This window comes from Ruegeria sp. AB11 (assembly GCF_056536325.1).
On the sequence record NZ_JBQFJO010000002.1, the window covers coordinates 173014 to 285852 of the forward strand.

113 protein-coding genes and 6 pseudogenes (2 of these 119 cut by a window edge) are annotated in these 112839 nt (G+C 54.8%); 57 read left to right on the forward strand and 62 right to left on the reverse strand.

From position 1 onward, the window contains the following. The 4 genes from ACR3EJ_RS20285 to ACR3EJ_RS20300 form a co-directional block, all read left to right on the forward strand. Positions 1-847, forward strand: the 3' portion of a protein-coding gene (locus ACR3EJ_RS20285) for a MupA/Atu3671 family FMN-dependent luciferase-like monooxygenase (protein ID WP_170546065.1). It extends 3770 nt beyond the left edge of the window; the window shows 847 of its 4617 coding nt (coding positions 3771-4617); the start codon falls outside the window, past its left edge; its stop codon occupies positions 845-847. Further along, a complete protein-coding gene (locus tag ACR3EJ_RS20290; RefSeq protein ID WP_170546067.1) occupies positions 844-1548 on the forward strand; it encodes a 4'-phosphopantetheinyl transferase superfamily protein in 705 nt (234 codons plus the stop codon). The genes ACR3EJ_RS20285 and ACR3EJ_RS20290 overlap by 4 nt, the downstream gene beginning before the upstream one ends. Beyond that, the gene (locus tag ACR3EJ_RS20295) at positions 1545-2483 is read left to right on the forward strand and encodes a hypothetical protein (RefSeq protein WP_170546069.1); all 939 of its coding nucleotides are present in this window, start codon (positions 1545-1547) and stop codon (positions 2481-2483) included. Before ACR3EJ_RS20290 ends, ACR3EJ_RS20295 begins: the two co-directional genes overlap by 4 nt. A 134-nt stretch (positions 2484-2617) precedes the next feature. After that, positions 2618-4108, forward strand: coding sequence for a hypothetical protein (locus ACR3EJ_RS20300; protein ID WP_170546072.1), 1491 nt, complete (start codon positions 2618-2620; stop codon positions 4106-4108). Here ACR3EJ_RS20300 and ACR3EJ_RS20305 read toward each other — a convergent pair. Then, entirely contained in the window at positions 4105-4632 is a 528-nt protein-coding gene (locus tag ACR3EJ_RS20305; RefSeq protein WP_170546074.1) for an LbetaH domain-containing protein, read from the reverse strand. The genes ACR3EJ_RS20300 and ACR3EJ_RS20305 overlap by 4 nt on opposite strands. A gap of 63 nt (positions 4633-4695) precedes the next feature. Continuing rightward, positions 4696-5535 carry a 2OG-Fe(II) oxygenase gene (locus ACR3EJ_RS20310; RefSeq protein WP_010442203.1) on the reverse strand — a complete coding sequence of 280 codons (840 nt, stop codon included), beginning with the start codon at positions 5533-5535 and terminating at the stop codon, positions 4696-4698. Between the two features lie 391 nt (positions 5536-5926). Between ACR3EJ_RS20310 and ACR3EJ_RS20315 the strand changes: the two genes are divergently transcribed. The 4 genes from ACR3EJ_RS20315 to ACR3EJ_RS20330 all read left to right on the forward strand — a co-directional run bounded on the left by ACR3EJ_RS20315 (position 5927) and on the right by ACR3EJ_RS20330 (position 10357). After that, on the forward strand, positions 5927-7063 hold the full coding sequence (locus ACR3EJ_RS20315) for a Gfo/Idh/MocA family protein (RefSeq protein WP_170546077.1): 1137 nt from the start codon (positions 5927-5929) through the stop codon (positions 7061-7063). 3 nt (positions 7064-7066) lie between these two features. Next, entirely contained in the window at positions 7067-7891 is an 825-nt protein-coding gene (locus ACR3EJ_RS20320; RefSeq protein ID WP_170546081.1) for a glycosyltransferase family 2 protein, read from the forward strand. A 94-nt stretch (positions 7892-7985) separates the two neighbouring features. Further along, complete coding sequence (locus tag ACR3EJ_RS20325; RefSeq protein WP_170546084.1) at positions 7986-9587, forward strand: GMC family oxidoreductase; 1602 nt, start codon at positions 7986-7988, stop codon at positions 9585-9587. Further along, positions 9584-10357, forward strand: a complete 774-nt coding sequence (locus ACR3EJ_RS20330) for an SDR family oxidoreductase (RefSeq protein ID WP_170546087.1) — start codon at positions 9584-9586, stop codon at positions 10355-10357. Before ACR3EJ_RS20325 ends, ACR3EJ_RS20330 begins: the two co-directional genes overlap by 4 nt. A gap of 46 nt (positions 10358-10403) precedes the next feature. Here ACR3EJ_RS20330 and ACR3EJ_RS20335 read toward each other — a convergent pair whose 3' ends face one another. Together ACR3EJ_RS20335 and ACR3EJ_RS20340 are read right to left on the reverse strand one after the other, a co-directional pair. Continuing rightward, positions 10404-11660 carry an NAD(P)-binding protein gene (locus tag ACR3EJ_RS20335; protein ID WP_170546090.1) on the reverse strand — a complete coding sequence of 419 codons (1257 nt, stop codon included), beginning with the start codon at positions 11658-11660 and terminating at the stop codon, positions 10404-10406. 57 nt (positions 11661-11717) lie between these two features. Then, positions 11718-12941, reverse strand: coding sequence for a glycosyltransferase family 4 protein (locus ACR3EJ_RS20340; protein WP_170546092.1), 1224 nt, complete (start codon positions 12939-12941; stop codon positions 11718-11720). Between the two features lie 350 nt (positions 12942-13291). On the opposite strand from ACR3EJ_RS20340, the gene galE reads away from it, so the two are divergent. Further along, the gene (gene galE, locus ACR3EJ_RS20345) at positions 13292-14293 is read left to right on the forward strand and encodes a UDP-glucose 4-epimerase GalE (RefSeq protein ID WP_170546095.1); all 1002 of its coding nucleotides are present in this window, start codon (positions 13292-13294) and stop codon (positions 14291-14293) included. A 47-nt stretch (positions 14294-14340) separates the two neighbouring features. Here galE and ACR3EJ_RS20350 read toward each other — a convergent pair whose 3' ends face one another. The 5 genes from ACR3EJ_RS20350 to ACR3EJ_RS20370 are packed head-to-tail and all read right to left on the reverse strand — an operon-like array spanning position 14341 to position 21125. Beyond that, positions 14341-15741 carry an oligosaccharide flippase family protein gene (locus ACR3EJ_RS20350; RefSeq protein WP_170546098.1) on the reverse strand — a complete coding sequence of 467 codons (1401 nt, stop codon included), beginning with the start codon at positions 15739-15741 and terminating at the stop codon, positions 14341-14343. Between the two features lie 33 nt (positions 15742-15774). Continuing rightward, positions 15775-17883, reverse strand: a complete 2109-nt coding sequence (locus tag ACR3EJ_RS20355; RefSeq protein WP_170546100.1) for an NAD-dependent epimerase/dehydratase family protein — start codon at positions 17881-17883, stop codon at positions 15775-15777. Positions 17884-17903: 20 nt separating this feature from the next. Further along, positions 17904-18893: a glycosyltransferase family 2 protein gene (locus ACR3EJ_RS20360; protein ID WP_170546104.1), complete on the reverse strand. Its 990-nt coding sequence runs from the start codon at positions 18891-18893 to the stop codon at positions 17904-17906. Further along, complete coding sequence (locus ACR3EJ_RS20365) at positions 18883-20124, reverse strand: glycosyltransferase (protein WP_170546107.1); 1242 nt, start codon at positions 20122-20124, stop codon at positions 18883-18885. Before ACR3EJ_RS20365 ends, ACR3EJ_RS20360 begins: the two co-directional genes overlap by 11 nt. Then, on the reverse strand, positions 20121-21125 hold the full coding sequence (locus ACR3EJ_RS20370; RefSeq protein WP_170546110.1) for an NAD-dependent epimerase/dehydratase family protein: 1005 nt from the start codon (positions 21123-21125) through the stop codon (positions 20121-20123). Before ACR3EJ_RS20370 ends, ACR3EJ_RS20365 begins: the two co-directional genes overlap by 4 nt. A gap of 361 nt (positions 21126-21486) precedes the next feature. Between ACR3EJ_RS20370 and ACR3EJ_RS20375 the strand changes: the two genes are divergently transcribed. Continuing rightward, positions 21487-23916, forward strand: coding sequence for a tetratricopeptide repeat protein (locus ACR3EJ_RS20375; RefSeq protein WP_170546114.1), 2430 nt, complete (start codon positions 21487-21489; stop codon positions 23914-23916). 19 nt (positions 23917-23935) lie between these two features. Here ACR3EJ_RS20375 and ACR3EJ_RS20380 read toward each other — a convergent pair whose 3' ends face one another. After that, a complete protein-coding gene (locus ACR3EJ_RS20380) occupies positions 23936-24148 on the reverse strand; it encodes a hypothetical protein (protein WP_170546116.1) in 213 nt (70 codons plus the stop codon). Between the two features lie 280 nt (positions 24149-24428). Here ACR3EJ_RS20380 and ACR3EJ_RS20385 point away from each other — a divergent pair, with 280 nt between their 5' ends. The 3 genes from ACR3EJ_RS20385 (at position 24429) to ACR3EJ_RS20395 (ending at position 27754) form a co-directional block, all read left to right on the forward strand. After that, positions 24429-25031 carry a polysaccharide biosynthesis/export family protein gene (locus ACR3EJ_RS20385; protein WP_260026533.1) on the forward strand — a complete coding sequence of 201 codons (603 nt, stop codon included), beginning with the start codon at positions 24429-24431 and terminating at the stop codon, positions 25029-25031. 21 nt (positions 25032-25052) lie between these two features. Next, positions 25053-26465, forward strand: coding sequence for a hypothetical protein (locus ACR3EJ_RS20390; RefSeq protein WP_170546121.1), 1413 nt, complete (start codon positions 25053-25055; stop codon positions 26463-26465). Positions 26466-26653: 188 nt separating this feature from the next. After that, on the forward strand, positions 26654-27754 hold the full coding sequence (locus tag ACR3EJ_RS20395; protein ID WP_170703399.1) for a hypothetical protein: 1101 nt from the start codon (positions 26654-26656) through the stop codon (positions 27752-27754). 121 nt (positions 27755-27875) lie between these two features. Here the strand turns inward: ACR3EJ_RS20395 and ACR3EJ_RS20400 are convergent, their stop codons facing one another. Further along, entirely contained in the window at positions 27876-28823 is a 948-nt protein-coding gene (locus ACR3EJ_RS20400) for a hypothetical protein (protein ID WP_170546127.1), read from the reverse strand. Positions 28824-29152: 329 nt separating this feature from the next. On the opposite strand from ACR3EJ_RS20400, the gene ACR3EJ_RS20405 reads away from it, so the two are divergent. The 4 genes from ACR3EJ_RS20405 to ACR3EJ_RS20420 are packed head-to-tail and all read left to right on the forward strand — an operon-like array spanning position 29153 to position 33064. Continuing rightward, positions 29153-30583, forward strand: coding sequence for a UbiA family prenyltransferase (locus ACR3EJ_RS20405; RefSeq protein ID WP_170546130.1), 1431 nt, complete (start codon positions 29153-29155; stop codon positions 30581-30583). Further along, entirely contained in the window at positions 30580-31008 is a 429-nt protein-coding gene (locus ACR3EJ_RS20410) for a GtrA family protein (protein ID WP_170546133.1), read from the forward strand. The genes ACR3EJ_RS20405 and ACR3EJ_RS20410 overlap by 4 nt, the downstream gene beginning before the upstream one ends. Next, positions 31005-32330 (forward strand): FAD-binding oxidoreductase, encoded by a 1326-nt coding sequence (locus tag ACR3EJ_RS20415; RefSeq protein ID WP_170546136.1) that lies wholly within the window; start codon positions 31005-31007, stop codon positions 32328-32330. The genes ACR3EJ_RS20410 and ACR3EJ_RS20415 overlap by 4 nt, the downstream gene beginning before the upstream one ends. Continuing rightward, a complete protein-coding gene (locus ACR3EJ_RS20420) occupies positions 32327-33064 on the forward strand; it encodes an SDR family oxidoreductase (protein ID WP_170546139.1) in 738 nt (245 codons plus the stop codon). The genes ACR3EJ_RS20415 and ACR3EJ_RS20420 overlap by 4 nt, the downstream gene beginning before the upstream one ends. A 24-nt stretch (positions 33065-33088) precedes the next feature. Here ACR3EJ_RS20420 and ACR3EJ_RS20425 read toward each other — a convergent pair whose 3' ends face one another. Together ACR3EJ_RS20425 and ACR3EJ_RS20430 are read right to left on the reverse strand one after the other, a co-directional pair. Beyond that, positions 33089-34720, reverse strand: a complete 1632-nt coding sequence (locus ACR3EJ_RS20425) for a hypothetical protein (protein WP_170546142.1) — start codon at positions 34718-34720, stop codon at positions 33089-33091. A 133-nt stretch (positions 34721-34853) separates the two neighbouring features. Next, positions 34854-35222 (reverse strand): DDE-type integrase/transposase/recombinase, encoded by a 369-nt coding sequence (locus ACR3EJ_RS20430; protein ID WP_375543912.1) that lies wholly within the window; start codon positions 35220-35222, stop codon positions 34854-34856. Between ACR3EJ_RS20430 and ACR3EJ_RS20435 the strand changes: the two genes are divergently transcribed. Continuing rightward, a complete protein-coding gene (locus ACR3EJ_RS20435; RefSeq protein WP_170546145.1) occupies positions 35199-35846 on the forward strand; it encodes an IS6 family transposase in 648 nt (215 codons plus the stop codon). The two genes, ACR3EJ_RS20430 and ACR3EJ_RS20435, sit on opposite strands and share 24 nt — an antisense overlap. A 70-nt stretch (positions 35847-35916) precedes the next feature. On the opposite strand, the gene ACR3EJ_RS20440 is transcribed toward ACR3EJ_RS20435, so the two are convergent. The 6 genes and pseudogenes from ACR3EJ_RS20440 to ACR3EJ_RS20465 form a co-directional block, all read right to left on the reverse strand. Then, the gene (locus tag ACR3EJ_RS20440; RefSeq protein WP_480423448.1) at positions 35917-36852 is read right to left on the reverse strand and encodes a TniQ family protein; all 936 of its coding nucleotides are present in this window, start codon (positions 36850-36852) and stop codon (positions 35917-35919) included. Further along, the gene (locus tag ACR3EJ_RS20445) at positions 36852-37715 is read right to left on the reverse strand and encodes a TniB family NTP-binding protein (protein ID WP_170546151.1); all 864 of its coding nucleotides are present in this window, start codon (positions 37713-37715) and stop codon (positions 36852-36854) included. The genes ACR3EJ_RS20440 and ACR3EJ_RS20445 overlap by 1 nt, the downstream gene beginning before the upstream one ends. Then, complete coding sequence (locus ACR3EJ_RS20450) at positions 37684-38838, reverse strand: transposase (protein ID WP_480423636.1); 1155 nt, start codon at positions 38836-38838, stop codon at positions 37684-37686. The genes ACR3EJ_RS20445 and ACR3EJ_RS20450 overlap by 32 nt, the downstream gene beginning before the upstream one ends. 36 nt (positions 38839-38874) lie before the next feature. Further along, positions 38875-39339: pseudogene (locus tag ACR3EJ_RS20455) on the reverse strand (DNA-binding domain-containing protein); the annotation flags it as partial. A 526-nt stretch (positions 39340-39865) separates the two neighbouring features. Continuing rightward, positions 39866-40252: a Cu(I)-responsive transcriptional regulator gene (cueR, locus tag ACR3EJ_RS20460; RefSeq protein WP_010437349.1), complete on the reverse strand. Its 387-nt coding sequence runs from the start codon at positions 40250-40252 to the stop codon at positions 39866-39868. Positions 40253-40267: 15 nt separating this feature from the next. After that, positions 40268-42778 carry a heavy metal translocating P-type ATPase gene (locus tag ACR3EJ_RS20465; RefSeq protein ID WP_170546157.1) on the reverse strand — a complete coding sequence of 837 codons (2511 nt, stop codon included), beginning with the start codon at positions 42776-42778 and terminating at the stop codon, positions 40268-40270. Between the two features lie 173 nt (positions 42779-42951). On the opposite strand from ACR3EJ_RS20465, the gene ACR3EJ_RS20470 reads away from it, so the two are divergent. Next, positions 42952-43149, forward strand: a complete 198-nt coding sequence (locus tag ACR3EJ_RS20470; RefSeq protein ID WP_170417905.1) for a heavy-metal-associated domain-containing protein — start codon at positions 42952-42954, stop codon at positions 43147-43149. Positions 43150-43186: 37 nt separating this feature from the next. Here the strand turns inward: ACR3EJ_RS20470 and ACR3EJ_RS20475 are convergent, their stop codons facing one another. The 8 genes from ACR3EJ_RS20475 to ACR3EJ_RS20510 form a co-directional block, all read right to left on the reverse strand. Continuing rightward, positions 43187-43915: a DsbA family protein gene (locus ACR3EJ_RS20475; protein ID WP_414478956.1), complete on the reverse strand. Its 729-nt coding sequence runs from the start codon at positions 43913-43915 to the stop codon at positions 43187-43189. Between the two features lies 1 nt (position 43916). Beyond that, positions 43917-44390, reverse strand: a complete 474-nt coding sequence (locus ACR3EJ_RS20480; RefSeq protein ID WP_170546160.1) for a c-type cytochrome — start codon at positions 44388-44390, stop codon at positions 43917-43919. After that, positions 44390-45760: a multicopper oxidase family protein gene (locus ACR3EJ_RS20485; protein ID WP_170546163.1), complete on the reverse strand. Its 1371-nt coding sequence runs from the start codon at positions 45758-45760 to the stop codon at positions 44390-44392. The genes ACR3EJ_RS20480 and ACR3EJ_RS20485 overlap by 1 nt, the downstream gene beginning before the upstream one ends. Before the next feature lie 39 nt (positions 45761-45799). After that, a complete protein-coding gene (locus ACR3EJ_RS20490) occupies positions 45800-46699 on the reverse strand; it encodes a c-type cytochrome (protein WP_170703397.1) in 900 nt (299 codons plus the stop codon). 9 nt (positions 46700-46708) lie between these two features. Beyond that, positions 46709-47278, reverse strand: a complete 570-nt coding sequence (locus tag ACR3EJ_RS20495; RefSeq protein WP_170546168.1) for a cytochrome c — start codon at positions 47276-47278, stop codon at positions 46709-46711. 60 nt (positions 47279-47338) lie between these two features. Then, a complete protein-coding gene (locus ACR3EJ_RS20500) occupies positions 47339-47521 on the reverse strand; it encodes a hypothetical protein (RefSeq protein WP_157054267.1) in 183 nt (60 codons plus the stop codon). A 153-nt stretch (positions 47522-47674) separates the two neighbouring features. Continuing rightward, positions 47675-48124, reverse strand: coding sequence for a c-type cytochrome (locus tag ACR3EJ_RS20505; RefSeq protein WP_170546171.1), 450 nt, complete (start codon positions 48122-48124; stop codon positions 47675-47677). A 67-nt stretch (positions 48125-48191) separates the two neighbouring features. Further along, positions 48192-48782 (reverse strand): L,D-transpeptidase, encoded by a 591-nt coding sequence (locus tag ACR3EJ_RS20510; RefSeq protein ID WP_170417888.1) that lies wholly within the window; start codon positions 48780-48782, stop codon positions 48192-48194. A 351-nt stretch (positions 48783-49133) separates the two neighbouring features. Between ACR3EJ_RS20510 and ACR3EJ_RS20515 the strand changes: the two genes are divergently transcribed. Continuing rightward, positions 49134-49406: a hypothetical protein gene (locus ACR3EJ_RS20515; RefSeq protein WP_170481362.1), complete on the forward strand. Its 273-nt coding sequence runs from the start codon at positions 49134-49136 to the stop codon at positions 49404-49406. Positions 49407-49416: 10 nt separating this feature from the next. On the opposite strand, the gene ACR3EJ_RS20520 is transcribed toward ACR3EJ_RS20515, so the two are convergent. After that, positions 49417-50070, reverse strand: coding sequence for a L,D-transpeptidase (locus ACR3EJ_RS20520; protein WP_170546174.1), 654 nt, complete (start codon positions 50068-50070; stop codon positions 49417-49419). Positions 50071-50772: 702 nt separating this feature from the next. On the opposite strand from ACR3EJ_RS20520, the gene ACR3EJ_RS20525 reads away from it, so the two are divergent. Continuing rightward, positions 50773-51381 carry a Spy/CpxP family protein refolding chaperone gene (locus tag ACR3EJ_RS20525; RefSeq protein ID WP_480423452.1) on the forward strand — a complete coding sequence of 203 codons (609 nt, stop codon included), beginning with the start codon at positions 50773-50775 and terminating at the stop codon, positions 51379-51381. 72 nt (positions 51382-51453) lie between these two features. Here the strand turns inward: ACR3EJ_RS20525 and ACR3EJ_RS20530 are convergent, their stop codons facing one another. Next, positions 51454-51903: a DUF411 domain-containing protein gene (locus ACR3EJ_RS20530; RefSeq protein WP_170546176.1), complete on the reverse strand. Its 450-nt coding sequence runs from the start codon at positions 51901-51903 to the stop codon at positions 51454-51456. 627 nt (positions 51904-52530) lie between these two features. Beyond that, complete coding sequence (locus tag ACR3EJ_RS20535; protein ID WP_170546179.1) at positions 52531-52668, reverse strand: hypothetical protein; 138 nt, start codon at positions 52666-52668, stop codon at positions 52531-52533. A gap of 217 nt (positions 52669-52885) precedes the next feature. On the opposite strand from ACR3EJ_RS20535, the gene ACR3EJ_RS20540 reads away from it, so the two are divergent. Together ACR3EJ_RS20540 and ACR3EJ_RS20545 are read left to right on the forward strand one after the other, a co-directional pair. Next, positions 52886-53173, forward strand: coding sequence for a transposase (locus ACR3EJ_RS20540; protein ID WP_170703282.1), 288 nt, complete (start codon positions 52886-52888; stop codon positions 53171-53173). A gap of 26 nt (positions 53174-53199) precedes the next feature. After that, complete coding sequence (locus tag ACR3EJ_RS20545; protein WP_480423638.1) at positions 53200-54015, forward strand: IS3 family transposase; 816 nt, start codon at positions 53200-53202, stop codon at positions 54013-54015. Positions 54016-54361: 346 nt separating this feature from the next. Here ACR3EJ_RS20545 and ACR3EJ_RS20550 read toward each other — a convergent pair whose 3' ends face one another. Together ACR3EJ_RS20550 and ACR3EJ_RS20555 are read right to left on the reverse strand one after the other, a co-directional pair. Continuing rightward, positions 54362-54871: a hypothetical protein gene (locus ACR3EJ_RS20550; RefSeq protein ID WP_170546182.1), complete on the reverse strand. Its 510-nt coding sequence runs from the start codon at positions 54869-54871 to the stop codon at positions 54362-54364. Between the two features lie 538 nt (positions 54872-55409). Continuing rightward, positions 55410-56369 (reverse strand): alpha/beta fold hydrolase, encoded by a 960-nt coding sequence (locus ACR3EJ_RS20555; protein ID WP_170546185.1) that lies wholly within the window; start codon positions 56367-56369, stop codon positions 55410-55412. Positions 56370-56577: 208 nt separating this feature from the next. Between ACR3EJ_RS20555 and ACR3EJ_RS20560 the strand changes: the two genes are divergently transcribed. Continuing rightward, a complete protein-coding gene (locus tag ACR3EJ_RS20560; RefSeq protein ID WP_170546188.1) occupies positions 56578-57441 on the forward strand; it encodes an alpha/beta fold hydrolase in 864 nt (287 codons plus the stop codon). Between the two features lie 172 nt (positions 57442-57613). On the opposite strand, the gene ACR3EJ_RS20565 is transcribed toward ACR3EJ_RS20560, so the two are convergent. After that, on the reverse strand, positions 57614-58663 hold the full coding sequence (locus tag ACR3EJ_RS20565) for a GFA family protein (RefSeq protein WP_170546192.1): 1050 nt from the start codon (positions 58661-58663) through the stop codon (positions 57614-57616). A 655-nt stretch (positions 58664-59318) separates the two neighbouring features. On the opposite strand from ACR3EJ_RS20565, the gene ACR3EJ_RS20570 reads away from it, so the two are divergent. From ACR3EJ_RS20570 to ACR3EJ_RS20635, 14 genes and pseudogenes are all read left to right on the forward strand, one after another. Next, on the forward strand, positions 59319-59528 hold the full coding sequence (locus ACR3EJ_RS20570; protein WP_480423455.1) for a transposase: 210 nt from the start codon (positions 59319-59321) through the stop codon (positions 59526-59528). Positions 59529-59736: 208 nt separating this feature from the next. Then, positions 59737-59883: pseudogene (locus tag ACR3EJ_RS20575) on the forward strand (IS3 family transposase); the annotation flags it as partial. A gap of 188 nt (positions 59884-60071) precedes the next feature. Continuing rightward, positions 60072-60176: pseudogene (locus tag ACR3EJ_RS20580) on the forward strand (hypothetical protein); the annotation flags it as partial. Between the two features lie 27 nt (positions 60177-60203). After that, entirely contained in the window at positions 60204-60443 is a 240-nt protein-coding gene (locus ACR3EJ_RS20585) for an integrase core domain-containing protein (RefSeq protein WP_480423312.1), read from the forward strand. A gap of 164 nt (positions 60444-60607) precedes the next feature. Then, on the forward strand, positions 60608-60973 hold the full coding sequence (locus ACR3EJ_RS20590) for a hypothetical protein (RefSeq protein WP_170546195.1): 366 nt from the start codon (positions 60608-60610) through the stop codon (positions 60971-60973). 204 nt (positions 60974-61177) lie between these two features. Beyond that, on the forward strand, positions 61178-61357 hold the full coding sequence (locus tag ACR3EJ_RS20595) for a hypothetical protein (protein WP_480423456.1): 180 nt from the start codon (positions 61178-61180) through the stop codon (positions 61355-61357). Continuing rightward, a complete protein-coding gene (locus tag ACR3EJ_RS20600; protein WP_480423655.1) occupies positions 61354-61614 on the forward strand; it encodes a hypothetical protein in 261 nt (86 codons plus the stop codon). Before ACR3EJ_RS20595 ends, ACR3EJ_RS20600 begins: the two co-directional genes overlap by 4 nt. After that, on the forward strand, positions 61587-62048 hold the full coding sequence (locus tag ACR3EJ_RS20605) for a tyrosine-type recombinase/integrase (protein WP_480423640.1): 462 nt from the start codon (positions 61587-61589) through the stop codon (positions 62046-62048). Before ACR3EJ_RS20600 ends, ACR3EJ_RS20605 begins: the two co-directional genes overlap by 28 nt. A gap of 11 nt (positions 62049-62059) precedes the next feature. After that, positions 62060-63250: pseudogene (locus tag ACR3EJ_RS20610) on the forward strand (IS91 family transposase). A gap of 427 nt (positions 63251-63677) precedes the next feature. Further along, the gene (locus ACR3EJ_RS20615) at positions 63678-64475 is read left to right on the forward strand and encodes a hypothetical protein (protein WP_170703756.1); all 798 of its coding nucleotides are present in this window, start codon (positions 63678-63680) and stop codon (positions 64473-64475) included. Positions 64476-64639: 164 nt separating this feature from the next. Then, complete coding sequence (locus tag ACR3EJ_RS20620; protein ID WP_170547582.1) at positions 64640-65260, forward strand: tyrosine-type recombinase/integrase; 621 nt, start codon at positions 64640-64642, stop codon at positions 65258-65260. Between the two features lie 1560 nt (positions 65261-66820). Further along, complete coding sequence (locus ACR3EJ_RS20625) at positions 66821-66958, forward strand: C17orf78 family protein (RefSeq protein ID WP_170547580.1); 138 nt, start codon at positions 66821-66823, stop codon at positions 66956-66958. Beyond that, positions 66958-67647 (forward strand): hypothetical protein, encoded by a 690-nt coding sequence (locus ACR3EJ_RS20630; RefSeq protein WP_170547578.1) that lies wholly within the window; start codon positions 66958-66960, stop codon positions 67645-67647. Before ACR3EJ_RS20625 ends, ACR3EJ_RS20630 begins: the two co-directional genes overlap by 1 nt. 74 nt (positions 67648-67721) lie before the next feature. Then, the gene (locus tag ACR3EJ_RS20635; protein ID WP_170547576.1) at positions 67722-67970 is read left to right on the forward strand and encodes a ParB N-terminal domain-containing protein; all 249 of its coding nucleotides are present in this window, start codon (positions 67722-67724) and stop codon (positions 67968-67970) included. A gap of 321 nt (positions 67971-68291) precedes the next feature. Here ACR3EJ_RS20635 and ACR3EJ_RS20640 read toward each other — a convergent pair whose 3' ends face one another. Then, positions 68292-68618 carry a hypothetical protein gene (locus tag ACR3EJ_RS20640; protein ID WP_480423459.1) on the reverse strand — a complete coding sequence of 109 codons (327 nt, stop codon included), beginning with the start codon at positions 68616-68618 and terminating at the stop codon, positions 68292-68294. Continuing rightward, positions 68597-68830, reverse strand: a complete 234-nt coding sequence (locus tag ACR3EJ_RS20645; RefSeq protein WP_480423642.1) for a fatty acid desaturase — start codon at positions 68828-68830, stop codon at positions 68597-68599. Before ACR3EJ_RS20645 ends, ACR3EJ_RS20640 begins: the two co-directional genes overlap by 22 nt. A gap of 293 nt (positions 68831-69123) precedes the next feature. On the opposite strand from ACR3EJ_RS20645, the pseudogene ACR3EJ_RS20650 reads away from it, so the two are divergent. After that, positions 69124-69345: pseudogene (locus ACR3EJ_RS20650) on the forward strand (DDE-type integrase/transposase/recombinase); the annotation flags it as partial. Between the two features lie 83 nt (positions 69346-69428). Here the strand turns inward: ACR3EJ_RS20650 and ACR3EJ_RS20655 are convergent. The 11 genes from ACR3EJ_RS20655 to ehuR all read right to left on the reverse strand — a co-directional run bounded on the left by ACR3EJ_RS20655 (position 69429) and on the right by ehuR (position 79961). Beyond that, entirely contained in the window at positions 69429-69839 is a 411-nt protein-coding gene (locus ACR3EJ_RS20655) for a hypothetical protein (protein WP_170547574.1), read from the reverse strand. 153 nt (positions 69840-69992) lie between these two features. Continuing rightward, complete coding sequence (gene doeB, locus ACR3EJ_RS20660) at positions 69993-70985, reverse strand: N(2)-acetyl-L-2,4-diaminobutanoate deacetylase DoeB (RefSeq protein WP_170547572.1); 993 nt, start codon at positions 70983-70985, stop codon at positions 69993-69995. Next, positions 70982-72169 carry an ectoine hydrolase DoeA gene (doeA, locus tag ACR3EJ_RS20665; RefSeq protein WP_170547570.1) on the reverse strand — a complete coding sequence of 396 codons (1188 nt, stop codon included), beginning with the start codon at positions 72167-72169 and terminating at the stop codon, positions 70982-70984. Before doeA ends, doeB begins: the two co-directional genes overlap by 4 nt. 11 nt (positions 72170-72180) lie before the next feature. Beyond that, positions 72181-73173, reverse strand: coding sequence for an ectoine utilization protein EutC (gene eutC / locus ACR3EJ_RS20670; protein WP_170547568.1), 993 nt, complete (start codon positions 73171-73173; stop codon positions 72181-72183). Position 73174: 1 nt separating this feature from the next. Then, complete coding sequence (eutB, locus tag ACR3EJ_RS20675; RefSeq protein ID WP_170547567.1) at positions 73175-74164, reverse strand: hydroxyectoine utilization dehydratase EutB; 990 nt, start codon at positions 74162-74164, stop codon at positions 73175-73177. 17 nt (positions 74165-74181) lie between these two features. Then, on the reverse strand, positions 74182-74946 hold the full coding sequence (eutA, locus tag ACR3EJ_RS20680; RefSeq protein WP_170547565.1) for an ectoine utilization protein EutA: 765 nt from the start codon (positions 74944-74946) through the stop codon (positions 74182-74184). A 7-nt stretch (positions 74947-74953) separates the two neighbouring features. Next, positions 74954-75391 carry a universal stress protein gene (locus tag ACR3EJ_RS20685; RefSeq protein WP_170547563.1) on the reverse strand — a complete coding sequence of 146 codons (438 nt, stop codon included), beginning with the start codon at positions 75389-75391 and terminating at the stop codon, positions 74954-74956. 11 nt (positions 75392-75402) lie between these two features. Then, positions 75403-76689: a TRAP transporter large permease gene (locus ACR3EJ_RS20690; RefSeq protein ID WP_170547561.1), complete on the reverse strand. Its 1287-nt coding sequence runs from the start codon at positions 76687-76689 to the stop codon at positions 75403-75405. A gap of 1 nt (position 76690) precedes the next feature. Continuing rightward, positions 76691-77263, reverse strand: a complete 573-nt coding sequence (locus tag ACR3EJ_RS20695; RefSeq protein WP_170547559.1) for a TRAP transporter small permease — start codon at positions 77261-77263, stop codon at positions 76691-76693. Positions 77264-77385: 122 nt separating this feature from the next. Then, complete coding sequence (gene dctP / locus ACR3EJ_RS20700) at positions 77386-78396, reverse strand: TRAP transporter substrate-binding protein DctP (protein ID WP_170547557.1); 1011 nt, start codon at positions 78394-78396, stop codon at positions 77386-77388. Positions 78397-78572: 176 nt separating this feature from the next. Continuing rightward, positions 78573-79961, reverse strand: coding sequence for a MocR-like ectoine utilization transcription factor EhuR (gene ehuR / locus ACR3EJ_RS20705; RefSeq protein WP_170547555.1), 1389 nt, complete (start codon positions 79959-79961; stop codon positions 78573-78575). A 69-nt stretch (positions 79962-80030) separates the two neighbouring features. Here ehuR and ACR3EJ_RS20710 point away from each other — a divergent pair, with 69 nt between their 5' ends. The 3 genes from ACR3EJ_RS20710 to ACR3EJ_RS20720 all read left to right on the forward strand — a co-directional run bounded on the left by ACR3EJ_RS20710 (position 80031) and on the right by ACR3EJ_RS20720 (position 83507). Further along, positions 80031-80513 carry an Lrp/AsnC family transcriptional regulator gene (locus ACR3EJ_RS20710; RefSeq protein ID WP_480423644.1) on the forward strand — a complete coding sequence of 161 codons (483 nt, stop codon included), beginning with the start codon at positions 80031-80033 and terminating at the stop codon, positions 80511-80513. A 115-nt stretch (positions 80514-80628) separates the two neighbouring features. Continuing rightward, positions 80629-82113 (forward strand): NAD-dependent succinate-semialdehyde dehydrogenase, encoded by a 1485-nt coding sequence (locus ACR3EJ_RS20715; protein ID WP_480423463.1) that lies wholly within the window; start codon positions 80629-80631, stop codon positions 82111-82113. Positions 82114-82133: 20 nt separating this feature from the next. Beyond that, positions 82134-83507 (forward strand): aspartate aminotransferase family protein, encoded by a 1374-nt coding sequence (locus tag ACR3EJ_RS20720; protein ID WP_170547680.1) that lies wholly within the window; start codon positions 82134-82136, stop codon positions 83505-83507. A gap of 162 nt (positions 83508-83669) precedes the next feature. On the opposite strand, the gene ACR3EJ_RS20725 is transcribed toward ACR3EJ_RS20720, so the two are convergent. Then, the gene (locus ACR3EJ_RS20725) at positions 83670-84146 is read right to left on the reverse strand and encodes a MarR family transcriptional regulator (protein WP_170547665.1); all 477 of its coding nucleotides are present in this window, start codon (positions 84144-84146) and stop codon (positions 83670-83672) included. Positions 84147-84355: 209 nt separating this feature from the next. On the opposite strand from ACR3EJ_RS20725, the gene ACR3EJ_RS20730 reads away from it, so the two are divergent. From ACR3EJ_RS20730 to ACR3EJ_RS20740, 3 genes are all read left to right on the forward strand, one after another. Then, the gene (locus ACR3EJ_RS20730) at positions 84356-84886 is read left to right on the forward strand and encodes a GNAT family N-acetyltransferase (protein WP_170547663.1); all 531 of its coding nucleotides are present in this window, start codon (positions 84356-84358) and stop codon (positions 84884-84886) included. Positions 84887-84924: 38 nt separating this feature from the next. Beyond that, on the forward strand, positions 84925-85323 hold the full coding sequence (locus tag ACR3EJ_RS20735) for a helix-turn-helix domain-containing protein (protein ID WP_170547661.1): 399 nt from the start codon (positions 84925-84927) through the stop codon (positions 85321-85323). 72 nt (positions 85324-85395) lie between these two features. Then, positions 85396-85668 carry a helix-turn-helix domain-containing protein gene (locus tag ACR3EJ_RS20740; RefSeq protein WP_170547659.1) on the forward strand — a complete coding sequence of 91 codons (273 nt, stop codon included), beginning with the start codon at positions 85396-85398 and terminating at the stop codon, positions 85666-85668. Between the two features lie 433 nt (positions 85669-86101). Here the strand turns inward: ACR3EJ_RS20740 and ACR3EJ_RS20745 are convergent. The 3 genes from ACR3EJ_RS20745 to ACR3EJ_RS20755 form a co-directional block, all read right to left on the reverse strand. After that, positions 86102-86859, reverse strand: a protein-coding gene (locus ACR3EJ_RS20745) for an IS5 family transposase (RefSeq protein ID WP_170547657.1) whose coding sequence is annotated in 2 segments (ribosomal slippage) — positions 86102-86538 and positions 86538-86859 — 759 coding nt in all. Because the reading frame shifts where the segments join, the coding sequence is not laid out codon by codon here. 402 nt (positions 86860-87261) lie between these two features. Then, the gene (locus ACR3EJ_RS20750) at positions 87262-87480 is read right to left on the reverse strand and encodes a GDCCVxC domain-containing (seleno)protein (protein ID WP_480423466.1); all 219 of its coding nucleotides are present in this window, start codon (positions 87478-87480) and stop codon (positions 87262-87264) included. A gap of 4 nt (positions 87481-87484) precedes the next feature. After that, positions 87485-87808, reverse strand: coding sequence for a hypothetical protein (locus tag ACR3EJ_RS20755; RefSeq protein ID WP_170547655.1), 324 nt, complete (start codon positions 87806-87808; stop codon positions 87485-87487). A gap of 89 nt (positions 87809-87897) precedes the next feature. On the opposite strand from ACR3EJ_RS20755, the gene ACR3EJ_RS20760 reads away from it, so the two are divergent. Together ACR3EJ_RS20760 and ACR3EJ_RS20765 are read left to right on the forward strand one after the other, a co-directional pair. Beyond that, positions 87898-88287 (forward strand): MerR family transcriptional regulator, encoded by a 390-nt coding sequence (locus tag ACR3EJ_RS20760; RefSeq protein WP_170547653.1) that lies wholly within the window; start codon positions 87898-87900, stop codon positions 88285-88287. Positions 88288-88477: 190 nt separating this feature from the next. After that, positions 88478-89275, forward strand: a complete 798-nt coding sequence (locus ACR3EJ_RS20765) for a GNAT family N-acetyltransferase (RefSeq protein WP_480423468.1) — start codon at positions 88478-88480, stop codon at positions 89273-89275. Between the two features lie 248 nt (positions 89276-89523). On the opposite strand, the gene ACR3EJ_RS20770 is transcribed toward ACR3EJ_RS20765, so the two are convergent. The 5 genes from ACR3EJ_RS20770 to ACR3EJ_RS20790 all read right to left on the reverse strand — a co-directional run bounded on the left by ACR3EJ_RS20770 (position 89524) and on the right by ACR3EJ_RS20790 (position 92662). Further along, positions 89524-90198, reverse strand: a complete 675-nt coding sequence (locus tag ACR3EJ_RS20770) for a class I SAM-dependent methyltransferase (protein ID WP_170547101.1) — start codon at positions 90196-90198, stop codon at positions 89524-89526. 174 nt (positions 90199-90372) lie between these two features. After that, positions 90373-91143: a DUF2182 domain-containing protein gene (locus ACR3EJ_RS20775; protein WP_170547098.1), complete on the reverse strand. Its 771-nt coding sequence runs from the start codon at positions 91141-91143 to the stop codon at positions 90373-90375. A 28-nt stretch (positions 91144-91171) separates the two neighbouring features. Continuing rightward, the gene (locus ACR3EJ_RS20780) at positions 91172-91792 is read right to left on the reverse strand and encodes a DUF1326 domain-containing protein (protein WP_170547095.1); all 621 of its coding nucleotides are present in this window, start codon (positions 91790-91792) and stop codon (positions 91172-91174) included. Positions 91793-92024: 232 nt separating this feature from the next. Further along, a complete protein-coding gene (locus tag ACR3EJ_RS20785) occupies positions 92025-92219 on the reverse strand; it encodes a DUF1059 domain-containing protein (protein ID WP_058272354.1) in 195 nt (64 codons plus the stop codon). A gap of 32 nt (positions 92220-92251) precedes the next feature. Further along, entirely contained in the window at positions 92252-92662 is a 411-nt protein-coding gene (locus ACR3EJ_RS20790; protein ID WP_170547092.1) for a GFA family protein, read from the reverse strand. A gap of 183 nt (positions 92663-92845) precedes the next feature. Here ACR3EJ_RS20790 and ACR3EJ_RS20795 point away from each other — a divergent pair, with 183 nt between their 5' ends. After that, positions 92846-93718, forward strand: coding sequence for a LysR family transcriptional regulator (locus ACR3EJ_RS20795; protein WP_480423646.1), 873 nt, complete (start codon positions 92846-92848; stop codon positions 93716-93718). 55 nt (positions 93719-93773) lie between these two features. On the opposite strand, the gene ACR3EJ_RS20800 is transcribed toward ACR3EJ_RS20795, so the two are convergent. Both ACR3EJ_RS20800 and ACR3EJ_RS20805 read right to left on the reverse strand, forming a co-directional pair. Next, positions 93774-95006: a flavin-containing monooxygenase gene (locus ACR3EJ_RS20800; protein ID WP_170547086.1), complete on the reverse strand. Its 1233-nt coding sequence runs from the start codon at positions 95004-95006 to the stop codon at positions 93774-93776. Positions 95007-95180: 174 nt separating this feature from the next. Then, positions 95181-97007 (reverse strand): annotated as a pseudogene (locus ACR3EJ_RS20805) (type IV secretory system conjugative DNA transfer family protein). Positions 97008-97342: 335 nt separating this feature from the next. Here ACR3EJ_RS20805 and ACR3EJ_RS20810 point away from each other — a divergent pair. The 5 genes from ACR3EJ_RS20810 (at position 97343) to ACR3EJ_RS20830 (ending at position 101240) form a co-directional block, all read left to right on the forward strand. Beyond that, positions 97343-97726, forward strand: coding sequence for a hypothetical protein (locus ACR3EJ_RS20810; protein WP_170547077.1), 384 nt, complete (start codon positions 97343-97345; stop codon positions 97724-97726). Positions 97727-97872: 146 nt separating this feature from the next. Further along, entirely contained in the window at positions 97873-98376 is a 504-nt protein-coding gene (locus ACR3EJ_RS20815) for an outer membrane beta-barrel protein (protein WP_170547073.1), read from the forward strand. A gap of 81 nt (positions 98377-98457) precedes the next feature. After that, entirely contained in the window at positions 98458-98955 is a 498-nt protein-coding gene (locus ACR3EJ_RS20820) for a GNAT family N-acetyltransferase (protein ID WP_170547069.1), read from the forward strand. Between the two features lie 98 nt (positions 98956-99053). Further along, positions 99054-99365, forward strand: coding sequence for a hypothetical protein (locus ACR3EJ_RS20825; protein ID WP_170547066.1), 312 nt, complete (start codon positions 99054-99056; stop codon positions 99363-99365). Between the two features lie 498 nt (positions 99366-99863). Beyond that, complete coding sequence (locus ACR3EJ_RS20830) at positions 99864-101240, forward strand: adenylate/guanylate cyclase domain-containing protein (RefSeq protein WP_170547062.1); 1377 nt, start codon at positions 99864-99866, stop codon at positions 101238-101240. 322 nt (positions 101241-101562) lie between these two features. Here the strand turns inward: ACR3EJ_RS20830 and ACR3EJ_RS20835 are convergent, their stop codons facing one another. After that, on the reverse strand, positions 101563-102201 hold the full coding sequence (locus ACR3EJ_RS20835) for a TetR/AcrR family transcriptional regulator (RefSeq protein ID WP_170547059.1): 639 nt from the start codon (positions 102199-102201) through the stop codon (positions 101563-101565). Positions 102202-102291: 90 nt separating this feature from the next. Between ACR3EJ_RS20835 and ACR3EJ_RS20840 the strand changes: the two genes are divergently transcribed. Beyond that, the gene (locus tag ACR3EJ_RS20840; protein ID WP_170547057.1) at positions 102292-103452 is read left to right on the forward strand and encodes an efflux RND transporter periplasmic adaptor subunit; all 1161 of its coding nucleotides are present in this window, start codon (positions 102292-102294) and stop codon (positions 103450-103452) included. A 12-nt stretch (positions 103453-103464) separates the two neighbouring features. Next, complete coding sequence (locus ACR3EJ_RS20845; RefSeq protein WP_170547054.1) at positions 103465-106608, forward strand: efflux RND transporter permease subunit; 3144 nt, start codon at positions 103465-103467, stop codon at positions 106606-106608. Between the two features lie 442 nt (positions 106609-107050). On the opposite strand, the gene ACR3EJ_RS20850 is transcribed toward ACR3EJ_RS20845, so the two are convergent. The 4 genes from ACR3EJ_RS20850 to ACR3EJ_RS20865 form a co-directional block, all read right to left on the reverse strand. Further along, positions 107051-108103, reverse strand: a complete 1053-nt coding sequence (locus ACR3EJ_RS20850; protein ID WP_480423473.1) for an alpha/beta fold hydrolase — start codon at positions 108101-108103, stop codon at positions 107051-107053. Next, positions 108103-108480, reverse strand: coding sequence for a hypothetical protein (locus ACR3EJ_RS20855; RefSeq protein ID WP_170547051.1), 378 nt, complete (start codon positions 108478-108480; stop codon positions 108103-108105). Before ACR3EJ_RS20855 ends, ACR3EJ_RS20850 begins: the two co-directional genes overlap by 1 nt. Before the next feature lie 109 nt (positions 108481-108589). Then, positions 108590-109471, reverse strand: coding sequence for a LysR substrate-binding domain-containing protein (locus ACR3EJ_RS20860; protein ID WP_480423475.1), 882 nt, complete (start codon positions 109469-109471; stop codon positions 108590-108592). Between the two features lie 206 nt (positions 109472-109677). Further along, the gene (locus ACR3EJ_RS20865; RefSeq protein WP_170547044.1) at positions 109678-110574 is read right to left on the reverse strand and encodes a LysR family transcriptional regulator; all 897 of its coding nucleotides are present in this window, start codon (positions 110572-110574) and stop codon (positions 109678-109680) included. A gap of 160 nt (positions 110575-110734) precedes the next feature. Here ACR3EJ_RS20865 and ACR3EJ_RS20870 point away from each other — a divergent pair, with 160 nt between their 5' ends. Next, a complete protein-coding gene (locus ACR3EJ_RS20870; RefSeq protein ID WP_170547041.1) occupies positions 110735-111355 on the forward strand; it encodes a glutathione S-transferase in 621 nt (206 codons plus the stop codon). Between the two features lie 70 nt (positions 111356-111425). After that, a protein-coding gene (locus ACR3EJ_RS20875; RefSeq protein ID WP_170703511.1) for an FAD-binding oxidoreductase crosses the window boundary here: on the forward strand, positions 111426-112839 show its 5' portion. The gene runs 242 nt beyond the window's last position; 1414 of the gene's 1656 nt are visible here — the first part of the coding sequence; the start codon lies at positions 111426-111428; the stop codon falls past the right edge of the window.

Below are 112839 nucleotides of genomic sequence, written 5' to 3' on the forward strand. Positions count from 1 at the left end.
CTATATCGGTGGCGCGGGTGTGACACGCGGCTATTGGCAGCGCGAGAACCTAACGGCCGAGCGCTTCGTGCCCGATCCGTTCTCGGATACCCCCAGGGCGCGGCTCTATCGCACCGGCGATCTGATGCGTTGGCGAACGGACGGACGGCTCGATTTCCTGGGCCGCGCGGATCACCAAATCAAACTGCGCGGCTATCGGATCGAGTTGGGCGAGATCGAAAGCCTGCTGGACGCACAAGCCGGTGTACGGCAGTCGGTTGTCATCGCGCGCGAGGATACGCCCAATCTGGTGCAACTCACGGCTTATATGACCGTCGATCACGCTGTGGATGAAAAGGCATTGCGTAAGGCGCTGGCGGCGCAACTACCGGACTACATGGTGCCAACGCATTTCGTGACTTTGGAAAGCTTCCCGCTGACACCAAACCGGAAAGTAGATCGTAAGGCCTTGCCTGCACCTGCAGCACAGACCCCGCGCACCGAACCCACCGTATCTGAACCTGCCTCGGGCGGTTCTGCCACACAGAAAATTGCGGCGATCTGGTCGCGGATTCTGGGTGTTTCCGACATCAGCGGGCGGGACAATTTCTTCGATCTGGGCGGGCATTCCCTGCTGGCGGTACAGGCACATCGCGAAATCCGCACAGAGTTGAACGTGCCGGGGCTCAGCATAACGGATATTTTCCGGTGCCCAACTTTGGCGGCCCTTGCCGAAACGGTCGAAAAGAAATCAGGCTCCAAACCTACCGAAGCAAGCCCGACGCAGCCATCGCCAGAAAAAGCCAGCAGCCGTAGCGAAGCTATGGCGCGCAGACGCGAGATGCGGGCGCGCAGACGGTCGGCGTGAACAGATTTGAAACGATAAAAGCCGAGCTTCACAAGATGCTCGGCCCGGACATAGGTATCGGAGTGACCGATCCTAAAGCTTCGGGCGAAGCATTATTGTCCGGGGAAATTCCCGCAATGAAACGCGCGGTCGAAACGCGTCGATTGGAGTTCGCCGCCGGACGCAGCGCTGCGCGACAGGCGATGAGAGAACTAAACCTCAACCCCGTCGCAATCCCGATGGCTGACGATCGCAGCCCAGTTTGGCCCGACGGCGTAATCGGCTCGATCACCCATTGCAACGATATCTGTATCGCAATCGTTGCTCATAAGGGCTCTGAACACGGTATCGGTATTGATATCGAGCCTTACGGGCCGTTGGACCCCGACCTTGAGGCGGTGATCTGTACACCGTCTGAAAGAGAATGGCTGGATACCCAGAACGCTGAGCGACGTAGACATCTGGCAAAACAGATTTTCTGCGTGAAAGAGAGCATCTACAAAGCGATCCACCCGCTGATTGGACAAATGATCGAATTCCAGGACGTCGAATTCCTGCGCCCTTTGCAACCCAACAGCCCCATTGCCCTGACCATTGGTGATCGCACAACCAGGCTGGAGCTCAGACTGATGAGCCAGACACTCGGTGACAAATTCTTCAGCTTCGCCGCACTCGACAACATGTCAGCCATGTCTTTACTCAGACTAGAGAGCGTGTCTTGATCAAGCGATATATTCCAGGTCATATCCGGGTGGCCACAGCCGCCATAGCCGGTGTTTTGCGCCTAAACGGCGCAAGACCAATCGATATCGCCACGTTTGATTCGTTATATGACAATCCCGGCCCTATGCCCGCCATTCCGCAGAAGGTTTTCCATCTGGGGCACAGTCTGGTCGGCCCGGATATCCCTGAAATGCTAAAACAACTGGCGGGTAAAAGGCACGATTACACCAGCCAATTGGGCTGGGGCACACCGCTGCGGGCCCACTGGGATCCAGAAGAAACCATCAACGGGTTCGAGCTGAGAAATGCCCCAGCTGAATATGAGGATGCTAAACAGGCCCTCTCGTCCGGCGAATACAATACGCTGGTCATGACCGAGATGGTCGAAATCCGGGCCGCCATCAAATATTTTAACAGCGCAAAATACCTTCGCAATTGGATCCAACTTGGCCGCCAGTCCAATCCGGACATACGCATCTTTTTTTATGAGACATGGCACAATCTGGACGACAAGGAAGGCTGGCTGGAGCGGATCGACAAAGATCTTGAGCGCTATTGGCTCAATGGCATTCTTCGGGTTGCTTTGGGTTATGAGGAAACACCGGACCCGGTCTATGTCATCCCTGCCGGGCAAGTCATGGCGCGTTTCGTGCGTGAAGTTGAGCACCGTGGCGGCGTCGGACCTATTGCCGACCGAAACCACCTGTTCACTGACACGATCCACCTGAGCGATTATGGCACCTATCTGGTCGCGTTGACCCATTACGCGGTGTTGTATCAAACCTCACCCCTAGGATTGCCACATGTATTGACCAAAGCCGATGGCACGCCCGCCAAAGACCCATGCCCCGAAGCCGCACGTCTGATGCAGGAGATCGTCTGGGATGTGGTGACTAACTTGCGGATTACCGGGTTGGCCAGTCCTGATCCTTGATCTCGCCCACCCACAGACACGCTGGGCTGATGCCGGGACAAACAACCATCTTGCCGAATTGAAACGCTCAGGACAGAATCATCACCAACGTGATACCTGACACTCAACCCTTTTAACGCCAAGACCTGATATATATGCCCAATTCACTCGCCTATCTGATGTTGATGGTCTGGCCGATCATCATGGTCGTATTGTTCAAGAAACTTCCGGCGCCACGCGCTCTGCTGATCTCGATATTGGGCGGCTATGTTATCTTACCCCCAAACACATATTTTGATCTGCCGCTGATACCGACGCTAGACAAGCATACAATCCCCAGTTTGGCTGCATTAGTGTTGTGCCTGACAATGTTGGATCAGAAAATCAGGTTTTTCCCGCAATCCCGTCTGGTTTCGATCTTGATGCTGGGGTTCCTGCTCAGCCCGATTATCAGCGCTTTGGGTAACTTGGACCCGGTTATTGCCGGACCTGTCGTTCTGCCGGGGATGACTGCCCGAGATGCAATTTCAGAGTTCCTGAAGCACGTGATTATCATTATCCCATTTGTTCTGGGCTTCAATATTCTCTCGACACCCGACAATAAGAGAGAATTCCTAACACTCTACATGGTTATCGGGTTGATATACTCGATTCCGATCTTGCTCGAAGTTCGGCTCAGCCCACAACTCAACAACTGGGTTTATGGGTTTTTTCCCCAGCTCTTTTGGCAGCAAGTTCGATTTGGTGGTTTTAGGCCCACCGTGTTTCTTGGCCACGGGTTGTTGGTGGCGTTTTTCGTCCTGATGTCGTTTCTGGCGACAGCCGCGCTTTTGCGAGGTTCGCTGGGCAATGATCGGTGGCACAAATTTGGCATTCTCGTATATCTGTTCGCCATCCTCATTCTCTGCAAAACGGTGGGTGCGATTTTATTTGCCGTCCTGTTCGCGCCCATCGTGCTATTTGCCAGTTCCCGTATACAACGCTGGGTAATGCTGATTTGTGCTGTATTCCTGATTGCTTATCCGATCTTGCGCGCAGAAGATGCAATACCCGTTGAGCGTATTCTCGGCTATGCGGCAAAGATTCAGGCTGAACGGGCACAATCTCTGGAATTTCGCTTTGAGAACGAAAGCATGCTGTTGGAGCGCGCCGCCGAAAAACCACTCACCGGCTGGGCATTCTGGAATCGAAATCGAAACATGGATCCAGAAACCGGTCGCGTTCTGACTGTTCCAGACGGATATTGGGTCCTAATCATCGGTGTGCTGGGCTGGTTCGGGTATATCTGCATTTTTGGGATGCTGACCTTCCCACTTCTCCGACTTTGGGCAAGACGCAAAAAGTGCATCGGCTCACCCGACGAGTATGTTACGAACGGCATTGCGCTCATGCTGAGTATCAACCTTGTTGATTTGATCCCCAACGCATCCATCAACAGCATGACTTGGATTATGGCTGGTATGCTGCTAGCCAAGTCCACGGCTGCGGTGCGGGACCGATCTGATGAGGCCGACGTAACGGTCCTCCAGCCGGATCCACCTCGTGTGGCTCATGTGCGCAAGCCGCGTGGTCAGGCGCAAGCAACCGCTTCCGCTCAGCTAAAGAACTCGCATAACAAACGACGTTCGAGGCAGACCAACACCTAAGTGTTCAGTTTTCTCGCGGGGACGCCAGCGACGGTTGCACCGCTTTCGACATCGCGGGTGACAACACTATTAGCGCCAACGGTCACGTCATCACCGATCGTGAGCGGGCCCATGATCTTGGCACCTGCTCCGAGATCCACATGTCCCCCGAGAACAACCGTTGATACCAGCGTAACCTGTTGGAAGATCATGCAATTCGGTCCGATACGGGCGGTGGGGTGGATGATGATTCCAGTTGGATGCGGCAACCGAAGACCGCCTTCGATATGGGTATTCAGATGAATCTCGGATTGTGTGATCACCGACCAGAACCGGTGCACCAGAGCCCAGTATTTGCTGAACGCCCATCCGATTGGGCCACCCCGCGCCTTGGCCGCCTGATATCGCCTGATCGCGCGCAACAGCTTGTAACCCGGGTCCCAAAATTGCCGCACTTCTTCGCGCGACCAGTCCGGAACTGTCGCTGAGACCACCAACGGCTGCTCTGGCTCAATAGGTGACGTTTGCTGGATATTGCCTTGCATGGATCCGATCTTTTCAGCCTGTTACGCGCCCGAGCCGTTGGCATCGGGCGCGATTGGCGTTGCTCAGAATCCCAGACGCGCCAGACGGGGATAAATCCTGCGATAAACAACCGGTGGTAACCAGTTTTCCAGAACTTCCTGCCGGTGCGATTGGCGGTCGAACTGATCTTCTGTACCGGGGCGTGGCTTGAAGATCGTCGAATGTGCCTTGCGGCTGGGGTCCCAGGTCGCTGTATAGTAGTACAGCGCTATGGACTGGCGTGGCTCACCATCGGGATGGTTCACTTTTTCGGGGTTGCCATGAAATGTGCTTGTGCCTGTCGAGAAGCAGCACATGCGGTTGAAGGTCGGCACAAAGCTTTTGACCTTGGTAGTCATGTCGTTGCTCCAGATCTCGAATGAACCGCCCCATTCCTCGCGCCAGTCGTCGTTCAGATAGATCAACACGTTTAGGCGCCGTTCAACGACCATCTGTTTGTGCAGATTGAAATCCGCATGAATATCCAGATGCCCCCCGTTTTTAACCCGGTGGATGCCCGCGCCGATATAATAAGGATCGGGGATCAACCCTTTGATACCGGTCATTTCCTCAAGAAACAGGATAAACGGGCGGGAGTTGAAGGCGTGGAACAACTCGCGCGAATAGACCGGCAATCTCTCGGGATTGTACTGCGTTTTCAGGTTCTCCTGCGCCCGCTCAAATGTGTCGCTGTCTTCGCCTTCTTCAAGCGTGGCCACGTCCTTCTGAACTTTGCGCAGAACTTCTTCGGGAAGAAAATTATCGATGCAAATATGGTTATAGGGTTCGCCGCTCTGATATTCTTCGGCAAATGGGGCCGCCGCCGCGCGGGCGTTTTCAACACTGATACTTAGACGTTCGGGATCAATTTGATAGATCGCCATCTTCTTTTCCTATCTAAACAATAACACAACTCGAATTACCGGCCAACTTCTGCAGCGGCAGAGCAAAGTTGGGATCAAGGTCTTCTATCAGAAAAATGGGGGGATTCCCCCCATTTCACAATGTGACATATCCAACCATGCCTGACAAACACATGATCAGGATCAATAGGGCTATTTCAGAAGAAAAGTCCCATATTTTGCGACAATGAAACTTGAAACTCTGAGGCATGAAATACCCGAGTCTCCGGTTGGGAACAGGGTGATCTCGCGTGATGTTTGAACGAATTGCGAGACCCCGGCCAATTTACAGTGGCACATCCGCAATTCTGCCCATATTAAAGTATTCGTTGTTTATGAGTTCTCGCCCGTCGAATAAGAGTCCATTCTCTTTATGCCCAGGTTGTTGATTATCGGTACCGGATATGTCGCGGATTTGTATCTGCGCTCCCTCAAGCTCTATCCTGAAATCGAAATTGCCGGATGCTATGACCGCAACCCTGAGCGGCTATCTCAGTTCTGTGCCTACTGGTCGCTGCCCGCGCTGAATAGCTTTGAGGCGTTGCTGAAGCTGGCCGCACCAGGGGATATTCTGCTTAACCTGACTAATCCTTCTGCGCATTACGATGTATCGTGCAAGGGTCTGGAAGCCGGGCTTCACGTCTATTCCGAAAAGCCGTTGGCGATGAAGATGGATCAGGCCCAGGCACTGGCCGACATCGCCGCTGAGCGCGGGCTGCACCTTGCCTCGGCACCCTGCAGCTTTCTTGGCGAAGCGCCGCAAACGATCTGGGCCAGTTTGCGTGCAGGTGTAATCGGCAAAACACGCTTGGTCTATGCCGAGATGGATGACGATTTTATCTCGCAGGCCCCCTATCAAAAATGGTTCTCGGAAAGCGGCGCGCCCTGGCCGGCCAAAGACGAGTTCGAAGTGGGGTGTACTCTGGAACATGCGGGCTATTACCTGGCATGGTTGTTGCCCATGTTCGGCCCGGTGCGGACGGTTGTCGCGGCTTCGGCGGCGCTGGCAGATCTGTCCGATGTGACCGCCAGGGCAGCGCCGGATTTTTCGGTCGGGACGCTCTTTTTCGAAAGCGGCGTGGTGGCACGGCTCACCTGTTCCATACTGGCCACACATAACCACGAACTTCGGATCATCGGCGATACGGGCGTGATCGAGATGGACGAGTGCTGGAACAACGCCGCGCCGGTCCGACTGCGCCGACGTTTCTCGTTGCGCCGCAGACTGGTCAATGCGCCGCTGGCCAGGCGTCTAAAAATCAAGGGGCCGACCCACGAAAAACTTGGGCGCAAGGGTGCCGCGGCGATGAACTTTGCCCTCGGCGTGGCCGAGATGCGGGACGCAATCCGCGAAGAGCGGCCCTGCCGTCTGTCCCCCGACCTGTCTCTGCATATGAACGAAGTCACGCTGACCTTGCAAAATGCCGGAGAACACGGCGGAGCGGTCACGATGCAGACCCGCTTCGATCCCGTCGCGCCTATGCCTTGGGCCGAAAGCCTGGCACGTTGAACCATGTTTGAGATTTCGGTCATCATCCCTGCTAACAACGAAGAAGCTTATATCGGCCCCTGCCTCGAGGCTCTCTTGGCACAGGTCATCGCGCACCGGGCCGAGGTGATCGTTTCGGCAAATGCCTGCACCGACAAGACAGCAGATATCGCCCGTAGCTACGCACAGCGGTTTGCGCAGCGGGATTGGCATCTGGAGGTACTGGATTCGGAAGAGGGCGGCAAACCAGCGGCGCTCAACCGCGCCGACGCCGTGGCAACGGGTGGCACAAGGGTCTATCTGGACGCGGATGTTGTCATGTCACCGATGCTACTGGACGCGCTGGTGAAAGTGCTGGATCGTACTGAACCGGCCTATGCCAGCGGCGATCTGAAGGTCAGCTCGGCACAAAGCTGGGTCACACGGGCCTATGGCCGGATCTGGACCCGACTGCCCTTCATGACAGAGGGCGTGCCCGGTGCCGGGCTGTTTGCCGTCAATGCGGCTGGTCGCGCTCGTTGGGAGGCATTTCCGCAGATCATCTCGGACGACACCTTTGTACGGCTGCAATTCACACCGGATGAGCGTTTGCCGGTTTCGCCTCCGTATTCCTGGCCGCTGGTCGAAGGATTTCGGGCTCTTGTACGTGTCCGGCGCAGGCAGGACGCAGGAGTAGCCGAGCTTGCGCGTTTATATCCGGGTATACTGGATCGGGAAGGCAAAGCCCCGCTTAAAGCGGGACATCTGCTGCGCCTTGCCCTGACCGACCCGGTTGGTTTCGGGGTATATGTCGCTGTGAGCCTATCCGTCCGCAGCCGCAGCGACTCTGCCTGGAGCCGGGGTCGATAATGCGGTGCAGGGTGGAGATATATTTGGCTGGAAGCATAATGCGTCAATCGCGCAATCCTCCGACCTGTAGCAACACCGTGAAAGGAGGGTCCGGGTGATAACGCCAGATGAAGCGCAGTCGCAGTCGTGGGATGTGATCGTCATCGGCGCCGGCATGGGCGGCGGCATGGCCGGGCGGCGTCTGACGGAACGCGGTTTGTCGGTTCTGTTTCTCGAGAAGGGCGTGACGGGCTACCGGAGCGAACGTCAGTACTATGCCGATGATGTCACGGAGCCGATTGCTCGCAAGCTCCGGGGGTATTGGCCCAAACCGGTCGAGGCACACGACGGCGGGGCGGTTTCACACTATTTCGCGCCATTGGGCAGCGGGGTCGGTGGCTCATCCGTCTTCTATGCAGCGGCACTGGAGCGTCCTGAACCGCACGATCTGGACGACGTACCGGGCATCACGCACCCGACTGGCGGTTGGCCCGTGGGATTTGAGGCGTTCCTTCCCTATTTCGATCAGGCCGAGGACCTGCTCTTTGTACATGGTGCGGAAGACCCGCTCTCGGATATTCCTTCGGTCAAACTGCGCCCGCCGCCAGAATTCACACCCCAAGAAGCGGCGATGATGGCCGATTTCCGTGATCGGGGCCTGCATCCGTATTATTCTCATATCGCACAGAAATGGATTGAGGGGTGTGCCAATTGCTTCGGCAGGAAATGCCCGCGCACCTGCAAGATGGATGGCCGCTCGGCCGGTGTAGAACCGGCACTGGCCAGCGGTCGCGCCGCTATCATCACCGAATGCGATGTCGAAGCGCTGGCGGAAGACCAGCCCGGACAGATCACCGGCGTCCGTGTGCGCCATGGTGACGAGACTTTCACCCTGCGCGCCCGGACCTATGTTTTGGCCGCGGGTTCGTTTGGCTCGCCCACCCTGTTGCTGCGGTCAACCGACCTATCCGCAACCGGATGCGCAAATTCAAGCGATTGGGTCGGGCGCGGGCTGATGTTTCATATTGATAATTTCTTTGCTGTCTGGCCAAGGCGGGGTGCGGAACCGATAGGTAAAAGCAGGGCAATATCCACACGCGACTTTTATGTTGTGAAAGGTGAGCGTATGGGCCTGGCGCAATCCATGGGATACGAGGCGGATTACGGAACCATCCTGCGCTTTTTGCTTATGCAGCTCGAACGCTCGCGGTTTGCCAAATACACAAAGCTGCGCCGCCTTCTGAACATACCCGCCCTTTTGGCCGCCAAACTGTTTGGAAACGCCGACGTGTTCGTGGCCCAGATGGAGGACTTCCCCGTCCGCGAAAACCGGGTAGTATTGAACCAAAAGGACCCCGAGGTCTTTACATTCGAATACACAGTCGCACGCGACGTCTTCACCCGTCAAACCGGACTGCGCCGCGCCATCCGGAGTGCAATCGGTCGGTGGCGTGTGATGTTTCTGTCAATAAAACCAATCGTTAACGTCGGTCACCCACTGGGCACGTTACGCTTTGGAAGTGATCCCGCCACGTCGGTGCTTGATCCCGATTGCAAGGCACATGATCTACAAAACCTCTATGTCGCCGATGGTTCGTTCATGCCAACATCGATGGGGGTCAATCCAAGCCTGACCATCGCCGCCAACGCATTGCGGGTCGCAGACATCATCGCTGATCGGACGAACCAGTCTAAACAACCCAAGGAGGCGTCATGACAGATACAAGCCAGCGAATTCGCGAAGGTATTGCCGTCGTCACAGGTGCCGGCGCGGGATTGGGACAAGAACTGTGTCGCACCCTGATTGCCGAAGACATCCGTGTCGCGGGCATCGGTCGCAACCCCGAACAGTTGACGGCCCTTGCGACCGAGCTGGGGGACGGATTCATGCCCGTCACAGCCGATGTTTCGGACCCAGAGGCCGTCGCACGGGCATTCGAAGATATCACTGCCACCTCAGGCGCGCCCACGATCCTGATCAACAACGCAGCCGTTTATCCGCGCCGCGACATTCTGGACGAAACCCCGGAAAGTTTCATGCAGTCGGTCAACATCAATCTCGGCGGCGTTTTTTATTGCTGCCACGCGGTCCTTCCCGGCATGGTCGAGCGTGGCTATGGCCGGATCGTCAACCTCAGCACCTTCGCCCACATTGCACCGGCGCCCACGGCCGCGGCCTATTCGGTGACCAAGGGGGCTGCGCAGACATTGACCAAATCATTGATTGCCGATCTTGCCGACCGTTTTCCGGATATCGTCATCAATGACTGGATACCCGGTGCGTTGAAAACCCGAATGGGCATACCCGATGGCATCGAACCAGCAGAGGCCGCAAAATGGGGCGTGCGACTGGCATTGTGGCATGATCCGATGCTCACCGGACGCCTGTTTGATCAGGACACCGAGTTTCTGGAGCCAATCTCTTTGAAACGAAAGATATTGAACAAGATTACCGGCAAAAAGCGCATCCCGCTGCGCCTTTCGTAACAAACGCGTGGCGCGGTGGTTTGAAAGCCACCGCATCGCCAAATGTTCAGTCCGCTTGCCATGAAGCAACCAGTTCCCGTGCCTCGATTATATTGTCCTCGATCGAGCAATAGGTCCAACCTCCGTACCGCCCGATGGAATAGACACCACTATCGTTGAGGACTTTGTTCAAACGCTCTACCTCTGATTTGGCCTGCTGGTTGATATGGACATAGGCCGGGTCCATCACCAAGGCGTGGTAAGCCACCAGCTCATGGTCATCAATCAGACCTTCACGGGCCAGATCTTCAAGCACGCGTGCGCGGGTGGCTTCGACGTCAACCTCTGCATCACTCGTCAGGCCGACCTCAACATAAAGGCTCATCCGGTCGGCGTCGAATATGTTGTCATAGAACCCAACACGGTAGAACACCCGCTCGCGATTAGGGTAGTAAACCCAATGCACATCGCGCGGCCCCTTCCGGTCGAAGCCCAGATTGAAGACCAGCACCTTGTTCCAGGTAAATGCCTCTTCCTGATGCTCCAGACCGGCAATTCTGGCCAGATGGTTGAACGGTGCGGACGACACCAGCCGCTCAAAGCCAATTTCGCGACGTGTTGTGCGCGCCACCTTGCGGTCAAGGTCAATCCCGTCCAACGCTTCGTCCAGACAGATCGCATCAGGCTTCACGGCGCTGGCAATGGCATTCACATACTCGATGGCGCCGCCTTCGGGATAGGTGAACGTGGCATTATAACTCTGATTGTCAGGGATCTTCATATTGTGGATGATGTCATCCACATCTGCGTGCGGAAAGAACCGCCCCATGGCGTCTTTGTCGAGCGAACTGAGGTCGCAGGCATAGAGCTTCTCGTTGTACGGAACCAGGAATTTTTCGCTGATACTCTTGCCGAAACGGCCATAGATCATGTCCAGAAAACTGCCCTCTGCCTGCTCGTTCGGTTTGGCAAAATACAGGTCATACAGGCAGTCGATGAAATCCGCCTTGGGCAATTGGTGGATGTTCTTCTGAAATGGAAAATCAACCCAGTCACCGCCATAAGCGATGAAGGACTTCTTTTCGCAGGTGATAATCTGCTGGCCCTGCATCCGTTCACACAACCAGGCTTCGATTTCCGGGTTCTTGAAGTGGAAGAAATGACCGGAATAGTCCCAGACAAACCCATCCTTCTTGATGGTTTTGCAATAGCCGCCAATGGCGCTGTCCGCATCAATGACGAGGTAGTCGGCATCGCCAAGGGCTGCAGCAGTGGACAAGCCGCTAATGCCGGCCCCGATGATCAACGTCTGGGTCTTTTCCATGTGCAAGTTCCTACATTCAAATGATAACGTCTGTACGGGTTAATATCTGCGTCAGCCTTAAAAGGCACGGATCGCGGCCTTGTATCCTTCAACGGTTTTGGTCGCGACTGCATCGGGGCTGTAAAGCTCGCGGCAATCTGCCCAAGCCTGTCGCCCAAGCCGCGTGGCAAGGTCCGGATCGTCCAATAGGCGCTGACAGGCCGCAACCATTGCCTCTAGGTCCTGACTGGGGATTAAAAGGCCATTTCGCTCGTCTTCGATGACTTCGGGAATGCCACCCACCGCCGTTGTGACCAGCGGACAGCCCAGAGACATCGGTTCCAGCAACATATATCCCATCGTATCGTACTGGGCCGCAATCAGAGTCAGGTAGTGGCTTGTTCTCAGACTCATCAGCTCGGAATGAGTCATCTGTCCCCGGTAGTCGACACGATCACGCAACTTCGGTGGGAAATTCTGCTCGAAGAACTCCTCAAAATAGACTGTGCCATTCTCGGTTTGGATACCTTGATCCGGGCCGATGAAGGTCAAGGTCAGATCTGGGTTCGCCTCGGCAAGCCGCGCAAAGGTCCGAAGTACCAGATCCCCGCCCTTGATGCTGTCGAAACGTCCGACGAAAAACATCTTGTTCTTATCACACCGGTCAACTTGCCAGATCTCAGTTTCTGGCGACGAAACAATTGGAGTTGGAATAATGGTACTGCTCTCAATCCCAAGATCGTAGTGTTTGCGAATTGTATCCAGCGTGTCGTTACAGTTGGCCGTCACATAATGCGCTGCTTTGATGGCCAGCCCTTCATATTTCAAACGCCCGTCATTGATGGACTGCGCGGATGTTGCGTCCTTGAAACCACCGGTCAGCACGAATGGGCCGTGCAAACGCACTGAAACGGGGACGATATTCATCATCGCAACCTCGGCACCCATTCCGAAGGATTCCTCGATCTCGAAAACCTCGATCCCTTTTTCGGCCACCAGTTTGCGAATGGCCAATGCGATCTTGGACGAATGCCGCAACGCGTCGTAAGGGCGCCCAGTCAGCTTCGACTGTATTTTGTGCCAAATCCTTGAAAGAAAAGGAACCTGAACGTCCCCGAGGTCAATCGTATACGGATCCTTCTCTCCAGCGTCAGGCGTCAGAATATAAACTTCATGTCCAAATGCCCGCAGCGAGGACACAAGCTGCGACGTGTATGTTACAATTCCGGACGCGACGCGTCCGGGCGGCCAAGATGAGACGTAAATCGCGATCTTCATCGGCTGGTCGGTTCTTTCATTCATGTCCAAAAATCTGAGCAAACGGTTCTCTGCCCATCTCCTTCTTGGGGCCTAAATCAAAATCTCTTAAAGATGGAACAACTGCCACCGGACGGCGCGGGTTGTGCACGTAAATGACTCGTAGCAGGGACTCTCTGTCCATGCTAGATTCCAGTTGCAGTTGTCATTGTCTGTGGCACAGTATCCACGCTGGATTCTAGCTTTAGTTGCAGTGATATGCGGCAATTTTGACCTCGAAAGAGGCGTCCCAATACAGGGGACAATCAAATAGGGTACGAGTTATTGTTGCAAAGGTTGGCTCGGGAAATCACGATGGCTTGCCCTCTCAGGTCGATCCCGCAAAAAGGTGAATCATGACAAAGCACATTCTTCTCACCGGCGGCGCCGGATTTATCGGCTCGCATACCTATGCAGCCCTTGTGGATGCCGGTTACGCGGTCACCATTTTGGACAATTTCGAAAACGCGCGCCATGACGTGCCTGACCGGCTGTCCCAGATCACGGGCGAAGCTGTACCGGTCATCGAGACAGACATTCGCGACCAGGACGCCATCAATTCCGCATTTGCCACCAACGACTTTGATGCCGTTGTGCACTTTGCTGCATTAAAATCCGTCCCTGACAGCGAAGCCGATCCCATCGGCTATTACAATTCCAATTGCACAGGCTTGATCAACATCGTCGACGCAATGCAGGCAAGTGGCGTCAAAAATATCGTCTTTTCGTCATCGGCCGCAGTTTACGGCAGCGCTTCGCAAATGCCCTTAACCGAAACCAGCCCCTGCCTACCGGACAGTTGCTATGGCTCCACAAAGCTATTCGGAGAGGAATTTTTGACGCGCGTCGCCAAGGCGCATCCCGATGTCAAAACCGGCATACTGCGCTATTTCAATCCCGTCGGGGCTCACCCATCCGGGCTGATCGGGGAGGATCCCTCTCAGCCGCCCGGCAATCTCGTTCCGGTGATTGCCCGCGTCGCGCGCGGCGAAATCGAGGCGCTTTCCATCTTCGGTGGCGATTACGATACCCCCGATGGAACCTGCATCCGTGATTATATCCACGTCCTTGATCTGGCTCGGGGTCATGTACTGAGTCTCGATGCACTTCTGAACCAGAAAGAAAGCCATCTCGTCAATCTTGGCACCGGGCGAGGAAACTCGGTCCGTGAAGTTCTGAACACCTATTCGGAGGTGATCAATCGCGAGATACCCAATCGCATCGTGGATCGTCGCCCTGGCGACCCGCCGGTTTCTTATGCAGCGACAGACCGGGCAAGCGAAGTCCTTGGATTTGAGGCGAAGCACGGCCTCAGGGACATGTGTGAAAGCAATTGGAAGTTTTCAGGGGATAAGTGAAGAATGCTCTGAATGCTTGGAACCATCATCCATGCACTTCCTCGAAATCATGTTGCTGCGGCCCAAAGTTCAGCCATTCCCCAGCCCACTGCTGCTCCGACCAGTACAAGCGGCATCAACCGGACCTCATGCAGCAGTGATACCCAGCCTTCCCGACGCCCCATCACCAAGAGCGCGGTGACCTCGGGGATGCGATGCAATGCGACAACGAATAGCGCAAGGGTCGTTGACCCGAAACCCCATATCGCGATGAACAGTCCGACCCAGATCGTTGCAGCGCTTACCAGGCTGAGAACCGTCATCTCGCGGAACCGGCGTTGCGCGCTATAGGCCTCGCGCAACAGGCGCGGGCCAATCAGGATCAGACCCACAGACAGGATCTGGATCATGCCCGCGACGTCCGCGTATCGGTCATCGTAGATAATACCTACCAATGTTGGGGCGAAAGTCATTAGCGTGCCGGCTCCGAACATCGCCAGACTGTCAAACAGGATGCGGTATCGATAATAGCGGCGGCGCAAAGATGCCTCTTCGCCGTCTTTGTGCAATTCAGTGAACACCTGAAGTCCCATCTGAGCGTGAACCGTGTTCAAAAACGTCTCGACAATATCCACGATCTGACGGGCGATATAATAGAAACCAAACGAGCTTGCCGACATCGCAAAGCCTAAAACAAAGCGGTCAGCCATTACGGTGACGGCGGACAAAGCCGAATGGCCGATGATCCATTTGCCGCGCTCGATGATCACCCGGAAATCGTCAATGGCCCAATTCAGGCGCATCGCCGGGCCGAGAAACATCGCATAGCTCAGTACAACCATAATGAGTGCGCCTGCGAGATTGCCCAGAACCAGCGCCCAGATATTACGCAGCCAGAAGGCCAGACCTATAGTTATGACCGTTGTCAGAACCACTCTGATCAGCGTCTCTTTGCTGACCTGACGGAACTTCATTTCGCGTTCATAGACAAACTTGGCTGGTGACGCGAAGCCGCTGATGATAGAAAACCCACCGATTGCGGCGATTGCAAATGGAAGCGTCGGGTCACCATAGCTTGACTTTGGATCGAACCACTCTGCCCCCTGCCCCCACGAAATGCCAAACGCCAGCAGGATACAGACCAGCAGGATCAGAACTCCGCGCAAAATCTGCGCCGTCCAGCAGGAGCGCAGAAACCCATCATCCAATTTGCCCTCGCGGGTCAGGATCAGCGAGCGCACGCCCAGATCGGAGAACATCTCGAGCACGAAGATGAAGGTCATGACGACGGCGAAGACCCCGAATATCTCGGGCGTCAGTATGCGGGTCAGCACGATGGTCGAGACAATCCGCGCCAATACCTGCATCACGAAGACCATTGTCGACAAAGCTGCCGACGCCATGATCTTGCGCCGCAGACTGTCGCGGTCGGACATCAGCCCGGATATGCACTGGCTTATGAACTTCATGCCGGTTCAGCCATGGTCTGACTCCACCACATCCTAAAAGCCGAACAGATTGGCCTGGGTGATGCCTTTGCGGATAAATTCATCCCGATCCGCTTCGGGCTTCCAACCCAGAACCTCTTTGGTGCGGGCATTGCTGAAGGGGGACAGATGGCCCCGGGATTTCCAATCGCTATAGGACTGGTTCTTCAGATCATGCAGCCCGACGACGTAGCGTTTGAGCAGGTATTTGATGCTGCCCGACAGGTAGAAGGTCCAGAAAGCGCCTTTTTTGACCTCGATCCGCGCGCCCAAAGCCTCATGTATCGCGTCAAAATAATCCCGCGCGCTCATCATCGGCTCACCAATCAGATTAAATGACTGCCCCACGGCAGCGTCATTGTCGATCATTGCGATCAGAGCATCCGAGATATCTTCGATCAGGACAAACGGTAGGATGTTGTGCCCATCCCCCCAGATCCGCACCGCCCCGGCCCCATGCCAGCGCCCGATACCCCAATGTTGAAGCGGCCCGCCCTCACCGATGACAATGCCGGGCCGCGCAATTACCAGAGGCAGGTCCTGATTCCGGTGCATTTCAAGCAGTCGCTTCTCGCATTCCGCTTTTGAGCGGGCATAGAGGTTGCGGTCGCTCATATCCTCGCCAAATCCGGTGTCTTCTGTGATCGTGCGTACTGGATCGGACATGTCATATGAGGCGATAGTTCCAGTGTAGATCAACCGCTTGACCCCGGCCTCTTGCGCTGCCTCCGCCACGCGCACAGCCACGCCGACGTCGTTTTCAAGGCACCCTTCCCAAGTACTGTCCATGGATTTGGCCAGGTTATAGACGACCTCAATCCCTTCCATGGCAGCGGTCAGCGCCTCTTTGTCCCGCAACGAAACAGCAACAGTTTCAACCTGATCAGCAATGTCGGCGAAAGGTCCATGCCGCCCACGACTGAGGACCCGCACCCGACGTCCGCTTTTGACCAAAGCGCGTGTCAGATGGCGACCGATGAAACCAGTGCCCCCGATCACCATAACCGTAGGCTTCAAAGTTGCAGCAGGCACGACCGGGGCAGGCTTCGCGGTGAATTCATCCGGTATCAATTCGGCGGTTTGTTCAATGGCTCCGATGACGGCCCCGGCAGCAGCGGCCGAAAAACGGTCGTCCACCGGGTTGTTAGTGCGGATCGCATCGTAAAACGCACCAAACGCCCCCAGAAAGCTCAGCGCATAGGGGGATTTGCGGTTCAACGATGTCAGTTGTCTCACGCCGTTGACCACGCCCTCGCGCAGATGCTGACCCGCCAGCCCCATCTGTTGACGGAATGGGTTTATGACGATGTCGGATGTGTTCTCGCATCGGATCGTCAGCGTGTCCGCAGCATAATCCAGCCGCGCCATTGCCGAGGATCCATGCACCACAACCGACCGGTCATCCATTGTTTCAACTAATTCGAGATTGAACGTCAGATCGACATGGCCGGCCCGCGCCCGGATCTGCCAGCTTTGCGGGCGGACCTGCCCCCCTTGCAGAGTGACAGGCTTACCTGCTTCCAGTCTGAAATCGCTGAGCTCACCAAACAGATCCACGGCAAAGGCATACAGATGCGGCCCCAGTTCGAAGAGCAGATTGCGTGCCTCTTGCAACATCCACAGGCCATAAGGACCGGATCGCAGAGGCACCAGGGGAAAGCGCCAGTTGAACTCGGCGCTGTTGATTCTGCCCAACGCGCCAGACCGGCAGGCTTGTTTCAGCCGCTTATATGTCGGGACACCCAGGAAGTTGTGGCAGACGGCAACCTGCCGACCGGCCTCTTCTGCAGCAGCGGTGACTGCGCTGCAATCGGCATGCGACAAAGCAAAGGGTTTCTCCACCATCACATGGAAACCCGCCCGAAGGCAGCGCTGCGCCAGATCGGCATGGATATGCGGGGGGGTCAAGATATGGACCGCGTCGCAGATATTGGCCGTCGCCATTTCCTCGATCAAGGTAAAGGACTGAATTCCATAAGTCCCCGCGAAATCCGACGCCGCAGCGGGCGACACATCGCAGATTGCGGTCAGGTCAACGCCTTTGCTGGCCCGCAGCGCGTTTGCGTGCCAGGTTGCGATATATCCGGCTCCGATCAGGCCGACGCGAATTGGGTTCTGAGACATATACTTTTCAACTCAAATGACTATTTATATTCGATGATCTTCATCGGCGCCGCCCGCTTTCGGCGCCACAGGTATGTCAGCATACCAACAACGTTGGGAAGTTTGGACAAGGACAGCAAAACCGCTTGTCGCATAGCTGATGGACGAGGCAAGCCTTCCTGCATAAGGCCCTGTGTCGTCCGCAGGTACGACAGCACATAGATGCCCAGAACTGCCAGAACGATCCAGACCGACACGAACAGCCCGATTGCCGCGACGGCTGGCAAGACCGCACCATAGAACCAGGCCCTTTTGCGCTCTCGCGTGAAATAGTCGGCATGCAGATCGCCAACCTGGGCAAATCCATGCCCGGTGCGAACGGCCCGCTTCCACCATTGAGAAAAACGCATCATGGCAGCGTCGTGACGGGTCATGTCCAGGGGCAAGCGTTCGATTTTCCAACCCGCTTTGCGAATGCGCACGCAGAATTCGTCATCCTCGGCCGCGATGACGGTGTCATCAAAGCCGCCGACCCCGTCAAAGGCCGGAACCCGTACCATCATGTCGCCGCCGCAGGTTAGGATCGAACCCGCCGGGCGGTGCCATTCGAAATCGCAAAGCGCATTGTAGACGCTTGTATCGGGGTGAATCTCAGCTCTCCAACCTGTCACGATGCCAAGCCCGGGATCGGCGACCAGCGCCTCAGACGCGGCAGCGACCCAGCCATCAACGATGGCGCAATCGCCATCAACAAACTGAACAAAGTCCAGTGGCACACCCATCGCCTTTAATGCAGCATATCCGGCGTTGCGTGCCCGCGCTGCAGTGAACGGGCGGGACAGGTCCAGCTCAACTACATGTGCCCCAGCATTACGGGCCTGCTGCACGCTGTCATCGGAAGAGTTCGAATCTACATAAACCACCGCAGACACTTCATCGGGAACCGAAGCCAGGCAACGAACCAGACGTTCACCTTCATTTCGACCGATCAGGACCAGACCGATTGCCGGGATCAGGGTATCATTCGGCATTCCTCACCCCCTGACTTTCAGGTTGGACGAGCTGCGCCAGACGCGTCGCTTCAGTTTTCTGGTTGAACTCGGCGGTCACCTTGGTCCGGCCCGCCTGACCCATGCGGGCGCGCAATTCGGGATCGCTCAGCAAATCACGCAGGCGTTCGGTCAACGCATCGACATTGCCGGGCGGCACCAGATAGCCGCTGACGCCATCCTCGACCAGTTCCGAAATGCCGCCGACACGGGTGGTCAGCACAGGCAGACCACTGGCCATCGCCTCCATCAGCGTCACCGGGACACCTTCGGCAAAACTGGGCAGGACCAACGCATCGGCCCCAGTCAAAATCTCTGCCACCTCACTTTGCGATTTGTATCCGGCGAAATGCACCACCCCATCCAGTTTCAAGCGCTTCGCCTGATCTTCAAGATCTGCGCGCTCTGGCCCATCCCCGATCAATGTCGCATGCAGTCCTGGCACGTCTTGTTCAAGCCGCGACAGCGCCTCAAGCAGGATTGGCACGCCCTTTACCCCTGCCAACCGACCGACAAATACTAGATGAGGCCTGTCAGGATCGGCGGTGCTTGTCGCTTGATACTTCTCGGGATCGATACCGCAATGAATGATATTGAGCTTCTTCCAATGCTGGGGATCCGAAAAGATCATGCACTGGCTGCGGCAGAAATCGCTGATACAGGCCACAAACCGCGCCTCAGAGATCTTGGTATCGATGCGCCAGTGTTTGGGTTCAAAAAAGATATCCGGCCCGTGGATTGTGAAACTGAAAGATATACCGCTGATCCGGCTGGTCAGCATTGCAACCGTGCAGGTGGCCGTAGCGATATGATTGTGAAGATGGCGTACCTTACGCTTGCGAAGATGCTCGGCCAGCACCGCCGCCTCTGCAAAGTAGAACAGTTGATACACCAATCCCTTCAACCCGGCCGGACGGGTCTTCAGCGCCAGACCAAGGGCCGAGAAGTATCGACCTGGCGCCCGCATCAGTGCCTTCAGGTGGCATTGGATCAGGTGCAACGGGGATTTCGCTGCCGCGATCACATAGAATGTATTCTGGTATTCCTGTTGTTGTTCGGGGCCCACATGATGCTCGATGCCCGTTTTGCGGATCGAACACGTTTCAACTTCAACCCCCTGCGCACGCAGGGCGAAGATTTCGCGCTGGATGAAAGTATCTGTCGCGCGGGGGTATTCCCCAGTCAGATATGCGATGGGCGCTGGCTGGCTCATGCCGACTGACCTTCGATCTGTAACCGGTGCATGACTTCGGAAAAGGACGGCTGCGGCGGGATATCCAGTCGCGCATGAAGGCGGGTGGTGTCAAAGCGCACAGGTTTCATCCGGGCATGCAACGTGGCGGGCCGCAGCAGCCCCGGTAATCTGTTACCCAGCCTCGGAATCTTGCCCAATACGGCACCGACAATACTGAACAGACGCCAGCTAATCGGCCATACCGCGCGCGGCCAACCCGTCTGACGCAGCGCCGCGACATAGGTGGCGCGGTCCGGACGGTCATCATCAAAAACATTGATCACTTCGATCCCATTGGACGGAGTCTGCGCTGCCTGCACAAGCGCCTGCGCAGTGTGCACCACATAGCTGACAGGGACTTCCCCGGCACTTTCCATCGATATCAGCAGCGGTCCAACAGGATACCCCAAATGCGCGTTCCACAAACGCTCTGGCCCAAATACCGCGCCAGGCCGCATAATCCAAAGATCGAAACCTTGTGCTTCGGCCACAGCACGTGATTGCCGCTCTTGCATCAGTTTGGCCTGACAATAGGCGTCCCGCTTCTGAGGTGCAGTTTCGAGCGGGCAATCTTCGGTCAACAGCACGCCGGTTTCTACTGCACGGCCATCATAGACGGACAGGGAACTGACCAGCACCAGCCGAAGCGCAGACGAGCAGGCCTGAATCGCGCCAAGTACCGTTTCCATCGCCTTCGCCGTCTCGCGAATCTGGCGGTCTGGCGCCCCACCCACTATTGCCGCAGCGTGAATAATTGCATCCACATCAGACAATCGTTTCGCTAGTCTGCCCTTCGCATCTGGTTCCGCCAGATCCAGAGGAAACACGACAATCCCGGAATCAGCGCTCCATGCAGCAGGCGTAGTCGCTTCAGAGCGCACCAATGCCACCACTTCATTCCCCGCGCCTCGCGCCGCATCAACCGCGTAGCGCCCGATGAAACCGCTCGCGCCTGTGATCAAAATCTTCAACCCAGCCATGACGTTAACACAATCCGGGTGTCCCTTGGTGCTTGGTATTCAAAAGAAATCTCAACCGCAAAACACTATCAAACCTAACAACAAAAAGACCAATTCAAACCCCTGCGTAAATCGGGATTTTGTCAATTTCGAGAGTTTTATAAAGTAAGTGAGCGAAATTACGAATGGGAATGCCCGAATTTTTGCCCGGAAAAGAACAATTCCGCGCCCCTGCCCGCATATGACGATAGGTCTCCCCAACCTGATATCGACAAACACCAGACTGTGAACGTGCGCGAACACAATACTCGATCAAAGCGCTGGTAACATCACGCACTACTGGGCAGTATCCCGTTAGTCGAAAGCCCAACCCTAAAAAGCAATGTTCAGACATCTGATTGATCCGCCACTCATCGCGCTTTGCACGACCATTTTCCTAGCTGGCTGCGAATCCTCCGAAGAACGGGCCGAGCGCTTTTATCAATCGGCGCTTGAGCTTTTGGAGACTGGTGATCCCGAACTGGCGCTGCTTGAACTGCGTAACGTATTAGAGCTGGATGTTTCTCATACCCAAGGACGGATCTTGTTTGCGCAGACTCTGGCACAACAAGGCCAGATAGGCGAGGCGCTGAACCATTATCTGCGCGTGGTCGAACAAGAGCCCGAACGGCTGGATACCAGACTTATCGTGACCAGAATGTCATTGGACCAGAACCGATGGGAGGATGCGTTGCGCCATGGTCGCACTGCGCGTGATCTGGCAGCTGACAATGCGGATGTCCGCTTTCTAAATGCGGTTCTGGACTATCGTGAGGGGATCGAGGCCGAGGACATTGCTGCGCTCGACGCGCCATTGCAAGTCGCACAGGACAGACTGGTGGACAGTCCCGACGATCGCCTCGCCCGGCGATTGGTTATTGATCATGCGGTAACGACTGGGAACCCTGATCTGGCCCTGCGCCGGATCGAAACAGCGTTGAGGCATCTTCCTGATGAGTATGAATTCCATCTGGCCCGTTTGCGTATCCTGTCCGACCAACAGGACATGGCGGCAATAGGTGAGGCATTGCGGGAATTGACGGGCCGCTTTCCCGACCGGCGATTGGCGCGCAACATGCGATTGGCATGGCATATGGAGCAAAAGGACGTCGCCGGCGGCGAAGCGTTTTTGCGTCAGCTCGCAAATGCACCAAACGCAGGCGTGGACGATCACCTGCAAGTGGTCGATTTCTTGAAACGCACCCAAGGTGAGGAAGCTGCGCGCTCAGAACTGAACAGCCTGATTTCCGCGCAGCCCGAAAACAAAAGCTATCAGGCCACATTGGCGGCCCTGAACTACGAGGCGGGCCAGACCGTAGCCGCCATCAAAATGATGCACGAACTGCTGGCGGACGCTCAGGCCACGGAAGAGACAGCAAACCTTAAGATCAATCTGGCGCGCATGTTGATCAGCGGCGGGGATGTACCTGCCGCCGAGGCGCTGGTCAGCGAGGTTTTGGCGGAAGCTCCGGGTCATACGGAAGCGCTGAAAATGCACGCCACCTGGCAAATCCGCGAGGATCGCCCCGAGGAGGCCATTCTGACGCTGCGCACCGCCCAGGCCGGAGCACCGCGCGATCCCGACATTCTGATTCTGATGGGTCAGGCACATGAGCGCACCGGAGCGCGAGAGCTGGCCGGTGAGCGCTATGCGCTAGCGGTTGAGGCCTCAGGTCGTGCTCTGGACGAGTCTTTGCGCTATGCAGCGTTCCTGCTGTCGGATGACAGGCTTGATGTTGCTGAAACCGTTCTGGCGGATGCGCTTGGTGTCACGCCCGGCAATGTCGAATTGCTGACCGCAATGGCTGAGATTCAGCTGCGGCAAAAGAATTGGATTCGGGTGAAGCGACTGATCTGGCGCCTGCGGGCACAAGATGATCCCTCTGCACTGACAGCCGCCGATCGGATCGAAGCAGCAGTATTGGTTCAACAGAACCGAACCGAAGACGCTATCAGATTCCTGAGCGACCTGAGCGCTGCGGAGCCGGCAGACCTTAATGCACTGACAAACTTGATCGGCACCATGGTACAAAACGGCAAAATCAATACGGCTGTTGATGTGCTTGAAAACAGGTTGCAGGACACACCCGGCGATCCGGTATCGCGCTATTTGCGCGCCGGGATTTACGAGGCCGAAGGCCAGGATGACGAAGCCGAAGCGATCTATCGCGTGTTGCTGACAGAAGACCCGACAAATCTTCGAGCCGTACGCCAAATGGCCCGGATGCTGACCCGACAAGGGCGCGAGGCAGAGCTAACGGCACTGCTCAATGTCGCGTCAGACGCCAATCCAGATGCAGTGTTGCCGCGCGCCCTGCGGGCAGAGCAGCTTCAACGTCAGAATGATTTCGACGGAGCGATTGCAGCTTATGATGCGCTTTACACAAATAACTCTGACGTAGAGGTATTTGCCAACAATCTGGCCAGTCTGATCAGCATCCATCGCGATGATGCCGAAAGCCTGTCGCGCGCCTTTGTCGTCGCCCGCCGGTTTCGACGTTCAGACGTACCTGCGTTTCGCAATACCTATGGCTGGATTGCATTCCTAAGGGGTGAGTTGGATGAAGCGATAATTCACCTTGAGGCAGCAGCGCAAGGACTGCCCGACAATCCGACTGTTCAATATCATCTGGGAGAGGCTTATGTTGCTGCTGGACGCGGGGAAGACGCACAAAGCGTCTTGAACCGGGCTGTCGCGCTTTCGGCGCAGCACGATTTCTCTCAGTTACAAAGAACGCAGGAATTGTTGCAGCAATTGTCTGTCACCCGGTGACTGTCGCGCGGTCCGCTTGTCAATTCACCTGTTGGACCGAAACGTGTTCGACACAATTTTCCTCGACAAGCAGGGCGCGGCAAATGAGGACGGCACACAGGATCAGGCCGACAATTCCGCCTGTTGCTGCATAGATCATGATCGCGGTGGCCAATGAAGCGCCTGAAACCAGCGCACCGACGCTCAATGCGCCCCCGGCCATCATACCAAGCAAGATTAGTCCGACTATCATCACACCCTTCATCCCTCAATGCGCCCCACGAACGGTGCAACTCGGCGCCAGATCAGCAGATGATAAAGATGTGTCACAATGATGTCCCATCCCCACATGAACTGAAACCAATCAATTACCGATCACGTTAGACAGGTCTAGTTATCAAAGGGTAACTTCGACACAGTCCGCAAGAAATCGCGCAAAGTGGGTTGAAAGCCAAGCAAAATATGGCTGAAATAGCGTGGTGCATGTTCGGCACCACGTGATTGCTGCCGCAAGTCAGGGACAGAAGAGAATAATGATGAAATCAGTTTACGCATTGCTCGTTTCGGTGGTTATCGGCCTTTTGGCATTGCCAGCGGTGGCGCAGGGATATCGGTTTCAACCGGGTGACACTCTGCGCGTCGAAGTATTGGAAGACGAGGCCCTGAACCGCGACATTCTGGTAGCTCCTGACGGTCAGATTAACGTTCCGCTGGCAGGTTCTTTGCGGGCTGGAGGTCGGACGGCCGAACAAGTGCGATCAGAATTGTCCGAATTGCTGGCACCTAACTTCGCTTCGCCCCCTAATGTCTTTGTGTCTTTAGGGGAACTCAATGTCCCGCGAGAGCCGCTACCCCCGCGCACGATTGACGTTTATGTCATCGGCGAAGCTGGATCGCCCGGCAGGCACGCTCCTGTGCGTGGTACAACACTTTTGCAATTCTTCGGTGAGATGGGTGGATTTTCTAGATTCGCCGCCACAAAACGGATAATGCTACGTCGTACAGACAGCGCAGGTAAGGAAACTGTTTACCAGTTTAACTATGATGCGATGTTGGACGGCACAGGAACAGGGGGATCGACGAGGCTGGCCGACGGTGATGTGATTGTAATCCCACAACGGCGCTTGTTCGAATAACCCCTAAAAAGGGGCAGGGCAGTGAAACTAAAGCTTGGTTTACAAACAGCACTTTGTGGTGCTGTTTGTATGTCGATAAATACAGGTAACCGCGCAATCGCTCAGGGCATTGAGTTGGATCCCGGCGGGCCGCAAATGACCCTTGGCATAGCCCAGCGTTTTGAGACAGGGCGCAATTTGACACTTGATGTTCCCGAGCAGGGCAATGGATCAATTGCTTCGACAATCCTATCCTTTGGGCTATCGAGTGAAACTCCCATACAGAGCCTGAGCTTGGATGCTGTTACTGCTTTGCGGTTTAGCGATCTGCCAGATCGAGGCAGCGACGTTGATATCGGTGATTCCATCTTTGACTTTGGTTACATTCGAGACGGAGCCAACGCTGGTCTCGACCTTGGCCTCGACTTTTCAAGCTATGATATTGGTCTTTTTCGGTCACTTAATGACTTCATAGATGAAGACGGTGTAGTCGATTTACCCTCCGACTTTGGCGATTTAACGGGCGACGGGACTCGCAGAGAGTTACTCTTTTCCTTCCAAATGGACTTTGGGCGTCAGGATTTGGTCAACTATTATTTCCGCATAGACACGCAGAATCTTGACTACGTAGATCAGACAAGTCCGGATCTATTCGATACCGATGTAATTAGCGGCGGTGCGGGCATTGGCTTTATCCTGTCGCCGGTCACAACTGCCGCGATTGATATCAGCGCAGAGCGATACGAAGAAGATAACCCGGATCAGACTGACCGGAAAACCAAAGATATTGTTTTTGGGTTGTCTCAGGAAGTCACCGAACGGTTGCGGTTGGACTTCGCGTTAGGGTACGTGGATATCGATGAGCGAGAACTGATTTCCGGCGATGACTCTGCCTCTGGCCTCATCGGAGGATTTGGTGCCGAGTATGATATGCCTAATGGCGCAGTGTTTTTCGATGCTGAAAGCGAGTTGGCGCTGGCTGGACGCCTTAATTCATTCCGTGTCGGTCGCAGCCTTGAAGTGCTTGGCGCTGAACTCTCGGCCAGCTTGGGTGTTGCGCATACAGATGGTGGAAAAACAGAACCAATCGGGTCGTTGACATACAGTAATGAATTTGGCGACAACGAACTTCGAATCTTCTTCGATAGGGATGTCGTCATCACAGATGACGAGGTATTTCGCGACGAATATATTCTTGACGTCGGCTATATCTGGGGCCTTGGGCCATCTTCACGTTTCGGGCTTGGTGCAACGCAGATTTTCCAAGATTCTACTGAAGTAGATCCTCGCGTTGAACGGACAGACTTGAATGCCGTATACAGCTACGAGCTCGAGTCTCAATGGATTATAAATGCCGGTCTAAACTACAGTGTCCGTGATGAAGAGGGCCTTGGCCGAGCTACCAGTCCTCTGGCGTTTTTTCAGATTGGTCGAGAATTCGCTTGGCGGCCGTGATCAGCTTTCACCGTCAACTGCATAGGTGGCCTTGCCAGATATTCGGATCCACCATAGTCATCGGCTGCAGTTGTTAATACATATGTTCTGCATTACCGCCATGGTGAATCTCTGCTTTGGCTAATGTTCAACTGGGCCTGTTGATCTTGCAAAGATACATTTATTCCATTCCCAAATTTCTCTTATGGATGTTCACACTCTATATCGTGGTGCTTGCGTACCAGGATTTTCTGCTGGGTGGGAACTCCTGGAAACAGGGTGACTGGCTTATCAATAGCGTCGATACGACCGTGCGTCGGGGGATAATAGGCTCATTACTGCTACGAGTCTCTCAGACCTTTTCCATTGACGTTGTGCTATTGGTAGTGTTGCTGCAAATCTCCCTACTGTTGGCCGCGATGGGTCTGCTCACCCGATCAATCAGAAGATCCGATACACCCGCGACCATTTGGCTTCTGATTTTGTCGCCGGGCTTTTTCATCAGTTTCTGGTCACTCGACGATCAGGGCGGCTTGCGAAAGGAGCTGATCACCTTTCTGGCATTTACCCTTTTGCTGTTTGCCACCAGCCGCCTGACACCCAGCAGGATTTTGATCTACGTTTCGGCATTCGTATTCGGCTTTGCTGTTCTAAGCCACGAAGGCAACCTTTTCTTCGCCCCCTTCTTTGCCTTCGGCTATTACCTGCTGTTTGCGAAATCCGCGATTTCCCGCCGAGAGCTCGCTGCACTTCTGATAATCCTTGCAGGCTCCTGCGTCGCCACCGTCGTCATTGCATTCAGCTTCGACACGGTGACCGATTACATGACAGTTTGCCGTCCGGTATTGGCAGCAGGCGTTGACGCCGAAATGTGTACCGGAGCAATCAAAGCACTTGAAATTCCGCTCAGGGAATACCTGACAACAACGTTCTGGATGTTTTTCTCACCCCTCGTACTGTCCTTTGGGCTTTTGTACGCGATAACCGCGATCCCGATCATCCTCATTGGCAGGCATTTCATTGATGGCCGCATGTTCATCAAGGCCTACGTGGCCTCGGCATTCCTGTTTCTGCCCCTTTACATCGTCGCTGTGGATTGGGGCCGATGGGTCAGTTTTCACACCACGGCTGTCATCTTTACATTGCTGATTGCCGTAAGCCTCGGCTTCGCGAAAAACACACCGGGCCGGGAGCTGCCGCCTGTATTGTTCAACATATTGCTCATTTTCTTCCTGATTGTGGGCTTCTCACATTTCGTCAACGTGATTTGGGGCGGCATGGCGTGGAAAGCAATAAATGGCATTCTCTAACCAACCGCCAGATAATCTTCCCTAGCCTGCCCTCAACAACCCGCTTCTCGCGCCAGATGGGCAACCGAAGATGATCCCTCAAGCGGGATCACCTTCGGTTCTGGCTAACGCAGTAATGACGTCAGGACGGTATGTAGGGCTGCACAGCCTCGAACACATGGTCAGAGATTTCTTCATAGTTGTCCATGAAGACGCTGTGAATATTCTTTGTCGAGACATCCGGTTTTGGCGCTTTTTGCTCGAACATGGTCGAGTATACGATCATCGCGACCAACAGATGCAGCGTGTCATTGCCGTGCGGTGCGGCATCTTTAAACCATTCGCCAGCTTTGATGTCGGAAGCCGGCGTGTTTTCCATGACCGAGACCATTGTGCGGGCGACCGGGATCAGCCTGATGCGCGATGCGACACTGGGTTCAGTTTTTTTGGCGTGCTCCAGAAGATTGTCGAACCAACCCGTGTAATCATATTGTGATGTCGTTCTTTCACGCCAACGGGCAAAGTCGCGGTCTGATCCGGCACCGGTACTATCGTCCAATATTTTGCCGCCATCAGCCCAGCCTTCGTAAATCCAATAGATCGGCTCATCCGTCACATTTTCTTCATGGGCCGCGATAATATCCGTTACCTCATCGCCCCAGGTTAAAGCTTTGCCTTCGACCGGGGGCCTGGGGATAGGCCCGGCGACAGCCGGGTTCGGGTTAGCACCTTGTGAGCCATAAACAGGAGGGCCCGAGAAGTTATCCGTCACGATAATCACATCTGTCACGTTTGCGCGTTCAACTGACGGCCATGACTGGGTGACCCCTGGCGACGGAACACCAAATCGAATCCAGTTCTGGTTCCAATTCGGCGGAGCCACTGGCGGCGTGATATCATAGCTGCCTTGAGCTGCAAAAAACTGTTCGCCATTCGCTTCCACCAGCAACTTCATCATCGGGGGAACCAGATCGTAAAGACTGTTCATATACGCACCAGTCGACCTCCGCTGTAACGCCTCGGCTTGGGCAAGGCTCGGAACCGAGGATACGGTGACCAGCGAAACAACGACTGCACTCAAGAATCGCACTGCATAAACTCCCGATAGGTTCATCTCATTGAAATACAGTACATCGCGCAAATGCGAAGTACATCCTGCAAAACAAATTCTTCCGCGAACCCTCTACTATTCTACTCGATTCAGCATATTGTTCTTGGCAATGAAACAGGGGCAATCCCCGATCGATCCCGAAAAACCCGTATTTCAAATCAGTACGGGCAATAGGGGCGCAATGAACGAGCCTGTGTGAAATAGTGCCTCGCCAGACATACATCCGCCGTATTATATCCATAGCCAAGTAAATATATATACTTGCGTTATCTGACTAATAGCTTGAGGGGCTTCGGCCATTTGTTCATATGACGAGTGAAACACCTTTACCAGTTCTGGTGGTGGATCTGGACGGAACGCTGCTGCGCTCCGACATTTTGTTTGAGACTTTTTGGAGTGCATTGGGAAGAAACTGGCAGACGCCAATTCAGGCTGTCGGCGCGTTGATGCAAAGCAAGGCAAAGCTGAAACGGGATCTTGCCCAATCCGGCCCATTGGATGTGGCGACGCTGCCCTACGACCCCGAGGTCATATCTTATGTTAAGAACTGGCGTAATCGAGGTGGCCGGACGGCACTGGTAACGGCCAGTGACGAAAGGATTGCCAATGGCATCTTCGACCATCTGGGTATTTTCGATGAGGTCTACGGATCGGACGGCGTTCGCAACCTGAAAGGCCCTGCAAAGGCATCGTTTCTGAAGGACCATTTTGAGGGCGGTTTTGCTTATATGGGCGACGCCCATGCCGATATTCCTGTATGGTCACAAGCCGAACGCGCAATCACTGTAAATACATCTGCCTCGTTGCGCAGCACGGTGGACAGCCTGGACGCTCAGGTCGATCATCTTCAGACCCGGCCCAACACCATCAAACCGTATATCAAGGCAATGCGCCCGCATCAGTGGCTCAAGAACATATTGGTCTTTCTGCCGATGCTGGCGGCCCATCAGTACGATTGGGGCACGTTTTTGGCCGCTCTGATGGCATTCATCTCCTTTTCGATGGTTGCCTCCAGCGCCTACGTCACAAATGACCTTCTGGATCTGGCCGCCGACCGGGCTCATCCACGCAAATGCAAACGGCCCTTTGCGTCAGGCGCAATACCGATCGCTCATGGCACCTGGATGGCGATGGGCATGCTTGCGCTTGGCGTCATCATCGCCGCCAGTGTCAATCTCGCCTTGTTAGGGGCGATGATCTTTTACTACGTTGCGACCACCGCTTATTCCCTGAACATCAAACGCCGGATCGTGATCGACATCATAGTGCTGGCCGGATTGTACACGACGCGCATCATCGCTGGTGGCTATGCGACAGAAATTCCCCTATCGGTCTGGCTTTTGGCGTTTTCGGTGTTTTTCTTCCTGTCTCTGGCATCGGTCAAACGTCAAGCCGAACTGATAGACACCGCCAAGCGTGGTGCGATGGAAGCTGCTGGTCGCGGATATCAGGTCGATGATCTGCCGCTCATCAGTCAGGTGGCAATCTCGTCAGGTTATGTATCGGTGCTGGTGATGGCGCTTTATATCAACTCGCCAACCGTTGTGGAGCTTTACCGATCCCCCACGGCGCTTTGGGTTGTATGCCTGATCCTGCTCTATTGGCTTACCCGCATCATCATGATTACCCATCGTGGACACATGCACGACGACCCGGTCGTGTTTGCGGCCAAAGACCGAACCAGTCAGCTGTGTTTTCTGGGCATTCTGTTCTGCGCCATCTGGGGTGCGCTGCTATGACATTGGGGGGATTGGTCCTGCGCTACGGCGTGTTCGCAGTCATCGCAACGATTGCAAACCTGATGACCCAACGGCTGGTTTTGCACTGGGGCGAAGGTTTGGGCCTCTTTGTCATTGCCATGGGCGCAGGTACATTTGTGGGACTGGTCATAAAGTACCTTTTGGACAAACGCTGGATCTTCTATGACCTGTCCTCGGGCGCTGCGGCGCATGGCAAGAAGTTCACGCTCTACACCATCATGGGGCTGGTCACGACGGTAATCTTCTGGGGTTCCGAAACAGCATGCTGGCTATTCTGGAAAACCGACCTTGCACGGGAGATCGGTGCCGTGATCGGCCTGACCATCGGCTATGTGGTAAAATACAATCTGGACCGGCGCTACGTGTTCACCGACGCGATGCTGTCGCTGAGGCGTACGACATGATGCTCAGCGGATGGGGGCGCTTTCCGGTCATCTACGCTCCGGTCGTTGATAGGCCGCGTTCCGAGGCAGAATTGACCGCTGCCCAGGCCAAAGGCGGCGTCATCGCGCGCGGAAACGGGCGTGCCTATGGGGACAGCGCCGTCAGCCGTCGTGGTACAATCGATATGCGTCACTTCAACCGCATGATCTCGTTTGATGCGGAAACCGGCATCCTGGTTGCAGAGTCTGGTGTATTGCTGGCGGATGTCATCACCTCTTTCCTGCCGCGTGGCTGGTTCCCTCTGGTCACGCCGGGCACCAAATTCGTGACCTTGGGAGGCATGATCGCGGCCGATGTACATGGCAAGAACCATCATCGTGACGGTTCGATGTCGGCGGCCCTCGAATGGGTGGATGTCATGGATCAATCCGGTCAGGTGCACCGGGCATCCCGCACACAAAACCCGGAACTATTTGACTGGGTACCTGGCAGCATGGGACTGACCGGAATAATCCTGCGGGCAGCCATTCGCCTGCAACCGGTTGAGACCGGCTGGATCAGGCAAACCACGATCCCGGCCAAAAACCTCGCCGAGGCAATGGAGATCTTCGAAACCTCCGACGACAGCCCGTATTCGGTCGCCTGGATCGATTGCCTCAAGGGTGGTGCGAACCGGGGCCGATCTCTGGTCATGTTGGGCGAACACGCCTCAGGCGACATGCTGGGCGCGCAGGAAAACGATGACCGATACGCGCTACGCCCCAAGCGAAAAAAGAGTCTAGCCTTCGACTTTCCGGGTTTTGCCATGTCAGGTCCCCTTGTTAAGGCGTTCAACGCGCTGTACTACCGCGCCGGGCTGCGCAAGGCTGGTGACAATCTGGTGGATTGGGACAGCTACTTTTATCCTCTGGATGCGATTTTGAACTGGAACCGGGTTTATGGGCGCCGGGGTTTTCTACAATTTCAGTGCGCATTGCCGCTCGATGCATCCAAAGCAGGTCTCGAAGCTCTGCTCGAGGCGATTTCCGAGGCCGGTGCCGGGTCGTTTCTGGCTGTGCTGAAACGGTTTGGTGAGCAGTCCAGCAAGTTTTCATTTCCGATGCTCGGCTACACACTGGCGCTGGACTTCCCTGCCACTTCCAAAAACCTAAGGCTGCTTGAGCAGTTGGACAGGATCACCATTGCCCATGGGGGCCGTTTTTATCTGGCCAAGGATGCCCGAATGACCGCACAGACGCTGATCGAGAGCGATCCGCGCGTGGCGCGGTTTGTAGCCCAACGTCAGAACAGCGGTGCCTCTGAAACTTTTCAATCCTCCCAATCCGAAAGGCTAGCGCTATGAGCAAAGATTCCGTTCTCATCCTTGGTGCGCGCTCGGACATCGGCCTCGCGGTGGCGCATAAATTCGCAAGCCTCGGCTATCCGATCCAGCTTGCGGCGCGTAATGTCGAAACCTTGGAACCCAACCGCGCCGACATCACGACACGATACAAAGTCGACGTTACACTTCATGAGTTCGATGCGTTGCAGCCTAACAGTTTTGCAGGCTTCGTTGACAGTTTGCCGAAATTGCCATTGATCGCGGTTTGTGCCGTCGGGTTCATGGGTGAGCAATCGCAGAACGAACAGGACTTAGCAGCCTCCAGCCTGGTCATGCGTTCGAATTACGAAGGCCCTGCGGGCATTCTGGCTGAACTCGCCAATCGGTTTGAGACGCATGGTTCCGGTACCCTGGTAGGCATCAGTTCAGTCGCCGGGCTGCGTGGGCGCGCAACAAACTATGTTTATGGTTCGGCGAAAGCCGGATTTACCGCCTTCCTGTCAGGTCTGAGGAACCGGTTGGCAAAGAAGGGTGTGCATGTGGTGACGGTTCTGCCTGGTTTTGTCGCCACACAGATGACCGAAAACATGGACCTGCCTGAATGGTTGACGGCACAACCGATGGAGGTCGCCGAGAAGATCGCCACAGCTGTCGAGCGCGGGAAGAACGTGATTTATGTCCGTTCAATCTGGTGGCTGATCATGACGATCATCTGCAACATTCCAGAGAACGTATTCAAGAAGCTGAAACTATGAAATTGCCATCTACTGCCTTCAGGACTAAGGGAGTTTCGGGCATTTGACCTTCAGGACATAACCGGGACTGAGCAGCGTTATGAAAACCCCCACCGGTTCATAATCGCAGGACTTTTCGTCAAGCACTTGCCGCAACCCGTGGGTCGCCCGCCCCGTGTCTCCGGGCCAGACCGCATGGATTGAGCTTATGTAGAACGTACTACCATCGCGGGGCGCAGCATCCAGAACAAATCGTGCCAACGGGCGAAAATCGCCGCGCAAACGCAACATGATGTACATCTTCGCCCAGCCCGCAGGATCATTGTGCAGAATATCCTCGATCAGTTCGGAAAACAGATCGGCGTCCATCTCGTTCCATTCCGGATCAAAATAGGATGGATCAATCGCAACACTGTGGGTCGACAGAGATGGCGCATAACTGTGATGGGAAATGGGTGCGCCTCGTTCGATCATCAATGGGATCAGGCGAAATGCTCCGAAATAATGCAATACCTGCGACGGCGGAAGATCAGCCAAAGTTGCGATCACCTGATCACTGGATCCTTCGACAAGTTGCGGCGGCCATTTCGATACCACGCGCAGCCCGGTCGCTGCAAATATGCAGCTCAATACAGCCAAACCTGCAATGGCAATTGAACGTCGATAGCTTAACGAGCGGAGCAGGCAATCGACAACCGCCCCGGCCAATACGGGAAACACTCCCAACATCCAAACCAGATGGCGCGAACTGGCGGCCGGGTATTTGCCGATTGCGGCAAGCCCTAGAAAGGCAGCCAGAATGGCGCTGATGAACAATATCAGCCCTGACAGTTGCGATCGCTCTGCCCCTTTTGTGAACGCAACCGCGGCAAGAGCGACGAGGCACACCACAAACAAGATGGCCGCGCCTCTGATCCGAAACAGCTCCATTGTGGCGTCGCCGAACCGCTGCAACGCCTCCATGCCCAGACCCCCATAGGCATCGGGAAACGCAGTAATCTGAATTTTCGTCGCATGACCAATCTGAAGGTAATAAGCCAAAGACAGCACAATCAGAAGGCCCGCCAGCGCGATCTCTTTGACTTCAAGCTGACGCCCGAGAAGCCGCAATACCAGAAATACGCCCACCACGACGCACGCCCCGACAATGGTGGAAACACCCAAAAAAAGGCCTGCCAGAAGAACTGCAATGTCGCGGAAATTCAGCCCCGCGCTCCGGTCTTTCGCATAGATCCAGGCCGCAAAGATGGCGAACCCGGCGGCATCGAAAGCATAGAATTTCAACATCGAGCCATTGATCAAAAAAGACGGGAGCGACAGCAACACGAGCAACCCCGCCGCCATCGGCAGAGCCCGCTTGCCAAAAGCGCCAAACATTGCCGCCGAGATCACGCACAGCGTCAGCAGGATGATGATCAGACGCATCACGTGAATTGACAGACCAGAGATAGCTTGCAGCAGCAGGTTGAATACGGGCGGCCCCGCCTGCTGCGCTTCGGGCAAAGGGCCGAAGGCCTGGGCCAGATTGGTCAGCGGGAAGTTCAGCAACTGCGAAACTTCATCAATCCAGATGCTGCGATCAGTCCAGAAATAGATTTGGACAGTCCCAAAAACCAAAACCAATACTAAAATCAATAAACCAAACGGGCCGTTGGGATGGCCAATATCCCTTTGCATGGCAGTCTCTCTGAATTCGCCTACATGGAAATGAGTAAACGAAACTATGACAGAGGGGCAAGACGGGCGCATCCACATACGGATGTGTGGCAAATATTTGGAACGGTCAGAGTTAGCGACTTACCGGACACACTTATCCTGCGATCTCTGCAAATTGCCGAAAACCAGATGTCATAGTACTGGGGAATTGCTGCTTTTTGATCATTTTGGCGACCTCAATACCGTCCAGTGTGGCCGAGGCGGATCTGAAAGATTTGAACCCGCACATGTGCCGGATGCGACGCTTGATAAACCGATGATCCTGCTCGATCAGGTTGTTTAAATACTTGGACCTGACTGTTTGAGTTTTGGCGGTGCAACCAAACCGATTAAGGATTTTGTTAACCTCTCGGATGATCTGTTGCAAACTTTTGGCTGTTGACGCTCGTAGGCGCTGCGAGTGAATGGCTATCGGTGTATTCAAGTCGAGAGTCGGTCCATGAACTCTTTCAAAGGCGCGCAATATCCGAAGGACGTGATCCTGTTCGCGGTGTTCTTTTATGTTCGATACGGTGTTTCATATCGCGACTTGGAAGAAGTCATGGGAGAGCGAGGTTTTTCCGTGGATCACACCACGCTGAACCGTTGGGTGACGCGATACTCAGACGCCATTGCCGAAGTCGCGCGTAGGCGCAAAGGACCATGCGACCGCTCCTGGAGAATGGACGAAATATACATCAAAGTGAAAGGCGCGTGGGTCTATCTCTACCGTGCCGTCGACAAACACGGAAAAACACTTGATTTCATGCTGTCCGAGCGGCGCAACAAACCAGTTGCTACGAAATTCTTTGCCCAGATGCTGGAGGTCAACGGCCTTCCGCGAGAGATAGTCATCGACAAAAGCGGCGCAAACACCGCTGGCATCACGGCCATTAACAAGATGTTAAAGGGGTATGGCTGCCCGATCCCGATCGAGATGATCAGGCGCAAATACCTCAATAACATCATGGAACAAGCTCACAGGTTCATCAAAAGACGAACCCGTCCGATGCTTGGCTTCAAGTGCTGTATCTCGGCTGCAGCAACTCTGGCCGGGATCGAATTCGCGCACATGATCCTCAAGGGGCAACTGTCATTGTGCCCTTAATTACTGGACGCAGACACATTGCCGGACATTTGGCCCGATTTTGTGCCCTTAATTCTCGGATATCCACAGGCTAGCGGCGGCTTTTCTCGAGGGTTCGATCCGCACATCGGAGCAACTCCGCACGGTCCGCATTTACTCCGAGTTGTTCGATTGCTTTTTTTGCCGCCGCCAGAAAATCGGGTTTCGTTGGGTTGTCGGGTTTTTGTGCCGGGAACCAGGCCTTCTGAATTTTGCGATCATTTTTCAGCGGGCTCGGCAAGCTGCCAGAAAGGTGAACCAGTTGATCCAGAAATCTACGCTGGCCAGGGAATGCCATGCGCAGCCTATCTCGTGCGGTAGGATCACGATGCATCGCAATAGACACAGCCACCAATGGTCGCGTCATCAATAGGTGAACGGCAACGAGCATAGTATACCGGTCATGGCGGGATTTGGAGCAGAGCCCCGCGTGACGAAGCTCTGGCGCAAGAACCCGTACTACCTGTAGCGCTAAGTCCACTTGCCGACCAACACGCTGACTTCCGCGCCAATACAGTTGCTCCAACCACGCAGCGCCCTTTGAAGCTCGGGCTTCCAACCGTGACGTAACTTGAAACTCTTCACCTGGCGCCGTGCCGAGAGGTAATAGTCCTGTACCGCAGGAATTACAGGCCATAGACCATGCGTAGCGCCAATGACGCAGAGAAATGCCGGGCACTTTTTGCGTGCAAGTCGGACAGTGTTGAAAGTCTGAACAGGATACAGTTTCGACTGGAAGTTCTGCGCGGCGGACAAGCAACATGCCCCGCACGTCACTCGACGACAGACGGGCAAGGGCACCGAACCGTTTGATATCTGTGCCTTGCAGATCGTGACTAGTCTCCGGCGGCTGTTCGTCCGAGAACCCGAGATAGCCAAGCAATTCAGGAACAGAGCAATAGTTGGCAGCAGCAAGTCGGCTGACCCAACTTGATAACAATTCGTCTTGTAGCGGTGGTGGACGCTTCGGCAACGGAGAAGGAAGCACTAAAACGCTGGAACCGGCTGTCTTCGGATGTTCCAGCTGTGCTTGGCCCAGATTGGTTGCCAGGCTTGAACAGCCTCATCCGTGATACGCTCCTCGCCTGTCTCGATAGCGTCTATCGCAAGCGCCTTGACCATCGTGAATACCCGCGAAGTAACACCGCCAGTCACACCCAGAATGGTCCGAAGCGAATGCACACTGAGGCTGGATCCGCGCTCCAATTGCATCGCTGCGATCAGCGTCTGGATGAGACGAGAGAACTCGATATCGTCCTCCCAGAGAGGCAAGAAATGCTCGTCCAGTCGCCGGGCCAGTTGTTCGTCGCCGCGAATGGCGTCGACCGCTTCATTCACACCAAAGACGACGAGAGATGCACAGAGATCATTGGCGAGGAACCGCAGCATGTTCAGGAAACGCCGTTGCTCACGATAGCTGCCCGCCAGCAAGTTGTGGACTTCGTCGATCATGATCATCTTCAGGTCCATGTCGCGCAAATGGCTGAGGGCACGCACCTCCAGTTCGGATACGGTATGCCGGCCCCACATGGGCGCGCCGATCGATGCCAGAATGTGCTGATAAAAGCGCCTCTCATCGGGTGCTGGTGGCGCCTGCAGTAATAGGATCGGTGTTCGGGTGACACCAATATCTGCTTCGTATTGGGTTGGGTACAGGCTTTCCATACGCTTAGCGATCATGGTCTTTCCTATCCCTGAACTGCCGTAAACCATGAGGCCCGGCATCCGGGACTGTTTTGGCATCTCCATGAGAGACGTAAGCCTGTTGAGAACAATATTTGCACGGTCGAATGCGATCCACCGGTCACTGCGGACTAAATCAAGTCTTTCGTCGGAATCCATGAATGTCATCTATTGGGTAGGTGGGAAGATCGGGATTATTGGTATCGATCGCGAACATCTCGCGGGATGGATCGCGTCTGGTTTTGTCGTTAGGAGGTCGCGCTTGACGTTCACCCTCCAGCCGCACCGCCAGGGTTTGCTGCTTTGCCGCGTGCGCGATGCGCCTTTGTTCTTCAATAATTTGAAACAGCATCGCCTCCGGGATCGTCCCGCCTTGGCGTTGGTGAAATATCGCGCGCGCACGCCGCGACTCCCAAAGCGAAATCCGTGGCCGCGACAGGTTCTTGTAGCGCGCTACTATGGTCCGTCCTTCGTCATTTACAGCCCAAATCTGGGACATATCGCGAGGGTCGTACTTGACAGTAACCTTCCCGACTCCACGACCGATCATTGGACCAAATGCGTCGCTCCAATAGCCGACAGAAAACAGCTTGATCCCGGTTCGAGCGAGACGCCGACGTTCGGAAGGAAGGAAGCTGATGCGAAACGCCTCGGTATCGACAACCTTTCTGCCTACGCCATCACCACCGAGGTCTGCCCAAGCCGCCAGCGGTGCTCGCCCCAATCCGCCGTGGCGGGTGTTGTGATAGCGACATATCTCTAAGTGCAGCCAATCCTCGAACTCCTCCAATGTCATTGCCGCATTGTCAGAGCTGTCGTAGTCCCCCCTATTCTTGGGGGATGATTGCGTTGTCCCCGGGAGTACATGAACTGCGCCCATGGTTGTCCCTATCAAACGTTCGATATGGCCGCCATAATGCGCGCGACCTGGTGGCCTGTACTCGATTGAGATTCCCCAATCCGCACAGGCCGACTGGAAAGCGTCGCTGCGGAAATCCCGCCCGTTGTCAACATGAACGGCTTGCGGAATCCCAGCGGCAGGCCAATACAACTTCTCCAGTATCTCTGGCGCGCGGATCGACTTCGTTCGCACGCAATGGTGCAGACACAAACCGATGGACAAGACGGACGGCGTATCAAAACTCACATGTACGCCCAGAACAACGCGGGTCGCGACATCTATTGCGAGAGTCAACCAAGGTCGCCCCAAAGGCTTACGTTCGAATTGATCGACAAGAATAATGTCAGCCAGAGTGTGATCGATTTGGACAACGTCTAAAGGGCGCTCCACATCCAAGGCCCCTACCCTCGGCTCGAAAACTTGCTTCGCCGCCTTTGCGCCTTTCCGTTTCCGCATCACCTCGCGTTGATCCATAGCGTCGACACGCGACTTGATCGTACGCCGAGTGGGAAGGCGATAGCCTCTCGCCGCGCACTCTGCCCGGATCTCGCTGACGATCCTTGGAAAGCTTGGGGGTTCTGGAACGAGATAATGTTGACGTAGAACGCGCTCGATAGTGCTTTCTACATCTGGCTCCAAGCGACGTGAGCCATGCTTCGGACCGCGTCGTTTAGGGAGTAAGGAGCTCGCGCGCCCATCATTAATCTTAAGACGGCGGTAAAAAACCCAAGCGGTGCTTCTCGAAACGCCCATAATCTTGGCTGCTTCCAAAAGTAGCGGTCCTATATCTTGCCCTGACTCCTCAAGTTCCAGTATTGGACGCAACGCATTGGCCCGTTCAACTGCGAGCGTACTTTCTTCTGGGTTCTCTACTTCATTAGACAAGATCATCCCCACGCGACTTATCCACAGGACGCTCCGTCCGGGAATTAAGGGCACAGTCCGGTAATTAGTGATACAGTCCAGAAATTAAAGGCACAATCAAGCACTGATTTTGCTCAACTTTCTAAAGCCAGCGTCCAGTAATTAAGGGTACAGTGACACGCGCTCTTCGAGAATATTTCTGGGGTCTACCTCTATGCGACGCTGGTGAGTGCTATTCCATTATGTGTTTCAGCGGTCAAACTGTCGCCGCGCTTTGAGCCAGTCGTTCGCGTCTTTCCTTATTCGATCGGACCAATTGCAATCGCGCTGCTGACATTTGCCGCCGGTGCCGTCTGCATAACGGCTTTGGCGAGCGCCTACATGCGTTTGAGCAGCTAGCCATACAACAAAAGGCTTGTAGAACAAATGTGACCATCAAGCAGGTGGCACAACCAGCGGCTACGATTGTCCAATTTGTATTGAACTTTGAGGTTATATCTTTTCCTCAATAGAGGCGTGCTATGAGAACGAAGTGGGTATGCGACTTGTGTTACTAAATTTCGCCAAGGTTCTTTAGTATGGGACAGTCGGGACGATGATCACCGGCACATTCCTCAATCAAATGAGTAAGTGTTGTATGCATGGCCCTCAAGTCGGCGATTTTGGCGTCAATTTCTTTAAGGTTCTGTTTGGCTATTTCTTTAACGTCTGCGCTTGCACGTTCTTTGTCCTCGTACAACGCCAGTAGTGAACGGCAATCCTCAATAGTGAAGCCCAAGGAACGGGCCCGCCCGATGAAGGCCAGTTTATGCAGTTCCTTTTCGTCGAAATGGCGATACCCATTCAGGCCGCGCCTGGGTTTGATGAAACCGATATCCTCGTAATAGCGGATGGTTTTGGCAGGCAGACCCGAACGTTCTGCTACATCTCCGATATTCACAGTGGCTCTCCTATACTATTCAGCAGGCGCTGATTGCAGCGCCCGCTCTTCATTCTGCGAAATCTGCTCTCGACCAACTTTGATCGCCTTCACCCAGCGCAACCGCAACGCGTTGGTCAGAACAAAGACACTGGACAGAGCCATGGCACCTGCAGCCAGAACCGGCGACAGCAACGGGCCGCCAAACGGATAGAGCGCCCCCGCTGCAACCGGTATGAGCAACGTGTTGTAGCTGAATGCCCAGAACAAGTTTTGGCGGATGTTACGCATAGTTCGCTGACTAATATCGAAGGCGTTGACCACGCCTGTCAGGTCACCTGACATCAGAACGACGTCAGCCGCTTCGATGGCTATGTCAGTTCCTGTCCCGATCGCGATTCCTACGTCAGCCGCCGCAAGCGCGGGTGCATCGTTGATGCCATCACCCACAAAGGCCAGTTTTCCGCCATTTGAACGCAAATCCTGCAACGCGGATACTTTACCCTTGGGCAGAACCTCGGCCACGACATGATCGATGCCAAGCTGCGCCGCAATGGATTTGGCAGTAGCGGCATTGTCGCCTGTGATCATCGCTACTTTCAGGCCCAGCCCGTGCAAAGCTTCAATTGCGTCTGGCGTGGTGGTTTTGATTGGGTCTGCCACAGCGATTACGGCCGCGATAACCCCGTCTACGGCAGCATAAAGCGGAGTCTTTCCGTTGATTGCCAGTTCAGCGCCCCGATCAGACAGCGCGCCCATTTCAACCCCTTCGCGATTCATCAGGCGGTCGGCCCCGATCAGGATTGTATGGCCTTCGACTGAGGCGCTTACCCCGTAGCCGGTGATCGACGTGAAGTCTTCTGGCTTGGGAAGTTCCAGACTACGGGTTTCAGCCGCGCGCACGATGGCCGTGGCGATTGGATGTTCGGATGTAACCTCGACGGCCGCAACAAGGCGCAGAACCTCATCCTCGGTCATTCCTTCTGCCACAATCAGGTCGGTCAGCTCCGGACGCCCTTCGGTCAACGTCCCCGTCTTGTCTACCGCAACAACGGTAGTTTCCTGCAGCATCTGCAAGGCGTCGCCCTTTCGGAACAGGACGCCCATCTCAGCCGCGCGTCCGGTGCCAACCATGATCGAGGTTGGAGTAGCCAACCCCATGGCGCAGGGGCATGCTATGATCAGCACCGCAACCCCGGCCACCAACGCCAGGCTGAGCGCGGGATCGGGCCCGAACAACAGCCAAACCAGAACCGTCATCACGGCCACAATGATCACTACCGGCACAAACCAAAGCGTGATGCGATCGACCAGGCCTTGAATAGGCAGTTTGGCCCCCTGGGCTTGTTCGACCATCTGGATTATCTGGGCCAACATAGTGTCGGCACCGATCTTTTCGGCCTGGTAGGTCAACGCACCAGTGCCATTTACGGTTCCTCCAACCACAGTAGCGCCTTCGATCTTTTCGACCGGAACCGGCTCACCAGTAATCATGCTTTCATCGACATATGACGCGCCAGTCACTACGGCACCATCCACCGCGATCTTTTCGCCCGGTCGGACGTGCACAATATCCCCTACAACGATCTGCTCAATCGGAAGCTCAACAACCGTTTCTTCACGCTCAACTCGCGCTGTATTTGCCTGCAGACCGACCAGTTTGCGGATCGCTTCACCAGTTCGCCCCTTGGCGCGTGCCTCGAGGAACCGCCCCAGCAATATGAGAACCACGATCACCGCTGCGGCCTCGTAGTAGACGTTTGCGGTTCCGGCGGGAAGAACACCCGGCGCAAAGGTGGAAACAAGCGAGAACCCATAAGCCGCCGAAGTGCCCAGAGCCACCAGAGAATTCATGTCCGGCGCGCCTTTGAACAAGGAAGGGAATCCCTTAGTATAGAACTGCAAACCTGGCCCAAAAAGAACGATCGTGGTTAGAAGGAATTGCAGGTAATAGCTGTTCTGGATGCCGATCGTGCTCGCTATCAGGTGGTGCATGCCCGGAATAACATGCGAGCCCATTTCAAGGATAAAGACCGGCAAAGCGAGCAAGGCGGCAAAGCTTGTTCGCCGGGCCAATTGGCGAATCTCTTTGGCTTTGCGGTCTTGTGGTTCGGTCTGCGTCGCGGATCGCAGGCTCGCCGGATAGCCAGCAGATGCCGCAAGCGCCGCGATGGCTTCGGGTGTTGTGACTCCCTCAGCATAACGTACAGTTGCACTTTCGGTGGCCAGATTGACCGACGCGGACAAGACGCCATCATCTGCTTGCAATGCCCATTCAACGCGCCCTACACAAGAAGCGCAGGACATGTTCTGAATATCCAGCGTGACTTCTTCCGTCCGTGCCGGATATCCGGCGCTGTTTAGCGCATCAGCAATGGCCGCTTTATCGGCTGGATCGCGGAAATCGACCTGAACGCTTTCGCTGGCGAGATTAACCGAAGCGGCATCTACCCCGGGCACAGATTTCAGCGCGCGCTCGACCCGCCCCACGCAGGAAGCACAGCTCATACCCTGAACCTGGAACCGCGCATGTGAATTTTTAGTCATATTGTCACCACGTATGTTCTGCTGACGGGCAACATAAGGGTTCCAGCAAGTGGAAGGTCAAGGGATGGGGCTGACTTTCTTTCTCATCATTCTTGGCGATCCAATAATCACGACTTGACCTTCCTGTGCTGGAATACTTTAGCCGGGACAACGGAAAACAGGAGCAAACACCCATGACGACCCTAAATATCCCGGATATGAGCTGCGGGCACTGCAAGTCAGCTATCGAAAAAGCCGTTGCCACGGTGGATTCCTCCGCACAGTTGGACTTTGACATGGAAAACCGCAGGGTACGTGTCTTAAGCACCAATTCACTTGATCATATCCTTGCAGCGCTGAAGTCCGAGGGATACGAAGCCACGATCGCATGATAAACTTAGGAGCGCACATGCTGTCGCCCCCTTGGTTCTATCTTGCGTCTCTGACTGCCACGATTAATCGGGTCATTTCATCTTCGGTGATCAGACCCGGGGCAAGCGCATCTCCAATCACAAACGAAGGAGTGCCACTGAAGCCAAGCTGTCGGGCCAATTCCATGGAAATCTGAATATGCGCGTCGACTTCCGGCGCTTCCATATCTGCGCGCAATTGATCCTCGTCCAGGCCAAGTTCCCGAACAACTTTCAGTACACTGGCCTCAGTGGCACGACCGTTCAGAGCCATAAGCGCCCAATGAAATTCTTCGTATTTTCCCTGGTTTCGTGAGGCCAGCGCAGCGCGTGCCGCGAAGTCGGAACCTTCTCCAAGTATGGGCCATTCTCGATAAACAATTCGCACATCGGAATCGCCCGCGATTACGTTCTTCACGACCGGGGCAGCGCGTTTGCAATATGGGCAGTTATAGTCGAAAAACTCGACCACGGTTACATCGCCTTCCGGGTTTCCGATTACAGGCGCATTCGGATCCTGTTCCAGCAATTCACGCTGATTTTCCAAGACGCTTCCAATTGCTTCGGCTTTTGCCTGATCCTCGCGCTGTTGAAGCAATTGAATCGCCTGCATGATGATCTCAGGGTTTTCCAAAATGGCTTCGAGAGCCAGCCGTTTTACATCGGAGTCAGACAGCTCGTCGGCGCGTGCCATAGGAATGCCAATCGACATGGCGATAGCGACTAAGCCTGCAAGTATTCGTTTCACATCAGTTTCCTTCCGTTTGTTCTGCTTCGGTGCGTTGCTCTTGCAGCTTGCGTTCCCGATCCGGCCAACTCTCCTTGATGAAGGCGAGGATGTCCCAGATATCCTGATCCGACAGAGTGTCCCCGAAGCCTGGCATGCCGCTTTTGACGTCAGCGACACCCATCTGTTTCAAAGTTTGGTCCCCGCCAAACTTTGTATAGTCGAACAACAGCTTGTCGCCGTGATGCCAGGTATGCCCGGTTCGGTCATGCGGGGGCGCCCGCAAGACGCCATCCGGATCAGGTGTTTGCCAATCCTGCTGACCCTCCAAATTTGCCCCGTGGCATGACGCGCAGTTTTCGGCGTACAAAACTGCACCACGTGCCGAATCCGCCGATGCACTGTTCTGCGCACGCCCGCTCAGGCCCCAGCCAGCGACCGCGACAATGATCACCACAGCAGCCAGTGACGCCCATTTCGCCGCGCTCTTGTTCATCACGCCACGCTCAGCCAGGTCTTCATACCAGCGGCCTGATGCGACAGCATGTGGCAATGAAACAGCCAGTCCCCCGGGTTATCCGCAACGAACGCAATCTCCCGCGTTTCTATCCGGTCAACCAGGATTGTGTCCCGCAGCGGCCCTAGGTTGCCGTTTGGCAGAACTTCCTGAAAGTGCGTCCCGTGCAAGTGCATAGCGTGCGGAAAGACGGTGTCGTTCTGCATCTGAATCCGGACTATGTCGCCACGCGAAACGGAAGCAAGCGGGTCTTCAGGTAACCCGGCGACACCGTTGAATGTCCAGATCTGCCCTTCCTGAACCAATTCATTGGTGCTCATGACCTGGCCGTTAAAAGTGCCTTGACGCAGTCCGCCCATCGCCCCGCCTTCCATCACCAATGGGATTGTCAAAGCGTCAGAAACATCTTCGAGAAAGGAAACAGGGTTGGGTGGCAGGGCTTCTATTGCACCGCGGTTTGCGGATGCACCGCTCTCCGAAACTGGGATTTCAGCAATGACAAACGATTCATCGCGTTCGTGAAGAGTTATTTGAACGGCTTCGTTCGATTCCGCTGTGACATCGACAATTAAGTCTGCTCGCTGTGCAGGCCCAAAAACAAGGGTTTCAAAATCCTCTGGCTGCCTTACAGGCATGCCATCGTAAGCGACCAGTTTCCCGCGTGCGCCACCGACAGAGACATACATGATCCGATCAGTTGCCACGTTGACCATTCGAAGTCGCAAACGCTGGTTTGTCAGAACTTCTGTCATGGGCGATATGTGTGCGTGAACGTAGTTTCCCATTCGCCCTGCATGCGTCCAGTCATGCATCGCGCCGAAATCATCGACGATTTGGGCGTCCTGACCCAACCTCCAGTCATCCAGCAGGATCGTAATGTCATGATCCGTGTCCGGCGGGTCCATTTCGTCGACGATGAACGCGCCGTAAAGGCCCCTGGCCACTTGTTCCGTTGACTGGTTATGAGAGTGGTACCAGAAGGTTCCTGCATCCTTCAGAGGCAAGTCATACTGAAACTCGCCGCTTGTTGGTACAGCCTCCTGTGTAAGACCCGGCACCCCATCCATGTTGTTTGGAACCCGCAGTCCATGCCAATGGATTGCGGTAGGCTGAGGCAGTGAATTCAGGAGTGTCCGGCGAACCGTTTCGCCCTGCCGGGCACGAATTTCGGGGCCCGGAACACCGCCATCATACCCCCAAATCTCGGTTTCCGGATAGCTGTCGGGCGCAACACGCGCCAATCCTGAACGCGCCTCGATTATTCGGGGGGCCGTAGCCGCCCTCCCGATAGTCGGCACTGCGATTAGTGCCGACGTGCCTGCAACGAATTGCCTGCGATTGAGCTTCATGAGGACTTCCCTCCAAAGAAAATTTGATCTCTCACTCGATTACCCTCCGTCGTGCACATCCAGCAGATAGGTCGCCATTGCCTTCCGGTCTTCGTCTGTCAGAAAGCTGGTGCTATAGTTTACGACCTCTCCCATGGCGCCGCCGAAGACATCGCCATCAGGCATGACGCCGGTGCGCAACGCGTAGGCCAAATCATCTACCGCCCAACCACGCTTTTGCAGGGTCTCAAAGTCGATGGCCGGTGCCTTGTCACCGCCCGGCAGGGAGTCACTTCCCTTGAAGTGTTCCGTGTCCGAATTTCTTGCGCCAACCAGGTTCCTCCCGGTGTGGCAGGCCGCACAATGCGTGGCACCTTCGACCAGTAGCCGGCCTCGATTCCACACTTCGTCATTGCCCGGCACGGGATCAGTGCGGGGGGGTTCCAGAAAAGCCGCGCGCCACAGCTTCAGGCCCCATCTCTGATTGAAGGGGAACACCATTTCCTGCTCTTTTGACGATTCCGCTACCGGTGGAACCGTTTGCCAGGCTGCCCAGAGATCTGCGATGTCCTGATCTGTGAAGTTGGCATAGAACGGATAAGGAAAGGCTGGGTAATAGGGTTCCCCGTCAGGCGACACGCCCTGACGCACCGCGCGGGCAAATTCCTCGACCGTCCAATCACCGATCCCGTGGTCAGGATCGGTGGTCAGATTCGGCGAATAGAGCGTGCCGAACGGTGTATCTAACTCTACCCCGCCGGCCAGCGGCGCACCCCCTTTTGCAAAATCGGTGTGGCACGCGATACAGCCACTTGCCCTTGCCAGATACGCCCCGCGGTTAACGTCACCCTGAATGTCGAGCGATTGTAGGGGCTGACCAATCGGCCAAGCCATCACGGCAACAAGTCCCGCTGACGCCGTTACGGCGGCAGCAAGGCCCAATCGGAATATCGGTCTCATGACGCATTCCTATTCCGACCGAAATTGCGTGTGACATGCCAAGCATGTCTGGCTCAGCATCATAAACACGCCATCCGCCGGCATTTCAGAAAGTTGTGCCTGGTTTGGACTGCCGCCCATCATTCCGGCACCCATCATAGAACCGCCACCCATCATGGATGCGCCGCCCATCATGCCCGAACCATGGCCCGACCCGGACATCATCAACCCGTTGTCCGCCGCAAGCACAAGGCCTTCAGAGTAGGTTTCCAACTGCCTGGCTAACTCGGCAAATGAACCCCAATCCTGCCAGATCTCCGATTTGGCCTCCGAGGGTTTGCCATCAGATCCCTCTGGAAACAGCTTTGTCATGCTCTCGCCAGCGTGACGCCCGATTTTCTTGGCCTCGCTTCGTACCGTTTGCGCATTGTAGGGCGTTTTCCCCTGCATCATCGGCGTAAGGATCTTCATGCTGTCCTTCATCGCGGACATACCATCCATGCGTTCTTTGACGATGCCGGTTGCGCCACCATGCGCCAGGGCGGCGGCTGCAAACAGAGAAACCAGGGCAACGCCTGTGGTCATTTTCAGAATGTTCATTGTTTTGTCCTTGTCGTCTGCTTCGACGCGCCCAGGTTGAGCGCAATTCGACTGGTCAGATCAGGACACGCGGCGGTGGTGGGTCAAACGCCGCGATACCGAGAACCCGGTATTGGGCTCGAGGGATCGAGTATCTTTGTTCAGTATCTTGGGGGCCAGGCGGTGGTGGACCCATCGAAAATAGACCAACAGCGTTGCAAATCGTTCCGCCATGACAATGTCCGGGATGACCCTGCTTGACATGCTCAACGTCCGCGGAGTCCGTTTGGTCAATCACGTGCTGAGAACCACTGCCATGTGCATGAGCAGAATCGGCCGTCACAAGCAGCCCGCCAATAGTCAGCACCATTGACAGTATGATGTAACGAATTGCACTGCGCATTAGGCTTGTCACTTTCAGAAAATCCCGTTTTCCTGCTGTAACTCTCTGATGTAAGCCACGATGCCTTGCACATCTGCACGGGTCAAGCCATCGACCGGCGGCATATTGCCGAACTTCCAATGGTGTGCCCGAACTCCATTCTGGACTGCCACATAAAATGACTCGTCCGAATGGTGGCTTGGTTCATAGATTTTATGCACCAAAGGTGGTGCAAGGCCTTCCAGACCTGTTGCATTCGCGCCATGGCACGCCGAGCATTTGGCGTCGAATGCCACTTTGCCGACGGCCGCAAATTCGCTTAGCTGGTCCGGCAGAGTGACGTTTTCGATTGGGTCTCCTTGCTCCAGTGCTGACGTATCGGGCGGCGTCATCGAGTGACCTGTTGGTTGCTGATTTAAGTTGTAGACGAACGCGGCGGCGCCTGCGATCACTACTCCGCCGATCAAGAGTGTAAGTTTATCCATCTCTTTTCTTCACATGATTGTCAGTTCTTAGGTTCAACGCGCGCAAAAAAAATCGGCCTGACCAAGGTCAGATCAGTTTTACCTGAGTGCCCACAGTGGCCAGTTCGAACAATTCCGCAATCTGCTCGTTGTACAAGCCAATGCAGCCGTTGGAGGATCTTCTCCCGATCTTGCGCGTGTCGTTGGTGCCGTGGATCCGGTAGTATTGCCAGCTCAAATAAAGTGCATGTGTCCCCAGAGGATTCTCCGGACCCGGGCCCACATAATCGGGCCAAGCGGGGTTGCGCTTTTTCATTGCTGGTGTCGGTCGCCAAGACGGCCCTTCGACCTTGCGAGTAACTGTGGTGTAGCCCAGCCTTGTAAGGTCTTCCGTCAGCGGTACGCTGGTTGGATACATTCGGTAGACGCTTTCGTCTTCCGACCAATATTGCAGGACCTTGGACTGTGTATCGGAAAGGATCACACCATTCTTAAGCGTATCAAAGTGGTCCTGCCATTTAGCAACGCGGAATGAGGAAACATTGCGGCGCGTCCCCTCAGTTGCCGTTGATTGGGCCCAAACGGCCGGTGCTGGAAAAAGCGTCGTCGCAGCAAACGCGGCAATCACTCCACGTCGCGTAACAACCTTTCCTTCTTTGCTCCGTTTCATGCCTGCCATCCCAAAGTTTATTCTTTTTTTCCGACTCAAATAACTCGTATGCCCGGTTCCTGCGCTGGAAGGTCAACACGCAAATGACATTTCATATGGGATGTCTCGTCTGAATTGTCGTTGCCGTTGGCGCAGGGATATTTCCTTAGAAGGCGGACCCAAATCATCAAGTCATTGTGGAAAAGCAATTTTTCTTGGACGTAACTCCAGGCTGCTTTAAGCAAAACCTGACTTTCTTGAATCAACCGAACACAAAAAAGCAACGCTAACAATTGCTTAGTTCTTGGTGAATTGATGTGATCACCCGTCGATGCGAGGGTAGCAGGCACTACAAATGACAATCACAGTGGACTAAACACCATGTCCTTCAGGAAAGCTTTCCAAGCACTGGCCGCACTTTTGTTCATCGGCGCTTGTACCGAAACAACGTCAATATCTGCAGATAGCGAGCCCGGAACGCTTTCCCAAGTTCCTGACGCCGTAGCCCAGATTGCTGCTCCGGGCCAGGACCTGAACGCAGTGAAAATCATGCCTGAGGACGGTTGCTATTGGTATCGCTATGTTGGGCCAGTTGAAACAACCTACCTACCACTTAGGACTATTGAAGGGCGCCCAATCTGTACGCGCGCCTGACAAGCGCCTGTCAGCTGGTCGCGGTCAGAAGCCGCTCGGGAGGGTAGAGATGAGCCGTGGACCCTGGCCTGACACGATCATAAAGCCCGATGATATGTGGCATCGCCATCCTTACGCAGCCAGAACTTGCGCGACCTCCGATAGATCTTGGATAAGGCGTTCCGTGAATTCGCAAGTATGTGTCGCGACCACCTTCGTAGAGATAAAGCGCCCTTGATCCCAATGGGTTTGTTGGCCCACCCGGCACACCATTTGCGAATTGCGCATATTCATCAGGGTCGCGCTCAATCATTTCGGCGGTGGGAGTCCAACGCGGCCATTTGGCCTTTCGCTTGATTGTGTAGACTCCGGGCTCGTAAAGATTTCCCCGCGCAATGGCTACGCCGTAGCGCATTGCCGTACCGCCGTCTTCGATAAAATATAGATATCGCGCTACCGCATCGACATGTATGTCACCCGAAACAAGCGCCCGGTTGGTTTGCACACGCTGAGGCAGGAAACGTGGGTGTAACCCCCAGGGATTGGAGGTCGCGGGATCAAAATTGGGCGGCGTTACTCTGGCGTCCCATACCGACCATTGCGAAGCCGTCGCCGATTTCACTCCGAAAACTGGCTGAGAGAAAATAGCGAGCGAAGTCGCAACAAAATGTCGTCTGGTCAACACTGATAACGCTCCTGTTGCTTGGTTTGGTTGCCGGATCTTTCAGATGGTTGAAGACAATCAATCGCACAATCCAACATGTCCACTCAATAATTCGTTCAAATCGATTGGCTACCTAAATGTGGGCATTCAAGACACAGGCATAATCGAACCCTTTGCGCATCAAGTACCAAGCCTCAAGGTAACAATTATTGCAAAGCGGATGCATCTCATGAGGCTCCTGCGGCATTTCGCGCGCAATTTTAATCAGCGCGGCCTGGCACTTGGATCATCGTCCAAGGTACAAAACTGATGCGCAGCGAGTGGGTCGCTCGCCACCGGACCATGCACGGCAGGGCAGTTCAATCACGGCGACGGGAAGGACGGCGAAGCTGCCGTACTCACAACGCCGTGCCAGACGCCCGGCAGATTTATCGAAAGTCTTCTGGGTCCAAAGGCACACGCAGACTAGTTTTGGCTGAAACACCTCTCCTTAACAAACCGCAAACGTCGCTGAAGCGGTTTTCTGTGAAGCAATCTTAGGTTAGGTGATTTGCTGATCTGCATACCCAACTCACCGTCACTTCAATTCACCCAATCGCAGCCATGTTTCCTGCGCATCGAGGAGGTTTACGATGGAGCCCTAAGCGGACGGTGTGAAATTTATTATCCGGGCTAAAACAGTGTATAGAAGAAGGCATTATTGATGAACAGCATGGAGACTTGATGATCAAGTTTTTACCTAAATTTCTAATCGTAGCGGCGCTTTGTACGATCCATTACTCTCATGTAGCCCTCGCGCAAAGTCACAATCACGACGAGGAAGCCAAGCCTTACGCTGGTCTGCAATCCAGGACCATCAAAAGCTTATCAGAGACCGATTTAGAAGAGCTGCGGCGCGGCGGAGGTTGGGGTTTTGCTTTACCAGCGGAGCTGAATGGCAAACCAGGCCCAGCACACTTGCTCGAATTGCAAGATGAACTTGGACTTTCGAAGGATCAGGTGGAAAGAATTGGCGCGATCTATTCAGAAATGCGCAAACAGGCAATCGTCGCAGGCGAGCGGTTTATTGAGGCCGAAGCGGCGTTGAGCGAAGCGTTTGCCGGTGACCAGCTTGACTTAGCCGAGTTAAACAAACTTGTTAAAGCGGCAGAAACGGCCAGGGCCGAATTACGACTGGTTCATCTGTCCCGGCACCAGCAAACAACACCGCTGTTGAGCGCAGATCAAATCCAGCAATACAGCATTCTAAGAGGGTATGCGAACGACCCGTGCTCCAATGTGCCCGAAGGCCACGACCCAGCCATGTGGAAAAAACACAACGGTTGCCGCTGAATCCTTTTGAATTCAGCGCAATCCAATGCTGAGCACGGATCTAGGAAGTCTGATTGCCCTTTATCCAATCTCTCAGCTGTGTCGAGCAAACACCCTCGTCGTCCCATCCAGACCAACGAGCAAGGTTTCATAAGGTTCTCGTTCGTCTGAAAAATCCATGCCGGGTGAACCCATCGGCATGCCTGGAACTGTCAGGCCGAGGCCTTTAGGGTGTTCGGACAAAAGTCGATAGATGTCTTCTGCCGGGACATGACCTTCGACAAAATAGTCCCCAATAATTGCAGTGTGGCAACTGGAAAGCTCATCTGAGATTTTCATTTGTTCTTTAAGCGACCACAGCTGCTCCTGTTCCATGTCTAGCGTATCGGCGCGAAATCCTGCGGAAATCAGGTGATCTACCCACGCGGAACAACAGCCGCAGGTTGGCGTCTTGTAGACTTTGATGAGTGGGGCTTCTTGACCGACGGAAGGAGTGGCTAACACTGCTGCTGTACCCGCTAGTAAAAATTCGCGTCGTTTCATTGGTCTCTTCTCCGCTTCCTCATGGGACTACAAAGATATTGTGCCAAGGCCAAACTTTTCAATGTTACCGGACTGAGCATCAATCGGGCAGTTTCGATACAAGGTCTGAATCTCAATCCAAATAACACTGGTCGCCAAACGTTTTGTGTGTTGCGTCGCGTATGGCTCAAGTTCACTCGAGCGCTCGGCAATGGACCTCGCGATAAACGTCGTGGTGAGGTCCATAGCATCCTTCTAAGCCGTGGCCACGCCAATTGCCTTGGTGGTGCCTGCCCGTGCACCCTGACAATGCAATCACTATGACCAAGAATGCCGCTCTGCGCGGGTGCTTGATCCAATGTTTATGTTTCATGTGCCAACCAACTTAGTAGCAATCCGGCTACATATGCTTTGACGCAGGTCAACTCCCCATTGCGGCAGCTTTTACTTAGCGGCAGTAAACTGACTCCTTGCTAACCTGAAGACGCATATGGCACGTTAACTAGGTCGATGAAGCAAACATCTAACATCTCCAATCCAATTTTCGCTGGTTGCTTAAATGGAAAGCCGTTGCGGGAACATGTCGTCCATGACAAACCGAGAGCATCACTGTACCGCTGTCAGATGACTCGGAGTCTTGATATGACATCACCCATCTGGATCCTCATCACTCCAGTGTCCAATCTCGTAAACGCCCTGCTTTTTCATGCGACGTATGAACGATAGGTAGTTACCTACGCGGTCGATCTCATCCAATTCACCGGTGGCATAGGCGACCGCAATCATCTTGAATTGGGCCTCAAGATCTTCCGCAATTTTTTCGTCTCGTCGGGCGAGACCCTTTCAAGTCCCCAAAGAAGCAGTAGTTGTTTTGTCTTCGCTCCAAATCTCATCGAGATAGGCCTTTAGATTAAGCGCGGGACTATTCGCGCCCAGCTTGCCTACGGCTGTCTTTGCCCCCTAAACTTGGGCCACTACTTTGGCCGAGAAGGGGGAACAAGGGATGGCTCGGAAGCGATACTCGGACGAAGATATTCTGAAGCTGCTGCGTGAGATTGAACTGAAGCTGGCAGATGGCGACGATGTTCGGACAGCCTGTCGTGGTGTCGGTGTCAGCGATGCGACCTACTACAATTGGCGGCGTCGGTTCGGTGGCATGGGCAAGTCGCAACTGTCGGAGTTGCGCAGCCTGGAGAAAGAAAATACCCGGCTGAAGAAGATCGTGGCCGAACTGGAACTGGACAAGCTGATCCTCAAAGAAAGTCTGAACTACCTAAAACCGAGGGCCTGACGACGAGCCAACTTCGTCAGGCCGTCATTCATGCTCGCCAGAAGCTCGACACATCAGAGCGTCGCACCTGCAAGGTGGTCGGCCTTGCACGCAGCTCCATGCAATACCAGGCCGTAGAGAAGAACGATGATGCTCTTCGACTGGCCATGATCCGTCTGGCCAAGAGCTATGGCCGGTATGGCTACCGTAAGGTGGCGCAGCTACTTCGGGTCGAGGGCTGGCGTGTCAATCACAAGAAGGTAGAACGGCTGTGGCGGGAGGAAGGTCTGCAACTCCCGCAGCGGCACAAGAAGAAGCGTCGCCTGTACCACAAGGACAGCTCGATCATTCGACTCCGACCGACGCATCCTAACCATGTCTGGAGCGTCGATTTCGTTCACGACAAGCTGAGCAATGGGCGGAGCTACAAGATGCTCACGGTTTTGGATGAATACACCCGCCAGGCGCTCGCAGTGGAAGTTCGGACCCGCATGGGTTCTGAAGATGTGCTGGAGGTTCTCTACGGGCTGTTCCTGCGCCACAGAAAGCCTGATTTCGTTCGAAGCGATAACGGCCCAGAGTTCTCTTCACGGGCAACCCAGAGTTGGCTCGAGAAGGTCGGTGTGAACCCGATCCGGATCTACCCGGGCTCTCCCTGGGAGAACGGATACAACGAGAGGTTCAATGGAACGCTCCGCCGCGAGGTTCTCAATTCCGAATGGTTCACAACGACCAAGCAGGCACAGATCGTGATCAATTGCTGGCTCAGGCAATACAACCACACCCGACCGCATCAGGCCCTCAACATGCGCCCACCAGTCCCCGAAACTCTAGTCCGAGATGGCCCAGAACACGGGGGCTAGACACGGCCTCCCATATTGGTTGAAGCGATTCAGTAAGATTTCTTCGACTGCTAGTCATTTTTCTTCACCTCGCAGTTCAGCAATTCTACGTAGTTGGCCCAATCGAGAGACCGCCACTAAAACTGATGAGCATGAGCGGCGGAGCATCAACTTAGCTCCGCCACCAGCTTTTGTTGACTCAAGCAGTCAGTTTAGATTGACGTTTTACCCCCCCAATCGTCAGTTCCCGAACCACATCTCGTGTCTCGTTCGGGTAGGCACGAACAAACCCAGCCTCGCAGGGGATAGTCTCAACTTCTCTTCGATCCAATGCTGGACCAAAATGGACCGCTGCTATCTCAAACTGTCACGCCATTTGGCCCAGCGTTACATAATGTTTTTCAAAAGCCTGAATACTTTCTTCAGTGATGTAGCAACGGTAGCGCTGCGTGTCCGGGTTTCGCATTTTTTTCTGCTTTAGGTATCCACCATCCCGCAACAGCCGGATTGACCCGACGCTAATTCTCAAGCGCGCCGCCGCATCCAGAAGCGACAGATCGCCGGAAAACACGCGCTCCGATTTCTCCAATATCTCAGCGCAGTCGACAAGAATTCCAGCCAACCCTTCCACGTCCGGATCTCTCCAAACGCCGGTCAGTTGGCCTGTTGCCCAATCGGCGACAACGCGAGCCAGGGCCACCCTGCTCTGTCGGCTGTATTCCGAGAGGGGCAACCTATGACGTGCCCGAGAGGCAATGCGTAGGCCTTCAATCCTAGTCAGCAAGGTCTGTACCGAGGACGATGGAACATAGCGCAGAGACGTTCCAAAAAGATAGGCTTCCAGAACATTCTGTCGGATCAGCGCCTTCGCCCTCATCCGCGTTCGCCACGTGGCAGATCAGCAGGAACAGGCGCCTTCGGTGTCTGATCTGCAAATCAGCCCTGAATTTCCAAAAAGAAAGTCAGGATTAACGAAATCGGTCTGGATGCTGGGGGAAGGAAGTTAGGCGCAAATGGCAAGGTTCTGTCGCTGGTGGCAGAACTATGTGTCGCCTTACAATTACTGTGGAACGTCACTGATTTTTGACTCAATCGACAGCCAAAACCTCAATAAAACTGCAAATCGCGTCATTCAATTCTGACCCAAACGTCAAGCATTTCTGACCCAATCTGAATAGCGGTCCTTCATCAAAGCTGCGGCTAAGGTCTCAATAGAGCCCAATCCGGAAGCTGCTCGTCGCATTTGTTCGCATATGCGGCAATACGAATACCAAAATCATCAGCCGTAATGCAGCAAGAAAAGCAGCCGTTCATGCGAAACGCAGCGAGTTTTCCGACATCGACGTCCGACTTGCGGACAAAGCTACCATTGCCACGTTAGATCAGATTAATAGGTTTGCAGTTTCATGCTCTAATCAGAACAGATGCCCATACGTGCGAATTGCATGCTGTCTGTTTTGCAGTTCAAGTTTGGCGTAGATTTTACTTGTGTGGTTTCGAACGGTTTTTTCACTCATTTGAAGACTTCTAGCAATTTCTTTACCACTCATTGCTTGGCAGATGAGTCTCAGCACGTCCTGTTCGCGTTTTGTCAAATCGTTAAAGTCCGTCGTTTGTCCGGAAGATGTAAACTCAAGCAAACTCTTGGAAAAAGCGCGCCAGGCAGGTTCATCGCGTTGGATAATGTGATTTTTTCCCTCTAAAGCAGACATTGTCGCTCCGGGAATTTTCTGAGCGAGACGTTGTCCTTCTTCAAACGGAATAACCTGATCGTTCCTTGAATGGATCACCAGTGTTGGAACTGAAACCTTTGGCAGAAGGCTCTCAACATTTACGTCAGCGCGCGCCATAAGCAGGTCGGCCCCTGTCTCAGGCAAAACGGTCTTTTGGCAAAGATCTGTGAACCATGAGCGCTGTTCGACTGCCGCGCCAGGAAGAAATCTTGATGTGAATACATCTTGGAATGCTGGGTTGTCATTCTCCCAACCCAAGCGAAATATATCGATTACAGTCTTGTAGTTCTTGGCGGCAACCGGTCCACGGTGGTTACTGCCCCTTGCATAGCCGCCAACAAGTATCATCCCAGCGACCCTGTCGGGATACATGAGCGAATACGCGATAGAAGTCGCCGCACCCTGAGAAACACCCAGAAGATAGAATGGTTCATTTATTTCAGCGGCGTCGATTACAGCTTCGAGATCATCAACCCAGTAATCAATACTCAGATTCTCAACTCGCTTGTCAGATAATCCGCAGCCTCGCTCATCATATCGAACAAGGGTGAATTGACTTTCTAACATTTCGATCCAGTGAGACCAAATTGGACTGTCGAGATCATAACTGAGATGCGTAAGCCAATTAGCCGCCTTTACCATGGGCAGGCCGTTTCCGGATTTGCTCCACGCCAGCGACGTACCATCGCTTGAGGAAGTGTATCTAACGGTTCGCATGTCCTTTTTTAGTCAATTTGGGGCAAATGTCCCAACAATTTCCCGTCGTTTTGAGTCTAGCCGGGACATGTGTCCGATAGGTTGAAGGACAGATGAGTGACACCATTGTGAAATTCAGATTGGAGGTCATCACATGAATAAACAATTTGACGCATCACTACACGCTTCGCCGTCCCGGTCCCAAATTTCGCCCGCTCCCTGCGTGGGGCTACATTGTTCCGGTGCTGACGGAAGCCAGTGGCGCACTCTGTTTGCCCGGATGAGCGATGAAACCAAAACAATAGCGCCCGACCTAATTGGAACCCTGTCTCGGGGTCATAAAATCCCCGACGGGCCGTTCACATTGGAACACGAAGCTGCTTCGATCATCACTGAGATTGCGAAGCTTGGCAGGCCCGCTCACTTGATTGGACACTCCTATGGAGGAGCGCTGGCTTTGCATATCGCCAGAGCTCGACCCGACCTTGTTCGATCACTTTGTCTCTATGAACCAACTTTGTTCAGCCTACTGAAAGCCGGAGAGGTGACTGATGGTTTATTGTATTCCGAGATTGTTAGCCTCACAAACGCAATACGAACTGGCATAGAAGAGGGATGCGAAGAGTTTAGCGCACAGGTTTTTACTGATTTTTGGGGAGGACTTGGCTCTTGGCAAGCCCTGAGTCGTGAACGCAGGTGCGCTATGATTGATTGGGTTCACAAAGCCCCAAGCGATTTCGATGCGCTTCTGAAAGAACCTGACCCAGAATACATTCTTTCTGAGGGAGTTCCCTCTACGATCATTCGCGGATCGCAGACGCATGTGCACACAAAGCGCATCGCAGAACTTCTGGCATCCCAAGGCAAGCTTGTTGAACTAAAGGTTCTGAAAGGTGCTGGCCATTTGGGTCCCTTTACCTTCAAGGAAAGTTTCGAGATGGAGGTGCTGTCGCATATTAGAACTGTTGACCGCCGCGACATGGCTTCAATGGAAGTCAAGCCGATCAGTAGATCGTGAGCCGGGGACACTGGAAATCTAGAAAAAACGACCGACCGATCTGGTCTGCGAGCGTTCGGTCGTTGTGCAGCCGCACTAACGTCGAATGGGCGCCCGCATTGGGCTCGATGTTGTCATTTTCTCAAACGCTAGGAATGCTCTCTTTGCGGATAAAGCAGAAATCGCTCGATCACTAAAAAACATCAGGCGGCTTAGCCAAAGGTCCCCAAGTTTCAGGGTCTGGTAGACCGACACTTGACCATGCTTCTTGCAAAACTCTGGAGTCTGAAGATCTTGTCCGCGGCAAATCATCCAAAATATCAAACCAAGGCATTTTGCTTTCTATTCCGGAGTGGACTGAAGGAGCAAAGTTTTCCGGTTGGTCGAGGCTCGAAGTATGCAGGACCAGATAGGCCGTTTCTCGTGGCTTTACGAGCTTATAAGTTAGGCTTGCCCCGCATCTGGCACAAAAGCCACGATTTGCTATCGGCGTAGTTGCGAAGTATCGAGGTTCCTCGGTGAGAAATCGAACAGCAGAAGCGGGAAAAGCCGCCCATGCATTAACTGCTGAACCAGAAAATTTTCTGCAACAACTACAATGGCAATACCCGGTGCTTATGGCAGGCGCGTTTATTTCATACCGTACTAACCCACAGATGCAGCCACCAGTTATTAAGGTTTTGGCCAATTCATCTTCATCAAAATCCAGAAAACCTCCCTCTTCTCCGGGTTCTGAAACGGTCATGTAGACATGTATTGGACTATCAGTTCTCTTGAGTCTTTTGTGACCGCAATCCGCCAGCGGAAGATCTATCTTGCCCGCTATTTGCGCCATTACTTCTCCTGAAACCGCGATTCCACCTGGTTCCGCTATTGCTTCAAGCCGTGCCGCAGTATTTACGCCGTCTCCGAGAATATCGTCGCCGTGTACAACGACATCACCGAGAGAAACGCCGACGCGTAAGATGAGAGGGTCGTCACTGTTCGACCGGCGTGCTTCGCGTGCGCAGGCTCTTTGAATGTTAATTGCACAATTGACCGCCTCAAAGACACTCGAGAACTCAGCCAAAAACCCATCGCCAGTAGACTTAAAAACACGACCCCGGTTTGCTTCCACCTGCATGCCGATGATTTCACGTTCTAGTCGAACCAACTTAGCTAATGTTCCGCTTTCATCGCGTGATACCAATCCCGCGAAACCGACTATATCGGTGGCCAAAATGGCCGCTAATTTGCGTTCCATCTCCGTTGCTCCGAGCTAATGATCTCCAATTGGTGCCTACTTACTTTAGCATAAAGTCGGTCGCATCGAGCCACGGTAACTTGGGTTTCAATATTCGCTTTTGAGAGCCCGCCTTGGGCTCAGTGCGGACGTTCAGTGATTTCAGCCCGATGTCTGTCTTGCGGACGAAGCTGGCTTTGGCGACGCAGTTCGAAAAGTTGCAACAGTCCGAATGCGCTCGTTCGCTTGGTCCCCATCTTTGATCCTTCGTTTCCCAACTATAGGTGCGGACCAATTAAATGGGGGGGGCGATCAGTTCTGGCTATACAATATCGAAACATTCAACAACATTGTCTTCGAAAATAGCCTCAAATACGCGAAAAAACACAAAATACTCTGATGTTAACAACGGGTTAATGTGGGGAAAAATATGAACCCTGTAGTTAATTTTTATGAGTTGAACATGGTTAAGCAAAAAAAAGGGACCTATTCCCTACGCTAAGTGGCAGTAGCGCCGTGGCCCACGGTGTTAAAGGGAATGGCTCCCTGTCGAACTTTAGTAGGATTATTGAGCCAGCAGGCGCGTTCGTTTTTTGGACTTGTATTTTGGTCTATTGCCTTTGTCTTTGCCCCCTAAACTTGGGCCACTACTTTGGCCGAGAAGGGGGAACAAGGGATGGCTCGGAAGCGATACTCGGACGAAGATATTCTGAAGCTGCTGCGTGAGATTGAACTGAAGCTGGCAGATGGCGACGATGTTCGGACAGCCTGTCGTGGTGTCGGTGTCAGCGATGCGACCTACTACAATTGGCGGCGTCGGTTCGGTGGCATGGGCAAGTCGCAACTGTCGGAGTTGCGCAGCCTGGAGAAGAAAATACCCGGCTGAAGAAGATCGTGGCCGAACTGGAACTGGACAAGCTGATCCTCAAAGAAAGTCTGAACTACCTAAAACCGAGGGCCTGACGACGAGCCAACTTCGTCAGGCCGTCATTCATGCTCGCCAGAAGCTCGGCACATCAGAGCGTCGCACCTGCAAGGTGGTCGGCCTTGCACGCAGCTCCATGCAATAGGCCGTAGAGAAGAACGATGATGCTCTTCGACTGGCCATGATCCGTCTGGCCAAGAGCTATGGCCGGTATGGCTACCGTAAGGTGGCGCAGCTACTTCGGGTCGAGGGCTGGCGTGTCAATCACAAGAAGGTAGAACGGCTGTGGCGGGAGGAAGGTCTGCAACTCCCGCAGCGGCACAAGAAGAAGCGTCGCCTGTACCACAAGGACAGCTCGATCATTCGACTCCGACCGACGCATCCTAACCATGTCTGGAGCGTCGATTTCGTTCACGACAAGCTGAGCAATGGGCGGAGCTACAAGATGCTCACGGTTTTGGATGAATACACCCGCAGGCGCTCGCAGTGGAAGTTCGGACCCGCATGGGTTCTGAAGATGTGCTGGAGGTTCTCTACGGGCTGTTCCTGCGCCACAGAAAGCCTGATTTCGTTCGAAGCGATAACGGCCCAGAGTTCTCTTCACGGGCAACCCAGAGTTGGCTCGAGAAGGTCGGTGTGAACCCGATCCGGATCTACCCGGGCTCTCCCTGGGAGAACGGATACAACGAGAGGTTCAATGGAACGCTCCGCCGCGAGGTTCTCAATTCCGAATGGTTCACAACGACCAAGCAGGCACAGATCGTGATCAATTGCTGGCTCAGGCAATACAACCACACCCGGCCGCATCAGGCCCTCAACATGCGCCCACCAGTCCCCGAAACTCTAGTCCGAGATGGCCCAGAACACGGGGGCTAGACACCTTAAAGACGCATCGGTCGCACGCTACTTATCGGTCCTGATGTAACATAAGGCTGTTACTTATGAAGTGGTAACCTGCGTTTCCATCTTTGAAGACTTTATCAGGAGTTAATCTTTCTAGTCGCCAGCATGAGCGTCTGGGTATGGTTTGAGTGAAGGGAATGAATATGAGAGTTAGTACTGGATTTGTTTGGGTTCTTGCTCTGGCATTATCAATTGGCGGGGTTGATTTAGCGTTAGCCAAAGACAAGGGCGGCAAGTCCAAAGACAAGAAAGTGCAAGTGGACGGCAAGCCAAGCAAGGGTAAAAAGGCGGTGCCGCCAGGGCAAATCAAGAGGTACACGCGCGGTGCAAAGCTTCCCAGCGACCTAAACTACTCAAACATCAGCGACCTGTCGAATTGGAAATTGAAACCACCGGGAAAAGGAAATCGCTATATTCGCGTCAATGATGAAATTTTGGAAGTTACGGATGACCTCTCGACTGTTGTTGATGCCATAGGCATCGTAGGAGACTTGGCGAAGTAATGCTGCTTTAACTGTCCGTTCTGGGCTCGAAGTGGTCATTCGGCAAATCGCAAAGGATGTCCACATTGCGGACGAGGACGAAACCGCTCTCGCGGTAATGGCGATTGTGGCGGGACTTACGCGCTGATTTGAGCGGTGGATTTGGTGGATAGGCGCGCCTGTCTGACGATTGGGACCTTCTCAATCTGATGACAGGAGGTTTCGATGTCAGATCATTATGTTCCTAAACTACGCCAACGTTTTGTCGAAGACATGCAGATCAAGGGACTGCAAGCAAAGACGCAGACGATGTATCTGCGTGCGATGCGGGACTTCACCCGGTTTTGGGGCATGCACCCGATAGCGCAACGCCGGAGGAACTGCGAGCGTTCCAGCTTGATATGAAGGAACGGGGTGTCGGTGCGCCAACCTTCAACAACCGTCTGACGGTGCTGAGTTTCTTCTTTGCGACCACGTGCCCGCGCCCGGAGATGAAGCGGCATATGCGGTATCAACGGGCCGCCAAGAAGATCCCGGTGGTGCTGAGTGCGGAGGAAGTGTCGCGCATTCTGGAGGCCGCGCCCGACCAGGTCTTCGTTATCGCGCAGCCTTCAGCGTTGCCTATGGCGGCGGGCTGCGCGCCAGCGAAGTCACCCATTTGAAGCTCGGCGACATCGACAGCGACCGGATGTTAATCCGCGTCGATCAAGGAAAGGGTCGCAAGGACCGTCATGTCATGCTGTCGCCGAGCTTGTTGGAACTTCTGCGCGACTATTACCGTGAGGCCCGGCCCGCAGGTTGGATGTTCCCCGGGCGCAACCGGGTCGATCCGATATCGACTAAACAGTTCAACCGGGCCTTCGCGGTGGCGCGCGACTTCGCCGAGATCAAGAAGAAGGTGTCGCCTCACACGCTCCGGCATAGCTTTGCGACGCATCTGCTGGAGGGCGGGACGGACATACGTGTAATCCAGGTTCTCTTGGGACACGCCAAACTGGAGACCACGACGATCTACACGAAGGTGGCGACCAAGACGATTCAAGATGTGACCAGCCCACTTGATCTGCTGGTGAGCCGGGAGGCCGGTCCCGGTTAGGTCGCGCCCAGATACCCCGGCCAAAACTGGAGGTTGCGGATATCTTCCGCGCCCATGGGGCTGCCTATCGTCGGGACCATGCCGGACACCTGAACCTGCCGCAGCTCAAAGTGATGTCTGCCATCGAGAATTGCCGGACCGCCGCGCTCGGCGGGCACGTTGCGGCCTGCACAAAGTGTGATCATCACCACATCGCCTATAACTCCTGTCGCAATCGACACTGTCCGAAGTGTCGGGGCAACGCAGCACAGGACTGGATGCAGGCACGGATGGAAGATCTGCTACCGGCCGAGTACTTCCACGTGGTCTTCACCCTGCCATCCCAGATCGCCGACATCGCATATCAGAACAAGGCAGCGGTCTACGGTCTGCTGTTCAAGACATCCGCGCAGACGCTCCTGACCATCGCTGCTGACACCAAACATCTGGGCGCTCGGATCGGCATGACATCGGTGCTGCACACATGGGGATCAGCGATGACCCATCATCCGCACGTGCATGTCATCGTGCCGGGAGGCGGGCTGTCGCCGGATGGCACCTCCTGGATCGGTTGCCGTCCGGGGTTCTTTCTGCCGGTGAATGTCCTGTCGAGGCTGTTTCGGCGCTTGTTCCTCGATGGGCTGGTCAGATTGCATAAGGCAGGTAAGCTGCGCTTCTTCGGTAATCTGGTGGGATTGGCAGACCCGGATACCTTCGCTGCCCATCTCGCGCCGCTGCGCAAAACCGATTGGGTCGTCGCCCTTCGGCGGGCCGGAAGCGGTGCTGGCCTATCTAAGCCGTTATACCCACCGCGTGGCGATCTCCAACCATCGTCTGGTCAGTGCCGACGCGGGCACCGTGGTCTTCCGGTGGAACGACTATCGCATCAAACGCGGAGACAGGATGAAGGTCATGCGCTTGCCAACGGACGAGTTCATCCGCCGCTTCCTGATCCACGTTCTGCCATTCGGCTTCCACCGCATCAGAAACTCGGGCTTTCTGGCTAACGGCATTCGTCGCAACAGGATCGCGAAGATCAGGCGTTTGCTGAATGCAGAGCCAAAGCCCGATCAAACACCGGATGAGGTAACCAGCGCCGAATGCGATGATCGACCCGCGCACCAGTCTTGCCCAAAATGCGGCAGTACCATGATCGTTATCGAGGTCTTCCTGCGCGGCCAAGCACCCAAATCCTGGCACCACCATGGGAGGATGCCGCATGAACAGCCCAACCCAATCGGCCTCGCAACGAAAAGGCACCGGACCATTCAGTGCGGCCACCTCTCCAAATCATGCGCGCCATCAGGCCCGCAACCTCATGGCGAGAGGCCATCCAATCAGGCAGTATCGGGAAAAAAGGCTCTCATACACCGCCCGTCGTCAAGCAGCCGTTCACTCTAAACATTCGGCATCCCAGCTGTAGCCCACAATCCCCATAGCTCCAAAACAGCCCGCGCTTTCCTCCTTGTCGGATTTGTCGCCGCTGCAGCTCGCGCTGACAGCAGCCACAAACCATAGACATAGTTGACATTCACCCTCGACCAATAACTCTCTTTTCGTCGCGGTCTCGCGTCTGACGTGCGCTTGACGACGCAACTCATATCAAACGATCATCGTCGAACCATTTTGCGGCGGCCCAAAGGATAACCTATGGAAGTATTTGGAAGTGTTGCACAGCGACGCATGTCGACCATGGGTGAGCATCTTATCCAGCTATTGGGTGATGACCCTCGATTTTGTAGCCATGGGCGCGGTATTCAAATTGCCAACGAGTACGGCGGGGCTTTGGATGATGCCGTTGCAATGGCTCGAATACTCGGCATCACGGCGATAGAAAGCATACCGCGTCAGGAGGTGGCAAAGACGCGAGAAGTCATTGAAAGTCAGGGATTAAAAACCGACACAATCGCTTGTTATCTTGGCGGGCTGAACTGTGTTGACATTGCTCGAAAAATAATTGCCACACGGGCGTTGCCCGAGGATTTGACCGAACGTGTGATTGATCGAGACTCTCCGCCAGAATGGCTTGAAGCTTTCGCAGAAGTCGCGATGAGCCACGGTGTTCTGCCGCCAATAGGGCCGGTTATGCGCGGATTGTCCCGCCCCGGATTTGCGATGGTCGTCTTTGACAGCTCAGGTGCTCCCGTTGCAACCGCGGGCTCAGTTCTGTGCCATCCGCCCAGCAGTAGGCTGCATCGTCGCGCTCAATGGGGGCAACTTTCGACAAAGCCTGAACGCATGGGTGAAGGTGTAGCAAAAGTCTTGGGGGCCAAAGCTATGATACACTCTCATGAAAAACTTGGCGCAACTGGGTTCAAGACAGGCATTGCTCCGGGCAACGTTGCATCAGCACGGTTGTGCGAAAGACTTGGCTTGGAGGATAGCGGCAGCGACATAGTCGCGATCATCGACCCGAATGTATACTCGGAAGATCGGTTGACGAAGTGAGCCATTCGGAAGTTTGTTGTCGCGGTATATCAACGACACTCGCGCGAACCTGACTGAAACTTCTTAAAAAACTAATATTAGGACGAGTTCTAGTCTGCATTGGGCTAGTTGTAGCCGCTTGCCGGAGGTTACTGGCCAATTGCTTTACGGTACTCAGTCGGGGATTGTTGGTGTTTCTCGCGGAACGCACGATTGAACGGCCCAAAGGTCGCCTTATAGGCCAGAAACGCCCGCTTCTCGCGAAGCAGGTCTGGGCCATCCGCGCCCGGCTTGAACTCTCGCACAATCTCAGGGATTTGGCACTCTTCAATCTTGCGATCGATAGCAAGCTGCGAGGCTGCGATCTCGTTCGATTGAACGTAGCCGATCTTGTTACTGGTGATCGTGTCCGCGAACGCGTGACAGTTGTCCAGAGCAAAACAAAACGGCCGGTCCAATTCGAGGTCTCGGAAAATACCCGCCTGTCCGTCTGGACCTGGATATGTCGCCCGGAGATGCTTGGACGCTCTTTCCTTTTCCCAAGCCGCTTCCACGAAAGGCCGCATATATCGACACGACAGTACGCGCGTCTGGTCCTCGATTGGGTGTCGGCAATTGGTTTGGAGCCGAGCGGTTACGGCACGCATTCGCTGAGACGCACAAAAGCGGCACTGATCTACCGGAAAACAGGCAATCTACGCGCGGTGCAGCTTTTGCTTGGCCACACCAAGGTTGACAGCACAGTTCGATATCTTGGAGTTGAATTAGAAGACGCGCTGAGTATCGCAGAAAAGATCGACGTGTGAAGATTGAGCGGGCGGCAAGAGTCGCCCGCTTTTCGTGACTGGCGATTGTCGCATGAGTGTTGACCATCCACTGGGCTTCTGAGCCGAGACGAGCGTCACCATGGTTGTCGATTGAGTTGAATCTCCCGCCCGGATCGCCGGGCTCAGGTCAGTAGCTGGGGCGTCATCACTCCCATGTGACTGCTTGTGCGAAGTAAGCAGTCACTCCTGTAAAGTGCGGCGAACGTCCTCTTCGAGCCCGACCTGTACCTTGGATTTTTGTGCTGCGCGCGCACGCAGCGGGAAAATCGCTGCAATTGCGAAGTTGCGGACGCCGCTGCGCGGCGGGCAAACCGGTCGTTGATGTTCGATGCGGCGAAGATGGACCGGCCAATAAACAGGTCGCGAACGAAGCCTCCTTTTGATTCTCCTCTATCAGTGTTCGGCTTCGTTGCGCGGCCGTGTCGTGACGAGGGTACGTTCTTGACTCTTCACAGGCTAGGAACCACAAGAGTGTATTGGGAAGATTTATTCGTCGCCGCGATGCTGCCGGCTTCGGTGATCCAATGGCCTTCAGACTAACTGTAGCATGTGCCCCAGCATTGGAACGGGTTTCGCTGGGGTCTTCGCTATGAGCTCGTTCCTCGCAAGCATTCGCAACTGTCACCTGACAGGCCCCAGTCATCGCGTGACCCATGAAAGAAGGCGCCGTATGAACAGCACATGGCTCATAAATTGCGTGCTTGATGCCCGATAGATCAGGTCTCAGGCTCCGTTTCAATCAGTCATTCATCGTGTTTACGCGCTGCATTCTTTGTTTGATCCCGACACTTTTGGTGTTGCTCTCAGGTACACAGCTTTCTGCCCAAGTTGCAGGCAATGCCGAAGGATCGGTTTGTGACGAAGGTTTCGAAAACAAGAACGGATCGTGTCAAAGAGCAAACGCACCTGAAAACGCGCATTTGACCGGCAGTTCCTATGGTCCAGGTTGGGAATGCAACCATGGATTCAAGCGTGTTGGAGATCTTTGTGAGGAAATAGCAGTTCCTAAAAACGCATATCTTGCATCGACCGGAGATCGATGGAAGTGCAATCGCTTGTTCCAACGTGTCGAAGATAGATGTGAAGAAGTGTTTGTGCCTGAAAACGGGTTCGTCGAAACACGATTTGGTGCTCAAGAAGCACATTGCCACTGGGGTTTTCGCAAAGAGGGCCGGGAGTGCGTTGCAATAGAAGTTCCCGAGAACGGGCGCTTATCTGACAGGCGAAGCGCTGACGGCTGGGTGTGTCTGAGAGGGTTCAAAGCGACGGAAGGTGGCTGTGACTTTGTGATCGTTCCCGATCACGCATACCTCGCGTCTGACACATATTCTGGATGGAAGTGTGAGCGTGGTTTTCGCGCGAACCAGAACAGGTGTGTTGCGATTTTTGTCCCTTTCAACGCTCACTTAAATCGAAGAGGTGATGGTTGGGAATGTAATCGGCCGTTCACGAGACAGAATGACAAGTGCGCCGAAAATGTGCCGCTACAATAGGTTGGTGGAAATCAATACCGCCTGAAATATCCGGAAGGACCAAGCCGTGAACCATAACTCGATTGACGAAAATCTGGGCAAAAGGCTCAAGGCGGAAAGGGCGCATCGCTGGTCCTACAATGTAAAGATGTTTATCGCGATAGCGGTATTTGTCACGGCGATAATTGTTGTGGTGTTTTTCTGATGCGCAAAAATGCCCCTCAAGTAACCCTTCCGGACTACAATATGTCAGCTCGTGGTGTGGAACAAAGTGCATTTCAGGACCGCAGTGTTCGTAAGTCGCGGAACGCTGACGTATCAGGAGTGATTGAAGTAGAATTTGGAAAGTACTTGATTAAGGCTGGCGTTCTGAGCGGTAATAGTGTTGCACGGGCATTCCCCATGCCACCAGCTAAAACGCAGGCAATGATTGCCGATGCAGTTGGTGAAACGCCGGCATTAGCCATTGAAGCCTTAAAAGAAGTTCTCGAAGAACGAGACAGGAAGCGTAGCGGTCAACGCCGTTTGGAGGGAAACTCCGGCACCCTCGTTCCCAGTGAAAGAGAATATGCCGAGGCATTGCGCCAGATCAGGCTCACCCCTGCGCAGGTCACAATGCTCAAAGCACTCACAATCGCAGGCAAGGACGGTCTAACCATTGGTCACTTGTCTCAGGCAGCCGGTTACAAATCGCGCGAGGCCTCCATCAAGGTCTTCAAGAAAATCGGACTATTGATCGCAGAATATCTGGAACTGGACCTACCCGAAGCCGGATCGGTACAAAATGATGGCGCTGCGCAGGTCCTGGCGTTTTCTCACATCGAAAGTGACGATGAGCCCGCGACTTGGATTATGCATCAGGAACTGCGTGATGCTGTTCGTTCAGTCCTATGACGTACGTTCCAGCGCCTGCTTTTGAAGCGAACACCGAACCGGGACAAATGCACGAAAGGTTGCACACGTAGCTTATGTTGGAAAAAAGACCATATCCGCTTGAATTGATCTATGTACCTATAAAACGTGCAAAAACACTTGATCAGCAAAAAGTCCTGACGCTGGCCGATGATATCCTGAAGAACGGCCAGAAGACGCCTATTCAGATACGCGCGGATAACAAGAGGTTCGTGCTGATTGAAGGCCTTCACCGATTAGAGGCCATTCGCGCCTTGGGCGGTGATACGGTCGAAGCCTATCTGGTACACGCTAGGTTGCACTAAATGCCTATTGGAATTGGCGTTAGACAAAGCCTCGGAAAATGTCAGCAGACGTTGACTTTTTTCATCCCAAAGATGCAATCGAGCACAATGAAAGCTCTCATACAGAGTAATACGCTGGCAGTTTTCTAACTCAGAATGGTCACGCAAAACCTCGTTTAGCCGATAAAAAGGTATTCGGCTGGCTAGGTGGTGAACATGGTGCACGCCTATATTAGCAGAGAACCAACGCAGGATGTCAGGCAGGGCATAGTGAGAACTTCCATAGAATGCGGCGTTCTGAAGATTCCAGCTCTCTTCCCGATCCCGGGTCGTGTGTTTAAACTAGTGTTGAATGTAAAAAAGCCAAATACCAAGTGACGATGCGACAATCATGGTTGGCAGGAAAACATACGCCAACACCTCAAAGCCTACGGCCCAAAAAACCAGTGCCAATAACCCTGCAATCGCGACGTTTGTTCCCATTGCACTTGCCCAGTGCAGCCAGCCTGTCCGCATGAAGCCAAGAGGTAAACGATTTTGAAGGAAGAACGTATAGATCGGCGCGACACCGAACAGGAAGGTGGAATTCCGGGTCAGACGATAAGCGGCACGCCAGAACCACTTCCGCTTCAAGTATTCTTCAGTGGTCAATGTAGGGATGTCACCCATACCGCGCGATCAAGGTTACCGGTTGAGGCGTGGTGAATCGCATGGCTTGGCCGCCAAACGTCATAGGGTGTCAGGGCAAGAACACCTAGAACCCGGCCTGTCCAATTGCAAACATTGCGGTTTCTAAAGAATGATCCATGACCGCAATCATGCATAATGATGAAGATACGGACCAGAAATGCGGCATTCAGGATGGTCAGTAATATTGCGATCCAGACGCTAAAAGATGAAGCCGTTCACGCTAGGGCCCATAGTGCAAAAAAGGGGACAACAGTGATCGCAATTTTTTAAATACTGCGCTTCGCATCGGGCACACGGTATTGCGCGAGCGCCCGCGTCCAGACTTTTGTTTGCAACTTACTTGTTCTCCAACAGCTTATAGTAGCCCAGTGTGCAAACGGGCACCCAGAAAGGGTGCCCGAAAAAGGTCAGGCGAGTGCCAGATTGGCAGCGTTGTCACGTCCGTCACGGCCCGCTTCAATGTCGAAGGTAGGTTCGGCCCGATAGGTGGCTCAACAACCGCGTTGAGAACTCCCACCTTCCATTCCGACGAAGAGAACGCGCTATGCAACGTTTCAGGCGTATGAGAAGTTTGCAAAAATTCGCTGCCGTTCATTCCTCCGTCTACAACCATTTCAACCAGGAAAGATCGCTCACCAGCCGAGACACCTTAAAGCTGACACGCAGTGCCGCTCTTGCCGAGTGGCGCGAACTTGGCATGGAATAAAGGACAGCGTTACTGGCCTACCAGGGACTGGTTCGAATTTGTCTGACAGCACCCGCCTTATGATGTTGCGCTGCGGACGACGCCTATTCTTCAACAATTCCCACAGCGAGACCTTCCGTGAAGCTCAGAGCTACTCTGTCTCCCGGGCCAAGCTGTTCAACAAACTCACGACCAACATCCGTTTCAACCTCGATCATTTGTTCTGTGCCGCTGCTGTCCGTCACAGTGGCGATTGAGCTCGCGGCGTCGAAGGAAACAAAAGTCAGAATTAACGTGACCATGGTTCCGGCAGCCACGCCCGGTGTTGATCCCTCTGCAGCCTGGCCTTCTAATTCAACCATACTGTCAACCTCGCCGGGGAATGCCATGTTTGCGGCTACCCCCAGTGTGTATACCGCTTTGACTGTGTCGCCTTCTTCAATTTGGTCGAAGTTTGCGACTTCCGGTCCTGCAACAATGGTCTCTTCCTCGCCTGTCTCTGAGTTTTGCAGCACGATAACCCTCCTCTGCCACTTAGTCGAGCGCGTTCAGTAAAACCGGTCTAGATGCGTTCAGGAGGGTTTGATTTCATACGTCCTGCACTATCCCCATTTGCCCGAATTGGACGTTTTTTCGAGCAAGCAAAACGAACAGAGCACTGCCAAGCGTTACTGAGTGACGGCCACAACAGCCAGACAATCGCCGTGCTTGATCAGGCCGGGGAAATGTCGTGCTGCCAGAATCCCAGTCTCATTTGAAATCACATCTGCAGGCTTTTGTCCTGACCCATCCAAGGGCCATATCCTTGCGATGGTGTCGCCCTTGGCCACATCATCCGCGAGATCGAACAACATCTCAAGCATCCCGTCGCAGGGCGAAAAGTGAAAGCAATCGCCGCCGGTGGTATCGATGCGAGTGGTGCCAGTACCAATTGGCTCCCCTTTCAAAATCCCAGCGTGCTTCAGGATATTTTCTGCACCCCTGCGCGCAATGCTGGCTGAGCGCGCTGTGGCGGAGCCGCCACCTCCAAGCTCGGTGGAGACAAAAATCTTCCCTGCCTCCTCGACCGCTGTGTCGTACATGCCAGCGGAGTCGATTTCTTTAAGCGTCATTGAGTAAGGAGCGCCGAAAGCCTCCATCGCGGCGATGCACGCCGCTTCTTGGGTTTTGTCCTCAAGCAAGTGGGCTGCAGCAAATGGAATGAAGTCCAGAGACTTGCCACCGGAATGATAGTCGAGAACGATATCTGCCAAGGGGATGAGCCGGTTCAGGAAATAATCTGCAATCTTTTCTGTCACCGTACCATTGGGTTTGCCGGGAAAGATGCGGTTCATGTTGAGCCCATCTACCGGCGAAATCCGCCGTGCGGCCCGAAATGCGGGGTAGTTCATGTAAGGCACGATGATCACCCTGCCTCTTATCTCTTCGGCGCTCAGATCATGTGCAAGCGACTGGAGCGCAATTGGGCCTTCGTATTCGTCCCCGTGGTTGGCCCCTGTAAGCAGCGCGGTTGGGCCATCCCCGTTTCGAAACACTGAAATCGGGATCTGAATAAGGCCCCACGCACTGTCCTCGCGGCTGTGCGGAAGAGATAGAAAGCCGTGAAACTCCCCATCCTGTTCGAAGGGAACCGTGCTTGAGATCGGATTGGTCGCGGTCATGGCTTAATCATCAGTTTGCGTGGAACATTGGCGAGCAATTCGGGTTCACCGTCGCGTATGACGATGCTCTCGGTAATCTCAAAGCCCCATTCGTCCATCCAAAGACCCGTCATAAAATGGAACGTCATGTTTGGTTCAAGAACCGTTTTGTCACCCGCCCGCAGGCTCATGGTCCTTTCGCCCCAGTCCGGGGGATAAGATAGACCGATCGGATAGCCGGTTCGGTTGTCTTTCTCAATTCCGTGGCGGGACAAAACCGCAAAGAAGGCTTTGGCGATGTCCTCGCAGAGATTGCCCGCGCGGGCCACTTCAAGACCGGCTTCCATTCCTTCTTGAACCGCTTTTTCGGCTTCAAGAAAGTCTTTTGTCGGCTGGCCAAGAAAAACGGTTCTCGACAACGGGCAATGATACCTGCGATACACGCCCGCGATTTCGAAAAACGTTCCTTCGCCGGTCTTCATGGGCTTGTCATCCCATGTCAGGTGCGGCGCGGCGGCATCCGCCCCGGACGGCAAAAGCGGGACAAGCGCGGGATAGTCGCCCCCAGCACCAATCTGATCGTCATAGCGCAGACCGGCGTCATAAATCTCGGCCACGAGCGAAGACTTTGGAAGACCTGGCTCAACCACTTCGAAGATGCGTTTGTGCATCTTTTCGACAAACCGCCCAGCTACGCGCATATAGTCAAGCTCGGTCTCGGACTTCACTGCGCGCTGCCAGTTCACCAGCGCCGTTGCATCGAAAAACGATGCGTCAGGCAGGCCGCTGGTCAAGGCGGCATAGGCCTTGGCCGAGAACCAGTAGTTGTCCATCTCGACGCCGATGCGCTTGGTGCCCTGACCCCGCTCGGTCAGACGCGCCGCGAGATAATCCATCGGATGGCGTTCGGTGGATTGCACATAGTGGTCCGGGTAGCCAATGATATCGGCCTCGGGCAGCCATGTGGTACGACGTGCGCCTGCCGCGTCCTGGCCGCGTCCGAACCAAATCGGGTCGAAATCGGTGCCGACGACAACAGCCTGATGCACATAGAAGGACCAGCCGTCATAACCTGTCAGCCACGCCATATTGGACGGGTCCGATATTATGAGCACATCCAGCCCCGCCGCCGCCATTGCGGTTCGGGTCTTGGACAGGCGGCTTGCGAATTCATCGGGCGTGAAGTGGAGAATGGGTGCGTTCATGGTGTTTTTCTTCAGCTGTTGAATGTAGTGCCCGCGCCTTTGGCCTCGGCGCGTTGCCTTGCGAGCGTGGCGATGGCGGTGTCCTGCACGCCAGTGCCTGTCAGATCGGCTATGATAATATCGCTTTCTGACCGCCGACCAGACACATTGCCAACGACGATCTCTCCCAACTCAGCAAACTGCTTATCGGGAGGAATAACACCTGCGGCAAGGGCGCTACGCAATTCACCTTTGACGGCGCATTGCGATTGACTATCCGGTACGTACAGGTCCGCGTGGGCCAGACAGCCCGGTTCCAGCTCAACCTTGTGTTCCTGATCCGACCCCATCGCGATGACCAACTGCCCCGGTCGCAACCAGTCCGACATGACTAGAGGCGTGGAAGCGGGCGTGGTGGTCACGACGATATCCGCCGAGGATACAGCAGCAGCGACGTCCTCCTTCGCACTTACGTCGATCCCCATGTCATCCCGCAGTTCGGTCGCCAGGGCATCGGCCTTTGAATTGTCTCGCGCCCAAATCACTGCGTTTGCGATCGGTCGTACAAGAGCAAGAGCCTTCAATTGCAATCTGGCTTGAACTCCGGCCCCGATGACACAGACACTGCTTGCGTCTTCTTTTGCCAAGTGACGCGCGGCCACGGCTCCGGCGGCGGCGGTGCGGACATCCGTGAGGTAGCCGTTATCCAGCAGCAGAGCTTCGAGAATACCCGTCTTGGAAGAAAACAACACCATCAACCCGGATGTGCTTGGCAGGCCCAACTTGGGGTTGTCGAAAAATCCGGGGCTCATCTTCATAGCAAAACTGTCGATGCCGGGAACATAGGCGGACTTCACGCACACTTCGCCATTATGGTCCGGAACCATCAACGTCATGATCGGGGGCATCACGACGCTGCCTCCGGCCAGCACTGCAAACCCCTGTTCAACGCAATCGATCGCGTCGATGTCAAGCGGAACGAGCGTGCGAAGGTCGGCCTCGGTCAGTATTTTGATTTCTGGCAACTCAACTCTCCTGTGCCACATCCACATCTTCACCGGAAATGATCCGATGATGCAGGTTCATATCGATATTCTGCCCCGAAATGACGACGATGCATTTGCCGGGACCTTTGATTTTTCCCGACATCAGCGCGGCAATCCCAACACTGCCCGAGCCTTCGATGACCTGACGTTCTTGCCAATAGGCGTGGCGGATGGCTGCGGCGATCTCTGCCTCACTGACCAGAACGATCTCGTCGACAAAGCTACGGGTCATTGAAAAAGTGTATTCGTTGTCCAGCCCGACCCCGCCGCCGAGGCTATCCGCGAGGGTTGGAAGCTCGGGGACCATAATGGGCTTGCCCGCCTGTTGGCTTTCATACATGGCGGCACCGCGCTCCATCGAAACACCAATCACGCGGGTCGATGGACTCAGCCTTTTGATGACCAAGCCTACCCCAGAAATCAGCCCACCGCCGGATAAGGGGACCAGTACGGTATCGGGATCTGGCGACTGTTCAAGCATCTCAAGCGCCAGTGTGCTTTGTCCTGCGATGATCTGAGGGTGATCAAACGGCGGCAACATCACCATGCCTTCGGCAACGAGCTTATCGACTTCCAGCTGAGCATCATCCTGGGATCGCCCGACGATACGCACCTCGGCCCCTTCTGCCTTGATCCCGTCCACCTTGTTTTGCGGCACAAGCTCGGACATGCAGATGATGCACCGCACGCCCGCTTGTTTTGCCGCGTATGCCAGACCGCGACCGTGATTGCCGGTGGAGACACCGACTACACCGTGCGCACGTTCGGCTTCGGTCAGCGACAACACAGCGTTGGACGCGCCGCGAAGTTTGAAACTGCCGGTTTTTTGCAGCTGCTCTAATTTGAGTTCTATGGTGCCACCGGTTGTCGCGCTCAGGCTGGATGAGGCGGCAATCGGAGTGGTCCGGACATGGCCAGAAATGCGCTGCCGCGCCGCGTGGCTGTCCTGAAGAGTGATTTCAGATTTCATTGCTTATTCCGAGCATGTTACGTCTTAAACAGCAAGCCGCCGTGTGGCACGTCAGAGGGTATCCCCAGATGCCTCATGCACCGCCAAACCATTGCCTGATTGGACGTCACAACCGGCTTGCTCAGCCGCTGCTCCAATTCCTCGACACATCCGGCGGCCCGAACGGCGGTGCAGGAAATGAAAAGCGCATCGGCATCATCGGCGCAGGCAGCAGCCCCGCCCTCGACAATGCTTTCTTTGGATATACGCGCCATTTCGCGGTCATCGGTCAGCCCGAAACAGGCGGCGTTCACAACGGTGGCGCTGCGTTGCGAGAAATAGGCAGAAAGGGACTCTGTTACATCCTGCGTGTAGGGGGTCAGAACACTGACCTTCCTAACGCCCAACGCGTCGAAAGCATCAAAGGCGGCGGAACTCGGGGTCACGCATGGCACGCCGGGCTTGGCCCTGTTCATGTGTTCGGCCACCGTGTCGTTGCCAAGAACCACAGAGGCGGCGGTGCATCCATAGACCAGAACATCTAGCGCCTCACCCGGCAGGATGTCGGCCGCGGCAGCAGTTAGACGCGGGCCGGTCCGCATAAGACTTTCGTGAGTGGTCGGGTTTTCGAACGCGATACGATTCACATAGACGCCAACATCCTGACCTTGCAGCATCCGCGAAAAATCAAACTCGGTCGTGTGATCGGTGGCCAGAGCGACCAATCCGATACGCTTTGCAACGGGGCGGGCGTCGAGACGGGATGCAACGGATGAAACCGAAGACTTTATGGACAATTCCATTTCTACCTCAAACCACAAGTACAGGGCATTGTGCCAGGCTTGTCACCTTGTGCGAAACGCTTCCCAGCAGATACCCCTCGATTGATCCCAAACCACGGCTTCCCATGACAATCAGGTCGTTCTGATGCTCTTGCGAGAAGCCGACGATTGTGCGCGCAACGGGCCCGCCCTTGACGAAGGCACGTATGTTCTCGCAGCCTGCTTTTCGGGCGATTGATGCGCCATTTTCTGCGATTTCCTTGGAACGCTCGCGCATGATTTCGTCAATGTTATCGGGCTGTTCAACGTCTGTTACGTACATTGACCCCTCGAGTACCGAATGGTGCCGATAGAGGGTCAATATCGTGAGTTCAGCGCCCGATAGTTTCGCTAGCTCCGCAGCCTTTTGAACTGCCGCGACTGCGCCTTCGGACCCGTCAAATGCGGCCAGTATTGATGTAAACATGCGTCAGCCCCCTATTTGCCAAAGGCCACATCGCGCAGGAAAAGCGCCAGTTGTGGGAAGAAGATCAAAAGAACCGAGACGGTAAGAAGCATGAACACGAAAGGTGGTGTTCCCCGGATGACCTCAAGATAGGGCCGCTTGAACACCGCCACCGCGGTAAAGATATCGCATCCAAAGGGTGGCGTGGCAGACCCGATTGCGGCCTGCAGCGTGATCAATGTGCCAACCAGGATCGGATCAAGCCCGGTTTGCGCGACAACAGGTGCAAAGATTGGAACAAAGATCAAGATCACGACGATCGGGTCCACGAACATGCAGCCGATGAAGAATGCGATCGCAATTGTGAACAACACACCGATCTGACCCATCTGGTCAATTCCAAGTGCCCCCAGCAGCTGCTGCGGGATTTGCGCGAAGGACAAAACCCAGGCAAATGCCGCCCCGGCACCGACAAGGATAAAGACCACGGCGGTCACCATTCCAGTCGACAGGGCCGTTTGATAAAGGTCCGTGATTTTCATGGTTCTGAAAATCACCACTTCCAGGAAGAGCGCATAGGCCACGCTGATTGCAGCCGCCTCTGTCGGGCTGAAAATACCGAAGAAAATCCCGCCAATGATCAGCAGGGGAAAACCCAGTGGCCACAGGGCACCGCGGATCGCGACCAACCGTTCGCTCCAAGACGCTTTCGGCTCGGTCGGGACATCGTTCAGCTTGGCATAGATGACACTGTAGATCGAAAACATAATCAGGATCAGAATGCCCGGCCCAAGACCCGCGATGAACAGTTCAGGAATGGATGCTTTTGCCACCACACCATAGATGATCATCCCGATGCTTGGCGGGATCAGAAACGCGATGTCGCTCGAATTCACGATGAGGGCGAGGATGAATGAATCCTTGTAGCCCCCTTTGAGCATCCGGGGCCGCAAGGGCGTACCCACAGCGACAACGGTTGCCTGGGTGGAACCCGACACAGCGCCAAACAAGGCGCAGGCCGTCGCAGTGCTGACCGCCAGACCCCCTCGAATGTGGCGGACAAAGGCCATGACCATATCGATCAAACGGCCTGCGGACTGACCCCGTGTCATGATGTCCGCTGCCAATATGAACATAGGCACGGCAATCAAGGACGCGGGCCGGATTCCCCCAAGCATCTGTTGAACCAGAAACTCGGTCTTTTCGATGGAACCGAACAGTTGAACGACACCGATGAACGCCCCGGCAATCAGCGGAACCATCATCGGAAAGCCCAGCAGAAGCAGCACGACCATTACGGAAAACATCAACAGGGCCATATTAAAGCTCCAATTCCAGTTCCTGCGCATCCGCTTCGCGCAGATCCGTGGACAGATAGATTTCCGGCTCTTTGAGGTTTTGAAGGCAGGTCAACGCGTACTGAATGCCCGAGACGAGCAGCCCGACAGGGACCCAAAGGAAGCTGAGGTAAACGGGGAATCCAAGCGCAGGATAAACGCGCCCCTTCGATTGAATACTGACGATGTATTGCACCGCATACCAAGCCAGAAGCAGCAGCAGTATCGAAGTGAACCCCGTGATGATGATCATCAGAACCTTCCGGATGCGCTTTGGCATTGCATCGGAAATGGCTGACATCCGAATATGGCGCCCGTGCCGCGCGGCGTAGCCAAGCCCCGCAAACGTCACCAACAAAATGAATATGCTGTTCAGTTCTTCCGCGAAGATGATCGAGTGATTGAACATGAACCGGCTGATGACATTGGCAATAGTATTCACGGCCATCAGGATCACGCCCGTGGCCATGATCACACGTTCCAGCGCGGCGATACCGTTGTCCAAACTGTTGATCAGACCCGTCACGCCGCCTTTTTTGTCTGGCGTATTGTTCATCTTCTCTCCCCAATGCCAGCCGGCCCGGCGCATCGCTTTGATTTTTTTAACGGCCTGCGGGCCTCAGAATTTTGGAAAGGGCCCGCAGTGCACCGTGAGTGGTTTAGTTCCTCTGGTGCAGCCTATTGCCGCGCCGCTTCCAGATCTTTCTTCATCTGTTCAAGGATGGCCTCACCACGTGGTCCTGCCCGCTCGATAAATGCAGCTTCCACCAATGCAGCCCGTTCTTTGAACGCTTCGCGTTCTTGGTCTGTCAGGCGCACAATCTTATAGTCGGGATTGGATTCCTGGATCTTTTTCAAGCCAATGGCGTCCAGTTCGACCGCCACATCGAGGATATAGTCCAAAGCTTCCTGCGACGCCTTTTGAACAAGGGCTTTGTCCTCGTCGCTCAGCCCATCATAGAATTCGACATTTGCCATGACGGCAGTCGTGTATTGTCCGTGGCCGGTATAGGTCATGACCTTGGTGAGGTTGTCCAGATCATAGGCTTCGATCCAGACCGTAGGATTTTCCTGCCCGTCAACCATGTTGGTTTTCAAGGCCCCGATCAGTTCGCCCCATGGCATCGCAATCGGAGACGCGCCAAAGGCTTTGTATGTCTCCAGAAGCAATGGCGATGTCATGGTGCGAATTTTCATACCCTCCATATCTTCGGGGGTGCGGAATTCTTCCATAGTGGTCACGACCATTTCGCCCTCAGGGAACATGGCCAAAAGCTCAAGGCCCTGTTCGCGGTAGCTATCGTGGAACATCTCGTTGACCGCGACGCCCTCTTTGAAAAACTTGCGAACTTCCTGCGGGTCCGTCGGCTGAACATACGGCACCAGAAACGCCTCAGCCTCGGGGATCATCGCGCCTGTAAAGCCCGGCGATTGATCGATGAACTGAAGCAATCCGGCCTGTGCCTGTTCCATGGCATCAGCGGATTCCCCAAGCGAGCCGATGGGGAAGATCTGAACGGTATGATCGGAATTGGCCTCGATCACCTCTTTGAACTTCAAAGCATACATGCCCTGCGGATCAGTCAGCGCCTCTTCCATGGCATAGCGCCAGTTGTCGGCACTGGCGGAGGTTGCTCCGATCAACATTGCAAGTGCAGACGCCGCTGCAGCAAATTTCTTAATTGTCATGTTTGACTCCCTGTTTCATTGGCACGTCTCAGGTTGGCCCTGATTGGCCGCTGGTAACTTCGAGGGCGCATGACACAGCATCCGGCCCTGACGCGGCCAATGCTTTTTCGGAAATTCTAATCATGTCAATTTAATTATTAAATCATGACAATTTTATCCAGTGTTTCCGTGCAAACTCAGATTGCGAGGAGCGCCGGTTCCGGCGAATTGCCTGCCAAACGGGCGATTATAATCAGTCCTTTTGCAAGCTCTTGCTCTGTCCCGATTCCGACACAAATGCGGACGGCTTCCGGCGCGGCCTCTTCTCCGGTCCGAAAATTCGAGGACGCTGCAACCGCGACACCTTCGTTGCGCGCATGTTCGACAAAATCCCGCGCTTTCCATGGCTCCGGCAGCGGAAGCCAGACATGCATTCCATATGGCGAAGAAGCAAAATCAAGTGGACCGAACTTTGATCTCACGATTGCGTTTCTGCGGTCGAGATTCTTCCTTTGCCACTTCAAAAGCGTTTGCGCTGTCCCATCCACGATCCAGCGCGTGGCAATCTCGGCCATAAGGGGCGTCGCCATCCAATTCGTGACAAGATGACGGTTCCGCGCGGCCGATATCATCGATTCCGGAACCACCAGCCAGCCAAGCCGCAACCCGGGCAGCAGGCACTTCGTCAACCCGGTAAAGTAGAAGGTTTGATCCGGCGCCAGTTCAACAAAGGCCGGGGATCTTGCAGGGTTGATCGGACCCCAGGCATCGCTTTCGATGATCCAGACACCATACTTTCTTGCAATATCACACAAGGCCTGTCTGCGCTCGGCGCTTGCAAAAGCGCAAGTCGGTCCAAGTCCGGATGGCATTACAAACAAGGCCTTGACGGCATCACTTTTGCACGCCACCTCAAATGCCTCGGGCACAACACCCTCTGCGTCAATGGAAAGGCCTTGCAGGCGCAGACCCAGCGCCGAGGTCAGCGATTTGAGCGTATGGTGGCCCAGCGTTTCAGTCACAACCAGCTCGCCCGGCAAGGCGGCCGTCTGCAGTGCGACGCTCATGGCCGCGGTATTGCCATTTGTCGGAATAACGCGCTCGGGGTCGACCGGCACCCCGCCCGATGTGATCCAGCGCGCGGCCTCGGTGACATGTCGTTCCAGTGTCGAGCGCGGTCGAAATGAAACGAGTGTGCTTTGAGGCAGGTCCTTGGACAGCTCGCTCAGCGTCCGAGCCATACATTCTGCGTGAATGTCACTGGTGACAGGGGCGAGCATTGAGAGGTCAATAATGTCCAAACCACCCAACGCGCGATTCCACGGCACCTGAGCATCACCATCGCGCCCACGCACAAAGCTGCCGCGTCCGACCTCTCCGCTGATAAAGCCCAAACGGCTCAACTCGTCATAGGCACGGCTGACTGTCTGAACACTCAGCTCCAGCTCATACGACAGCGCCCGATGGGTCGGAAGCTGCGTCCCGGCGGGCAAGTCGCCGCTCTCAATCGCCTCAACCAGCTTTCTCGCCAGCGAACGGTAAGCCGGGCGCACCAGATCTTGTTTTTGTATCGGCCATTTTGTCATGATATTATCCTGAATAATACCAATACAATTGACAAGTACATTCCGATTTCGGATTGGTTTCATATGAGCATTCAACTTGACAATCGGGACCTCGAAATCCTGCGCATCCTGAGCCACGAGGGCCGGATATCGAAAACTGAGCTCGCCAAGCGCGTGAACCTCTCTCCGACCCCCTGTTGGGAACGTTTGAAACGGCTGGAGAATTCAGGGCTGATCCGGGGCTACCGGGCGGATATCGAGCTTTCGGCGTTCGGCCCCAGCGTCACGATATTCGTTACCGTCGAATTGGAACGACACAGGGCAAAGGATTTCCGTGCTTTCGAAAACACCGTCATTCAGTGCGAGGAAGTCACCGCATGCTGGGCATTGGGCGGTGGATTTGATTACATCCTTCAAGTCGTGACTCAAGACGTGGATACGTATCAACGCTTCATAGACGAACTTCTGCACGCCGATCTCGGGCTGGCGCGATACTTCACCTACATCGTCACATCGACAGTCAAGGCCAGCGCACCCCCGTTTGCCGTCCTCGACGGCGCGCAGAAAAAGTGACGCTTTACCCAGGCTGATTTCAGAGGAATCGTCTGCCCAAAGCCCCACAATCAGAAACACCCTCTCCGGCTTCTCGCGCTAACAAGGATGCAGCCTTTGTCCAGGAGTTGCACTTATGCTTGCAGAAACTGACCTTACTCACGCTCCAACGATAAATCTTTCGGATGCTTCACTGCTCAAGCATTTCGCCTATGTCGGAAATCAGTGGATTGCCGGACGCCGCCGAGAAGAATTTGGCGTCTCCGATCCGGCCACGGGACATGTGCTGGGTCATGTCGCCGTGATTGACGGCGAAGACAGCGCAGGTGCGGTCGATGTGGCGCATCGTGCATTTACTTCCTGGGCAAAGTCGCTGCCGCAGGACCGGGCGCATGTGCTGCGAAAGTGGCATGACCTGATTGTGGCCAACCGAGAGGACCTCGCGCAGATCATGACTGCCGAGCAGGGCAAGCCAATCTCTGAGGCGCGCGGCGAAATCGACTATGCTGCATCATTTGTGGAATTCTACGCAGAGGAAACCCGCAGACCCAATATCGAGGGTGTCACGTCGCATCTGAATACGGCCGAGGTTGAGCTTTGGCGCGAACCGGTTGGTGTCGCTGCCCTGATCACACCGTGGAATTTCCCTTGTGCGATGATTACGAGAAAAGCGGCAGCGGCCATAGCTGCGGGCTGCAGCGTGCTTGTCCACCCTTCGAAAGAAACGCCTTTTTCTGCGCTGGCCCTCGCCGAGCTCGCTGATCGAGCCGGTTTTCCGGATGGTGTTTTCAATGTTGTGACCGGAGACCCAGCAACAGTGGTCGAGCCCTGGCTGACCGACCCCAGGGTGCGGGCACTTTCCTTCACCGGCAGCACCGAAATTGGGCGGATGCTTTATGCCCGGTCGGCAGAAACCGTTAAACGGCTGGTCCTGGAACTTGGTGGGCACGCCCCCTTCATCGTTTTCGAAGATGCCGATCTGGACGTCGCTGTGCGCGAAGCCATCAACGCGAAATTCGCAACTACCGGTCAGGATTGCCTCGGCGCCAACCGGTACCTTGTTGCACGCCCCATCTATGATGAATTTGTCGACCGATTCGTCAAAGCCACAGCGGCGCTTTCAATGGATGCGGGGATCAACGATCCGGACCTCGGCCCGCTGATGAACGCGGCAGCTGTCGCAAAGCAAATCGAACAGGTCGAAGACGCTGTCGCACAGGGCGCACACTGCCTGCTCGGGGGGCAAGTATCGGACAAAGGCCCCTTGTTCTTTGAGGCCACTGTCCTTAGCAAAGTGCCGACAAGCGCAAAGATCTTCCACGAAGAGACATTTGGCCCGGTGGCAGCGATCACGCCCTTCGATACCGAGGAGGAGGCGGTCGAGATCGCAAATGCGACGGAATACGGGCTGGTTGCGTATGTCCACACACAGGACCCGCGTCGAATTTATCGAACGAGCCGGGCCTTGCAATTCGGCATGGTTGCCGTGAACCGGACCAAAATTACCGGCGCGCCGATCCCGTTCGGCGGCGTCAAACAGTCCGGGCTTGGGCGCGAAGGCGCCAGACAAGGGCTCGAGGCTTTCACAGAAATCAAATATGTCTGCCGCGACTGGACGTGACAAAGGCGAGGAACAAAACAATGCTGACAAATGATCAACTGGCCGCATGGGATCGCGAGAATTTCTTTCACCCCTCAACACATCTGGCCAACCACGCACGGGGCGAGACACCGTCTCGTGTCATCACAGGCGGAGAAGGTGTGTATATCGAAGACCGGGATGGCAAGCGTCTGCTTGACGCCTTTGCCGGGCTTTATTGCGTCAACGTTGGCTATGGACGTCCGGAAATCGCCGATGCGATCGCGGAACAGGCCAAGGAACTGGCGTACTATCATGCTTATGTCGGACATGGCACCGAAGCGTCGATCACGCTTGCCAAAATGATCCTGGATCGCGCGCCGGATCATATGTCCAAGGTATATTTCGGACTGGGTGGTTCTGACGCAAATGAGACCAACATCAAGCTTGTCTGGTACTACAACAACATCCTTGGCCGCCCCGAAAAGAAGAAGATCATCAGCCGGTGGCGGGGGTATCACGGGTCTGGCCTGATGACCGGGTCGCTAACCGGGCTTGAGCTGTTCCACAAGAAATTCGACCTGCCGTTGGCTCAGGTCATTCATACCGAAGCACCGTATTACCTGCGCCGCCCCGAAGCTGGTATGAGCGAACAGGAATTTTCCGACTGGTGCGCCGCCCGTCTCGAAGACCTGATCCTTGCCGAAGGGCCAGACACGATTGCTGCGTTCATTGGCGAACCCATCCTTGGAACCGGCGGGATCGTCCCGCCGCCTGAAGGGTATTGGGCGGCCATTCAGGAAGTGCTGAACAAATACGATATTCTGCTGATCGCAGATGAGGTGGTCACCGGCTTCGGACGGCTCGGCAGCATGTTCGGCTCGACGCACTATGGATTGCAGCCGGATATCATCACAATCGCCAAAGGCCTGACCTCGGCCTACGCGCCGCTATCCGGTTCGATCGTGTCCGAAAAGATGTGGTCTGTTCTGGAGCAGGGGACAGATGAAAACGGCCCCATCGGTCATGGATGGACATATTCCGCCCATCCCATCGGGGCCGCCGCCGGTATTGCCAATCTGCAGCTAATAGACTCGCTGGATCTGGTAAGTAACGCAGGTACCACCGGCGCCTATCTGAATGCCGAGATGCAAAAAGCCTTGGGTAACCATCCAAACGTCGTTGAAATACGCGGCGAGGGTATGCTCTGCGCCGTCGAATTCGCGCGTGATCCTTCATCCCGGTTGTTCTTCGAGCCCGACAAAGGCATCGGTGCAAAGGTCGCTGGAGCGCTCTTGGGGGAAGGCGTCATCGCAAGAGCCATGCCGCAAGGCGACATACTGGGATTCGCCCCTCCACTATGCCTCACGCGCGACGAGGCCGACCGGATCGTCGAGGCAACACGCCGAGCGGTTACTTCCACCGACTTTGCATAGGCACATCTTTTCATTGCCACACCGCAGAGTCACGATTCGAACGTGCTTGGGCGTCAGCTCCTGATTTCGCAGTTTCAGCCAAAGTCCAGTCTGATGAAGCTGCATCGCAGCGCTTGACGAGATCGGCAAGGTCCGGATTGGGCCGGTCATTCCGGCCCGTTTTTATTCCGCCTTGTTCAAATCACCGGTTGTCAGGATCGCGCCGGCCTGAAGGCCTTCGGCGTCGAGCATCGTCGCAACCCGTTCGAGCGCGGCAACAAGCATCGCCTGCTCCCAGTCCTCCATCTGCTTGAACCGCTGCACATAGAGCTGTTGCAGCGGATCAGGAGCGTCCTTAAGGGTTTGCCGTCCTCGATCCGTGATCAGGATGTTGGTCTGCCGTCGATCGGTCAGGGATTTCTCGCGCAAGACCATGCCGCCCGAGACCAGCTTGTCCACAAGCGCAGTGACAGTGGCCTGGCTGACATGCATGCGCATTGAAATTGCTTTAGCCGTGGTTTGCCCGGTCTCGCCAATCACCTGCAATACACGAAGCTGGACCGCGGTCAGCCCGGCGGACTGCGCCAGTTCCCGGCCGGACATCTCGGTGGCGCGCAGGATTCGGCGCAGGGCGACAAGGCTGCTGTCGATACGATCCATGTATCTACTCCGCATTCGAATGGAGTGAGATTGTCAAAATTGCATTGATTGCTCAAGCGTTAATGGAAATCTGTATAGTTAGCCTTACAAATTAAAAAATTGTTAAAATCGGCAGATTCATGACGATTCAGTAAAATTTATCTTCGTCTTTTGAAGTTTCGGCTTGCCTGTGTTACTTAGCTAATCAAAGTTTATTGATGGAGCGGTACATGCAGCATTCTTTGGAGTTGTTCGAACAACCTATTCCGGTTTTGCGTCCCCCTTTGCCGGAAGACGGTGCAGCTGTGTCTTCGCTGGCCAGAACCGCGGATCAGGAAGCTTTTGGTGATTTGCTTGGCGAACTGGCGGCGTTTGATGACTACAAAGAATTCTCGGTTATTGCAGAACTGGGTGGAGACTTGGTCGGCGCGATGCTGGCTTATGTTCTGCCATATGACCCGGAAACCCTGTTTATCTGGCAGGTCGGCGTTTCAGAGGGTGAGGCGGACAAGGGTCTTGCGTCGCTGATGCTGGGCCAGGTGATGCGTCGGGACGTCTGCTCCGATGTCACTCGTGTTCAGACGGTGATTGCGTCCAACGACGAGTGCACCTGGGCGTTGTTTCGCCGATTTGCACAATGGCAGCGGTCCCGGATGGCCATCCAACCTTTCATCACGCAAGCACTGACCCCATATCGCCGCCATGAAAACAGCAACCTTGTGACGATCCGTCTTGAGGATCGTAGCAAACGCGCGGCCTGACCGCGCCAAGACATTTTCAATCAAAGTGAGAGAGCAGAATGAACGTAGCCACGACTATATCAAACGACACCCCATACTACGGTGACGAAGCGGCAACTCTGGGCGACCGGATCGTCGCCGCGCGCGAAGCCGTGGGGTATTCACAGAAAAAACTGGCCTCCCGCCTGGGCGTGAAACTGAAGACTGTACAGGGATGGGAAGAGGACCGTACAGAGCCGCGTGCAAACAAGGCGCAGATGATGTCCGGCATTCTTGGGGTCTCTCTGGTTTGGCTTCTGAGCGGTGAGGGAGACGGTGTGCTTGAACCGACAGACGCCCCTTCGGGATCGGAGGATATTCAAGGCATCCTCGATGAGATCCGGAGCCTCCGGACGGATATGACACAGACCACCCGCAAGCTGAGCACTGTCGAAAAACGCCTGCGTGCCAGACTTTGACATCGGCGTAAACGCGAACTTGAGGCATGACCTATGGCCTTGCCTCAAATGACAAAAAAATAGGAGCAGATGATGACAGGACCGGATCCCAGCCTTGTGCCCGTTGATCCGGCGCAAGGCACCCGTTCGGACACCAAATCCGAGCCCGGCGCGACCCCTCTTGAGGTCCGCGAAAAGGCCGGTTTGACCGTGACGGAAATGGCCGAACTTATTGGGATGAGCGAACCTGGTTACGAATTGTGGGAGAATGGCACCCGCCGCCCTGGAGGGCCTGCGTTCAAACTTCTGGCACTGCTGGATGCTCATCCGAAAGAAACAGCGGCGCGACTACGCCAACACGGTTGACTGCGGCACTCACCTGCAAGTACGCATTCCCGTTGCCTCAATAAAGTCAAAATCTCTTTCAGCAGCAGTTCTTTGGCTCAGTTTTGATCGTGGCGGGGTTCCGCGCGGTCTTGTCAGATTAAATTGATCTGATACCGTTTCAGTTGCCTATTCTTTTGTTTCGCGCCGCTCTGCAAAGCCTTTTTCTTTACAGATTAGTTTCTTGCGAGCTCTCGTTCGAAGAGAGTGCCAAGAAGGACGGCAGAATGTGATTTCTCTGACATAACCCTTGCCAACGCTTTGCCAAAAAATCCGACGATGTTTTTCCTCAAGCCATTGCTGCCGCCAGAGTACTCCGACCTGCTTGAAGCTCTCGCCCCAACAGAAGGTTTCTAGTCCTGGCATATAAGGTCGCGGAAGCTGCCTCGAACAAGGACAACACTAGGGTCAGGACTCATAGCCAATAGATGACGGTAGCCGCCAGTGCGATGGCTGAGAGGAAGACCTTTGGGCACCTGTCGTATCGGGTTGCCACTCGCCGCCAATCTTTCAGCCTTCCGAACATGATCTCGATCCGATTGCGACGTTTGTAGCGACGCTTGTTGTACTTCACCGCTTTCTTCCGCTGCTTCCGGCCTGGGATGCACGCGCGTATCCCTTTGTCTTTCAACGCTTCCCGCAACCAATCAGCGTCATATCCGCGATCCCCAAGCAGCCATTCGACATCTGGCAGGCTGCTCAACAACGCCCGTGCGCCGATGTAATCGCTGACCTGCCCAGCCGTCACAAACAAGTTGAGTGGGCGCCCCTTGCTGTCGCAGATAGCGTGCAGCTTCGTATTCATGCCGCCCTTGGTCCGACCGATCAGGCGTCCACGCCCCCCTTTTTTACGCCCAAACTGGTCGCTGTGCGATGCGCCTTCAGGTAGGTCGCATCTATCATCACGGCCTTATCTTCGCCGTGCTCAGCGGCCAATCCGGCCATCATCCGGGCGAAGATGCCCTTGTCGCTCCAACGTTTCCAGCGGTTGTAGAGCGTCTTGTGCGGGCCGTATTCCTTCGGCGCATCGCGCCAGCGCAAACCATTGCGATTAATGAAGACTATCCCGCTCAACACCCGCCGGTCATCTACGCGGGGTTTGCCGTGAGACTTTGGGAAGAAGGGCTCAAGACGCGCCATCTGGGCGTCGGTCAGCCAAAACAGATCAGACATGTTCACCGCTCGTTTTTCGAACCGTGAATCACGCAACCCCGCAGAAATCAATGGGTCCTGACCCTAGCACTAAAGACTAGTTCGTCGCGAGGGGCCTATCCATGCCGCCGCGCAGCGTCGTAAACAGAGCGCCCGTTGCGATATTCATGCTGCGAGGGTGCGCAGAGAAATTCGAAGGCTTCCGATATGGGCTCACTGTGGCCTACTGCAATCGCAGCTTTGGAACATCTCATGAACCTCCAACAGCGGCCATCCATTTATTTCTGCCATGCAGCGTGAGAAATTCGGTATTGCAGCGGGTCGTGGCGCTGCGAGCGCAAGCAGCAATTTTCCGATAGGTCTCCTTCGGGCTCGATTCGGTCATTCGTGAAATAACCGCTCCGCGGACCAAAGCAGACTTTGTCATCCGCAACACCTATCGCCATTCTGGATCGGCGGGCAAGGCACCGTGGCATAGGAGCAGTAGACACAACAGTCCCCTTCCAACGGCTTCAAGACCGCTGCGCAAGACTTGCATTCATAGAACCACTGGCAAGCATCCGTCGGCATTATTTCGGTTTCGCTGTGACCGCATTTTGGGCACGTCAGGGTGCTTTCAAGCACTACAGTTTGCTCTGTCATTGTTTCACATCTGCATTATCAGGTAATCGTTGATCCGGGCCTCGTTAAAGACGACGACCCAAGCTAACGCGGTGATTGCGGTCGTCCCCGAAAGCCACCATTTCAACTTTGTTAGGGAACCGCGCTGATAAGATACAAGCCACGATATAGCGACAAGCGCCGTCGAAATCGCCAATACGTAGTAGCTTGCCGCCGCGATCTTTCCGAAAATGGCCAGCCAACTGCCTCCTAGTCCCAGCAACATCATTGTCATGGGCAATACACAGCAAGTCGCGACGCCGAGTGCTGACAGTGACCCCAGATAACTAACGCTAAGGTACTTTTGCATTTCATTCCCTTGACTAGTTGGAGTTGTCGAAGTGTCAGCCTCTCGTATAACTTCTGTAGTCGCTACAGGATCAAGACGGGAAAACTCACATGTTTGCGATTGGGGAAGCATCCCGGCAAAGCGGTGTCGGCATTGAAACGATCCGCTACTATGAACGCGAAGGGATCGTGCCCAAACCAGAACGGGCACCGAATAACCGGCGGATGTACTCCGCGCACGATGTTGGAAGGCTTCGTTTCCTGAAAAAATGCCGTGATTTGGGCTTTCCACTAGCCGATACAAAGACGCTTCTCAGCCTGTCCGAAGGCGGCGGAGAAGATTGCCGATCCGTAAAAGAGCTGGCTGAGCTTCATATCTTCAATGTGCGTAAAAAGATAAACGAGCTGAAGCGATTGGAAGCAGCGCTAAACGAACTCACAGCCAACTGCGACAGCGGGAATGTCTCCTGCCCCATGCTCTCAAAACTGCGTACCAACTAGTGAAACTTTTGGCTCGGTGCGATCGTTCGTCGAATTGTCGTGAGAAACCGCACTGCGGACATAGTTGACATTCACCCTCGACCAATAACTCTCTTTTCGTCGCGGTCTCGCGTCTGACGTGCGCTTGACGACGCAACTCATATCAAACGATCATCGGCGAACCATTTTGCGGCGGCCCAAAGGATAACCCATGGAAGTATTTGGAAGTGATGCACAGCGACGCATGTCGACCATGGGTGAGCACCTTATCCAGCTATTGGGTGATGACCCTCGATTTTGTAGCCATGGGCGCGGTATTCAAATTGTCAACGAGTACAACGGGGCTTTGGATGATGCCGTTGCAATGGCCCAAGTACTTGGCATCACGGCGATAGAAAGCATACCGCGTCAGGAGGTGGCAAAGACGCGAGAAGTCATTGAAAGTCAGGGATTAAAAACCGACACAATAGCTTGTTACCTTGGCGGCCTGAACTGTGTTGACATTGCTCGGAAAATAATTGCCACACGGGCGTTGCCCGAGGATTTGACCGTACGTGTAATTGATCGAGACTCTCCGCCAGAATGGCTTGAAGCTTTCGCAGAAGTCGCGATGAGCCACGGTGTTCTGCCGCCAATAGGGCCAGTTATGCGAGGATTGTCTCGCCCTGGATTTGCGATGGTCGTCTTTGACAGCTCAGGTGCTCCCGTTGCAACCGCAGGCTCAGTTCTGTGCCATCCGCCCAGCAGTAGGCTGCATCGTCGCGCTCAATGGGGGCAACTTTCGACCAAGCCTGAACGCATGGGTGAAGGTGTAGCGAAAGTCTTGGGGGCCAAAGCTATGATACACTCTCATGAAAAGCTTGGCGCAACTGGGTTCAAGACAGGCATTGCCCCGGGCAACGTTGCATCAGCACGGTTGTGCGAAAGACTTGGCTTGGAGCATAGCGGCAGCGACATAGTCGCGATCATCGACCCGAATGTATACTCGGAAGATCGGTTGACCAAGTGAGCCATTCGGAAGTTTGTTGTCGCGTTATATCAACGACACTCGCGCGAACCTGACTGAAACTTCTTAAAAAACTAAGATTAGGACGAGTTCTAGTCTGCATTGGGCTAGTTGTAGCCGCTTGCCGGAGGTTACTGGCCAATTGCTTTGCCGAACCCAAGGCCGCGTCCATGATTTCATCGAATAATCTCCAAGGATCGCTATGTGGGCACAATTGCCATACGGAGCTGGATCTCGCGGTATGGCAGCCGTTAACAGGAAACGATAAAGTGGTATGCGGCGCACGGCTGGTGTAAAACGATCTTCCCATCAAGGGTTTCGACCGACCGGTTGAATGCGTCTTCCACGTCGGAAGAAACCTTTTCATAAGCTCTAGAACGATCTGGATCCGGCCAAACAATCTTTTCCAGGAACGCTTCGAAACTCGGATATTCACGAGTAAGGACGTACTCTTTTTTGTTTTCCAACCGAAATCCGTCTACTCCGTCCAAGTGGTTAAGTGTTTCGTGAGAATGCGTTCGAACGAGGGTTTCGTCTTCCACCAATCGTACAACGTCAAACATTGTCCCATAAGGATAGGGCTCCACTATGTGCAACCGCCCACTGCTTCCAAGAACGCGGCGAATTTCAGTGAACGCAGTGTTCTGAGCCTCCACTGGAACGTGATGAAGTGAGAAGAACAAACACGCTAGGTCCTGCGAGCCGGAGTCGAGGGGCAGATCTTCGGCAGCCCCAAGCCTAACGTCTATATTTCTTGGAAGATATTCTTTGGCCTTCGCAACTTTGTCCGGATCTATTTCTATTGCGGTGACTTTGGCCCCTGCTGCGTACAAGTCTCGCGAATAGACGCCGTCACCCGCACCAACATCGACGACTTGAAGCCCATTAAGTTCGCATATCGATTTTAGGTGATCGATGTGAGTCATTGCTAACTCCAGCAAATCTGAATTGTCCTGCAACAGATTAGCACACCAATTCCCCTGTTTCCGTTTTGGGTTCGGAGCGGAACTTAATCTCCCGCAGAAATTGCTTGTCCGGCGACGTGTTGAAGATCGCTCTGTGGTGGCATTTATCCAGCCTGTGAATGCACCAACGTTTCCTCAGGCGAGCATGATCAGCGATCCGCCCCAGAAAATCAAAACCATGCCCAATCCACGACTCAGAAACCGCCCGAATGGCAACGTCTTTTCCGCCAACACCACGATTGTAAGTACGGCAACCCACGGCAGGTTCATAACGCCCAATACAAACAACAGCACCATCAGCATCCAGCAGCAGCCAAGACAGTAGGCCCCGTGGTGAAGCCCCATCTTCGCGGCACCCAGGGACCCCTCCTGCCAATGAGCCGTCAGAAAACTCATGGGCGAGCGGCAATGCTCCAGGCAAGCGTTCTTGAGCGGCGTCCATTGAAACAACCCGGCGAGTATCAACATCACGCCGCCCACAGTCGGCGCAACCCTCCCCATCATTGAGGAAAGCGCGCCACCAGTGTGCAGCCACCAATTCAATACAGTCGCCGCCAGCGAGAACCCCAGCCAAACCAACAGATACCCCGCCACGAAGCTGCCCGTTGGCACGAAGGGTCGCCCTGCCTCCTCCCGCTTCGCGCGGACCCGCTCGTAGATCATTACGGCGGGTGTAACCGAAGGCAGCATCATCGCGAACATCATCACCGCCCACATGATAAGCATGAAGACAAAATCCGCGACTGACCACTGCATCATCATCGGCATGGCCATGTCGCCAACCATCGTCATTGAGGACGAACCAAGCCCGAGGTAAATTGTATAGGCCCACGCCAGCGCCGTGAGCGCGACTAGCGCTGCCAGCACCAGCGCCCGATCTCGTCGTGCGTCTCCTACAGCATTCATTATGATGGCCTGAAGATCCGGCCCGGCCTCAGCCGGCCCAAGCGACTTGTCCGACCACACCCGACCGGCCCGTCCAGGTCACGGGCATATCCGCGTCGTTCCAAGTGGTTCCTTCACTGGGGGCCAGATCACCTTCATGCCCCTCATGCCCGAAGGCGAGGCTGAACGCGGCGTTCTGCAGTTTCATCTTGTTGCCGAGGTCATTGACCAGGCGACGGGATTTCATCTCGCCCACACCGGCCACGCTTGCGGTTAGTTCGCCATCAGCCTCGGTCACGCTGATTCCGGCGCGTTTGGTCGGAAGCCAGGTCGACAAAAGGCTTGCCGGCACCTCCATGCCGCCGCCGGACGCACCCTGCAAGATAGTCTCCAATGCCGCCGCCTGCGCATCGCTGGCGTTTTCGTCAATGTACACTCGCCCGGTGCCGTTCGCATCGAACAGTGTCGGCCCGGGGAAATGCAATGAGACAATCGCGTTTTGGCCAGTAAGGTCCACGCCTTCATGAGAGCCCTCGCTAATGCGTATCAACAGGGATGTCGCGCAATACCCTTGGTCCAAGAGCATAAGGTCAGCTTGTCCGAACCAGCATGGGCAAAGCATGTTGCAATTGCAGGTTTCGACGAGTTCCCCTGAAACATTCCAAGACATGATTTCTCCTCCCATCCCACATTTTCTACGGCTGCATTTTAGCAGAAAGGCTGCTTTTCACCAATCAACCAGAAGGTTAACCATGTCTCCTCAGGGCACAGAGCTGCCTATCCCTACAGCTTGCATGATTAGCTGGTTGGCAGCCCAAGCCGGTCCTTCGCAACAAAGCCGCCATTCGTCACCAAGCGATCCAAACCGAAATATCATTGGGTTCGAAGCTTAACTGATTTGATCATGCTGGTTTTATCAATGTTCCCAGATATGCCCGAGTGTCGGCATCCCACGAGCTGGGGTCCTCTCCATGAGCGACCACCGCGTGGAGCTCCATGAGTTTCCATACTTCATCTTTGGTCGCTGCGATCACTTTGCCTGGGCAGGCCTCCATGCCCTCGCAATCCTTGCAGGCATATGAAAATGCGGTGTTCATCATTTTCTCCTCTTTCTGGACGGGAAAGTTGATCAAAACTCAGGAAACGTCGGCAGCCCGTCGTCGAGTTTTATCCATGGCTGCTGATGTGACACGAAGACGTGGGCCTTGGGTTGCGCAATCGATGGGTCGTCCAACGTCACAGCAGAAAACCACGCATCAGCGCTCCAGTCTTGGCCCTCAACTTCATTTAGGGCGGCATAGGTCAACGTCGTTCCGCAGTCCCGACAAAACCCGCGGCGAATACCCGGAGTTTTCTCAATGTGTTGGATTTCGCCTTTGATAACTGCGAAGTCTTCCGCTGCTACTTTAGCCCAAGTTACAAAGGCACCGCCAAGGGCCATTTGGCATGAACGGCAATGGCAATGACCCGACCAAGCTGGTGGGGTTGCTAACTGGTATCGAACAGCACCACAGTAACATCCACCTTGAAGTTTTTCCATCTTATCAAGCTCTCATGACGTGCGACTAGGTTGACATTAGCACTAAAGCATCCGCTCCAATATTTTATAAAATCAGCGCAGATTTCACTGTGAATAATGTCAAGAATGCCGATATCATGCGACTCAAATAGTCTAGCTAAACATTAGAAAATCTACAGTATGGATTGGTTGCACCTTCCCCCGATGAACGCTTTGCGCGCTTTCTCAGCGGTTGCGGAAGCAGGGAGTTACACCGTGGCGGCTGAACGCTTGAACGTGACCCAAGCGGCTGTCAGCCAGCAGGTGAAATCGTTGGAAAGGTATTTGGGTGTAGCTCTCGTTGCTAAACGTGGGCGCAGCATTGAGTTGACCGAGCCAGGCATCATGCTTGCACGTGAACTGGGTATCGGCTTTGAAATCATTGGAAGGGGTGTCGAACGACTGGCAGAACACACAGCAAAGCGTCCCGTTCAAGTGACCATGTCACCAGCATTCGCGGTGGAGTGGCTATTGCCGAGAATGGCAGACTTTCAACGTGAACACCCAGAGATCACTTTGATGCTGAACCCAACTTCGGAACTGGTTCAGATACGCCCCGGCGGTATAGATGTCGCCATTCGGTATCACGACAGACGCATGCCAAGAAAAAAAGAGGATACTGTCCTTGTCACCGACATGGTAGTGATCGGAGCACCTTCATTGGTGAGAGACCAAGACCTGCGTGACCCGGCATCTTTAACGAAGCTGCCCTGGTTACAGGAACTGGGCACCAACGAGGCGGCTGACTGGTTCACCTATCACGGGGTTGTTCCTGCCGAGCCATTGACCATAAATCACATGCCGGGGAACCTGATCATGACTGCGGTTCGCCGGGGTGACGGTATCACGTATTCTGCCAGAGCTTTTTTTGAGGAAGATCTTTCATCTGGTCGGATGATTGAATTGTTCTCTGAGCCACTCTTCGGCGTCTACTACATCCAGACTCAAGCAGAATTTCAGCGTCCCGAGGCTAAGGTGTTCGTCAACTGGCTTATGTCTCAGTCGCAAGTCGTATCGGCAAACACGTCCGAAAACTGATCTAGTTGCAGTTGGAAACTTTCGAACCAAGCTAGGCTCGAGGCTGTCGCGCACCTCATTTGTTCGAAGTGGAAATCAAGTGATCAACTACATACTCCGCGTCCTCGCCCACGCCATAAAACAGGCCAGACCCTTGTGTATGCATCCAATGCAGTCCGCAGAAGTACAGGCCTGCTATATCCGTAGTACCTCGCTCATATAGCGGATAGCCAGTCTCATCGAAGACTGGCAAGTCGATCCATCCAAAATCGCGGTGAAACCCAGTTGCGTATATAACGGTTGCAACATTTGCTGCAGCCAAGTCGAAGAACGTTGGTTCAGGTGTGGGCTGCCAGTTGATCGGTGCAACATTTTCCTCGGGATCATTGAGTCCATTCTCTGCAACGAATGTGTCGATGTTTTCCATTTCCGCGCGACACACATCGTCCACTGCATTGAGTGTCTCTTCAAGTCCGCCCGCCAAAATCAGGCACCCCTCTTGAATACCCTCAACCTTGCTGTGTAGCTTGACCCCCTCGAGCGCCATCTGGCGCAGATCAATTGTACGCCCCCCCTCTCGCCCAGAGAGATGTGGGTGGGCTTTGAACCGGATATCTGTCCCTTTGGGATGATCTTTTACTGCCATGTTCATGTAGCCAGTCGCCAAGTCCCATTCAAATATGTCGCGCCCCCTATAGCGACGTGGGATGCGGCCAGCACTGCCCACTGCAAGATGTACATCCCGCCCGGATAAATGCAGGTCCTCAGCGACCTGACACCCTGACTGACCACTTCCAATAATGAATACCGCACCATCCGGTAGGCTCGCTGAGTTGCGATAGTCGCACGTATGTATGCCTGTAACTCTTTCGGGCAAATCGAAGTGCCAACTTGGTATATTCGGGTGTTGATGCGTGCCGACGGTGACGATCAAGTTCTGCGCTCTGATTTCGCCATCTGATGTGGTTAGTTTGAACCGCCCCGGTCCTGCACTTGCTTCGATTCTAGCCACCTCGACACCCGCTCGATAGGGCGGACCAAAACTTCTCGCATAGTCTTCGATGTAGTTGACGATCTCATCGCGAAGCATGAAACCATCGGGATCATCCCCATGGTAGTGGAAACCTGGAAGTCGGCAGAGTTTGTTAGGAGAGACTAGGCAGAACGAATCCCAGCGTTTTCGCCATGTATCGCCAATCTGCCCGCGGTCCAAAACAACGTGATCATGACCAGCCTGCTTTAAGTGCCAGCTAACGGAAAGACCAGCTTGACCTCCGCCCACAACCACAGTGTCAATCAGGGTGTACATAGCAGCAAACCTCTCTATGAAACTCTATCGGCGACAGCTAGTTGCTTCAACGAATCAATGTCCGCTTTGGGCTCTGAGTTACCATTCTCTGCGTCGAGCCTCAGCGGCAAGACAAGCGCCAAAGTTGACTTTGCTCGTAGTCTTTGTTTCCAGCTCATAAGATAAAACCCGTTTTTATCGGGCCAGTTTTCCCATCGCCAACTGTTTGGCCGTCGTCGCCTTGGTTTTTGCCTCAACCCGCTGAGCATCGAATGCCGCCTTCACCGCCTTATCGTTTTCTGAAACTTCACCCGCCGCCGGGGCAGGGGCCGGTTTCGCTTCAGCCAGCGCCTTTGCTGTGTCCCTGGCTTGCTCTGCAGCGAGATCAAGGTGCGTTCCTTTGATCTTCGGGCTTTCGCCACCCAAAAACTGCATGAAATAGGGATCTTCGAAGTATCGGATCTTGTTTGCAATGACCGGCATCTTGCCTTCGCGGATCAGCACAACCTCATTCTCCGGCAATCGGCCAACGTGTTCCGGCCGGAGCAGGCGAATGCCTTCCTCGCGTTCCGATATGCTGCCCATTTCCATTTTGCCGAGCGCCCGAGACTTCGATTTGCTCATGACTGTTTTGTCACCGATGGACCTGGACACGTGTTCGCGTACCTCTGAATCTTCGGACGCCGCAAACATCTGCGTCCCGGCGTTTGCCAGCATCGCCCGAACACCTTCATGCCCATAAATGTCCTGCAGGCGCGACAGCGTTTGAGAAATCACAACGAGCCTGCCGCCGAACGATCGCATGGTGTCATAGGCTTCAACAACGCGCTCAAGATGGCCGAGACGCTGGAACTCATCGAGCAGGATCAGAACCTTGAACGGTTCATCTTCGCCCGACTCAACGGTTTCGATTGTGTTCACCAGATCGAGGAAGAACAGGCGGATGAGTGTCCGGAACTCTTTGACCTTTTTCCCCGGTACAGAAAAGTAGATCGAGGTGGGGCGCCGACGCAGATCTTCAAAGTTGATGTCATTGCCCTGCGTCGCTCTTGCCACAGACGGGTTGCGCTAGAGCTGCAGGCCGGAGTTGTTCATAACCGAAATCGTTGACCGGAGGATTTTGGATTCTTCGGCTGCAAGATTCAGGAACTCATCTGCTGCCCGGGCATAGCCTACTTCTTCGGCCATCTTTTCATAATCCTTTTGCTTGGTCGTTTTGACCAGGCGCAGGATCTCGGAAATGTATGGCCGTTTTCGTTTGATTGCCAACATCGCCATCGCGCAGAACATGCCTTCGACGCCGCCCAAAAAGCCCTGAGCGGACGAGGAAGGCGTGTCGAACATCTGGGTTGCGACCTGAATCACTTCTTCCCAGCGTCGATCCAGATTGTCTGCGCGAGCTGCGCGCCTCAGCGGGTTATAGCTGTGGCTTTTTTCCGGGTTCTCAGGGTCGAACACAAATACCTCATCACCCATTGCCGCCCGCCGTGCGCCGGTTGTCTGGAATATCTCGCCCTTGATGTCCAGGACGACGCATGAACCATTGAAACGCAGGACATTTAGGATCACAAAGCCGCTGGTTTTACCCGAGCCAGAGGGGGCAATGAACAACGCGTGTGGCTTCTGAACGCCGGGGCCGGGCTTATAGTAGATCGCGTTTTTGTCCTTTGGCTCACCAAATTTGGCAAACACGATTTCACTATCCAGTTGGTCTTTGAGCTTCAGCACCGAAGCATAGCCCTCCTGAACGAGCTGAGGGGCCTTTGCAAAACTCGCATCACCGTATTTCGTTGAGGGACCACGCAGCGCAGCCGCCACGAATGCAAAGGTCGGTTCATCACTATCGTTGGCCCTGTTCGGCACATTGGTGAACGCAAGCTGTCCAGAACCGAGCTTCTTTCGGGCATCGGGCACATTGTTTGTCGCAGTATCGCGACAAAGCTTCGCGGTCCTCGGTATTATTTTAGTGCCTCGCTGCCGCGGAACAATGCCTACGCAGCAATGCTGAGCATCGCCAAACACAACATACGCTCACCCATTGAAGCGGAGATCCCATTCGATTTGCCGCAAATCCAGGCCGCAATCAGAACTTTGACGTCCCATCGGACAAGAGGTCGGATCGTCATCAACTTCGAGGCTGACAAACAACCAGGCCAGGCTGCAATCGGTTTTAGACCTGAAGCACAACTCAAACGGCCATTGTTCTGGCAAAACTCACAACCCAATCAAGATACGGTAATACTATGAAAAACCTCTGGAAATCACCGGGATCGGGAAATCCTAATTCTTCGGAATCCCCTCGCAACCAAAGCACTCCAGCTCAATGTACTGTGAACTGTGTTTGGCCCGTGCGGTCAATGGTGGTCGCGCTCACCCTTGGCGTTGCGCTGAGCGGGTGTGCAGCAAACATGGCCGCAAAAGGCAGTGATGGTCCAGACCTGAGCGTCGTCAGCCAGGAGGCCACCCGGATGGATGTCGAACGGCAGTTGGGGTCGCCCGAGCAGCTACAGCAACAAGCCAATGGTGATTGGGTGGCCGTCTATGACGTCGAACCCAGAACAAAGCCAAACCTTGCCCGAGCAGCGGGCCACGGAACGCTGGACCTCTTTACCTTCGGGCTCTGGGAGGTAGTCGGTGGGCCTTTGGAAGTGGCCCATGCGCGGCGGATTCTCGTCACTGCACGATATGACGACTCGGGAAAACTGCTGCAATTGACCAGCAAGCCCAAACCCATCCTTTGATCTGAGGGTTGGATCACCGCCGATCTGCAAAAGGCCGGCACTACATCCAATGCCCCGACGAACAGCAAGCAATACCCGTTGAACCATAGTGCAGGTCCAACGAGCAGATAACCCTGTCCACATGAACAAGAGAACGGACTTACGAAATGAAAACCATCACGATGATCACATTGGCAATCATGATGCCTACACTAACGCTGGCCGACGAAAGCTGGGTCGGATTCAATGCCGGGATACAGCTGTCAGCGGTCGATATTTCCGAAGCCGATAACGACAATGGAAACGCTGCGCTAGGTCTCCATGCGGGTTACCTTCACAATTATGATGGCTACGTGTTCGGCGGTGAATTTACCTACGATGCGGGTGCCGAGATCGATTCCGCCGGCAAGACTGAAAAGGTGGATACAATACGCCTGAAGTTCAAAGGCGGACACGTATTTGGCCGGACGTATCTCTACGGCGTCATTGGCTATGCAAACATAGACGGCGGTTCCATCAGTGAAGATGGCTACTCTGCTGGCGTCGGCGTTACGTATCGCGCAACGGACAGAGTTCTGGTCGGCCTTGAATACCTGCGAGACACATATGACACGTCAGCTGACGACATCACAGCTGACTCTGTTGCGCTTCGGGTGTCTTACAAGTTCTGACGGAAGGCATTTGAGAGCCTAACGCCAGCGGGGGGCAGGCAATTGCCCCCCACTCATAATTCAATTCCCGGGAGCCACCAGGTGACTGAAATACCAACGCTTGAGACTGAACGACTGCTACTTCGACCACCGAAAATGGCAGACTGGCCCGACTATCTTGCGCTTATGACGTCTGAGCGCTCAAAGTTCATGGGAGGCCCGGTCTCGGAGCATATGGCCTGGGGGATTTTCTGTCATGACGTAGCTCAGTGGACACTCATGGGGCACGGGGCACTGATGATGGAAGACCGCACTACAGGAGCATGCCTGGGGCAAGTTGGCATCAATTCCGAACCTCTTTTCCCTGAGCCCGAATTGGGTTGGTTCGTTTACGCTGATGCCGAAGGAAAAGGCTATGCGTTTGAAGCTGCGCGAACGCTGCGAGACTGGGCCTGTACATGGAACGTGACCCGGTCTCTCGTCAGTTATATCGACCCGAACAACCTCCGCTCCTGCCGCCTTGCTGAGCGGCTTGGAGGAGTTTTGGAGGCAAAGGCCGAGCGGCGTGACACCTTAGACCTGGTCTATAGATACCATTGAACTGCGCAGTCTATTCCGCGGACCATTCGAGCGTGGGTCAGCTTCATCAGTCGCCCGATCAGATCGTCATCCCCAACATCATATGTTTGAGAATCCCAATGATCAAAAACTTGACTAAAACCGCTACTGCTATTTTCGCTCTGTGCACCACCGCCTTACATGCTGAATCCGAAGATGAAAGCATGTTTGCCAAGGATGTCGGAGCCATGGTTGGCTTGGCAGAGGCATGTGACATAAAACGCTCTGAGATCCTCACTACGGTCGAGGCTGATGTCTCAAAGCAATTCCCAAAAGAGGTTGAGGCTACCAAGGTTGTTGGGAAAATGGCGACAGTAAGAGACAAAGGCCTTTGCGACCGAGCTCCGGAGATATTCAGAGAATTTGATCTGTACATTTCCAATAGAGAATGAGACCCCAGTTAGGCCGTTGGGCACAGTTCAAGTATGGGCCACACTTGGAGGTAGGCGGCTATTCACCATGAATGACGAATGTCCGGTTCGGTTGTAAGGAATTCGAAGGTAATGAGAATTGAAAAACCGGCCTGTGGTTCGCATAGAGTGATTGCTTTGGCTTCATTCACATTTTCCGGGGACACTAACGGATTGTTGAGGCCGCGAAAAATGACCAGTAACCAATTTTAATCCGATGGCGCCAACGCCTATTTGAATAAGACAACTTCGGATGGCTAAGACGCCGAAAAATGATGCTTTCCGCCGCTCGATCTTTGTGCGCGTGCATGGAAACCGTGCCAACGGTGGTTTATCATTCACTCGCTCCCGCATGGTCCTGAGTATCACGTGGACCGAGAAATGAACTCGTTTCAGTATTCGCTGAGGCCGTAATGGTTTTCAATTTTGGAGGGAATTGCAGTGATAGGGTCGCGGAAGCCGGCAGCCAAGCGTCTATCATTGGATGGAGACGCCCATCGTAGACTGGATCAACGCAACGACGCTTCCTTCGTCGAGGCTGAACGCCAAGGTCTGATGCTGGCAGCCAAAGTTCGAACACTTGCTCTGTGTGTCGTCATGGTCTGGGTTGCAGTCGATACGCGAAGTCACGGGCTGAGTTTTCTATACGAGATTTCACAAGTCGCGATATTCGCCATTCTCGGTCTTTTTCAGTTCTATTGTGCCAAAGACGGTTTGCTAGGGCGCCCCGCGAAATATGTTTTTGTGGCCATTGACTGTGCTTTACTTGCGCTGGTTACCAGCAGCCAAGGCCCGTTCTCCGAAATAGATATGCCGCCGGCGATACTCATGAACGGCAGCCAGTTTTCATACTTTTACCTGTTTTTGATGCAAGCCGCGTTCAGCTTCCGCCCAAGTCTCGTTCTGTGGTGTGGCCTCTGCATCATTGTCGCGCGCACAGGAATGCTCGTCTGGTTTCTGCATTTCCCCGACACGTTCTCAAATCTTGATCTCACAGAGCAATCTGTTGAGGGTTTTTTGGAGGCGCGTGCAGATCCAAACTTTATCTACTTGGGGTTCTGGGCGCAGGAAATCATAGTTTGTCTTCTTGTGACGGTTGGTTTGGCCACGGTCGTGCGCCGATCCCGCCAACTTGTAGAAAGTCGAATTACGACAGAAAAGTCGCGCGCCAGCTTAGCACGCTATTTTTCTCCCAATGTAGTGGACCGTTTGAGCACGTCAGAAGGGAAGCTGGCAACCGCTCGTGAGCAAAACGTAGCGGTCATGTTTGTCGACGTCGTTGGCTTCACTACGATGTGCGAGCACGACACACCAAATGATGTTATCGCCTTTCTTCGAGAGTATCATGACCGGCTTGGCAAAGCCGTGTTTGAGAATGGTGGAACGTTAGACAAGTACATCGGTGACGGACTAATGGCGACTTTTGGCACGCCGGAGCCTGATCCGGATGATGCTCAAAATGCACTGAACTGTGCCTTCAAAATGCTGGAATCGCTAAAAAATTGGAACGATGAGAGAAATGCAAATGGGCTTCTCCCTGTCCAAGTTGGAATTGGGGTTCATTTCGGCCCCGTCATCGCTGGCGACATAGGCAATCAACGACGGCTGGAATACAGTGTCATAGGAGATACGGTGAATGTTGCAAGCAGATTGGAAACACTTACCCGGGGGTTGAAAACACCTTTGGCGGTCAGCGACGATCTCATCAACTCGATCACTCAAACAAGCAAGGCCATACAACCGCTGAAATCAAATCTGAAGTATATCGGGATGCAAGACTTAAGGGGTAAACGCGAGCAAATCGGGGTGTGGATTTACAATTCAATCAATACTCAGTGTGATGCGACTGCGAGCTAACAATGCACACGGACTTTGAGCATCCGTCGGCACGAACACAACACTGTCCGGTCACCTCAAACATGTTGATCCGATTGCTTGACAGGTCTGCGCATATGGTCACAGCCCAAGATTTCATTCAAATTCGCACAACTTCTCCTTCAGGTTGCGAAACTGATGAATGAGCGCGTATGTCGGTAGCTTCGGCGGGAAGTGGAAGTTTGGTACGCTTTGCATTAGTACTTTGGTGCGGACGAAAGCGGTGATATACGCTCAAGGTACTCTGTGATGTTGAAGCAACCCTCTGTCCAAGTGAGTCAAACAGGCCTTTACCAGAAAGCATTCAACGCAGCATTCTTTCCGAAACATCCTCTAGAAGGTCATGCAAATCAAATTCCGCGCCTTTTTCTGCGAGACCCTTGTCATGCAGAATGAATGACAGGCCGTGCACGAAACTCCATAGCAGAAAGCCACGGCGGCGAACCTCCTCTGTGATTCCCGGCTCACCCAGACATTTCGCAACCTCTGACAAGAGAATTCCAAAACTCTGTTGCCCGCTTTCTTCCAGAAGCGGATCAGCAATACGATCGGTGAACCCGCCAAATTTTAGCCGAAAAATCCCCGGCTCATTGAGAGCAAAAGAAACGTATTCCATGCCAATCGCGGTGATGCGTTCTGGTGATCCTTCAGGGACACTTTCCAGCGCGGTAAGCATTTTGCTTCGATGCCGGTCCATCCCTTCAAGAGCCGCGGCGACAAGCATTTCGGTCTTGTCATTGAAGTGTTTATAGGGCGCAGCGGTAGACACCCCAGCCAGCCGACAAGCCTCGGACACCGAAAAATTGTCGGGACCATTTTCTTCTACCAGTTGTCGGGTTGCCTCAATGAGTGCAGCGCGCAGGTCACCGTGATGATAGGCCTTTTTCTCTATTGAACGAATGTCTGTCGTGCTTCCAACCGGTACAATTTTTTTTGTGCTCATCATGATTCAACATGTGGCAGATCACGCGCCCCTTGTCAAAGTGAGAAGTACTAACATATGTTAGATGAACTAACTTGATGAGGTCCCTCGATGTCGAATTCCGCGAATCCTCCATCTGAAACAGCTAAACCCGGCCTGTTTTTGTGTATGTTGCGTGGTACTGTACGGCTTGGATTGACCGTCAGTGTTATCGCCGTCGCAGCCGCTGCGGTTTACCTCGGCGCCTCCGAGCTTTCGCGCCGGGCAGACGCCGTACCGGCACCGGCGGCTGCTGCGGTGACCCCGGTTTCCGTGACCCCTATCACTTCCGAGAGCGCCTATACCGTCGATCGCGTTTTCATCGGTCAGGTCGAGCCGCAACGCGCGGCAGATGTTTCGTTCGAACTGAATGGGACGTTGGATCAAATTCTTGTGGACGAAGGCGATGAGGTTGCGAAAGGTCAGCTTCTTGCAACGCTGGATACCGCTTTGTTAGAGGTCGAACACGACCGCCTGACCGCATCGCGCGATGCCATTGCGGCGCAGCTTGTGTTTGCCCAAAAAACTGTTGAGCGAAATGCCAAGCTGATCGAACAGGGTTTTACCAGTCAGGCACGTCTGGACGAGGCCGTGGCACAACAGGATGAGTTGATGTCCAGAATGGGCGAACTTGACGCCGGATTGCGCGACGTATCAGTTCGGATTGAAAAATCTAGCATCGAGGCGCCATTCGCAGGCCAGATCACCACCCGTCATGTTGACGGCGGAGAAACGCTACGCTCAGGTGAACTGGTGCTGGGCATGGTTGAAGTTGTGTCGCCGCAGGTCAGGATCGGGATCCCTCTGGACGTTGAACCTGTGCTGCTGTCAGATGTCGAGGTTGAAATAGCGGGCGAGCGCTATCGGGCAGACCTTGCGACGCTGCGACCCGATATAGATCCAGTCACCCGAACCCGGACCGCCCTGTTCAATCTCAAAGACGGACCGGATGTTGCATTCGGACAAACTGCGCGCGTGCATGTCTTTGATCCGGTTGCGAGCGCGGGAACCTGGGTACCGACGACCTCACTGAAAGAAGGGACACGGGGGCAATGGACTTTGCTGGTTGCCGACGCACAGAAGACAGTTCGTCTCGCAACCGTTGAAGTTCTGCATGCCGAGGATGACCGCGTTTTTGTTCGCGGGACGTTTCCGGACGGCACTGTTCTGATCGATCAGGGACCGCAGCGCGTCACCGTTGGACAGCGTGTCGCGTTCAGCTCCAGCGAATAACGGAGCGATCTCATGGAAACCCTTACCTTTCGCCATCCCAGACTCGTCGCGCTGATCATTCTGGTCCTTGTCTCAGCCGGGCTGTCTTCGTTCCTGTCTTTAGGACGTCAAGAAGACCCCACAATCACCAATCTCTTCGCGACCGTCACAACACAATTCCCGGGTGCAGACCCCGAGCGTGTTGAGGCGCTGGTCACTTCGGAGATCGAGGAAGAGCTCCGGAAAATCGCCGAAGTGGATGAGATCAGTTCCGTTTCTCGCTCGGGTGTTTCGGTGGTCTCGGTTGAACTACTTGAGACGCTTGACGAAGCCACAATAGAACAGGTTTGGGCCGAAGCGCGGGATGCCGTTGATGATGCCAGCCAGAATTTTCCTGCAGATGTGTTGCGCCCGGATTTCGATGCCGAAGGTATTTCAGCCTATTCCGCCGTCATAGCTGTGGCTGCGGACAACCCGGATTTTCCGGTCACGTTGTTGTCACGACATGCCGAAGCTTTAGGCGACCGATTACGGGCGATACCTACGACGCGTGCTGTTGATTACTTTGGCCAGCCAGATGAGGAAGTCCTGGTCCGTGTCGATATGGACAAGGCAGCCGCATTGGGGCTCAGCGCCGTCGAGATCTCACAGCGGATTGCAGAGGCTGATGGCAAGGTTCAGTCGGGCAGACTTCAGTCCGACGTGGATCTGACCATAAATATCAGCGGGGAGATTGAGACACTGGACCGCATCAGAAACATCGTCCTGCGCGAAAGCGCGGGAGGTGCCGTGGTGCAGCTGGGTGATATAGCCAAAGTGGACAGGGGCGCACGCAACCCGCGGTCTTCGATTGCTTTTGCAGACGGTAAACCTGCGGTTGTGGTAGGAGTTCTCGCACAGGAAGGGGTGCAAATCGACCGTTGGACCGGCTTCCTGAAGGACGAGCTTGCGGCTGGCGCAGCGTTGGTGCCTTTGGGCATTCAGGAAGTGCTGCTGTTTGACCAAAGCCAATACACGACGGATCGGTTAACCGAGGTCGGTATCAACATGGCCATCGGCGTGGCGCTTGTGGTCGCTGTTTTGTTCATCACACTGGGCGTTCGGGCAGCTGCGATTGTGGCTTTGGTATTACCTATCGTCTCTCTGGCCACGCTGGCCACCATGAATATGATCGGTTTGCCGATCCACCAGATGTCGGTCACGGGCCTGATCGTGGCGTTGGGTTTGCTGGTTGATGCTGCCATCGTGATGACCGACGAAATTCGGCGTCGCCTGCAAGATGGGATGGAGCGTCTTGCAGCTGTGAGGGATGCCGTTCGGCGGTTGGCGGCGCCGCTGCTCGCATCAACCGTCACAACTGCGCTCGCCTTCACGCCGATGATCCTGCTGCCCGGACCAGCAGGGGACTTTGTCGGGGCCATCGCCATCGCAGTGGTGCTGATGCTGGTTTGGTCGCTTTTCGTCGCTTTGACAGTAACACCGGCGATTGCGGGCTGGGTTCTGCCAGATCGCGCGGACGCCGGGATGCTGAGCCCAGGTATCACTATCCCACCACTCGCCCGCCGGTTTGAGGCCTCCATCCGCCTGTCCGCCGCCAACCCGGTGCGCTCAATCGCGCTGGCCTTGGTTCTGCCTGTTCTTGGCTTTGCCGCCTTTCCAACGCTGACCGCGCAGTTCTTTCCGGGCGTCGACCGGAACCAATTTTACATTGAGGTCGACATGCCAGGTGGCACATCAATCGCCAGTACTGAAGCAACCGTGCGTCAGATCGACGAGTTGCTGCTGACCGATGAGGGTGTGGCAAGTGTCTACTGGACGGTGGGCGAGTCAGGCCCGGCCTTCTTCTACAATATTGTTGGCAACCGCTCACGCGAGCCCGGTTATGCACAGGCCATGATCACGACCGGTACCGCGGCCGATGCTGCCCGCCTTGTCGGCGCGTTGCAGAGCCGTCTGGACACCGATTTCCCCGACGCGCAGATAATCGTGCGCAATCTTGTGCAGGGCCCACCTGTCGCTGCCCCGGTCGAGGTTAAGATTCATGGGCAAGACATCACGGTTCTTCGCAATCTGGGAGATGAAGTACGCTCAATTATGGCCAATCTGGATCTGGTGACCCAGGCACGGGCCAGCGTCAATGGTGGCAACCCCCAAATCCGGTTCGAGATTGATGAGGTCAAAGCCCGCCTGCTGGGGCTGGATGTCGCCGATATCGCGGGTCAGTTGGATACGGCACTGGTGGGCATTACGGGCGGATCACTGATCGAAGGGACCGAGCAGTTGCCGGTGCGTGTGCGATTGGGCGACGAAGTCCGCTCGGACCTGAGTACGATTGTGAGCATGCCAATCCTGCTTCCGAACGCGGCAGCAATTTCTGCCACCGGTGAGTTTCCGGCCGTTCCGCTGTCAGAACTGGCGCAACCTATGATCGAACCTGCGGAAAGCGTAATAACCCGAACAGACGGAATTCGCGAAAACACCATCCAGGCGTTCATCGTGCCAGGCGTGTTGCCCGAGGAGGCTTTGCAGGACGTCCTGAAATCGCTCGATGCGTCCGGGTTTGTAATGCCGCGAGGCTATAGGATGTCATTGGGCGGTGACAGTGACGCGCGATCCAATACGGTTGGCAATTTGATGGCGTCGGTCGGGTTGATTGTCACGCTCTCCATTGCGACAATCGTGCTGACCTTCAACTCATTCCGACTGACTATGGTCACGCTGGTGGTCTGTGTGTTGTCGGCCGGTCTTTCAATACTGTCGCTGGCAATCATGCAGTTCCCGTTTGGAATTCAAGCCATCATTGGCGTCATTGGCTCGATCGGTGTGTCGATCAACGCGGCCATCATCATACTGACCGGACTGCAACAGGACCCCCAAGCCAGTAGTGGTGATCGCACTGCCATGGCGCGCGTGGTAACTGGCTCAAGCCGCCACATCATCTCGACAACGGTTACAACCTTTGGTGGTTTCCTGCCTCTGATTTTGGGCGGAGGCGCATTCTGGCCACCGTTTGCAGTTGCCATAGCCGGAGGTGTTTTGTTGTCGACGGTTGTGTCTTTCTACTTCACACCGCCGATTTTCGCTTTGGTGTATCGTGGGAAGTTCAGAAGACTGCATTTGGCCACTCAGCTGCGCCCTATATCCGATAGCGCAGTGGTCTCACTCGCGGCGGAATGAGGAGTCCAGCAACCAGAATTGGCAAGCCTTGACATGCTCCCTGCCAGTCCTTCACTCATAACGAGAGCCCGCAGATTGGATTTTGGTAGTCGAGTTCTCTGTCAGACGCAAGCGCGCCCGACGTGGAGCCCTCAAATTGCTCAAACCCTCTGCGCGCTTGCAGCGGTGTCTGGTTGCCCGTCGCGATGCAGGCTAATTGACCGCGCACTACAGCCAATTCTTGCGACCTGAGATTTTCACATCAACCTCGTCAAGGTGCCAGACATTGCCTGTCCCATCTAAGTGATCCAAGGTGAGACCTGTCTTAGGTTCGAGTTTATCGATCCAAACATGAATAGCATGCAGCCTCGCCGCTGGCAGAAGAGGGCGTTAGAAAACCGACGTCATTCGATGGCTGGATTTAGTGGCTACTCAATCTAAGCAGAGTAGCCAAAGATTGCGTCTACCCAATAAACGAAAGAACGTGATCAGTTACTTCACGCGGAGCGTCTTCGGGACTGTAATGGCCAGCACCCGGCAGACGCTGAATTTTGCCGCTCGGAAACACCGCCTTGAACAGTGGAAGAAAGTGCTTTGCATGCAGCGTGCGGTCTTCTTCCCCCCAGATCGCGAGTGCTGGTTTCGCACTGATCGCCAGTCGGGCCGCCGCGTCCGGTTCTTCGAACTTATGCGCCCCGGTCGCAAACCCCTTGGCCCATCCAATCGCGCCAGCAGCTTCTGCCGGTGTTGGGAATGGCGCCCGATAGGCTTTGAGCCAAGCGTCCGTGACGATTGAGGCATCTTCGAAACCGTTCAGCTTCATTGTGGACAGGATCGTGTAATCAAGCTGGCCCAGAAGCGGTTCCAGAGTTCCGTCATCTTGCGCTTTCAGGATCCACTGAAACCAAGGGGCTTCGCCAGCATTCGCAACCAGCCGGTCAACGAGATCGGCCTGACCGAACGGCGTTGGCCCGTTGACGGAGACAATCCGCTTTATCCGGTCCGGATGGCGGATTGCGAGCCCCATACCTGCCGGTCCGCCAAAGTCATGCATCACAAGGGTCACGTCTCGCAAGTCGAGGGCAAGAGCGACCGCTTCCAGATTGTCGATATGGTCCTGCAGCCAGTAGGTCCGGTCGCCTGGCGTTGCGCTCTTGCCAAAGCCCATATGGTCAACCGCCACGACCCGATGATGGCGCGACCACGTGGCGATTTGGTGCCGGAAAAGATAGCTCCAGGTGGGCTCGCCATGCAGCAGAAGCAGAGTCTCGGGCCCCTCGCCGATATCAACGTAGTGGGCGGCGTAACCGGGCGCGTCGGTGTAGTGTGCGGGAAAAGGCCAAGTGCCGTCAAATGTGGCATCGGCCGGTACGGCAGGTGTCGGGTGGGTCATGTTGGGTTCTCCAAAGCTCGGGGATGGTCGAAGGCCCGCGCTGAACGCGCCAGCCATGGTCAACTGCAGCATTGTGCGGCGTGTGACCTGGCTCTTGTTAGCGGAAGGGTCGCGTAGTCTCATCACTGCCCCCTTCCGGCGCACATAAGGCATTCGCTCTCTGCGTTGAGGCTTCCAGCGCTTTGAAGGGCGGTATGCCAACGACCGTGTAACCGGCGCGCGAATTCTTCGGCCGCCTGGTCAGCGGAATCTCGGACAGCGCGATCAATATCGCTCGGCTCCAGGCCGATGTCGCGCAAACGAACGCGCTCAAGACCTTCCAGTGCCTGTCGCGTCTTACGAGTTGTTAGTACGTGGAAGCCGGCAACGACGATGCGTTGAAGCAGGCCGAGTTCGACAGGCGCGTCAAACTTGTCTGCCACAGGCCCGTGATCGACGAGAGCTGAAAACAGGTCCTTCTGGCCCTGCGTTGGGCGGCTATCGGGTCGCGCTTTGGTCATGGCGTCCTCCTTTCGGTTACAAGGAGGAACGTAATTTGGCGCTTGGTTTCTTACCAATTCGAAGGAGGCGTGTCAGTGATCGATTAAATGGATCGCTTGATGTTAAGGCTCAAAAATCGGTTTCCGCGAGAGCCTCGGTGAGCCAGTCAGCGAATAGCGACATTGCTTGGGTGAAAGGCCGTCCTTCAGCGCTAACCAGCCAATAGCCGAGGTCTTCGTCTACTGTCTTGGGTTCTGCGAGCCAAGTGAGCCGACCTTCGCGCACGAGTGTTTCAACGAGCAACTGACGACCGATTGCCACACCTCCGCCATCGATTGCAGCCTGAACAACAACATTATAGTCATTGAGCGGCATCCGCTTCGTGCCCGCTATATCAATTCCGCGCGACTCCGCCCAAGACTGCCATTCCTGCTCCTTGCGGCTCGTAAGAAGTTGTTCGTCAGACAGGTCTGTGAGCGGTAGGGTTCGCTCAGAATGTGCAACGGGTGCGATCTTTTCCACATGCAGCAACCGGGCATCCACACCCTTCCACGGGCCGGTTCCGAACCTCACGCCCAGATCAGCCTCGTCGCGAGCAAAGCTGACAACCTCAAGTGTCGGGTCCAGTTCAATGTGAATCCCTGGATGCACATCCGAAAAAGAGGCAAGGCGCGACATGAGCCACATTGAGCAGAAGGACGGCAGCGCCGTGACGCGAAGCGTCTCCCGCCCAGCTTCGGCCCGAAGCTCTGCGGTCGCATCCGTGATCGTACGGAATGCGGTGTTGATTTCTACGAGATATCGCTCCCCCTCAGGAGTTAACGAGATGCTGCGGGCATGTCGTGCGAAAAGCGGCGTTCCGAGCATCGCTTCAAGCTGCTTAATGTGATGGCTGACCGTGCTTTGCGAAATCAGCAATTCATCCGCAGCCCTTCGAAAACTCAAAAGCCTCGCAACGGCTGAAAAAGCGCGAAGCGATAGAAGCGGAGGAAGGTTCGGGCTTGAGCGCAAACAGTTGGCCTCGTTGTTCCAGGCGAGAATAGCTCAACATAGTACAGCGCTTCACAACAAAGTCCGTAAAAAAGACGAGTTACTCTTCGGTGATCACAGGGCGACTTAGTCGCGCCACAAGCAGGTGGATCAGTCGCTAGGGAAGTCTGCCATCTCACACGCATCCAATGAGCGATGCAGCACACAATTTTTTTCCGGTTGCTGGTTCATGCATCTGGCTTCATTGAGAAGTACAAAGCCAGGTGGTCGATCAGCGCCCGAACACGCGCGGTTAGATGGCGGTTGGGTGGGTAAAGCGCGTAGAGACCAAAGTTTTCTGTTTCGTAGTCTTTGAAAAGCTGCTCCAAGCTCCCGTTTGCCAGGGCCTGGGCGACGGCGTATTGAGGACAGCGTCCAATGCCGAGACCCGCAATCGCCATGTTAGCGATTGCCGCCGGAGCATTGGCATGTAAAGTGCCAGAAACTTTCACCACGAAATCCCGAGCGTCGGACCGGAACCTCCACGCGGTTGCGTCAGCCGGGTTTTCATCGATAAGACAGTTGTGCGTGGCAAGTGCCATTGGGTCACCAGGACGCCCTCGTGCTGTTAGATAGTCCGGCGATACGCAAACTATAAGTGGCATATCTGCCAGTTTACGCGCAATCAGTGTCGAGTCCCGAAGCACACCAATTCTGATGGCAAGATCAATCCCTTCTTCCACCAGGGCGACTCTGTTGTCTGAGAGTTTGAGGTCTATATCCACCTCAGGGTGGGCCTGCATGAACGGAACCAGTGCAAGCGCTAAATTGTTGCTGCCAAACCCGGTCGGTGCGGTGATCCGGATCAACCCGGCCAGCGCAGATTGCTTTTCCTGAACCAGATCCTCCAACTCGTCTATCTGCTCCACAATAGGACGACATCGTTCGAGATAGGCTAGGCCAACATCCGTCAGCGCAACGCTTCGAGTCGTTCGGTTGAACAACTGGGTCGAAAGCCTGCTCTCAAGCTGCGCGACATATTTGCTAACCAACCGGGTCGACAGACCAAGGCGTTTCCCCGCAGACGTAAAAGACCCTTCATGCGCAACGGCCAGAAAGGCGCGCATCGTATCAATCGTGTCCATGGCCAAGCTCCTTTGTCGTTCCCATTTCATTATTACCATAATGTTCATAGTTACTGAATAAAGTATGGGATTATAAATGAATTGAGCCTTTGGCATGTTTGGCCCAGTGATCTGCAATGAACTGCATCACCTCCAGAGAACCTCCCAAAAGGAATCCACCATGCCAAGCGCTATCCGTATTCATCGCCACCCATTGTCCGGTCACTCGCACCGGGTCGAGCTGTTCGCCAAGCTGGGCGGCATCAATCATGAATTGGTCGATGTCGATCTGCTGGCCGGCGAGCATAAGAAGGAACCGTTTCTCTCCCTGAACCCGGCCGGACAGGTGCCGGTGATCGAGGATGGCGAAACCGCCATCGCCGATTCAAACGCCATTCTGGTCTACCTCGCCCGGAAATACGCCCCCGACTGGCTGCCGACCGATCCGGTGGGCGCGGCTGAGGTTCAGAAGTTCCTGTCACTGGCGGCAGGGGATATCGCCCACGGCCCCGCAGCTGCACGGCTGATCACCGTCTTCGGCGCGCAGCTGGACGCCGAACGCGCCAAGGCCGTCGCCAAATCCGCCTTTGAACGGCTTGAGGCGCATCTGGACGGGTGCGACTGGCTGGTCGGAACCAACCCGTCCATCGCCGATGTCGCGATCTACAGCTACACGGCCCACGCCCCCGAGGGGAACGTTTCGCTGGGCGACTATCCCAACATCCGCGCCCTGCTGGCCCGGGTCGAGGCATTGCCCGGTTTTGTACCGATGCAAAGCACCAAGGTCGGCCTCGCCGCCTGACGTTGCCGCGCGCCCGGTCGCTGACGCCGGGCGCGAGTTACCACCCCGTGTTCCGCCCAGGAGAGATTCCATGCTTATCACCGACCCCCTCGACAGCAGCACTTCGCCCTTCCATCGGGGCGAACACATGGCGCAGGCGCGGCTGGGTGTCCGCGATATCGAACACTGGGCACGCAAAGTCGTTCGCGACCACATGCCGGAACAACATAGGGACTTTCACACCGCACTGCCGTTTCTGGTAATGGCCGCCCGCGACGGACAAGGCCGGCCCTGGGCCACGTTGGTCGAAGGGCCGGACGGGTTTGTCACAGCGCCGGATACCAAAACGCTTTCCATCGCCGCCCTGCCCGTCCGGGGTGATGCGCTGCACAAAGCCCTTCGTCCGCAAAGTGATATCGGCATCCTTGGCATCGAATTGGCCACGCGGCGGCGCAATCGGGTCAATGGCCGCGCCGGGCGCGTCACGCCGACCGGCTTTGACTTTCGCGTCGATCAGACCTTTGGCAATTGCCCGCAATACATCCGCGAACGTGCGTGGACTCGGGTGGAAAGCTCGGGGCCCGGACTGACCACGCGCGGCCAACGTCTGACGTCGGATCAAACCCGGTGGATCGAAACTGCCGATACTTTCTTTATCGCCAGCGGCTTCCGCGAAGGGGGCGACAGCCCGATTTTCGGGATGGATGCATCCCATCGCGGCGGTGACCGCGGTTTCGTGAAGGTTCTGGACGACCGGAGACTGCGGTTTCCCGATTACGCCGGCAACAATCACTTCAACACCATCGGCAACCTGCTGCTTGATCCCAAGGCGGGGTTCCTGTTCGTCGACTTCGAAAGCGGCAGCCTGCTGCAACTGACCGGCACCGCCTCGATCGACTGGGACAGCGATGAGATTGCGCAGGTCCCTGGCGCGCGGCGTCTGGTGACGCTGGAGATCGACGAGATCGTGGAAACACGGTCGGCGGTGAGTCTCAGATGGAATTCGGATGCGGAGTCTGTCCGGTCGATCCGCCTGATCGAAAAAATCCGAGAAAGCGCCGATGTCACCTCGTTTGTTTTCGAGGCCCGAGATAGCGGTCCGCTGGCCGGGTTTGAGCCCGGACAGCACCTGCCGATCGAACTTGAAGTTCCGGGGATCTCGGAACCGGTGCGTCGCACCTATTCGCTCAGCAACGGACCGGACGAACATCGCTATCGGATCACGGTCAAGCGTGAGCAAAAGGGGATCGCGTCGCGATTTCTGCACGATCATCTGGAACCGGGCGCGATCATCAACGGCGGTCGGCCCGCGGGTGATTTCGTGATGACCTGCGACCGGTGTCCCCTGGTTCTGGTCAGCGCCGGTGTGGGTGTCACGCCAATGTTGAGCATTCTGAATAAGGTCGCGGGTGAGCGCGGCAATCGCCCTGTCTGGTTCATCCACGGCGCGCGGGATGGTCAGCACCATCCGCTGGCCGGTGAAGTTCGCGATCTGGCCGCCAGAC

Bases quoted from the DNA above. Each gene is read 5' to 3' on its own strand.
- ACR3EJ_RS20365 (WP_170546107.1), bottom strand. From the start codon at position 20,124: ATGAGCCAGCCAGCGCCCATCGCATATCTGACTGGGGAATACCCCCGC.
- ACR3EJ_RS20590 (WP_170546195.1), top strand. From the start codon at position 60,608: ATGAATATGAGAGTTAGTACTGGATTTGTTTGGGTTCTTGCTCTGGCA.
- ACR3EJ_RS20420 (WP_170546139.1), top strand. From the start codon at position 32,327: ATGAGCAAAGATTCCGTTCTCATCCTTGGTGCGCGCTCGGACATCGGC.
- ACR3EJ_RS20750 (WP_480423466.1), bottom strand. From the start codon at position 87,480: ATGACAGAGCAAACTGTAGTGCTTGAAAGCACCCTGACGTGCCCAAAA.
- ACR3EJ_RS20510 (WP_170417888.1), bottom strand. From the start codon at position 48,782: ATGGCAGGCATGAAACGGAGCAAAGAAGGAAAGGTTGTTACGCGACGT.
- ACR3EJ_RS20795 (WP_480423646.1), top strand. From the start codon at position 92,846: ATGAACGCTTTGCGCGCTTTCTCAGCGGTTGCGGAAGCAGGGAGTTAC.
- ACR3EJ_RS20760 (WP_170547653.1), top strand. From the start codon at position 87,898: ATGTTTGCGATTGGGGAAGCATCCCGGCAAAGCGGTGTCGGCATTGAA.
- ACR3EJ_RS20635 (WP_170547576.1), top strand. From the start codon at position 67,722: ATGTTGGAAAAAAGACCATATCCGCTTGAATTGATCTATGTACCTATA.
- ACR3EJ_RS20690 (WP_170547561.1), bottom strand. From the start codon at position 76,689: ATGGCCCTGTTGATGTTTTCCGTAATGGTCGTGCTGCTTCTGCTGGGC.
- ACR3EJ_RS20595 (WP_480423456.1), top strand. From the start codon at position 61,178: ATGTCAGATCATTATGTTCCTAAACTACGCCAACGTTTTGTCGAAGAC.
- eutA (WP_170547565.1), bottom strand. From the start codon at position 74,946: ATGGAATTGTCCATAAAGTCTTCGGTTTCATCCGTTGCATCCCGTCTC.
- ACR3EJ_RS20335 (WP_170546090.1), bottom strand. From the start codon at position 11,660: ATGGAAAAGACCCAGACGTTGATCATCGGGGCCGGCATTAGCGGCTTG.
- ACR3EJ_RS20410 (WP_170546133.1), top strand. From the start codon at position 30,580: ATGACATTGGGGGGATTGGTCCTGCGCTACGGCGTGTTCGCAGTCATC.
- ACR3EJ_RS20630 (WP_170547578.1), top strand. From the start codon at position 66,958: ATGCGCAAAAATGCCCCTCAAGTAACCCTTCCGGACTACAATATGTCA.
- eutB (WP_170547567.1), bottom strand. From the start codon at position 74,164: ATGAAATCTGAAATCACTCTTCAGGACAGCCACGCGGCGCGGCAGCGC.
- ACR3EJ_RS20815 (WP_170547073.1), top strand. From the start codon at position 97,873: ATGAAAACCATCACGATGATCACATTGGCAATCATGATGCCTACACTA.
- ACR3EJ_RS20515 (WP_170481362.1), top strand. From the start codon at position 49,134: ATGTCCTTCAGGAAAGCTTTCCAAGCACTGGCCGCACTTTTGTTCATC.
- ACR3EJ_RS20370 (WP_170546110.1), bottom strand. From the start codon at position 21,125: ATGGCTGGGTTGAAGATTTTGATCACAGGCGCGAGCGGTTTCATCGGG.
- ACR3EJ_RS20835 (WP_170547059.1), bottom strand. From the start codon at position 102,201: ATGAGCACAAAAAAAATTGTACCGGTTGGAAGCACGACAGACATTCGT.
- ACR3EJ_RS20315 (WP_170546077.1), top strand. From the start codon at position 5,927: ATGCCCAGGTTGTTGATTATCGGTACCGGATATGTCGCGGATTTGTAT.
- ACR3EJ_RS20735 (WP_170547661.1), top strand. From the start codon at position 84,925: ATGAACGTAGCCACGACTATATCAAACGACACCCCATACTACGGTGAC.
- ACR3EJ_RS20385 (WP_260026533.1), top strand. From the start codon at position 24,429: ATGATGAAATCAGTTTACGCATTGCTCGTTTCGGTGGTTATCGGCCTT.
- ACR3EJ_RS20775 (WP_170547098.1), bottom strand. From the start codon at position 91,143: ATGAATGCTGTAGGAGACGCACGACGAGATCGGGCGCTGGTGCTGGCA.
- ACR3EJ_RS20640 (WP_480423459.1), bottom strand. From the start codon at position 68,618: ATGGGTGACATCCCTACATTGACCACTGAAGAATACTTGAAGCGGAAG.
- doeA (WP_170547570.1), bottom strand. From the start codon at position 72,169: ATGAACGCACCCATTCTCCACTTCACGCCCGATGAATTCGCAAGCCGC.
- ACR3EJ_RS20560 (WP_170546188.1), top strand. From the start codon at position 56,578: ATGAATAAACAATTTGACGCATCACTACACGCTTCGCCGTCCCGGTCC.
- ACR3EJ_RS20730 (WP_170547663.1), top strand. From the start codon at position 84,356: ATGCAGCATTCTTTGGAGTTGTTCGAACAACCTATTCCGGTTTTGCGT.
- ACR3EJ_RS20770 (WP_170547101.1), bottom strand. From the start codon at position 90,198: ATGACTCACATCGATCACCTAAAATCGATATGCGAACTTAATGGGCTT.
- ACR3EJ_RS20725 (WP_170547665.1), bottom strand. From the start codon at position 84,146: ATGGATCGTATCGACAGCAGCCTTGTCGCCCTGCGCCGAATCCTGCGC.
- ACR3EJ_RS20855 (WP_170547051.1), bottom strand. From the start codon at position 108,480: ATGACCAAAGCGCGACCCGATAGCCGCCCAACGCAGGGCCAGAAGGAC.
- ACR3EJ_RS20765 (WP_480423468.1), top strand. From the start codon at position 88,478: ATGGAAGTATTTGGAAGTGATGCACAGCGACGCATGTCGACCATGGGT.
- ACR3EJ_RS20305 (WP_170546074.1), bottom strand. From the start codon at position 4,632: ATGCAAGGCAATATCCAGCAAACGTCACCTATTGAGCCAGAGCAGCCG.
- ACR3EJ_RS20865 (WP_170547044.1), bottom strand. From the start codon at position 110,574: ATGGACACGATTGATACGATGCGCGCCTTTCTGGCCGTTGCGCATGAA.
- ACR3EJ_RS20360 (WP_170546104.1), bottom strand. From the start codon at position 18,893: ATGCCGAATGATACCCTGATCCCGGCAATCGGTCTGGTCCTGATCGGT.
- ACR3EJ_RS20600 (WP_480423655.1), top strand. From the start codon at position 61,354: ATGAAGGAACGGGGTGTCGGTGCGCCAACCTTCAACAACCGTCTGACG.
- ACR3EJ_RS20615 (WP_170703756.1), top strand. From the start codon at position 63,678: ATGGAAGTATTTGGAAGTGTTGCACAGCGACGCATGTCGACCATGGGT.
- ACR3EJ_RS20530 (WP_170546176.1), bottom strand. From the start codon at position 51,903: ATGAAACGACGCGAATTTTTACTAGCGGGTACAGCAGCAGTGTTAGCC.
- ACR3EJ_RS20535 (WP_170546179.1), bottom strand. From the start codon at position 52,668: ATGATTGCGGTCGCCTATGCCACCGGTGAATTGGATGAGATCGACCGC.
- ACR3EJ_RS20490 (WP_170703397.1), bottom strand. From the start codon at position 46,699: ATGAGACCGATATTCCGATTGGGCCTTGCTGCCGCCGTAACGGCGTCA.
- ehuR (WP_170547555.1), bottom strand. From the start codon at position 79,961: ATGACAAAATGGCCGATACAAAAACAAGATCTGGTGCGCCCGGCTTAC.
- ACR3EJ_RS20310 (WP_010442203.1), bottom strand. From the start codon at position 5,535: ATGGCGATCTATCAAATTGATCCCGAACGTCTAAGTATCAGTGTTGAA.
- ACR3EJ_RS20485 (WP_170546163.1), bottom strand. From the start codon at position 45,760: ATGAAGCTCAATCGCAGGCAATTCGTTGCAGGCACGTCGGCACTAATC.
- ACR3EJ_RS20845 (WP_170547054.1), top strand. From the start codon at position 103,465: ATGGAAACCCTTACCTTTCGCCATCCCAGACTCGTCGCGCTGATCATT.
- doeB (WP_170547572.1), bottom strand. From the start codon at position 70,985: ATGACCGCGACCAATCCGATCTCAAGCACGGTTCCCTTCGAACAGGAT.
- ACR3EJ_RS20505 (WP_170546171.1), bottom strand. From the start codon at position 48,124: ATGGATAAACTTACACTCTTGATCGGCGGAGTAGTGATCGCAGGCGCC.
- ACR3EJ_RS20495 (WP_170546168.1), bottom strand. From the start codon at position 47,278: ATGAACATTCTGAAAATGACCACAGGCGTTGCCCTGGTTTCTCTGTTT.
- ACR3EJ_RS20320 (WP_170546081.1), top strand. From the start codon at position 7,067: ATGTTTGAGATTTCGGTCATCATCCCTGCTAACAACGAAGAAGCTTAT.
- ACR3EJ_RS20715 (WP_480423463.1), top strand. From the start codon at position 80,629: ATGCTTGCAGAAACTGACCTTACTCACGCTCCAACGATAAATCTTTCG.
- ACR3EJ_RS20380 (WP_170546116.1), bottom strand. From the start codon at position 24,148: ATGATAGTCGGACTAATCTTGCTTGGTATGATGGCCGGGGGCGCATTG.
- ACR3EJ_RS20870 (WP_170547041.1), top strand. From the start codon at position 110,735: ATGCCAAGCGCTATCCGTATTCATCGCCACCCATTGTCCGGTCACTCG.
- ACR3EJ_RS20850 (WP_480423473.1), bottom strand. From the start codon at position 108,103: ATGAGACTACGCGACCCTTCCGCTAACAAGAGCCAGGTCACACGCCGC.
- ACR3EJ_RS20405 (WP_170546130.1), top strand. From the start codon at position 29,153: ATGACGAGTGAAACACCTTTACCAGTTCTGGTGGTGGATCTGGACGGA.
- ACR3EJ_RS20790 (WP_170547092.1), bottom strand. From the start codon at position 92,662: ATGGAAAAACTTCAAGGTGGATGTTACTGTGGTGCTGTTCGATACCAG.
- ACR3EJ_RS20565 (WP_170546192.1), bottom strand. From the start codon at position 58,663: ATGGAACGCAAATTAGCGGCCATTTTGGCCACCGATATAGTCGGTTTC.
- ACR3EJ_RS20695 (WP_170547559.1), bottom strand. From the start codon at position 77,263: ATGAACAATACGCCAGACAAAAAAGGCGGCGTGACGGGTCTGATCAAC.
- ACR3EJ_RS20480 (WP_170546160.1), bottom strand. From the start codon at position 44,390: ATGAACAAGAGCGCGGCGAAATGGGCGTCACTGGCTGCTGTGGTGATC.
- ACR3EJ_RS20755 (WP_170547655.1), bottom strand. From the start codon at position 87,808: ATGCAAAAGTACCTTAGCGTTAGTTATCTGGGGTCACTGTCAGCACTC.
- ACR3EJ_RS20525 (WP_480423452.1), top strand. From the start codon at position 50,773: ATGATCAAGTTTTTACCTAAATTTCTAATCGTAGCGGCGCTTTGTACG.
- ACR3EJ_RS20465 (WP_170546157.1), bottom strand. From the start codon at position 42,778: ATGACTAAAAATTCACATGCGCGGTTCCAGGTTCAGGGTATGAGCTGT.
- ACR3EJ_RS20720 (WP_170547680.1), top strand. From the start codon at position 82,134: ATGCTGACAAATGATCAACTGGCCGCATGGGATCGCGAGAATTTCTTT.
- ACR3EJ_RS20800 (WP_170547086.1), bottom strand. From the start codon at position 95,006: ATGTACACCCTGATTGACACTGTGGTTGTGGGCGGAGGTCAAGCTGGT.
- ACR3EJ_RS20425 (WP_170546142.1), bottom strand. From the start codon at position 34,720: ATGCAAAGGGATATTGGCCATCCCAACGGCCCGTTTGGTTTATTGATT.
- ACR3EJ_RS20330 (WP_170546087.1), top strand. From the start codon at position 9,584: ATGACAGATACAAGCCAGCGAATTCGCGAAGGTATTGCCGTCGTCACA.
- ACR3EJ_RS20355 (WP_170546100.1), bottom strand. From the start codon at position 17,883: ATGTCTCAGAACCCAATTCGCGTCGGCCTGATCGGAGCCGGATATATC.
- ACR3EJ_RS20570 (WP_480423455.1), top strand. From the start codon at position 59,319: ATGGCTCGGAAGCGATACTCGGACGAAGATATTCTGAAGCTGCTGCGT.
- dctP (WP_170547557.1), bottom strand. From the start codon at position 78,396: ATGACAATTAAGAAATTTGCTGCAGCGGCGTCTGCACTTGCAATGTTG.
- ACR3EJ_RS20685 (WP_170547563.1), bottom strand. From the start codon at position 75,391: ATGTTTACATCAATACTGGCCGCATTTGACGGGTCCGAAGGCGCAGTC.
- ACR3EJ_RS20540 (WP_170703282.1), top strand. From the start codon at position 52,886: ATGGCTCGGAAGCGATACTCGGACGAAGATATTCTGAAGCTGCTGCGT.
- ACR3EJ_RS20395 (WP_170703399.1), top strand. From the start codon at position 26,654: ATGTTCACACTCTATATCGTGGTGCTTGCGTACCAGGATTTTCTGCTG.
- ACR3EJ_RS20550 (WP_170546182.1), bottom strand. From the start codon at position 54,871: ATGAGGGCGAAGGCGCTGATCCGACAGAATGTTCTGGAAGCCTATCTT.
- ACR3EJ_RS20840 (WP_170547057.1), top strand. From the start codon at position 102,292: ATGTCGAATTCCGCGAATCCTCCATCTGAAACAGCTAAACCCGGCCTG.
- ACR3EJ_RS20415 (WP_170546136.1), top strand. From the start codon at position 31,005: ATGATGCTCAGCGGATGGGGGCGCTTTCCGGTCATCTACGCTCCGGTC.
- ACR3EJ_RS20445 (WP_170546151.1), bottom strand. From the start codon at position 37,715: ATGACATTCATGGATTCCGACGAAAGACTTGATTTAGTCCGCAGTGAC.
- ACR3EJ_RS20350 (WP_170546098.1), bottom strand. From the start codon at position 15,741: ATGAAGTTCATAAGCCAGTGCATATCCGGGCTGATGTCCGACCGCGAC.
- ACR3EJ_RS20785 (WP_058272354.1), bottom strand. From the start codon at position 92,219: ATGAACACCGCATTTTCATATGCCTGCAAGGATTGCGAGGGCATGGAG.
- ACR3EJ_RS20375 (WP_170546114.1), top strand. From the start codon at position 21,487: ATGTTCAGACATCTGATTGATCCGCCACTCATCGCGCTTTGCACGACC.
- ACR3EJ_RS20300 (WP_170546072.1), top strand. From the start codon at position 2,618: ATGCCCAATTCACTCGCCTATCTGATGTTGATGGTCTGGCCGATCATC.
- ACR3EJ_RS20780 (WP_170547095.1), bottom strand. From the start codon at position 91,792: ATGTCTTGGAATGTTTCAGGGGAACTCGTCGAAACCTGCAATTGCAAC.
- ACR3EJ_RS20340 (WP_170546092.1), bottom strand. From the start codon at position 12,941: ATGAATGAAAGAACCGACCAGCCGATGAAGATCGCGATTTACGTCTCA.
- ACR3EJ_RS20500 (WP_157054267.1), bottom strand. From the start codon at position 47,521: ATGTCAAGCAGGGTCATCCCGGACATTGTCATGGCGGAACGATTTGCA.
- ACR3EJ_RS20825 (WP_170547066.1), top strand. From the start codon at position 99,054: ATGATCAAAAACTTGACTAAAACCGCTACTGCTATTTTCGCTCTGTGC.
- ACR3EJ_RS20470 (WP_170417905.1), top strand. From the start codon at position 42,952: ATGACGACCCTAAATATCCCGGATATGAGCTGCGGGCACTGCAAGTCA.
- galE (WP_170546095.1), top strand. From the start codon at position 13,292: ATGACAAAGCACATTCTTCTCACCGGCGGCGCCGGATTTATCGGCTCG.
- ACR3EJ_RS20555 (WP_170546185.1), bottom strand. From the start codon at position 56,369: ATGGTAAAGGCGGCTAATTGGCTTACGCATCTCAGTTATGATCTCGAC.
- ACR3EJ_RS20435 (WP_170546145.1), top strand. From the start codon at position 35,199: ATGAACTCTTTCAAAGGCGCGCAATATCCGAAGGACGTGATCCTGTTC.
- ACR3EJ_RS20740 (WP_170547659.1), top strand. From the start codon at position 85,396: ATGACAGGACCGGATCCCAGCCTTGTGCCCGTTGATCCGGCGCAAGGC.
- ACR3EJ_RS20810 (WP_170547077.1), top strand. From the start codon at position 97,343: ATGGTGGTCGCGCTCACCCTTGGCGTTGCGCTGAGCGGGTGTGCAGCA.